Here is a 115,343-nt window from a genome sequence, read left to right on the forward strand (position 1 = left end):
AAGAACAAAACAGTTCAGTAACAGTTCCATTGGTTCTAGCTATAATACTTTTGATGTCCCACGCATAACCCCAGTATTTTTTGTTATTTTCAATAATAATCGGATTTATATACTGCAAAGTTGTATTTTTTCCTGTTATCAGATTTTGATCTGTAATAATATAATCAGCTCCGTCTTCATCACCTATGACTTCAAACATTTCTGGTTCGGGGTCATTATCTAAATTGATAAACCAGCGATAATAAAAACCGTCTGAATAGCATTTTGTTTTTTTAATGGTTTTGTAATCAGATGAAATCCAGTATTCATTTCCAATGCCAAGACTGTCTGCTTTGGTTTGGCATATATAATCGAGAATACCGTCACCATTAAAATCAATGGTTTCTGTCTTCTCAATTTTTCCCCCAAGATAATTTATAAGCTCTTTTGTAGCCGGAATTTTTTTTGGGCTAATAAGATCTACGATTTTATAACCTTTTAGTGAATCTGCAGTTTCTGTTTCATTAATTATTTCTTTTGGTTTCAGTTTTACTGCATCGGGTTTAACCGATTTTTTTTCTTGTTTTAAAGCGTCTTTACAAGAAATTAAAAGTCCAATCGTAATAATGGAGAGAAGCAGTTTTAGTTTCATTGGGCAGGCTGATAAAATTTTTATAAATCAAATTTAAAGCAATTGTTTATTCTTTTCTCTTTTTTAGTCTTTTTTTCTGAAAAAGAGATTTGTCCTAAAAAGGAGAAATAATTTTGACACATTTGTGTCAGGAACACCTTTGTGATATTTAAAATCTTTGCAGTGTCAAATTAAATGATACTGCAATGAAAACGAATATCTTACTTATACTTGGGCATCCTTCTCAAAATTCTTTTTGTAATGCATTGCTTAATGCTTATAAAAAAGGGCTAGAGCGTACAGGTGCAAACTGCAAAACAATTTACATATCAGAATTAGATTTTGATGTCAATCTTGCTGCTGGATACAAAACGGGAGAAAAACTAGAACTCGAAGCCGATTTGGTCGAAGCCCAAAAACTTATTTTATGGGCTGACCATGTTGTTTTAGCTTATCCAAACTGGTGGGGATTTATGCCCGCCATTACCAAAGGATTTATAGACAGAATCCTGCTTCCTGATTTTGCTTTCAAACACCATTCAGGAAAAATATTCCCAGAAAAACTTCTCAAAGGAAAAAGTTTAAGGCTTTTAGTTACAATGGATACACCCAAATGGTGGTTCTATCTGATCTATCGTGCCTCTCAATATCAGATACTTAAAAATATAGTTTTTGGTTACGTTGGTTTCGATCCGATCAAATTTTCCACTTTCGGATTTATGAGAAAATCAACGGATAAACAACGCAATAAATGGCTTAAAAAAGTCGAACAATTAGGAACACAACTTAAATAAATTATAAAATCACACATCATGAAAAATTTAGCAAAAGAGCATAAAACAGCTCACATCGATCCTAAAAAAGGATTTAAAATTCACTTATTAGTTTTTGTACTTACAGTTCCAATACTTTGGTTCATCTGGTTGTTTACAAATCAGACGTATTTATGGCCGCTTTGGCAGAATACTGCGTGGGCAATAGGAATAGTATTTCACTATTTAGGAGTGTACGTTTTTAAAAGTAAAACAGCAGTTCCTCATCTTTTAGCAACTTTATTAGCATTTACTTCATTTTCTGCATTTGCATCTTGTACAGGCAATGATGAAAATCAAAATGCTAAACCTCAGACATATGTTTTGGTGCACGGCGCTTGGCAGGCTCCTTATGTTTGGGATGAGGTAAAATTGAATCTAACTAAAAATGGTAATCAAGTAATTATAGTAGAACTTCCAGGACACGGAAAAGACCATACTCCAAATCAAAATTTATCATTAAATTTATATCGTGACAAGGTAATTGAAGCACTTTCTAAAGTAAATGGAAAGGTTATTTTAGTAGGGCACAGTATGGGCGGAATGGTTGTTACGGCCGTTGCCGAAAGTATTCCTTCTAAAATTAGCAGACTGGTTTACATTGGTGCTTTTTTACCAACATCTGGGCAGGCTATTGCCGATATTGCCAAAACCGATCCAGATTCGCAGTTAGGACCTACCCTGATTGAAGCTGCGGACCATTTGACTCTCGATGTCAAATCTGATGAATTAACTCGTTTGTTTATTAATGATGGCACAGCTGTGGCCAAACAAAAAGTAATCGATAATTATCGCGCTGAACCTGCAATTCCGTTTTCTAACGCCGTTACACTAACTTCTCAGAACTTTGGAAGTGTCGAAAAAGTATATATCAAAACACTTCAAGACATTGTTATTTCGCCTAGACTGCAAGATCAAATGATTTCTAAAGCTGGAATCAAAACGATTTACGAAATCAACAGCAGTCATTCTCCCTTTTTATCACAGCCAAAAGCAGTTTCAGATGTATTGATTCAAATAGGAAAACAACTTTAAAAATCAATTATTATGAGAATGAAAACCAAGAACTCAGTTTCAAAAGGAATGCTGGGCGTTTTTACTGTTCTGTTTATGAACGGCTCCTTAACTACGGCACAAATAGCAGATCAAACTACTGCTGGAAATCAGGAAATAGTTGCAAAAATGACTCGCTATGAAGTCAAAAAAGAAAGTCAGGAGAAATTCCAAAAAGTCATTGCCGATTATGTGAAGCAATCTATTTCAAATAGCAATAATATCATGTCCGAAGCTTATTTTGAGCAGGAGGATCATACCATTATCTGGCTTTTTGAAAGGTGGAAAAACCGAAACGAATTGGATAAATTCCGAAATAACTCTAAACAGCTGGCGGTTTTGATTAAAACTGTTCTAGTAAAACCGGAGAAAATAATCTATGTAAAAGACTTAGAGCCTTTAACCAAAAAACAATGGCGCAAAACCAGTAAAAAAGGTGAGGAGCAGTTAACCATCATGCTTTTTGTAGATGCTAAAAAAGGGACAGAAAACAACTTCATGGAAGTATATCATAAAGCCATGCCCGAGTTTAGAAGTGAGCCTGGTGTTGTAACCTATCAATTATCGCAGTTAAAAGAAGATGCTTCTCAGTTTGTGACATTTGAAAAGTTTAGAAACAAAGAAGCATTTCAGTACCATTTGAATTTTCCGCCTATTCAACCCGTAATTGACTATCTGAATACAAGTATTAAAAAACAGCCTTTTCAGGACGGAATTCATAATCTGATTGAATTTGCGCCACTTATCAGGGAATGATTATAAATAAAATACAAATTTTTAAACCTAAGAAAAATGAAAACAATTAGTAAAATGATCGCTGCAGGTCTAGCCACTGTATTTGCAGTATTGAATGCAGAAGGACAAGTAACCGTAAAAACAAATGAAATGAAAACAACAACAACTAGAGAATTCGAGATTGTAAACCAATTAGGAACCCAGTCGGCTGTGGTTAATATGCCGGTAACTAAACTATTAAACGCTCCGGGCAATGAAGCTTTAAGAGATTTTTTCTTTACACCTGTAAAAGATAAATCAGCATTAAAAGGAAAAAAAATTGCCGTGATCGTAGCCGATGGATTTGAAGAAATTGAGTTAACGGGACCAGTTTGGTATTTTAAAGAATTAGGCGCCCAAGTTGATATCGTTGCGCCAAAATACAATCCAGCTCCAGAAAGATACGGTTTGGTTTATCCTGAAATGTCAAAAACACATGTTATGGCGATTCAATATTTACAGCCAGTTGGATGGATTAAATTTGACCGTACAGCAGATCAAATCAAAGTAAGTGATTATGATGCGGTATTTATTCCTGGAGGTGCATGGAATCCAGATAATCTTCGTTATGACAAAGATGTTATTAAGTTCATCCAAGATTTTAACAAAGCAGGAAAACTAATTGCAGCAATCTGTCACGCTCCAGTTGTATTGGCTTCTGCCGATATTTTGAAAGGAAGAAAACTAACTGGATATTGGAATATTCAGGTTGATTTGAAAAATGCAGGAGGAAATGTGGTAGAACAAAGTGTCGTAACTGATGCCAACATCATAACAAGCCGTCACCCAATTGATGTTGCTGATTTCTCGAGAGCAGTGGAAAGTTGGTTAGTTAAAAAATAATTATTCGGATAAAAATAATTAGGCTGTAATCCTATTCCCTGAAGGCTAATTTGCTTTCAGGGAATACTTGTTTGATATATAGTAGTTTATGTTTCAAAATTGGCTATTTTTATAAAGAAAAATTAATCCAATAATGGAATTGCCAAAACCGCCTTTTTACAAAAGACACAGCCTGATTTTAAAATCCGTTACTGCTGGTGGCATATTAGGATTATTGTACAACGCAATTACAGATGCAGGTGCTGAAAATCTAAATTTGAAATTGCTTTTAGGACTAATTATTGGGATTTGCTTTGGTTTTGTTATCATTATTTTTGAAAAGTTTTTTACATCTTTCAGTCAATATTCTTTTGCGAAAGCAACGCTTTTAAAGGCTTTAATTTACAGTATCTGCATTCTGATTTTCTTATTGTTTTTTGTGGTTTTGTTTACAAAGACTTTAGAAAACATTTCCTTTCAAGAAGCTTTTAATCAATACATTTCTAGGCGTTTAATTGGTGATTTTATTTTTTCACTTGGTGCTTCTGTATTTTTAATTCTTTTCTTAGAAATCAGCAGTTTATTGAGCACCGGTTTTTTTTACAATTATTTTACTGGAAAATACCATCGCCCAATTCAGGAAGAACGTATTTTTATGTTTGTTGATGTAAAATCTTCAACAACTTTAGCAGAACAGCTGGGAGACATTTTATACAGCGCTTTATTGCAGGATTTGTTCAATGATTTTACAGATGCCATTCTGGCTTCGCGTGCCGAAGTTTATCAATATGCTGGCGATGAAATTATACTAACATGGAAATCAGCTTCAGGAATAAAAGAAAATCGCTGTTTATATTGTTTTTATCTGCTTAAAGAAAGTATTCAAAAACGACGGGACTATTATCTCAAAACATACAATATCTTTCCAAAATTTAAAGCAGGAATGCACATTGGAACTGCCGTAACGACTTGGGTAGGAAAAGTAAAAAAAGAAATTGTGTATCACGGCGATCTTTTAAATACAACTTCGAGGATTCAATGCAAATGCAACGAGTTAAATCACGATTTTCTGATTTCAGAATCGATGAAAAATGCTGTTTCGAAAGATCAGTTTATAGAATATGTACAACAAGGAGAAATTGAATTGAAAGGAAAAGCCAAACCTTTACAGCTTTTTACTGTTGATTTTAAAATTTAAAAGAAACTATTTTTTAACTACGAGAGATATACAATCAACTCATTTTTAGGTTGTAATGATGATTTTGGAAAGGTAATTTTTAAACAAAAATCAGATTTTATTATTTTTCTAAAAGTTAAAAGTAAAGAAGTAAAAAAACTATGAGTTGATTTTTATAGATTTGTATACTCTCTTAAGTATTTGCCACTAAAAGATATTTGGAGAAAAATTAAAAAACAAATTCAATGAAGTCTGTCAGGTTATTATTTATCTTTTTACTATTTGTTTGCTCTAATTCTTATTCACAATTAAGTTCGCAAAAAATATTCGAAAGTTTTAAACAGGGAGAACGCACCAATTGTTCATCAATTGCTTTTATCAAAGCTTCTTTAAATGTTTACGGATTAGACAATTTATTTGTAACAGATACTGTAAATGAAAATGTGTTCAAAATAACATTAAAAAATAATGCATCGTTTGACCTTAAAAATGATGAGCTCAACAGAGCTAGGATTTCTGCTGGTTTTGTATATATCAAAGACAATTGCGATACCGAAAAAATAACCGATTACGCTGTCCTGACTTACGCTGTAATGGCCAAATACAAACAAATTATTGATAGGGAATCTACTTTTGATAAAGCATTGGAAGATCTGGAAGATGGCACTGTATATACGCCAACAATCTATAAATACTTAGGATTTTCAATAGGCAAACAAGTTCAGAAATTAAAGAGAGAATCTGGAAGCGAGTATTGTGGCGTTGTTGCATGGTCAAAAGCACATGCCGTTTTTGTCTGTGAAGAATTTATGGATTATTACGGCAATAAAAAAAGTATCTGGATCAAATACCCTGGACGTTTTAGAATCATAAAATCATAGCAAAAAACACTTTTTGTTTTAAAGTAGGAAAATAAATACAATAACTTAAGTAATTTCCCATAATATTGCGGATTGTTAAATTTTTCTAAAAAAAAGAAATGAATAAACTTGTAAATTAAGTTAAAATACATATTTTTGTCGTCGAACAACACCCAAATCAAATTCATAACATGAAAAAGATAATTTTACTAAGTTTCCTTTTCTTATTGGCAACTGAGGCTGTTTCAGCACAAGCGAAAAATGCTCCAAGAAGTATAATCAGTACAACGGCGTTAATCCGTAAATACCATGATCAAAAAGAATTAAGTGGTATGCAAAAAGGAGAGCTTTTAGAATTGTATATTGAGCGTATTAAAGTATTAGTAAAAACTCTTCCTTATATCGCTTTGGTTACTAAACCAGGTGTAACTATGGCTGATTTAGGTATTCCAGACGATGGAGACCACAAAAAAATCTTAGATAACCAAGCAGTTGGTACAACAACTTTCTTAGATACTACAGTAGAGTTTCAAAGAAAGATGATGCCTTATTCTGATAAAGGAAATCTAATTGCAGCAATTTTATTCTACGAAAACACATTAAAATCTTTACACGAATTCAACGATTTGAACGAAATGTAAGATTTACAAGCAATAACAAAAAACTCCAAAGTCCTAAGATTTTGGAGTTTTTTTATTTTAAAACAATCTGATAGCCGTTGAAGGTTAATTGTTTTTGTATTATTCGTTTTTATTGTCATTGTTATTGATATTGCCATTTCTTTTAAGACATCTTCCTCTAGGTTCATTACCTTCGTAAAGAGCAATTTCAGAATGCAGAAATTCGGCAGCAGCGGCAGAATCTTTTACTTTTGAGGCGCTTCTTTCAATCATTTCAGATTCGAATTTTGCTAAGGCACTTTCTCTCACACCTTGTTCTTTCCAATGTTTTAAAGATTTACAGCCTTTTGCAATTTCGCGAGCCAATGAAAGGGCATCCAGTAAAGCTTGATTAGCACCTTGTCCTTTAAATGGACTCATAGGATGTGCTGCGTCTCCAATAAGTGTAGCGGCTCCCGCGTTGTACAATAAGTCTTTATTAATTAATTCACGGTCATAAACTGGATAACCTGAAATCTGAGCTTCTTGCGTTGCTAATAAAATTTGCGGAATAGGAGAGTGCCATTGCGTTCTTCGGCAGGCCTCTTCTTTTAAAGCTTTTGTGCCTTGAGCGCTTAAAGTTTTAGCCTCTTCTTCAGACATCGGAAAACTTAGCTGCCACATGATCGAATCTGATGTATAAGGCATCATATAAATTCGTTCGTTTCCATTGGCAGTCTGAAATACAGTAGCTGAATCCAATAATGGACTATCAATATTTTCCAAGGCATTTAAAGGACAGATTCCTAAAATCACAATACATCCTAAATAACGTAAAGGAGTCTTTTCTTCGCCAATTAAAAGCCTGCGAACTGCACTTCTAATTCCATCGGCACCGACTAAAATGTCTGCCTTAACATCTTTTATTTCGCTGTCAACCTGAAAACGTAAATCAATCCCTTTTGGTGATGGTGTAAAATCTAATAATTGGTGTCCCCATTGTACTTTGTCACTGCTTTCAAGCTGATTTAATAAAGCTTGACGTAAAGCTTGTCGCGCAATATGAATATTGGTACGCTTGGGTAAAGCGTTTGTATCATTTTCAAGCCATTTTCTAAAACCCCATTCAGCAACTATTTTTCCTTCTGTATTGTGAACAATATGTTTCGTTGAAACTACGCCTTCATTTAAAGCTGTAATTCCGAAACCTTCCATTGCTTTACTGGCTTGTTGTAAAGTCAGTCCGTAACCTTGAGAACGTGCATCAAAATTAAGATCACGTTCATAAAGGCTAAAAGGAATGCCACGATGTAAGCATGCAACAGCCAGCGCAACACCGCCAATACCCGCACCAATAATAGCAACATGAGGAAAATTTTCAATATCTGCTTTAGGATAAGTGTCCGAAGCAGTTAAACCAGATCCGTTACATTTTGGGCAGGTGTATAAAGGGGCTTTAGGCTGAACTGGTTTCATTCCTTGCTGATCTGATTTTTCAAATTGCTCTATGGCCATTTGATAATCAAGCCGTACTTTTTTGCTGAGTCTTCGGCTTTTTTTACCTCGTCCTTGGCATTCCTCACAAATAGTCCACATATTGAAGTTTTTCCTTTTGAAAATTAGTTTCTAAAGGCGGGCAAAATTAGAGAAATATTTTAAGACTATAAGAATATAATTCTGTTATGGATTTTGAATGTATGGCAGCATTAAGTTTTTTAGTTTTCAGGATTCCAAATTCCGCTTTTGGCTGTTTCTTCTGCGTAAGCGCTAAAATCTTTTGCTTTTCTTCCCAGAATCTTCTCGATATCAGATGTAATACTCGAATTTCTTCCGTCTAAAACCTGTTCAAATAGATAATTTACTAACCAAATATGATCTTCTGGGACCTGATATTCTTGCAGCATTTGCTTATATTCTTCCAGACTTAATGCTTGAAAGCTAATATTTCTGTCGCTTGCATTGGCAATTTCGTTTACTGCATCTTTAAAAGTTAACAATCTCGGCCCAGTCAATTCGTAAGTTTTTCCGTTATGGTTTTCGTTTAAAAGGGCTTCAACTGCCACATCGGCAATATCATCGGCATCGGTAAAAGGTTCTAGTGCTTCTGCTCTTGGTAAAGCCACAATTCCATAGAGAATTGGATCTAAGAAAAAGCTTTCACTAAAATTTTGATTGAACCAGCTGGAGCGAATTATAGTCCATTTTTTGGTATTTTGTTTTACTATTTCTTCGCAAACCTGAGCTTCTTTTTCGCCTCTTCCCGAAAGCAGAACGATTTTTTGCACTCCTGATGCTGTTGCAAGTTTGGTAAAATGTTCTATAGCTTCTGCTGCAAAAGGAACGGCTAAGTCAGGTTGAAATGTGATATAAACTGTATCGATATCTTTTACAGCATTTTGCCAAGTTTCTGGATTTTCCCAGTCAAAAGGAATGGTTTCATTTCTTGAACCTAAACGAATTTCGACTTCAGGATTATTTTCTAATCTTTTTACAACTCTGCGTCCTGTTTTTCCATTGGATCCTAGAACTAAAATTTTCTTTTTCATATCAATAGTTTTTTAATGATGATTACTGATACAAAGTTGCCTAGATTAAAATACAATCATTTGTCTCAAAAGAATTATGATTTGTTTGAAAAGAATTGCTGTTTCACTTCATTCGGGCGCATGCCGAATTTTTTATGAAACGCATTCGAAAAAGAACTCAGACTTTCGTAACCTACTTCCCAGGCAGATTCCTGAACTGTTTTTTCGCTTTCGCGGAGTAATTCGTATGCTTTGTTTAATCGTTCTTCCTGAACAAATTTAAAAACCGGAATTCCAAAAAGTTCTTTAAAATTTTTCTTTAATTTATTACTGTTGAGCCCAACCATCTGAGACAATTGAGTAATGGAAGGTGGAGAAGAGTAGTTGATGGTGACAATTTCTTTCGCTTGAAAAAGTTTGTTTTTATCGGTTTCAGATAAATCAGGTTTTTTTTCAGAAGCCAGAAGTGCATAAAAATGAGCAAGAAGTTCGTTGACTTGACTTTTTAAAAACAATAAACGTGCGTTTCCTGTGTAGGATGTATTGAAAATTTTTTGGACAGCCAATTGCATTTCGAGTGTCATGTAAAATGACGGACCTTTTACAAAATGTTCTTTTGGACGCAATAATTGCGGTAAATAATTCTCAAAAATCTCTTTTTCTGGTTGAGGAAGTGAATTGAGATTTTTCAGTTTGGTAAAAATACTAATAGACTGTAAAGGTTTATCGGGTTCAATTTTATGCGAGAATTCGACTTTTTGATTGCCGAAAAAGCAAATTGCTAAACCAGTAGTGTTTAAAAGATATTTTGTTTGTTTATTATGTTTGATTTCCAGTTCGACATTCCCTGATCCATAAAAGGCAAAGCCAAGCGCATCGCCGTCTATTTCGCACTTTTGCACTATTGTTTTTGTTGTGTTCGAATGCTCGATTAAAACAATGCAATCGTTGAGTTCAAGGATATCGGTTGTCATGGAATAGTTTTAAAGTTGAATTTCGATCTTAAAAAAGTATTTATTTCTCCTTTTTATATTTTTTCAAATAGGACTCTGCCATTTCGTTTGTTTTTTTGTCTACTTTGTCTGAATTCAAAATTTCATATACATCTCGGTAGGCTCGATTATAATTGTATTTGTTGGCCATTATCAAGGCGTAATATAATGCTGATGTTTGCTTTTGTTCGGCAATATTATATATGCCTTGAATTTGATTATAAGCAAGTGTATCTCCATGTTCTATAACTCGTTTGCTTAAAGAATCCATTAATTCTAAATTATTCATTTTTCTTTGAAAATAACTACATGAATTATCTTCGTATACGATAATTTCATTTTTATCATCTTCTTTTTTGCATGAAGTAATTAGTGTTATCAAAATAGAAATGGATAAAACAATTATAATTTTTTTCATAGAGTTGCTGTTTTTGATTCTGCTGCTGCATGATATGTCGTACAAAAGTGAAAAGATAAGATTTATTTTTTAGAGTTTTAAAGGATAATAGTAAGCTCTAAATTCATTTAGATTTATTTTAAACTAAAATTTGAACTGCATCATCTTTTAGCTTTTAACATAAAAAATGTTTAATATTGCCTTTTTGATTAGCAACCCTTCAATTTAATGTCTGTTTACAACGAATATACTGATGATTTCTTATTAAATCTTCTCAAAGAGGATGATCAGTCAGCGTATACAGAGATTTTTGAGCGATATTCTAAACTTTTAATCAATCATGCTTATAAAATTCTTGAAAATCAAGATGAAGCTAATGATGTCGTGCAGGAAGTCTTTCTTTCTATATGGAATAAACGCTCTGAATTAAACATTACAGGATCACTTTCTTCCTATTTATACAAAGCTGTCAAAAACAGAGTGCTCAATCATATAGCGCATGAAAAAGTAGTTTCACGATACGCCGATTCCATCTCCAACTTTATAGAAGACGATTATGTTTTTGCCGATTCTGATCTTCGAGAAAAAGAATTAGAAGCTATTATTGCCAAAGAAATCGCTTTACTTCCTGAAAAAATGCGTGAAGTTTTTCTGTTAAGAAAAGTGGAAGAGCTTTCGTATGATGAAATTGCACTTCAATTGAATATTACAGATAAAACAGCCAAGCAGCAAGTGTATAATTCGCTTAAAATTCTTCGAGAAAAGCTAAAATCTATGATGAATCTGTTTATTTGGTAAATTATTTTCATGCTTTTTCTTAATTTTTTTGAATGATTTTCAATTTTGTAACACGTTCATTAGTAGATAGAAAGCTAACATTTTTCTCAATTTGTTAAAGATATAATAATGTTTTTTTAATTTTTTTTTGTTTTTGTCTATGACAAAAGTACTTTCTAACTGTCTTACTATTAAACAAGACAAAATTTCGTGTTGTAATTATGAACAAAACCCAAATCTCAGAATTGCTTAAAAAATATCAGGACGGTACTTTATCTAATGAAGATAAAGATAAACTAGACGCTTGGTATCTACATAAAGCTTCTAATAACAATTTACAGCTTAACGAATATGAGCTGGAAGATAGTTATCAGCTTTTAAAATCGAAATTACCCCTGCAAGAAGAAACCAAGGTCGTTAGTCTTTGGCCTCGTATAGCTGTTGCAGCTTCAATTGCTGTAGTATTAGGCACAGGATTATTTTATTTTACACAGCCAAAAGAAAAAGCGGTTCAAGTTACTGCAAAGCCACAGGAAATTGCTCCGGGAGGTACAAGAGGAGTATTGACACTTTCGAACGGAAAACAAATTGTACTTTCTGAAATTACAGCAAAAGATACTATTGCCCAAGAAGGAGAAGAAGATGAAGTGACAATCAAAATGAACGCAAATGGAGAAATTACTTATATCATCAATCCAAATGCAGCTGGTGCTAAAGATGATAATTCATTTAACACACTTTCAACTCCAACAGGAGGTCAGTACAATATTGTTTTGGCAGACGGAACCAAAGTGTATCTAAATGCGGTTTCATCTATTAAATATCCTACACAGTTTAACGGAGATAAAAGAGTGGTTGAGTTAGAAGGAGAAGCTTATTTTGAAGTAGCTAAAAACAAAAACAAACCTTTTATTGTAAAATCGGATAACCAGTCAATTGAAGTATTGGGAACGCATTTTAATGTTCATTCTTATAATAATGAAGCGGTTATTAAAACTACTTTGTTGGAAGGAAGTGTAGCGGTTACTTATAAGAATCAAAAAACAATTCTAAAACCAGGGCAACAGTCTGATGTGTCGGAGAGTTTTTCTAAAATTAAAGTAAGAGAAGTAGATACAGAAGAAGCAGTTGCATGGAAAAATGGCCGTTTCAAATTTGATAACTCTGATCTGAAAAATGTAATGCGACAGCTGGAACGCTGGTATGGAATAAAAGTAGAATACCATGGCGATGTCTCTGATGTTCGTTTTAGCGGCGGTACGTTTAGAAATAAAAATTTATCTGAAGTATTAAAAGTACTTGAGTTTAGTAATATCAAATTTAAGGTTGAAGGAAAAACAGTTATTGTCTATCCGTAATTTTAAGTTTACCCGAATATACTGAGACTATAAACTAAAAAACCAGAAGCAGTTGCGATGCTTCTGGTTGTTATAAAAGTGTATAGCCAAGTATAAGTTGTCCACCTATTGTTTAACTATAACCAATGTAAATGTATGAAATTAAATTTACAACCAAAAAAACCTTACAAAAATCTTGGAAAAAAGATTCCGAGATTTAATTTTTCTACTCATTTAAGTGTGTTTGCTATGCTTTTTATGCTGTTTTGCAGTTTTTCAGGGCAGGCACAAAATGTTACCATTAATTTTAAAGATGCATCTCTTGAAACGGTGCTGAAAGAAGTGGCAAAACAAGCTGATTATGAAGTTTTGTACACACAGAAAATGCTAAAAGATGCTAAGCCGGTTACAATTAACGTGAAGAATTCTTCTTTAAAAGAAGTTTTAAACAAAATTTTCAGTGGCCAAAATTTAAAGTACAATTTGGCTAATCAGACGATTGTTGTAACAGCTTCATCAAAAGAAAAAGCAGAAAGCTTGGGAAACGACCTAATCCGCGTAAGCGGAAAAGTTACAAACAATAAAAACGAGCCTTTTCCAGGTGTCACTGTAACTTTATCAGGTACCAATAGAACCAGTATTACTGATTTTGATGGAAGCTTTGTTTTTGAAAGCGTTCCTTCCAATGGAGTTCTAGAATGTTCTGGATTAACAATTGAAACCAAATCTATTGGGATAAGCGGTCGAAACACATTAACTATTATAGTGGAAGACAAAGTTGCTGCTATGAAAGAAGTAGTGATTACGGGATACCAGACTTTAGAAAGAAGTCATTCTACAGGAGCCATTGCTACTATCAACGAAAAAACATTAAATGAAAACATCAATTCTGATTTATCAAGTGCATTAGAAGGACGTGTAGCGGGTTTGATGTTTCAGAAAAATCCAAATGGATCATCGGCAGATAAACCAATTTTGCGTGGTATGGGAACTTTTTCCAACAATATTGGATATAGCCCGCTTATCGTAATTGACGGTCTGCCAACGGAATTGGCTTTAGAAGATATCAATCCTTATGATGTAGAAAGCATCAACGTGCTTAAAGATGCGGCGGCTGCGTCTATTTATGGTTCAAGAGCAGCAAACGGAATCATTGTTATCGTTACTAAAAAAGGAAACGGTAAATTAAAAGTAAGCATCAACTCTGACTTTTTTGTTTCAACTAAACCGAATTTAAGAGACATGAACTATGCTTCAACAAGCGATTTAATCGATTTTGAGCAGGATGTTTATAATAGAGAAAGAGCTAGATTTGCTAATACAGCGACGATGTTCAGTAGTTATGGAGATATTGGAAACAGCAGTATGAAATACTACAGTCCGCTTTATCAATTGAACCGAAATTTGGAAGATGGAAAAATAGATAATACTGCTTATAATAATACTCTAGCACAATGGAGAAAGAACGATTATTATAAAGATTATCGTGATAATGTATGGCAGAATGAATTCAGACAGCGTTATAATGTTGCATTTTCAGGAAGTACCAGCAAACAGAATACGTATGTGTCGCTTAATTATGACGAGTCTAAAAACCGAATTGTAAACAATCAGAGTAGAGCATTTAATTTATATGCAAAAAGCAGTTTCCAGATTAATAATTGGTTAAATGCTACATTTGGTGTAAACGGAACTTACAGTCAGGATGATGTTACTGACGGAGATTTTGGTAACTACGATATTCAAAAAAGATACGAGCGAATCACAGATGATAACGGAGATTTAGTATTATCTCCATTTGTTGGAATCAAAGACGGATTTACTTCAAGCGGTGTTATTAATCCTGCTGTAGCTGAGAAATTGGCAACTCTTAGCGGATTTAAACCAATGACTTTTAATGTATTGAATGCGCTTCAGGAAGGTATCACTAAACAAGAATCATTAAGTTTAAGAGCTTTCGCTAATCTTCGTGCTAAAATTTGGAGAGGATTAAGCGTGAGTTCTCAATTCCAGTACGAAGTTAGAAAAAATGATAATGAGCAGTATTATGACATTAACTCATACAAAATGCGTTATGCTATCAATGCGTTAACAGCTTATAATCCAGCTACAAATGCTTATATTTATGTTGATGGTTTTTCTACAGGAGGACGTTACAAGCAATTCAGCAGTCAAACAAGCAATTATTCTTTTAGAAATCAATTAGATTATAATGAAGAATTTAGCGGAGGAAAACATGCAATCAATGCTTTAGCGGGTTTTGAAATGCGTGAAACTTTTGTTCCAAGAACCATCGAACAATTAAGATACGGTTACGATCCAGTTACATTGACTTCGGCAGTAATCAATAGCTTAGCATTAAGTCAAACTGGAACTCCAAGTTATATGTTTGGAAATAACAGAACTTTAGGAGCTTTATCTAGAACACAGACAGAAATTTTACACCGTTATTTCTCATTTTTCAGCACAGTTGGTTATACTTTCTTGTCTAAATATAACGTAACAGGAAGTTACAGAGTGGATAGAGCAGATTTGTTTGGAGTTGATCCTAAATATAAAAACCGTCCATTATGGTCTGCAGGTTTAGGATGGAATGCAAGTAATGAAGAATTCATGAAAGAAATTAAATGGGTTACGGCATTAAAACTAAGAGCTACTTATGGTGTTAACGGAAATATTGATCAATCTACAACGCCATATATTACTGCTACAAGAAGAAACGATAACTTATATCAATCTTTACAATATACGAACATCACAGCACAACCAAACCCAATGTTAAGATGGGAAAAAACACAAAGTACAAACGTTGGTGTTGATTATAGCTTGTTTAGAGCAAAATTAAACGGTAGCATTGATGTATATCGTAAATACAGCAGCGATTTATTGGCGACAACCGATTTAGATCCTACTGTAGGAGCTTTGTCTAGAAGAATTAATGCTGGAGCATTATTGAACAAAGGAGTAGAGTTTAGTGTTGGTTCTGATTGGTACAACAACGGCAGTTTCCGTATTGGTTCTAATGTAATTTTAGGATTCAACAAAACAACGGTTAAAAAAGTTACCAGAGCACAATCAACATCGTCAGTATATGTTAGTTCGCCAATTGATTACTTCTTTGAGAATGAGACCTACAATAGTTTGTATGCTTATCAATATGGAGGAACAACAAACGGTTATCCTTATGTTTTAGATGAAAACGGAAATCCGTCTATCACTTTTGATGCCAATGGAAATCCAGTTGCGACATCAATCAAAAGCGTTACAAATCCTGACGCTTTAGTGAACATGGGAAGTTTAACGCCAACTTACACAGGTTCGTTATCACAAAGATTCTCATACAAACAATTTGACCTGAATTTCCTATTTGTTTTCTCAGGAGGAAACGTAATGCGTAAAGAAACTATCGACATGAGTTCAGATGCAGTCAATCTTTCAGGAATTACAGAACGTTATACAGATGCAAATCCAAATGGTAACACACGTTTGTATGTAGATTTTGACGAAAGTGTTAGAAACTATGCGGGAACAATCAGCAGTCAATGGAGAAATTCAAGTGCCAATGTTGTAGATGGAGATTATATCAAACTAAGAAACGTTTCATTAGGCTATAACTTACCAAAAGCTTTTGCAACTAGAATGAATATCTCTTCGGCTAAATTTACTTTCCAGATGAACAATATCTGGTATTGGAGTGCTGCAGGAAATAGAATTGATCCAGAAGTTTATTCAGCTAATTCTGGTACACGTAATTTACCATTGCCAAAAACATATCTATTTGGCTTTAATCTTACTCTTTAAACTATGAAAAAGATATATATATCAATAGTATCACTAATGATGTTAGGTTTGACATCTTGTGAAGATTATACAGACGTAACTCCAAAAGGATCTCTGGTAATCGAAACTGCCGATCAGTTTTTGGAATTGGTATCACTTCCAGGACGTGGTTATCCAATTAATAACTTTCAATATTTGTCAGATGATCAATGGATGAGAGAGGCGAATGTAATAGGAAGAACTCCAAACATCGATATTCTTAATTTTACTTTTGACGAAAGTGTTGATCGAGTTTCATTAATGACCGGATCCAGTTTTTACAATCAGGCTTATAATTACATTAACCGATGGAATACTATTATTTCGTTAGTAGATAATAGTAAGGGAGATGAAAATACGAAACGATTAGCAAAAGCAGAAGCTAAGATTTACCGAGCTTATGATCACTTTTTGTTAGTAAACACTTATGCAAAAGGTTATGATCCTAGCACTGCGGCTACAGATGGTGGAATTTGTATTATGGATAAATTTGATTTAGAAGCACAGCCTTCAAAATCTACTGTGGCACAGGTTTATGATTTTATTCAAAAAGATGTTGAAGAAGCATTGCCGTATATTTTAGAAAAACCAGCTGATGTATATCATCCGTCTTTAGCATTTGCTTATGCTTTTAAAGCGAAAGTTCATTTGTTTAAACGCGAAATTGCAAAAGCTCAGGAAGCTGCTGAAAAATCATTGAGCTATAACAATCAGATATTTGATTTGGTAGCTTATAACGCTCAAGGCGGACCAACTGCAGTTGCTGTTCCTGCTGCCAATAATGTTGAAGTATTAAGTTATATGTATATGACAGGGTATAACGAAATGAACTTTGCACAGAGTTATATTATCAGCCCAGAATTAAGAACATTATTCGGCACAAATGATGCACGTTTTAATTTATTCTTCAATTCTACCAGCACAACCAATTTAGATCAAGGTTCAGGTACAGCGTATTGGGCAACACAATATACAAGATTTTTCTACCCAACAGTTGGGATGAAAACAACCGAAGTGTATTTGATGCAGGCTGAATGTTTGGCAAGACAAGATAAACTGAATGAAGCAGTTGCAGTTTTAAATACCTTAAGAGCAAAACGTATTCTTTCTGGTACTGTAAATTTAACGGTTCCAGCTACTCGAAAAGAAACAATGGCATTGGTTATTAATGAAAGAAGAAAAGAACTGCTTTTAGGTTTTAACCGTTTCTTTGATTTGAAGAGATTGAATACAGAAACCGAATACGCCAAAACGGTTACAAGAGTATTTCCAATAGTAAACAAAACGGTTCCTCAAAAAACGTATACATTGCAGCCAAATTCTCGATTGTATATTATTCCGTTTCCTTTGTCTGCTTTGCAAAAGAACCCAAAATTGACTTTAAATACAGACGAAAAACTTCCATTTTAATTCGATGAAGAAATTATTTATTTTACTAATCATGCTGTCTTTTGGACAGCATGGTTTTGCTCAAACTCCAGAAAAAAAAGCCGACAGCACCAGCACACAACCAAAAGGAATGCTGGCTTACAATAAAGTGATTACAGACAAAGCCAAAAGCAAGTCGGGTCTTTTTATGGTAAGTCAGGTGGATACGAAATACTATTTTCAAATTCCAGACAGCTTATTCAACCGATATATGTTGGTGGTAACTCGATTTCTTTCGACACCAGAAGGAATGGGAGTTTTTGGAGGAGAAAAAGCCAACGAGCAGACTATTTATTTTGAAAAAGGGGCAAATAACACCGTTTTTTTAAGATCATTACAGTACAGACAAGACGTTCGTTCTGCTGATTCGATGCTGGCAAAAGCATTGGCTGGAAGCAACGAAAATCCAATTGTTGCCGCTTTTCCAATCAAAACAACCAATCCTGATAACGGAAATGTGGTTATTGATGTAACCGATGTTTTTAAGAAAGACAATGCGATGTTTGCTATTGAAAGCAAAGAAAAAACAGAGAAAAAACTAACGTCTCTTGCTGATGACAAATCTTTTATTGAAAGCATCGATACCTATCCAATCAATATTGAAGTCAAAACAACAAAGACGTATACAAGTTCTACAGCAAGCAGCGGCAGTATTACATTGCGATTAAATACTTCAATTGTATTACTTCCAAAAACGCCAATGCGTAAACGTTTCTTTGATGAAAGAGTAGGGTATTTTGCGAATAAATATGTTTTGTTTGATGATGATGAACAAAGCGCACAGAAGAAATTTATTGTGCAACGTTATCGTTTAGAGCCAAAAGACAAAGACATCAAAAAATATCTAAGAGGCGAATTGGTAGAACCAAAAAAACAGATCGTTTATTATATTGATCCTGCAACACCAAAAAAATGGAGACCCTACTTAATTGCAGGAATCAACGATTGGCAGAAAGCTTTTGAGGCAGCAGGTTTTAAAAATGCAATTGTAGGTAAAGAATGGCCAGAAGATGATAAAACAATGAGTCTCGAAGATGCAAGATATTCTGTCGTAAGATATCTGGCTTCTGAAACACCAAATGCTTATGGTCCAAGAATTAGTGACCCAAGAAGCGGCGAAATTATGGAAAGCCATGTAGGCTGGTATCATAATGTGATGAAATTGGTTCAGAGATGGTACATGATTCAAGCCGGGCCTTTAGATGCAAGAGCTAGAAAAATGCATTTGGATGATGAATTAATGGGACAGTTAATTCGTTTTGTTTCTTCACATGAAATTGGACATACTATTGGTTTACGTCATAATATGGGAGCGAGCAGTGCAACTCCTGTAGAAAAACTTCGTGATAAAAAATGGGTGGAAGAAAATGGTCATACCGTTTCTATTATGGATTATGCTCGTTTTAATTATGTAGCACAGCCAGAAGATAATATTAGCCCAAAAGGAATTTATCCAAGAATTGGAGCTTATGACAAATGGGCTGTAGAATGGGGGTATACCTATTATCCAAACGCTAAAGATGAATTTGAAGAAGAAAAGACCCTTGCCAAATTAACGACAGATAGTTTAACGGCCAATCCTAAATTATGGTTTGGAGGCGAAGGAAAAGACGAAGATCCGCGCAGTCAGTCAGAAGATTTAGGAGACGATTCAGTAAAGGCGAGTGATTACGGAATTAAAAATCTGAAAAGAGTAGTTCCAAATTTGATTCAATGGACGTATCAGCCAAACGATGCTTACGATAATCTATCGGATATGCATAAAGCCGTTGTATCGCAGTATAGCCGCTATTTGTATCATGTACTGAAAAATATTGGCAACAATTATGTAACCAAAAGAACTGTTGACGAAAAAGGAGTAGTGTATCAGCCAGTTCCGAAAGCAAAAGTAAAAGCATCAATCGATTATGTTGGCAGACAATTGTTTACTGCACCTTTATGGATGTATCCAAAGGAAATTGACCAGCTTATTCCTTTAAAAACGGCAGACCAAATATCAGATCAGCAGAATCAGATTTTAAATATGCTTTTAAGTTCTGGAATGCTTTACAATATCAGCGTAAAAGCAATACAGTTTGAAGGAGCTTATACCGTTCCAGAGTTTTTAAATGATTTAGGTCAGACGGTTTGGGTAAAATTCAGCGGAGATGAAAAACAAGATTTTTATAGAAGAAGTTTACAGCGCGCTTATGTTGAAAAATTAGGAATGCTTTTATTGCCGAAAGAATTAGAGCCTGGAAAAGCAGCAAATGCAGCACAGCGAAGCGATGTAAGATTGTACGGAAAACAGCATTTGGTAAAATTAAGAGAGGATGTTACCAAATTAATGAACGGAGCAACCGGTTTAAGCAAAGATCATTACGAAGCAATCTTGATCGAAATAGACAAAATAGTTTCAAAATTAAATTCAACAACAACGATATGAAAAAATTATTAGTTATCGCATTTATTTTTATTAGCGGTTTCACTCAGGCACAGGTAACCTCAAAAGAAGAAGTAACGGCAGATTTGGTTCAAAAAAGAGAAGAACAAAAAAAGGAAATTACTAAAAATTATCTGGCTTTAAAAAACAGCTTAATAACTTCAGATAGTCTTGCTGTTGTAAAAAATGCTGAAGGTTTAAAGAATTCTTTGAAAAATTTCAAGTTTAAAAAGTTAACGCTGGATCAAATGAATGCAGCAACTACAACAAGAAAAGCAATTTCAGATTTAGCAGCTGAAATGGCAGCAACTAAAAATATTAATAAACAGCGTAAAATTTTTGAAACACTTTCGGTTAAATATTGGGATGTGGCTTCAAAATTCAAAGCAGCTGATGCAACATTATATTTACAGGTTTGTCCAATGACAGGCGCTGTATGGACAAGTGATAGCAAGGAAATCAAAAATCCTTATTATCCAAAAAATATGCTGACTTGTGGAGAAGTAAAAGCAAGTTTGTAGTTTTTTTAATTTGAATTAGTTTGATGAATACGGTATTCTAACAGAAGCCGTATTTGTCGTTTCTACTATATTTTTCGTTTGATGCTTTTGCAAAGCATTAAAATGATCAAAAAGCCAAGCCGTGAGGTTTGGCTTTTTTTTTACCTATTCTAGACTCCTAAATTTTTCTTCTAGAGATTTTTTTTCATTTTTTAAAACATTTAAAAGGGCTAAAAGTGTATTTTAAAACAGCTTTTTTTTAATCTAAATCCCTTCAGTTTAGTAAAATTCTTATTAAGTGTGAAAAAATATTTACATTTTTAATTTCTTTGTTTTCAGTTGTTTATAAATAAGTTATCGTTTTCGTTAACATTTTTTTTGCAAAAAAATTGCATTAAAACTTTCATATTAAAATTTTTAATTTACTTTTGTTCTATCAAATTAGTAGAGTTTAAATTTTCCAATAATGAAGACGAGTAAAAACATTTCACTTTCAAACAAACAGAAACCTTTTAGCTGTTTCAATCTCATGTGCAGCTTCTGTTAAAAGTCTTCAATTCCCAATTTCAATAAATTTTTATTAGAGTGAACCTTAGTAATAGGGCAGATCTTGTATAGGCCAATAGAAAAAATAATAACCAAAAAAAGAAGAAAAAATGAAAAAACGAATGTGTAGCCGGTAAAAAAATATACCATTCCTGTAGTCGCAGAAATGGTCGAGCTTAAAAAAATATACATCTCTAGAAGGGAAGCGGCAACAGATTTTTTCTGTTGAATGCAATCCTTGATTTATCAAACTAAAAAGAACTAATGAAAAAAATATTAAATAGATATATTGGATTATGTGTTTTATTGATTTCCATAGGTGCGACAGCTCAGGAAACACAGCCACTGATTCAGTCAAAAATTGGTGGAACAATCATAGATGCCGTTACAAAAGAACCTATTATTGGAGCATCAATTGTGATTAAAGGTACTACGCATGGTGTTCAAACCGATTTTGATGGTAAATTTTATTTCCAAACAGGACAAAAACTGCCTTACACCGTAATAGTAAGTTACTTGGGTTACAAAAAGAGAGAATTTGTAATCAATGAAAATTCAGTGGTTATTGATCTTACAGAAGAACAAAATCAATTGTCAGAAGTAGTGGTTACGGCACTTGGGATTTCAAAAGAAAAGAAATCTCTAGGATATACAACTCAAGCGCTTAAAAACAAAGACATTGCTGAAACAAAAGAAACGAACTTCTTAAATAGTCTTAGCGGAAAATTAGCTGGAGTTCGTATTACAAACTCTCAAGGAGATATGGGATCTTCTCGTATTATCATTCGTGGGGAAACTTCTATTGCAGGAAACAACCAGCCATTGTTTGTGGTAGATGGAGTTCCGGTAGATAACTCACAGTTAGGAAGTGTAGGAGGAGCAACGCGTGACTTTAAAAATGCCATTGCCGATTTAAATCCAAACGATATTGAAACTTTAACGGTATTAAAAGGACCAAACGCGGCGGCGCTTTACGGATCACGTGCGGCACATGGTGTGGTTTTGATTACCACGAAATCTGGAAAGAGCCAAAAAGGATTAGGAATCACTTTTAATTCTGGGATTACAATTTCTCAAGTTGCAACATTGCCAAGTTTTCAAAACTCATACGGACAAGGTTCAAATGGAAGATTTAGTTTTGTGGATGGAAAAGGAGGAGGAGTAAACGACGGTGTTGACGAAAGCTGGGGGCCAAGAATGGACGGACGTTTAATTCCACAGTTTTTTTCAAATGGTCAGGCAGTGCCTTTTGTTGCGCATCCTAACAATGTGAAAGACTTCTTTAATACAGGAGTTACATACGACAATAGTATTTCGGTTGCAAGATCAGATGAAAAATCAGATTTCCGTTTAGGAGTAAACAATCAAAAACAATTGGGAACAGTACCAAATAGTGAAGTAAACAAAACAAACTTTACCATTAACACGAATTACCAAATTTCAAAAAGCATAAAAGTAGGAGTTACAGGTAATTATATTACAACTAATGCTCCAGCTTTACCAGGTGGCCCATCGGGGAATCGTGCTGCAGGTGTAATGCTTCAGTTTTTATGGTTCGGTCGTCAGGTTGATATCAATGAGCTTCAGAATAACAGAGATGTGAACTGGAACAACAGCTACTACAGTAACCCTTACTGGAATGCTTATTACAATACCACAAGCCAGCAGCGTAACCGTTTTATTGGAGATGTGCATTTGGATGCAAAATTGGCTGATGGTCTTAATTTTAGATTCCGTACAGGAGTTGATTATTACAATGACCGTAGAAAATATACGATCAAATACGGTACAAACGGAACGCCTTTCGGATCATACGCTGAAGATGCTTACACTGTAAACGAACAAAACACGGAAGGTATTTTTACTTATACTAAAAAACTGAATGACGATTTTAGTTTAGACGCTCTTGCCGGATTCAATATCCGTAATCACAGCGACGCAAACAACTATCAAAAAGCACCACGTTTAGCGGTACCGGATTTATATACTTTAACGAATTCAAGAGATCCGTTGACATCATCAAATACATTGTCAAGATTGAGAGTATATAGTGCTTATGCTTCTGCACAATTAGGGTATAAAAATTATGCGTATTTAAATTTAACGGCTCGTAACGACTGGTCATCAACATTACCAAGCAGCAACCGTTCTTATTTCTACCCTTCTATTAATGGAAGTTTAGTTTTATCAGAAGCTTTAAACTTAAAAAGTAATACACTCGATTTCTTAAAAATACGCGGAGGTTGGTCTGAAGTAGGTAATGATGCAGATCCTTATCAGTTATCAACGATTTACAATTTCCAGACCGCATTTGACGGAAATCCAATTCAAACTTCTTCACAAAAGAAATTGAATGAGAATTTGAAACCAGAAACGACTCGTTCAACAGAGGTTGGTTTAGAAGCTACTTTCTGGAAAAACAGATTACATTTTGATGTGGCTTATTATAACACAAATAGTTTCGACCAGATTTTGGAAATCAAAACAACGGCTTCGAGCGGATACAATTCACAGTTAATCAATGCTGGAAAAGTAAATAATAGAGGTTTAGAGATTCAATTAGACGGAAGTCCTATTCAAACTGAAAACTTCAAATGGAATATTGGAGCAAATTACTCAAGAAATAGAAGTAAAGTAGAGATATTGGATTATGCAAGACAAATTCAAAACTATACAATTGGTACTTCAGGAGGCGTTGATGTATTGGCTTCTGTAGGACAAGCTTACGGAGCACTTTACGGAACTGCGTATTTACGTGATGCCAGCGGAAACATTGTTGTAGGATCAAACGGTTTACCAAAAGCAGATCCGACAAAAAGAGTTTTAGGACATTATACTCCGGATTATTTAGCAGGTGTGACAAATACCTTAACTTATAAAAATATTGAATTATCGTTCCTTGTTGATGCAAGTGTAGGTGGAGAAATTTTTTCAGGAACTAACAGAACAGGAACTTATACAGGAGTATTAGCTTCAACGCTTCCGGGACGTGGTGCTGAAAATGGTGGTTTAACTTATTATTTGGATGGTACAACAAAAACTCAGGTTCCAAACGGAACTACAGCATATGATGACGGTATGATTTTTAAAGGAGTATACGAAAACGGAACTCCAAACACTACAATACTAAGTGCACAAGAATATTACAAAGCATCATACAACATCAGTGAAGCTTATATCTATAGCTCAACTTTTGTAAAAATGAGAGAAATTAAATTGGCTTACAATTTCAATAAATCATTTGCTAGAAAACTGGGATTAGAAGGAGCAAGTATTACTGCTGTTGGACGTAACTTATTCTTTATCTATAAAGATGCACCTAATATTGATCCTGAAACGGCTTTCAATACTGGAAATGCACAAGGTTTGGAAAGTTTGTCTTTACCAACAACCAGAAATTTCAGTCTTAATGTTAATCTTAAATTCTAAAAACAAGAAATCATGCTAAAAAAGCTATCATATATAATCTTATTTGGATTGACACTGACCTCATGCAGTGATACTTTGGATGATATCAATAAAAATCCAAATGCAACCGAAACTCCACTGGCACCTTACTTGTTGACAGGCTCATTAAAACAAGGAGCTGATTTATACTGGGGTTCAGAAAATAACTTTAACTCGTCTTTGTTATTCGTACAGCATTGGGCTAAGATCCAATATACGGAACCAGATAGATACGATGTTTCAAATACTTCATTCACTTCTTTGTGGAATACAGGTTATGCAACCTTAATTACAGATTTGAATACGATTATTAATTTTCCAGATGCTCAGGCCAATTCAAATTACAAAGGAATTGCTTTAACGCTTCGTTCATGGACATTTTTATTGCTGACAGATGCTTACGGAAGTATTCCATATAAAGAAGCGGGACAGAAAGTGACTCCAGCCTATAATACACAAAAAGAAGTATACACAGGTTTGTTAGAAGATTTAGCAAAAGCGCAGTCTTTATTAAGCACAACAAATGGTACTGTTACAGGTGATTTGGTTTACAAAGGAGATGTAGCAAAATGGAAAAGATTTGTGAATTCACTTCGTCTCAGAATAGCATTAAGAATTGCTGATAAAGAACCTGCTTTAGCAAAACAAGCCGCTATCGATGCAACAACTGATGCAGCTGGAGTTTTAAGCAGTAATAACGATACTTTTAAGTTTACGTATATTGCTTCTCCTCAGCAAAATCCAGCTTCGGCTTGGTTTGAAACTCGTGATGATTTCCGTATTTCAAAAACGATGGTAGATAAATTAAAAGAGTTTTCAGATCCTCGTTTACCCGTTTATGCACAATTACCGTCAGATGCAACTGTTGGTACGTATGTTGGAGGTGGCAACGGATTATCAAATAGTGATGCGAACAACCAAGGTTTTGCTAAAACATCTAAACCAGGAACTTATTTCCTAACGTCAACATCGCCGGCTGTAATTTATTCTTATTCAGAAGCATTATTTAATCTTGCTGAAGCTGTTGCTCGTGGATATATTTCTGGTGATGCTGAAACGCTTTATAAAAATGCCATTACAGCATCATTCAATCAATTTGGAATTACAGATGCTACAGTAATCTCTAATTATTTGAATCAGGCAACTGTAAAATACGATGCTTCCAATTATGCTAAATCTATTGGTACACAAAAGTGGATTGCCTTTTTTGGACAAGGATTAGATGCCTTTACAGAATGGAGAAGATTGGATTTTCCAGTTTTGACAGCTGGACCCAATACTGTTTTGGATGGAAAAATTCCTTCTCGTTTTTTCTATCCTGGAACAGAGCAGTCATTAAATGGAATTAATTATCAAAATGCAGTGTCAGATCAAGGAAAAGATCTACTGACAACTAAATTATGGTTTGATGCTAAATAGATCCTATTTTTTGTTTTTTCGCTAAAAAGACAAAATATTTTTAAGAAAGAAAAATCTTAAGTAAAAGCCCTGTATCGCCCTAGTGATACGGGGTTTTTTATTTCGAATTTGTATATTTGTGATTATTTAAAATATTCTAAGTATATAAATGCTCCAATCATTACCCTTGGATCCTAAAACGATTTTTCTTCTTTACTTTTGGGGAAATTTATTTGTCTGCATTCTTATTTTCAGCTATTCCTTTTCATATGCTTCTACAGAAAACAGGAAAAAGCTCAATACGTTTGGTTTTGGAAAAGTACTATTAACCATAGGCTGGATATGTATTTTTTTGAGAGGTATAGTTCCAGATTTTATTTCGATCAACTTTGGTAATACTATTATTCTTTCAGGATGTTGGTACGAAACCATCGCGATAATATCTATGAATAAAGCTAAATTTAATAGACGTTATCAAATACAAACTGTTTTAACTGTTATTGCAATTGTGGTTTTTAATATGGCAGCTTTGCTCGGAGGATCAATGAATACCCGTATTATAATTATGTCTCTTTGTATATTTGCTATTTATCTGCTTCCTACAATTGGTTATTTTAGAGAGAAAGCGACAAATTTTTTCCGTGTATTTTATCTTCTTTGTTACGTTTCTTTTGAAATTTTAATTTTTATAAGGGCAGTTTATACCTATGTAAGCCCGCAGCAGCATTTTTTTAGGCAAAGTACATTTGACAGTTTATATAGTATTGGATTATTTTTGCTGACTCTTGTTGGGACTGTTGGTTTTCTATTATTGGTAAAAGAAAAACAGGATCTCAAAATACAGAAATTATTAAAGGACAAAAATTTATTCTTCTCTATAATTGCCCATGATTTAAAAGGGCCGCTGGGATCTTCGCTGGCTTTATCTGAAATTTTGTCTCAGGAAATTGATACCTACAGCCGTGAAGAAATCAAAGAGATTACAGAAATGCTTCATGATTCAAACAAAAACATTTATAAGCTTCTTGAAAACCTTTTGAATTGGTCGCGAATGCAGACTGGAATGATAGAATACAATCCGAAAATGATCGATTTAAACAGTTTAATTGAAGAAAACATAAAACTCAGCAAGAGTACAGCATTAAACAAAAATATTGATTTAAGGTTCGAATCAACAGAAGTTGTTAGTACAATGCTTGATAAAGATATGATTGATACCGTTTTAAGAAACCTTTTAACCAATGCTGTTAAATTTACAGAACAGCAAGGGGAAATTGTAGTGAGTCTTCATAAAACAAATAAAAAAGCAGAAGTATCTATTAGAGATAACGGAATTGGAATTCCGCTCAATATTCAAGAAAAGCTTTTTAAAATTAATGAAAAAGTAATTCAGAAAGGCACCGAAAATGAAATCGGAAATGGATTAGGTTTACTGCTCTGCCATGAGTTTATAAAAAAACACCATGGTGAAATCTGGGCTGAAAGTAAACTCGGAAAAGGCAGTACTTTTAAGTTTATACTGCCTTTAGAAAAATAAGAAAACCATATCTTTAATTTTTTAATCGAACAAAACTTCTTTTTTTCTTCAAATATTAATTTTAACCTTCTTAAGACTTGCATATTCAGTAATTTCTTAACCATTCCATATATTAAATTTTTTGTTCTGTTTGCTTACGTTGTATTATCCGTTATTATAATATGCGATATATGATGAATTTGCGAAATATAACTAATCTTAATACTAGTTTTAAGTGTATTTGTTTGATTTTTAGTAAATTAGTTGTTTAGCACGCTTCTTGCTTTTTCTTTTTCATTATCAGATTAGCTAAAAAAGGCGTGTTTTTTCTCTTAATAAACCACGTCTTCCAAATTTGATTTTCGGTACAGTTTACACTAAACTGAGTTGTTCTATAACTATAAAAAGCTGTTTACTAATTAAATATCAATTTTATGACAAAATCAAAATCTATTATTCTTGTTCACGGAAACTTTGTAAATGATGTTAGTTGGACAAAGTGGAAAGAACGATATGAACAGAAAGGCTACACGGTTTACACGCCTGCTAATCCTGGTCACGAAGGAAATCCTTCAGATTTAAGAAAAACAGTCCACCCTGATCTTACCAAAACTGGTTTTATTGATGTAGTAAATAATATCGCAAAACTGGCAGACAGTTTGCCTGAGAAGCCTCTTATAATTGGTCATTCGATGGCTGGAATGGCGGCAATGAAATTATTAGAATTGGATAAAGCAGCAGCAGCAGTAAGTATAGACGGTGCTCCTCCAAAAAATGTATTTCCGCCTTTTACAACCTTAAAATCGGTACTTCCTGCTTTTGGATTCTTTTCTTCCAGTAAATATTTCATGGGAAGCCGTGAATGGTATGACAAATGCTTCTTTAACACTTTGCAACATAGAGACAGAGCAAAAGCTTTTGATACTATTGCAGTGCCTGAAAGTTATAAAGTGAGTCGTGAATTGGTTTTAAATTCTTTTTCGAATATTGATTTCAGCAAACCACACAAGCCAATTTTATTTATTGGAGGCGCTAGTGATACTATTTTTCCAGCATCACTTACAACAACACTGGCTAGAAAGTATAAAGACAGAAATAGTCAGGTTGATCTGAAAATTTTTCCCGGAAAAAGCCACTTCATCTGCGGAGAACCAGGCTGGGAAGTAGTTGCAGATTATATTTTAGAATGGTATGAAAATCTATAATAACAATTAAAAACGAAGTTAAAATGGCTAAAATTAAAGTAAAAGACGGAACAGAGATTTATTACAAAGATTGGGGGACAGGAACACCAATTTTTTTTCATCACGGCTGGCCCTTGTCAGCAGATGACTGGGATGCACAGATGTTATTTTTCTTAGACAAAGGATTTAGAGTTATTGCGCATGACAGAAGAGGTCATGGAAGATCTACTCAGACTTATACGGGAAATGAAATGGACACTTACGCAGCAGACGTAGCAGAATTGACAGCATTTTTAGATCTAAAAGATGCTATTCATATTGGTCACTCAACAGGAGGTGGAGAAGCGATTCACTATGCAGCTAAATATGGCAAAGGCCGAGTTTCTAAAGTAATTTTGATTAGTGCTGTGACTCCGTATATGATTAAAGATGCCAATAATCCAGATGGTGTGCCTATTGAAGTTTTTGATGATATCCGTTTTAATACCGCAAACAACCGACAGCAGTTTTATCAGGATATTACTTTTCCATTTTATGGTTATAATAGGGAAGGAGCTAATATCAAAAAAGGAATTCAGGACAATTGGTGGCGTCAGGGAATGAACGGAGGAATTAAAGCACATTACGACTGCATAAAAGCATTTTCTGAAACTGATTTTACAGAAGATCTAAAAAGTGTTGATTTTCCAGTTTTGATTCTTCATGGAGAAGACGATCAAATTGTGCCTTATAATGTAACAGCACTTCGTGCAGCAAAATTGTTGAAAAATGGAAAATTAATTACTTATCCTGGACTTTGCCACGGAATTCCAACAACCGATGCAGATCGAGTAAACGCAGATATTTTAGACTTTATTAAGTAATTTGAAATAGTAAAATTGCTTTTAGATTAAAAAAAACAAAGCCTTCATTAATTATGAAGGCTTTGTTTTTATAAGTTTTTATCTTTTAAAACTTGAGGATATTTTTGACTGGTATGTACAATCATTTCGCCAAACAAAGTATTTGCCCACGCAAACCATTTTCGGGTAAATTTGTTTACATCGTCTTTATGAAAAGATTCGTGCATAAAACCCGTATCAGCATTAGTTTTAATCAAAGTGCTAATACATTGTTTTATTTCGTTTTCATCAATACTGGTAATGGCTCTTAAAACAATACTCATTGGCCAGATGGTGTCTACGCCAGTATGCGGACCTCCAATACCTTCTCCAGCTTTGCCTTTGTAGAAAAACGGATTATTTTCAGACAAAACAATTTTTCTTGTATTAAGATATAATGGATCATTTGGAGCAATTGCCCCTAAATACGGAAGCGACAATAAAGAAGGAACATTCGCATCATCCATCATATGAAAACTGCCATATCCATTGACTTCAAAAGCAATAATTTTTCCAAATTTCGGATGATTTATAATACCGTGCTCATTTAATCCTTTTTGAACTTGTTCCCTAAGTTCTTTTGCTTGATGAACCAAATCGTCGTCTTTTAAAGGAGGAAGAGAGAAAATCTCAATTAGATATCCTAATATTTCAATCGCAAACATATTACTCGGAATCAAATAACCAAATAAAGTAGAATCGTCACTAGGTCTAAAAGTCGAAACAATCAAGCCGCATGGTTTTACAGGATAACCATAACCCGCTAACGGAACGCCGTCTGTAGCCCAAGCCGTCTGACGCTGAAAACTATACGGACCGCCTTTGCCGTCCATTCTTTGCTGTTCTTTAAAGGTTTTTAGAACTAGTTTCATGGCCTCTTTCCAATGGCTGTCAAACATAGAAATATCGCCAGTTTCTTTCCAATAACCATGAGCCAGCCGAACAGGATAACACAAACTGTCAATTTCCCATTTTCGTTCATGGATTCCTGGTTTCATGTCTGTTAAATCATTTTTCCATTCACTTTCTTTATTGAAATCTTTGTAAAATGCATTAGCATAAGGATCTAAAATGATGCATTTCGCTTGACGATTTATAACACCTTTTACCAATTCGGCTAGTTTCGGGTCTTGTTTTACAAACGGAATATAAGGCCAGATCTGTGCAGTACTGTCACGCAGCCACATCGCATCGATATCGCCTGTAATAACATACGTATCCGGTTTACCGTCTATAACTTCAAAGTCAACCGTGGTATCAAGAGTATTTGGAAAACAGTTTTCAAAAATCCAAGCCAGCTCAGGATTTACAATTTGTTTTTTAACTTTTACGATAGCAGCCTCAATTGCTTTACTGGTAAATTTACGTTCTGCAAATGGTGGTCTTTGAGAAACAAAATCCTTTAACGGAAATTCGAAAAAATTGGAGTTAAACCCAAAAGCTTCCGATTGAATTGCGAATAATCCAGCAGAAAAAATGCCGGCATTTTTGATGAATTTTCTACGAGACTGCATAAAATTTTGGTTTAGAAATGGTTTAGTATAGTTTAAAGATAATCGAAACTTTATTACACTAAATAAACAATCTTTTTCATCATTTCATTTAAAATTAGACAAATGACGTTTACGGTACTTTAAACGACCACTTTCAAGATAAAAATACTTTTAAAAACCTTCAAACTCTTCTCTAAAACTTTTTCCTGATTTAATTAAAGCAATACGCGGACTTTTTACAAATTCGATAAGTCCATTTTGGATTAGAATATTTGTTAAGAGGTCAATTTCAGTTTCCTCTGCAGTAACTTCAAATATGATGTAATCCCTTTCAAGAATTTTATAAGTTGCATTATGCTTTTGTAATAATTCTTGAACATTATCTTTAGTTACTTCATAGGTAGGAAGTTTAAACAAAGAGGTCTGTGTGTGTACGATTTCAGCATTTGTATTAAAATAACATTTATAAACATCAATAATTTTTTCAATTTGTAATGCTAAATTTCTTACTGTCTCAAAAGTTTCTATAACAACAATGGTAAATCTGTACATGCCATTAATTTCACAAGATGAAATATTAAAACTCTCAAAACTGATTTTTCTTCTCGAAAAAATAACAGCGGTTTTATTAATTAGTCCCATTTGATCTTCGGTGTAAAATGTTAGCGTGAATTGCTCTTTCATTGGATATTTAATGCTTATTTATTAGTGAATTATTTTTAAGTTATTGTGGATTCAGTTTTGGTTTGGATCAAAAAAAAACCTTTCTCAGTAGGATGAGAAAGGTTTTTATTATGCAATACAATCCTGACTCATCACGGAGAATGAATAATGATAATTGCGATAATAATAATAGATGTTAAATTTTTCATGTTGGTTCTAAACGAAAAAACCTCCCGTTGAAGGGAGGTTTTAAAAATTGTACTGTAATACTTTTATATAAAAATTTACCTTACTAATATCGATCGATAATAATAGCGTTTTTAATAATAAGGGTAATAATTTGATTGTTCATTTTCTTTTGTTCTGATGGCAAATATATCGTTTTTTCCTAAACAATAGATTTTATTTCTGTTTTACATGAAAATTTTAGATTAGAAGAATTTCTCTACATCTTAAGATAAATATTCACTTAACGAAATCTCTTAAAATAAACGAATTTGTTATTTCAATTTTGAAAAAAAAATTAAGTCTAATTTTCATAATATGAGTTGATTAAGTTGAATTTTCTAAAGTGATTTAAAGTTTTAACTCTAAATTTTTAAAATCAGGAATCTGTTAAGCAAATTTTTTATTGAAACATATTTTACCTGTCAATTAACAATTTATTTATATTAGCAACAAAATAATAATACAAATGATTCTTTTTAACAAAACAAAAAAGAATAAAAAGGATTTGAGCTGAAATTTTTAAGACTTTCAAAAAGGAAATATGGGAGTGCAGTCTTTAAGTTTAAAGGAATATAAAAACGTTTTCAATACACTTTACCCTACATTGTGTCTGTTTTCGAACAAGTATGTTGAGAACCTTGAGGTATCGAAAGACATTGTTCAGGAAGTTTTTATAAAAGTTTGGGAAGATAAAATCGATTTTCATAATGATAGTACGATTAAGTCTTATTTGTATACTGCTGTAAAAAACCGTTCCCTTGATTATTTAAAAAGCAAACATTATAAAGTGACCGAATCTATAGGGAAAACAGATTTTGCTCAAATGGAAACTGATCCTTTTTTTTTAAGAGAAGTAGTCATTTCTGAAACTTCATTATTAATAGAAAAAGCTGTAAATACACTACCCGCAAAATGTGCGCAAATCATAAAATTGAGTATCAAAGGACTTAGCAACACCGAAATTTCTGCAGAACTAGGAGTTTCTTTAAATACCATTAAAACCCAGAAAAAGATTGCCTACAAACGTTTAAAGCCTTTATTGAAAGACAGTTTCTTTATTATTGCATTCATATTTGAGATTCGAAATTAATACATTGAGATAGCACGAACTGACGAAGCAATTCACGAATTATATTTTCAATATAAATTAGAGAAATAAAGTGCAAAGAATAAATTAGAGAAAATCCGTGAATTCGTGACGAAAAATAAATAGCCACGAATTCACGAATTATTTTTTATAAACGATATATGTAGTTTTTGCTGCAAATTAATCGAATTATACTTTGGCAATAAATCAGAGAAATAAAAGGCAAAGAATATATTAGAGAAAATCCGTGAATTCGTGGCGAAAAAAACAGCCACGAATTCACGAATTATTTTTTATAAACGATACGTAGATTAATCGAGTTATACTTTGGCAATAAATCAGAGAAATAAAAGGCAAAGAATAATTAGAGAAAATCCGTGAATTCGTGGCGAAAAAAAATAAACTTTTTTTTCACCCCTCTTTTTCTTTTTATCGTCTTAGCAATATATAACTATTACTAAGATGTCAATTTTCGAGAAAATACTTAAAATTTCCAGTCAAACCGCTTCCTCCATTTTAAAGCGTGAGAAACCAGAAGCGCTGAAAGACTCCGATCTTTTTACAGATTCAGATAAACAATATATATTGGAGCATCTTACTGATAAAGAACTTTTGAAAAAACGATCGGTATTATTGCAGCAGATTAATAAAAAAGAAGACTGGGAAGCCCTTCAGGATAAAATTGAAGTTCCAGTTAGAAAACTTCCTATTTGGAGATATGCGGCAGTGGCAGCTGTTATAGTATTTGTTTCCACGATTTATTTTTATAAAAACGATGTAAACGAAAAGCAGCCGACAAAAGTAGTGTTAACGCAGCCAGTTATCAAACCGGGAACAGACAAAGCTATTTTAGTTTTAGCAAATGGCCAGCAGGTAGCACTTGGAAAAGGTTCGCAGTACAGTTCAAAAGGAGTTCACAGTAACGGTACAGAAATTATTTACAATAATGAAACCGCTAAAACTGCGATAGCTTATAATTATTTGACCATTCCAAGAGGAGGACAGTTTTTCATCAAATTGGCAGATGGTACCAAAGTATGGTTAAACTCAGAATCTAAACTCAAATTTCCTGTAAGTTTTGTGGATGGAGAGCCACGCCAGGTTGAACTGGTGTATGGAGAAGTTTATTTTGATGTTTCGCCAAGTACAGCGCATAAAGGTTCTCATTTTAATGTGGTAACCAAAAACCAGAATGTTGAAGTTTTAGGAACTGAGTTTAATATTAAAGCATATCAAGATACTCCAGCAATTTTTACAACACTTGTAGAAGGTAAAGTAAATTTATCAGGATCTTTTGATAATACTATTCTAAAACCAGGATATCAATCGGTATTAGAAAATAACCGTATTCGAGTTGCAGCAGTAGATGTTTTTAATGAAGTATCGTGGAAAGACGGAACTTTCAGTTTTCAGGAAATGCCTTTAAAAGAAATCATGAAAGTATTGGAAAGATGGTACGATATTAAAACCGTGTTTAAAAACAAAGCTGTAGAAAACAGAACCTTTAATGGAATATTAGATAAAGATCAAAAAATAGAAGAAATTCTAAATATTATTAGCAACACAAACAATATCGCGTATGAAATAAACCAAAAGACTGTAATTTTTAAGTAAGTAAGGAAATTATAAGTTAATAAAAAAAGGGAAAAGTGGTTAGTGGGTCGAAGTACAAACCATCTTTTCCCGTGATAGGACTTATAATTAATTCAAGATTAACTGATAAACCAAAACCAAAATTATGAAAATTAAAATTATTAAAGCTGTTTTCTCTACCAGAAAAAGCATTTCAACTTTAATTATGCGAACCATTATTCTTTTTCTTTCTCTGGCACTTTTCAGCTTTACACCATTGGAACTTTTGTCCCAAAATGTGAAAATTGTAATAAAGAATGACCAAAAAGCAACCGTTGATCAAATTTTCGAGATCATTAAAAAACAGACCAAATACAGATTTGTCTATCGTTCTGACATGTTTGATAATCTTCCTAAGATTGAGCTTGAAAAAGGAACCATAAGTGTCAATACGCTGTTGGAAAAAAGCCTTTCTACAGGCAATTTCAAATATGAAGTTGCTGGGAATAATACTATAATTATTAAAGAAGTCCCAGTAAATGCGGGACAGAAAACTGCAGCTATAGAAATTAAAGGAAGAGTTACAGATAACAACGGAGTACCATTGTCGGGTGTTAATGTAATTTCTGAAATGAATGCAGCCCGAACAACTACGCTAGTAGTAACCGATTTTGATGGAAAGTACTCTATTAGTGTTCCCAATGAACAAACCGTTTTAATGTTTTATTTTATGGGTTTTGAAACTCAAAAAATCACTGTAGGAAATAAAACTATTATCGATGTAAGCTTGAAACCAAGTGTGAGTAAGCTGGATGAAATTGTATTAATTGGTTATGGACAACAAAAAAGTACTAATGTCACAGGTGCAGTTTCTTCTGTAAAAATGACCGATTTTGTACAACAGTCAAACGGCGTAGCAGGTTTTGACCGTGCATTGGGCGGATTAATAAAAGGGGTTCAGGTTTCTCAAAATTCGGGTCGTCCGGGTTCTCCTGTTATGATCAACATTCGAGGAATTACTTCTCCTTTGTCAGGAAGTTTAAATCAGCCGTTATATGTTATTGATGGAGTTCCTTTTAATGTAGATGGAATGCCAGGCACTTATGATGGAGGAAGCAATCCGTTATTGACCTTAAATCCTAATGATATTGAAAGTATCAACATTCTTAAAGATGCAGCGGCAACTTCAATCTATGGTTCCAGAGGAGCAAATGGAGTTATCATTGTAACTTCTAAAAAAGGAAAAAAAGGAAAGCCGGTCACCAATGTTAATTACAGTACTTTTTTTGCGACACCAATAAATACCGTACGCAGTTTAAACACAGCTGAATACAAGAGTTTTTATAACAGGATTCTTTCCAGTTCTACAATGTCGCCTTATGATATGGGGATGCTGAATTTTGCTAATATGGATTTCTCCAAAAATCCGCCAACATATTTAGGTTTAAATGAAAATGCGTTTGGTAAAGAAGATATCAATTGGAATGATAAAGTTTTTCGAGATATGGCACTAACCCAACAGGCTAATATTAATTTTTCTGGAGGTTCAGACATGACCAATTATATCTTCGGATTATCTGCTATAGATCAGGAAGGTTTGATTGTTAATGATAATTATAATCAATACAACACCAGATTTCATATAGACTCAAAACTTTCTAAGTATGTAAAAGTAGGAGGAACTATGAATGGAGGTTATAATAGATCGAAATCTGGAGAAACTTCTACAAGAACAAATGCTGGAGTAAATACAGCAGCGGTTCAGGCAAGGCCAGATCAGCCTTATTTGGATGCGCAAGGAAATTTAATTCCGTGGTCAGATTACACCTATGGCTTTGAGACTTTTACACCAAACCCGTTGCAGACACTAAATAATAAAAACATCCGAAATTCATATAATTTTATTGGTAATTCCTATATCGAAGTGACACCAATTTCAAATTTAACGCTTAAAGCAGATGTAAATTCGGCTTTGTTTATCAACCAGAATTCTATTTTTTCTCCAAAAAGTACGATGGTTAATTTCGGTTACGCAAACAAATCAACTTTAACTGATCTAGAAAACGTAAACAGTAACCTTACCACCAATTTAACGGCTAATTACGATTTTAAAATTAAAGACAATAATTTTGGTTTTTTAGTTGGTTATTCTTGGGACAGAACGAAATACAGAGATAAAAGAAATGCGTATTCAGGTTTCCCGGATGATGAAGTGTTAATCAATGCAAGTTCAGCAGAAAGAGTAACTTCTTATTCTGATCAGACTGTTGAATCAGGAATTAACTCTTTGTTTTCTCGTTTGACTTATAATTACAAAGACAAATACAATGTTACGGTTAACTTTAGAACAGATGCATCTTCTAAATTTGGGCCAGACAATAAAAGGGGTTATTTCCCATCTGTTTCTGGAACTTGGAATTTAGCCAAAGAAAATTTCTTAGCAGACAATGATTATATTAATAAACTGCAATTGCGCGGTAGTATTGGTAAAGTTGGATCTACCAATGTTGCTAATTTTTCTTATCTGCAGTTTTTCAGCACCAGTTCTTCTAACTTATATGCAGGCAGTACAGCGGTAGTAGCATCAAGCACATTACCGAACCAAAATATTGGATGGGAGACTACCAAAGAATATAATTTAGGTTTAGATTTTGCAATTATAAAAGACAGAATCAAAGGAAGTTTCGATTATTACAACAGGAATACTACCGGAGCTTTGGCGCAAACACCTGTTCCGTTGGAGTTAGGTCCTTCGCAATATTATTCTAATTTAATGGATGTTTCAAACAAAGGAATAGAAATTTCATTAGGTGCAGATATTATTAAAACACAAGATTTTCTATGGAGTTTTAATATCAATTGGTCTTTGAACAGAAACATTTTAGAAAAATTAAACAGCGCTACCATAAGTAGCAACATTGCGGATAATTACACCGTAGGAAAACCTGTAGGAACTTTAACAGGATACAAAGTGGTTAAAATAATTCAGACTCAGGAGGAATTAAACAAGCTAAATGCTGGAGCACCAGATGGTGTATACAGCAGAGCTTCTTTAAGTGTTGGTGATTATATGTTCGAAGACATTAACGGAGATGGTAAAATTACGTCACTAGACAGAACTGTTATTGGAACAATGCAACCAGATTATTTCGGAGGATTTTCAAATGTGCTGACCTATAAAGGTTTATCGTTAAGTTCTTTATTTCAATATTCTGTTGGCGCTCAGGCTTATTGGGATATGCTGTTGTTTCAAGGAGGCAATTATTTAGGACAGAATGTGGTGGCAGAATACGGCAACAATACATGGAGCCCAACAAATACAGATGCCAGATTCGCAAAACCAACTTATCAGGATCCATCAGGAAACTCAAGATCTTCTGACAGACAAATGTATAGTACCTCTTATTTGAGACTGAAAAGTATTCAGTTAACCTATCAATTACCAAAACAAATTATAGATAATCTTCATTTAAGCAGTGGTAATGTTTTCGTCAGCGGAACCAACTTATGGACATTAACCAAATGGCCAGGAAGCGACCCTGAATCTTATGGAGAAAGCGGACTTCCGTCAATCACAGGAAGAACTAGAAATAATGATCCATATCCGCTTGCAAAAGCAATTTCGGTTGGGTTTAATCTGCAATTTTAATTTAGCTATTATGAAAAAAATAAAACATATTAAGTTTATATATCTGTGTATCTGCTCTCTTTCTATCGCAAGCTGTAGTATTGATGAAGTAAAACCAATCAACCAATTGACAGATGAAAATGTCATCAGGGATAAAGAGTCTGCACAAAATGCTTTAAATGGTGTGTATAAACAATGGAGAGAATATAACACAGGATTTTTACCGATTCATTTGGCAGCAGAAGGAAATGAAGGCTTTATTACTGGCGCCATATCTGGTTCTACAGGCATGAATCTGAATCAGGTTGATCCTGACAATGATTATCTTTCTTCAGTTTACAATAATTACTATGCGATAATCAATCAGGCTAATATTGTAATTGAAAAATTAGAAAACGGCAGTGCAGTAGGAATTGACGAACCAAGCAAATTACAAATGATTGCCCAATCAAAATTTAACAGAGCGCTGGCTTATTTTAATCTGCTTAGAAATTTTGGACAGTTTTATGATTTAAGTTCTAATTATGGAGTAGTAGTAAGAACTAAATTTTCCCGAGATGTAGAGGCTCAAAAAAGAAATACAGTTCAGGAAACCTATAATTTAATTATTCAGGATTTAGAATATGCAATAACAAACGGCCCTAAAAACGTAAAACATTATTATGGAGGAAGTTTGGCTGCAAAAGCATTGCTTGCAAAGGTAAAGCTGACTAGTAAAGATTATACAGGAGCTGCAACTCTGGCACTTGAGGTAATCAATAACACTGAAAATTATGGACTAGAAACCACTTATGCTGCAATTTTCACAAATACTTACAATTCAAAAGAAGTGATTTTTGCACCTTATACCAATCTTAATACTACTGAGAAAGATGTTTCTATGAATCAAATCAACAGAACGACTTATAGTACTATTTTAGATAAAGTGGCAGATGCGCAGGTAGCCGGAGCAGGAAATTTAACTGGAAATGGATCTGGGTATGATTCCAGATTTTTATTTGCTTATTCTGCGAACACTAAAGGTACGAACAAACAAGGTAAATATCCTTTTAATTCAAGTGAAAATACGGGAGTTGGAAACACCAATTACTACCTTAGAATGGCAGAAATGTATTTAATCTATGCAGAAGCCATAGTACGTAGTAATGGTGATTCGAGTTTAGCACTTACTAAATTAAATAATATAAGAGCTCGTTCTGGCGCAACGGCTAAAGTATTTACTACTAAAGAACAACTGTTAAAAGACATACGAGAAGAAAAACTCTTAGAACTGTTCTTCGAAAACGGAGAATGCTGGTACGATTTAATTCGTTATCATGCTTTAGGAGATGTCTCTGCATTTACTGAAAAACCTTCTTTAAAGTCTGTAAATCAATTTATACTTCCAATTCCTTTGAAAGCAATGATTGGTAATAAATTGTTAGAAAAGAACCCAGGATATTAGATATCCATTACCCTTGAATCGGAATTAGTATTCATTTTTTTTAATGCTTAGTGTTTATCTGATAGGTTGTTAAAACCTATCAGGTACACTAAACTATTACCTTATTTTAAAATTTCAACATCAATTATACTTTAACATTTTAACAAAAAAATCAAACAATGAAAACAAATTTGAAACAAATACTTGTTCTATTGGCTTTACCATTCATTTCAGTGAATGCTCAGACTAAAAATGCAGACTATGCAGTAGTTTCAGGAAAAATTTCTAAGCCTATAGAAGGAAAAGAATTAAAACTATTGAATAGAAAAGAGAATAAAAACATAACAGTAAAAATTAATAGTGATGGTACTTTTAAAGAAACTGTAAAGTTAGATCAGCCGGGTTATTACAGTCTTTACTATGCAAAAGGAAATGTGGTATATCTTAAAAACGGATCGGACTTGAAAGTTAAGTTTGTAAATGAAGCTAAATCACTAAAATTTGAAGGAAAGGGAAGTATCGAAAACTCCATATTATACTTAAAGGATTCGCTTAACAATGCTTTGATCGGAGAATTTCCATATAGTGATTTTTTAAGTCTTGAAGAAAAAGAGTATAACAGACAGATAGATGCTTACAAAAAAACAATAATTGATTTGGTGGAGAAGAACAAGGGGAAAATTGATCCAGCATTTTCAGCTAAACAAGTGGAAGATGTATCCAAATTGAAAGAAAGCATGCAGCCGATGTATGAAGAACAGAAAAAAATCTTAAAAGAACTGGCTCCCGGCATGGCATCTCCGGAATTCAACAATTACTTAAATTATGCAGGCGGAACAACTTCTTTAAAAGACCTTCGAGGCAAATATGTTTATATAGACGTTTGGGCAACTTGGTGTCATCCGTGTTTAAATGAAGTTCCATTTTTGAATGAAATAGAAGAGAAGTATAAAGGAAAAAATATCACATTTGTTAGTATTTCTATCGACCGAGAAAAAGAATTAGAAAAGTGGAGAGCAATGATTGTTGAAAAAAAGATGGGCGGCGTGCAGCTTTGGGCAGGTGGCAATTCTCCTGTAGAATTTTCAGATCGTTATTATATTAAAGGAATTCCACGTTTTATTTTACTTGATCCAAAAGGCAATATTGTAAACCAAAATGCACCAAGACCTTCAGATGAAAAATTGGTAAAACTGCTTGATAGTTTATTGTAACAAATTGATCATAAAATCAAAAAAAATATTATGAGAAATACAATTTTAAAATCGGGTTTATTGGCTTTAACGCTGATAAGCACCATAACTTCCTGCTCTAAGAAAGAAGAAGGTTATACCATAAACGGAAAATTTGCAGATGTAAAAGATGGAATGGTTTATCTTGAATTTACCGATGGTGAAAAGAAAATAACCGATTCTTCAACCATAACCAATGGCAGTTTTACTTTTAAAGGTAAAGTAGACGAACCTTTGTTGTATGTGATAAAACTAAAAGGAGCAGAGTTTGGAACACGTTTTTTACTAGATAACGAAACGATTACTTTTGAAGCTAAAAAAGATTCTATTCAGGAAGCCAAATTTTCGGGAGCCAAACAAGATTCTATTTATAAATCCTATTATAAAAACGAATTCAAAAAGGTCAATGATTTGGCGGCTCCAGTTTACAAAATGGCAGATTCTTTAACTCAAAAAGGGAAAGTAAAATTAACACCTGAGCAAAAGACTATCTTAGACAAACGTTGGGATGATTTACAAGCTCAAGGAAATCAGTTGACAGAAAAATTTATTGTAGATCACAAAGATAAATTGGCTGCAGCTTTAATTATTAACGAACGAGTTGTTACTTTAGGAACTCCTGAGAAAGTAAAAGAATATTATGCTCTTTTGACACCGAAAATTCAACAATCTTTTTATGGAAAAAAAGTAAAAAAAGAAATTGAAATTGCTGAAAAAACTGCGATTGGAGCGATAGCACCTGAATTTTCTCAAACAGACGTAAACGGAAAAATTATAAAATTATCAGACTACAAAGGGAAGTATGTTTTGGTAGATTTCTGGGCATCTTGGTGTGGGCCTTGCCGAAAAGAAAATCCTTATGTGGTTAAAGCTTACAATACTTATCATAAAAAAGGACTTGATATATTGGGAGTTTCTCTGGATGATAAAAAAGACCTTTGGGAAAAAGCAATCGAAAAAGATGGTTTAATTTGGAATCACGTTTCGGATCTAAAGGGATGGAAAAATGAAGCAGCTGTTTTATATGGTGTAAAGATGGTTCCTACCAACTATTTAATTGACCCTGAAGGTAAAATTATTGACAAAAACCTTAGAGAAGAAGCACTTCACTCTAGATTAAAAGAAATTTTTATAAAAAAGTAAGTTAATGCTGTTTTTTTTTACAATATAAAACTATTCTTTAAAGTAAGAATAGTTTTATATTTATACAAATAATTTCAATCAACAAAAAATGAAAAAATACATCTTTTTGGGCTATTGCTCACTAGCTTTCTGCACCTTGATTTCAGCGCAGAATAAATCGGTTAATTTTAAGAAAATCAAAGAATTAGGTGGGATTGAAGAATATTTGTACGAACCAAACGGCATGAGTGTGCTGCTGTTACAGGACAATGCTTCTCCAGTTGCAACCGTACAGATTGTCTACCGCGTTGGTTCTAAGCACGAGGTGTTGGGAAACACTGGCTCAACGCATCTTTTAGAACATTTAATGTTTAAAGGAACGCCAACTTTTAATAAAAAGAATAAAAACAGCATACCTGATGTTCTCCAAAATAATGGAGCGCAGATAAATGCCACAACCTGGTACGACCGTACCAACTATTATGAAACACTGCCAAGTGATAAAATCGAGCTGGCACTTAAGATTGAAGCTGATAGAATGCGTAATTCTTTGTTATTAAAAGAAGACAAAGAAGCCGAAATGACGGTGGTAAGAAACGAATTTGAAAGAGGCGAAAACAACCCAAACAGTTTATTGGACAAAGAAATCTGGGCATCGGCTTATATTGCACATCCTTATCATCATTCCACAATAGGATGGAAATCGGATATTGAAAAAGCGTCGATTGAGGTTTTAAAGAATTTTTATAACACGTATTACTGGCCTGATAATGCGACTTTAACTATTATCGGCGATTTTAGAAAAGAGAATGTTTTTGAATTGATCGAAAAATATTTCGGAAAAATTACCAAAGCACCACACGTAATGCCTCAGCCTTACACGGAAGAACCTCAACAATACGGAGCACGTAAAATTGTAGTAAGAAAACCTGGGGAGTTGGGCGTTGTCAACAAAGCCTATAAAATTCCAGGTGCTCTAAATGAAGATCTGCCAGCATTGAATATTCTGGCTCAGATTATTGGAAATGGGCCATCTGCAATTTTGAATAAAACTTTTGTCGATACTCGTTTAGGAAATTATTCTTATGCCAGTGCTACCAACTTTAAAGAAGTTGGACTTTTTACTATTGGCGTTGGATTTCCAACCACTTCAAAACACGAAGATATTGATGCTAAAATCAGCGAAGTGGTAGCTAAAATCCAAAAAGAAGGAGTAACTCAGGATGAAGTGAATCGTGTTGTAGCAAAAATCAGCGCTCAGACTGTTTTAAAAAGAGATGGATCTGGCGTAATTGCATCAGAATTAAACGAAGCTATTGCATCAGGAGACTGGACAGATTATATAACAGGCATTGACCGATTAAAGAAAGTAACTCCAGCTGATGTGCTTCGTGTGGCTAACAAATATTTGGTGGAAGACCAAAGCACAACAGGCTATTTTATTCCGAAACAGTCTGGCTCACAGAATAAAGACCTGGCCAAAGCAAATAATTTTGTGGAAGAAAATGGCCCTTTTTATTACAGAAATCCAGAAAATGAAGATAATCACTCAGAATGCAATTCTTTAGAAGATTCTTCAGAAAATAATGCATTGGATGAAATTACAAAAGCAGAAAGTGCATTTGAAAAAACAGCATCAGCTTATAAAAGAGAAAAAGTTTCAGGAATTGATGTGGTTTCAGTAAAAACTTCTGCTAAAGATTTTGTGACTGTTGCAGCGAGTATTTCGTTGGGAAATTATGCAAGCGAGACTAAAAATGATATTATTCCTGCGTTGACGGCTTCAATGCTTTCAAAAGGAACTACGCTGAATGATAAATTCAAATTCTCAGAAAAACTTCAGAAACTAGGAGTAAGTTTGAATGTAAGCGCTTCTTCTTTCAAAATCAACATTGGTTTTAAATGTTTGAAAAAAGATTTGGATCAAGTAATCACATTATTGGCAGAAGAACTTAGAAATCCATTATTTGATGCCAAAGAATTTGAAAACTTAAAACAGCAGTTTATCGGAAACACGCAGCAGAGTTTAAATAGTCCCGGAGAAAGAGGAGATATTGCTTTGTCTCAGTCTATTTATCCAAAAAACAATCCGAATTACAGTTTAAGTGTTGAAGAGAATATCGAAAATATTAAAAAAGCGACTTTAGATGAAGTGAAAGCTTTTCATAAAAAATATTTTGGTACTGCATCAATGCGTCTGGTAATTGTGGGAGATACAGAAGGAGCGAACTTAAATAATTCCTTAAAAAAATCATTCAAAAATTGGAACGGAGGAGTTGCTGAAAAATTAAAATTTGAAGAAGCTTCAAAGGCAGCTTCAAAAACAGAAGTAGTAACAATTCCTGAAAAACCAAGTGCTGAATTATTCATTGGACAATATACAGGTTTAAAAAGAGCCGATGCCGATTATATTCCATTTTACATTGGGAATTACACTTTAGGTGCTGGATTTGCTGGACGTTTGATGCAGACAGTCCGAGACAACGATGGATTAACATACAACATTTCGTCTGGAATAGGAGGAAATATTGAAACGGGAGGTTATTGGTATGTAAATGCTTCTTTCAACCCGAATTTATTCCAAAAAGGGCTTGATGCGACAATGGTTCAGGTGGACAGATGGGTAAAAGACGGAATTACAGCAGAAGAACTGGAAAACAAGAAAACCAATTTAATCGGAAGTTTTAAAGTAGGAATGTCTACTACAAGCGGCATGGCGAGAACAATTTTAGGTTTTATCGAAAGAGGTTTAGAACCAAACTATATTGACCAATATCCAAAAGACATTGAAAAAGCCACTTTACAGCAGGTTAATGATGCAATTAAAAAGTATGTTAAGCTGGATAAAATGATTGTTATTAAAGCCGGTTCTCTTGATCAAAGCGGGAATCCTTTGAAATAAGTTTTCAGTGGTCAGTGGTCAGGTTTTTGGTGTACAGGTTGTAAAAATACAACGCTGTCAAAGTTTAAAACTTTGACAGCGTTCGACTTCGACTGACCACTAAAATCTGACCACTGATCACTAATTTTTTTCAAACGCCTCGGTCATAAAATCCTCAAGCCCTGATTCTTCCAATATTTCAATTGAAAACTCTCCAAAACGTTTGGGTAGCCAAATGATTCGCACACCACTTGGAGAATTGAGTTTTTCTTTCGATAAAGAATTTCCATTTTCATCTTCGGGCTGTAAACCAGCATCCATCAATTCGTCATAAACTAATTCGATATCTGGAGCTGAATAACAATGGCGATAAATAGTTCCCTCGCCTTTGCTGTCCAAAAGATTTTTAAGATTTCCTGAAAAAGGCTGTACAAGCATGAATTTTTCTTGTCCCATTTTTACAACAGCATAAGTCACATGAAGATCATCTCTTTGCCAAGTAAACTTTTTTGAAATTTCGGCCTTTAATATTTTTGAATAATAATCGCAGGCCGTTTGAAGGTCTTTTACTAAAATATCGATATGACTAAACTTTAAGTCCATTTTTTACTTGTATATAATTTTCGATTAGATACAAAATTATCATTTCAGAAAAGAATGACAAATAAACCTATTGGTGTTTTTAAATTAAGATTATAAAGAATTCAGTTTTAGCGATAAACTTTTCAAATCCTGTTCAAGAGAACGAATAGTGGCCTGTAATTCATTGAGCATATTTGCCCTAGTGTATAAGTCATCTGCAGTATAAATACCACCGTCATCAAAAAATAGTTTTTGTGTTCTTGCATCTATTTTTCCATCAAAATTATATTGCAACCATCTGTTTTTTATACTTTCCTGCAGATCATTTTTTCCAGAATTACTAAACTGTTTTTCGTTAATAATGATCCATATAGAGTTAGGATAAGCTCCATTCGAGTTATCATTGTACCAAATATTTCTCAGCAGGTTTCGTTGTAATTTTAATTCTATTTTTTTTCCTTTTGGAGCAATAGTCAAAGCTCCCAATCCCGCACTTAACAATCCGCCGCTCACAGCAACTGCATTACTAGAATTATTGTTTTTGACTAAAACGGCAGCTACTGTAGTCAAAGCACCTATAGTTACGGAAGCAACAGTAAGGTTTTTAGTTTTTTTATTATTTAAGCCGTTAACATAATCGGCTAGTTTGTTTATACGTTCGCCATTACAGTCCAATTCAGAGGCTAATGCATTTATTTCGATGCTGGTAAGTATTAAACGATCCGTGATTTTTTGTTTTAAGACCAATTTTTTTAAAGTGTCTTTTTTTATTTGAAGATATGCTGTTAGATAAACTTCAATACCAATGGCATTGCTAATCAAGATATCGTGTTTAGATAGATTCGCGTTTAAAATACTATCCTGCTGAATGAAATTTTGTTTGGGGATTTCTAATTTAGAATAATCATATTCGATGGTTGGCTGGCAATAATTGCTTGTTAAGTAATCAATTTTTGTACTGTTTAATACAGTGGAACAAGAAGAAACAAAAATGGAAAGCAGTAAAAAAATCAGTTGTTTCATATTGATTTTGTTTAACATTGAAATTATAAAATTCTTCCTTATTGTTGTGGATTTTGTTTAATTAATGATTTTTATTTCTATATATTAAATATAACTCATTTTTTGTTAAAATCAGCCAGATATCTATATTGGCGGGCAATTTTCTTCTTTTTTTTTGAGTTATAAAATGAAAAGCTATCTTTCTAATCTTTAACAAAAGCTTTTAAATTTTCAATTTATTAAGATTCGGTAATGATTTAATTTTGTCTAAGAATTAAATCCAAAAGTTAAACATATAATGTACACGCCAAAAATTAGAAATATGAAGAGAAAACAATTTGAAAATTTAAAAAACAATGGAATAGAGAATATACATAAATTGATTTCTAATTATGTTGAAATCGATGAATCGGAATGGGAATATTGTTACAGTAGGCTTAAAAGTACATTTTTTCCTAAAAAGAGCATGCTTTTAAATCAGAATGAAATATGTGGCAAGATATTTTTTGTAGCAGGAGGTTTACTTCGAATTTATTATGCTGATGAAAAAGGAGAAGAAAAAACATTTCATTTTTGTCTAGAAGGTACTTTTGGTGTTGATTACGAAAGTTTCTTAAAAAACATTCCTTCGAGTTTTTCCATACAGGCTGTAGAAGACACTTTAGTTATAGAAGTAACTTTTGAAATGCTTCAAACCTTATATAGTACGCTCAGAAATGGCGAAAAATTAGGAAGACTTATTACAGAAGATTATTTCTTCATTCTAAATGATAAAATTAAAGCATTCTATATGCATTCTCCGCTAGAACGTTATGAAACGATGAATACGCAGTTTCCCACTTTACTGCAGCGGGTTCCGCAATATCATATCGCATCTTATCTTAATATCAGCTCGGTGCATTTAAGCCGTTTAAAATATGCCAGTAAAATAAAAAACACGCCAAACGATTAACATTTGTTATTGCGAAGGTTCATTTTTGATTATTTATTTGCAATTATCATTTGTATATAGATATGAATTTAATTAATGAGGTACAATTTATAAAATTTAAACAGATGGCAGTAAATATAAATAATAGCATAAAAAACATCAGAGAACTAAAAAACTACACCCAAGAATATGTGGCCGACAGATTAGGAATGACGCAGGCAGGATATAGTAAAATCGAAAAAGGAATAAGCAAAGTAAGTCTGAAGAAATTACAGGAAATTGCGGCTGTGCTGGAAGTCAGCATGCAAAATATAATACAGTTTGAAAGCGAACAGTATTTTGAAAAGAGAGCTAAAGAAAATGTTAGCACTAAAAGTACTGACTATTCTATATGTCAGCTGTTAAAAGATAAAATAATGCTCTTAGAGAAATTGCAGCATAAAATGGATTTAGAACTGAAAACCTACAGAGATAGATTCGGAATGCTTTAGTTTATATAAAAACAGAAAAGGAGTTAAAGACTCCTTTTCTGTTAAAGTTAATTATTCTTAAATTATCTTATTTCAAAGCATAATTGATGTAACCACCATCTACCAATAATTCTGTTCCAGTTATAAAACTTGCATTATCAGAAGCAAGAAACAATACCGTTTTAGCAATTTCTGATGGATCACCCAATCGTTGCATGGCAGTAGCGCTGGCAAGATAATCTTTTGCTTCTTCAGGGACAGCTTTATGTAATCCAGGTGTTTCAACTGGTCCAGGGCTAACAATATTGACACGGATTTTTCTCCCAGTCAATTCATTTGCTGCGATTTGTGCAATTTTGTTTAAAGCGCCTTTAGTTGCCGAATATACACTGGTTCCTAAGTTTTTTGCTGTTGCTACAGTAGAAGAAGTGAAAATTACGGAAGAACCTTCGGCTAAATGAGGCAGCAGTTTTTGGAGCGTGAAAAAATGACCTTTAACGTTGGTATTAAATTGAGCGTCAAAATCAGCTTCAGTTACTTGTTCGATTGGACTAAATGTTGCTATTCCCGCATTCAGAAAAAGAACATCGAGTTGAGTGCCGTTTTCTGTGAATGCTTTTTCTAGAATAGGAAGATCAGCTAAGTTTGATGTATCTGAAATGATAGTTTTTAATTGAGAACTATTAATTTCTGCTGAAGCTTTTTCCAGATTTTCAGTATTTCTTCCAGTAATCCATACGTTTGCTCCAGCTTTTATAAATTCTTTTGCAGTTGCTAATCCAATTCCTGTTGTTCCTCCTGTAATAAGAACATTTTTGTTTGTGAAGTTCATTTTAATGTGTTTTATAAATTAGGAGAACAAAATTAGCTCAACTAAGTTTATTATTGTTACTTTGTAACTAAAAGTAACAGTAACGTTTGAGAAACCTAGTAACTTATGAGTAACGAATGTCAAATTGAACATAGAAAAGAAATTATGGCTGTCCATGATACAATGGACATATTAAATGGAAAATGGAAAATCTCTATTATTTCCTCAATTTGCTATCATAATAAGAGAAGATTCTCTGATATTCTAAATGATGTAAGCGGTATTTCTAATAAAATGCTGAGTAAAGAATTAAAAGATTTAGAGATTAATAAACTTATTAAACGTACTGTTCTGGATACGCAGCCGGTAACAATTCATTATCAACTAACTGATTATGGTCTGACACTAAAGACGATTATAAATGATTTAGCAGAGTGGGGAATAAAACACCGAAAAGTGATTATTGAAAGTGAATAAAATTCTTATTCATATCTGATTTAGCAAATATTGTTTATTACTATTTACTTATGAAATCTCTATTATTAATCATAAAATTGCTGGATCCCTCAAGAATGCTGCGTATATTTGAGTTTATAAATAACAATATTGCTATATGAAAAAAATAGGATTTTTATCGTTTGGACATTGGGCCAATCATCCTTCCTATAAAGCTCGTACGGCTAGCGATACACTGTTACAATCTATTGATTTGGCTGTTGCTGCAGAAGAAATTGGTATAGATGGAGCTTATTTTCGTGTTCATCATTTTGCTCAGCAGCTCGCATCGCCATTTCCTTTGCTTTCGGCTATTGGTGCCAAAACAAAGAAAATAGAAATTGGAACAGGTGTAATTGATATGCGGTATGAAAATCCGTTGTATATGGTCGAAGATGCTGGTGCAGCGGATATCATTTCGGAAGGACGATTACAATTAGGAATCAGCAGAGGTTCGCCTGAACAAGTAATTGACGGCTGGCGTTCTTTTGGTTATGAACCAGAGGCAGGAGAAAACGATGCCGATATGGGACGTAAAAAAGCTTTAGAGTTTTTGGATAAGCTGAGTGGAGAAGGATTTGCAGAACCAAATCCGTATCCAATGTTTCCAAATCCACCAGGTTTACTACGTCTTGAACCGCATTCTGAAGGATTGAGAGAGCGTATTTGGTGGGGAGCAGCATCTAATGCAACTGCAATTTGGGCAGCCGAAAACGGAATGCACTTACAAAGTTCAACCCTAAAGTTTGACGAAAATGGAAAACCATTTCATATTCAGCAGGCAGAACAAATCAGATTGTATAAAGAAGCTTGGAAAAAAGCAGGACATGAACGCGAAGCTAGAGTTTCAGTAAGCCGTTCGATTTTTGCTTTAGTAAACGATCAAGATAAATTTTATTTTGGAGATCAAGGCAAAGCGACTGATAGTTTTGGTTATATCGAAAGTGATAAACGCGCCATCTTTGGAAGAGGTTACGCAGCAGAACCAGAAAAACTAATTAAACAACTGGCAGAAGATGAAGCAATTCAAGAAGCCGACACATTATTACTTACAATTCCTAACACTTTAGGGGTTGACTATAATGTGCATATATTGTCTTCTATATTAGAATACATCGCTCCAGAATTGGGTTGGCGATAGATTTTTAAAATAATAAAAAGAAAAAAAACTATCTATAAAGGATAGTTTTTTTCTTTTTAGACCATTTTTCATAACCTGCTAAAAATTAATTATTCCCGAATCGAATTTTTATCTTCTAAAGTCATTTTAGCAATTTCATCTTTTCGTTTAAAAGTTACACCGTTGTGTTTTTTGATATATTCCAATAAATCAGAAGTAGTTTTAACCATTTGTGGCGTTCCTCCAATTCGATCATGAAAGCTGATTGAAAGCTGTCTGCGTTTGAATTCACTTTCAGCATACAGCTGATCGAATTCGGCCTTAACTTGATTGAAGAATTGATCCGAAGAAAAGTGTTTGCCCTCAATTAAAACAATATCATTACAGCGAATAGTGTACGGAACAACGGTAAAATCTTTGTTATTGACTTGAATGATAAAAGGTTCGTCTCGACTTAAATCGTCTATATGATAGGTAAAACCTAATTCCTGAAGGATTTTCAACGTATTTTCACCACGTCGAAGCCAGTTTGCATTATAACCAACAGCATTAAAACCTGTAACATTTTTTATAGCATCAACTCCGGCTTTGATGAATTTTTTCTCTTCGTCATACGACATAGCATATTGCGAACTCCAGTTCATTCCGTGTGCTGCTGCTTCATGTCCACGTTGTACAATTTCTTTTGCCAGCTGTGGATTTTGCAAAACTGCCGAACCCACCATATGCGAAGTCACTTTTATGCCGTGTTTGTCCCAATTGTCCAGCATTCTTGGAATTCCTTCTTTATAACCGTACTGGTACCAGGTTTCGGCAGGAAAATCATTATATCCTTTCTGCATATTCTGCGGAAACGGACTTTCAGCATTTTGAGGCTGGCCTCCCGCTTCAAATTGCATAGAAACAGAAACCACTAATCGTGACCCGTCCAGCCATTTATTTGGTGTTTCTAATTCCACTTTTTCATTTTTCATTGGAGTTGAAAAGGTTCGAGAGGGATTTGCTAATACTGCCGCGCCTGTTAACCCAGCCATTTTTATGAAATTTCGTCTTGTTGTCATATTTAATATTTTAATTAGTACTAAACCTATATCAGTTGAATAAAAAGCTTTAAACACATAGAAACATAGTCCCGAAGCTTCGGGATTATTTTCTTACGAAGGAATATTGAAATAAACTAGTTTCTAACACATAGCTATGTGTTTTGATGCAAGTGCAACGCCTTTGTAGACAATGTAAATCTATGTTTCTATGTGTTTAAAAAATTGTCAATGATTTATATTAAAACTTAATCTGTGCCGTTACACCAGTAAAAAACATATTTTTTCCAGTTCCTGCAACTTTAAGAAAATCTCCAGCTTTAAACCAAGTTGCTTCCACTCTAAAATACAGATACTGATTAGGAGTATAAATAATCTCGCTTTCTAGCTGTTTTCCAATTTCTTTAGCCGTTGTCGCATCTCCAGGATAAATCATAATCGTATTAGGACCATAAATTCCATCTTGATTGCTATATCTCCAAAACATATCATAATCAATAACCCAATCGATATTTTTGGACAATTCAAAACTTATTGAAGGATGAAAATCAACCAAATTTGATGGCCCAATAACCGAAGCCAATCCGAAATAAGCGCCTCTAGGAAATAGCGGATTAAAAGTGTTTAATTGATTGTCTCCATTGGTTTTATCACCACTAATCAATTCGACTTTAAAACCAAATTCAGGATGCAAAACAATAGAAGTAAATCGGTAACCAGTGTTTAAGGAAACTGTCCAGGCTTTTATGTCTTTGGATTCAATACTTCCAAACTGGTAAAGTGCCTCAGCATCGTAACGCCATTCGTCGTATTTTCCCCAGATTCGGGTTCCTACAGAATGACGCATTTCTTTTCCGCTGGCATCATCAAAATGAGCGTTTTCTCTATAATATCCCAAATAATACAAATCAATATTTTGGAGTGCCGGAATTTTATTAATTACAAAATAACTTCCCCAAAACTGTCTTTTTTTGTTCGACTCATCATCAAAAATGCCATCTTGCGCCACTACATAATGACTGTAGAATAAATCGGCTCGATAATTATTGAGTCCTAAAATAGCTTTTACGGCATCAAAAGATTGCCTATTATTTGGGCCGTCGCGAACGGCAACCAAACGCTGTGAACCATAACTCAATTCCTGTCTTCCTGCTCTAAAAATCAATTGTTTGCTTTTTTCTGAAATCAAATTCACATCAATAAAAACCTGATGCACTTCAAGCGGATCGCTATCAACCGGACTTGGATCAATTCTTCCGTTCGCATTACTGCTTTGCAATTGAATAAAAGCTCTGAAATATTTACTCGAATGAAAATCGGCATGAAGCAATAAACGGTTTAAAATGTAGCCGTCCGGATCTTGTGGATCGTCTCCCCATTTTTCATTTTTAGCATAGAAATATTGGTATCTGACTTCGCCTCCGAAACTCAGAAAAGTGTTTCCAGAAGAGGAGAGAGGCAGATATTTCATCGTTTTATACCAGCTCTTTTTGACTGTGTCCTGTTTTAAAATCGCATAGTTTTCGTCAAAGCGCAGTGGTTTAAATTCAGGATACGACTGCGCCTGAAGCTGTAAACAAAAAAGAAATAATAAGATGATTTTTTTCATGGCTATTTGCCTAAACTGTTTTTCTTGATATCGTTGTAAGCGTTCGGAATATTGAAATTGTAATGCAGCCAGTTAAAAAGTACATACCCTTTATCAAATTCTTTCATGGTAACGGTTTTCTTTACTTCTTCTAAAGTTTGCCCTTTTTTAACTGCATCTTCAACATTAGTTTTCAAAACATTTACATAATCAATAGTATATTTAATACCTTTTTTGTTCGTGATTCTACCATGACCCGGAACCACAACATCATTGTCGCCAATCATGTCGTAAATTTTCTGAAGATTACGAACAGGCTCTAAAAAGTAACCGTCAAACAGCCACGGAATCGTTGGACTTTCAGCAATAAAAGGATTTCCGGCCCACAATACATTTTTGTCCGAATCTTTCAGGAAAACAAACAAATCTGCCGGAGACTGTGCCGTTCCAACATTGAGAATGTCAACGATTTTTCCTCCGCCCAAATCAATTTTCAAACTTTGATTTAAAGCAATTGTAAGATCCGCAGGACGATACACACTTTGCTCAATCCCGCGGTCTTTTCCAAAAAGCATGATCATAAATTGTTTGATTCCCTCGTAATTCTTGGCTAGATTTTCTTTACAGAATTCGTTTTGTATCAAAATAGTTTCCTTTGGAAGCAAATAATTTCCAAAACAATGATCGCCGTGATCGCTTGTATTTACGGCATAAACAATAGGTTTTGGCGTAACAGAGCGAATAAGTTTATACAATTGATCATACAATCGTTTACTTAACATTGTTTCAATCAGCAAAACACCTTTATCGCCCACAATAAACCCGGCAGAAGTTGCCTGTGGAATCCCTTTTGTAGTTTCAGTTTCGGTTGTCGACGGCGAAACCGCATAAACATTATCCGAAATTTTGTGCAACTGCAAAGTCACTTTATTCGCATCCCAAATCGGAACTTCAGGAGGCATCGGAAATTGCGCATAAGTTTGCTGGACAGCAAGAAATAGGAGAACCAGCATCATTAAAATATTTAGTTTTTTCATGGTTGTTTTTTTTATAAATAGTCAGTATTTTTTGGAGCAATAACAAAGGGCATTTTTGGAATCATAGTTCCTGCTCTCCGTTATATCTTTCCTTTTTTAAAGAAAAAAAGCAAAGGATGCCACTACGATCAGGGCTAAAGAGAAACAATTTGCTTCCTTGGTTTCATTTCTTAATAAGATCCCAATAAAATAAGAAGAAAAAAATCCGTTTTTATCCGCGTTTTCGCGAAAGCGAATCCGTAAAATCCGCGTGCCATCATCTCTGGTATCCTCCAAAATATTTCACAGGAGACCAATTTGGAATCACAGCCGGAATCACAGGATTCAAGTCTTTATATTCCGCGGAAGCGTAAACAATCTTGCCATTCACAACCGTCAAAACCGATTCAATTTTGCGAATATCATCTGGTTTAAGCGAAAAATAATCGTCAGAAATAATGGCTAAATCAGCATACATTCCTTTTACCAGTTTGCCTTTTTCTTTTTCCTCGCCCGAAAACCAAGCGCTTCCAGAAGTGTACAATTGCAAAGCAGTGAATTTATCCAAAACCTGATCTTTTGGCCAGAACTGCATTCCACCAATTGTTTTTCCGGTAAGCAGCCAATGCAAAGACATCCATGGATTGTAAGTTGAAATACGGGTTGCATCGGTTCCCATTCCAACCGGAATTCCTAATTCCAACATTTTCTTGATAGGAGGCAATTGTGTTTTTGGTGCCCCATACATTTTGTTGTACAATTCTCCCTGATAATACATTCTGAATTGGACGGCAATTCCACCACCCAATTTTTTAACACGTTCTAGTTCTGAAGGCGTAATCGTTTCAGCATGATCAAAAAACCAGCGCAAACCGTTAAACGGAATTTCCTTATTTACTTTCTCAAAAACATGTAGCATTCGGTCAATCGATTCACCGTAAGTTGCGTGAAGTCGGAAAGGCCATTTGTTTTTTGCTAATAATCGAATGATTGGTTCAAGATCTTTTTCCATTTCGTCAGATAAAACAATTCTAGGTTCTAGAAAGTTTTCAAAATCAGCCGCAGAAGCGACGATATTTTCTCCAGCACCTTCTTCGACATAACCATTTGGAACCATTAAATTGCCATTTTTATTGATTTGCGTTTCGGCAACCCATTTCTCATAATCCTGCAATTCTTTGCCCTTTTGTTGCGCGAATAAATAATACGAAATTCGGAGAGTCAGTTTGTTTTGTTTGGCTAATTCCAAAGAAGTAACATAATCAGCAGGGAAATTTTGACTTCCGCCGGCCGCGTCGATTACACTTGTAAGCCCAAAACGATTTAGTTCACGATTAAACTGCATCGAACTGTTGATGCGTTCTTCTGGACTTAATTTTGTAGTTAATCCTAGAGTCGTATAAATCGCTTTTGGCGTTTCTTTGGCATACATTAAACCAGTTAAATTTCCGTTTATATCCTGCTCTAAAAGACTTCCTTCGTACTTCGTATCTTTAGTATATTTTAAAACTTCAATTCCCTTTTTGTTCAGGAAAGCTTTTCCGTATAAATAAGTGATAAAAACAGGTTTATCAGGAACTGCAGCGTTGATTTCGTCAATTGTAGGTTGTCTTTTTTCTTCAAACTGAAATTCGTTCCAACCTCCAATAACTTTAATCCAAACGCCTTCTGGAGTTCTTGCAGCTTGTTCTTTCAGCATTTCCATAGCGCGTTTTAAGGTTTTTACACCGTCCCAGCGCAACTCCGAATTGTAATTCAAACCTTCTCGAATCACGTGCATATGACTGTCATTCAATCCTGGAATTACCGTTTTTCCTTTGGCATCAATTAATTTTGTTGTCGAAGATTTATAAGAAGCCAGAATGTTTTTCTCCGTTCCAGTGTCCAGAATAATTCCGTCTTTTATTGCAATGGCCTGCACAAATTCGTTTTGTTTCTGCATTGTTGCAATTTTTCCGTTGTAGATAATCAGATCTGCTTTTTGCTGGGCTAGACATACAAACCCAGTAAAAAGCAATACTGATAACAGTAGTTTTTTCATGATTTTAGTTATTTAATCTGTTGAGAGTAATTATTTTAAACACATAGAAACATAGATTTTTGTAATCTGAAAAAGGCGTTTCACTTGTATAGATACACATAGCTATGTGTTAGAAACTAGTTTCTTTTTAAAGTACCTTTCTATAAAATAATCCCGAAGCTTCGGGACTATGTTTCTATGTGTTTAAAACAAAAATAAATTACACTCAAAGGGTTAGTTATTTAGCCAAGAAAAAAGCAAGCAAATCTTTTTGTACCTGAGCCGTATTTTCCTGAACCAGCCAGTGTCCCGCGCCTGCGATTTTTGATTCGGTTACATTCTCAGCCACTAATTTGGAGTGATCTTTAAGAAAAGGGGCTGCGAAATATTCTCCACCCATTGCTAATAATGGCATTTTTAGTTTTTTCTTAGCGAATATTAAGTTGTCTTTTCCATCTTGGTCAAATGCACCAAACCATTTAAACGCAGCAGTTGTGCCACCTTCAACAGCATAAGCTCTGATAAATTCTGCAGATTCTTCGGCAGTAAAAGGATCTTTTACGTGACCTACAACTGGCCAGAAATTCGTTAAGAATTCTTTTTCTTTTCCTTTTACAATATCTCCAGAAGCTGGCCATGCAAAGAATCCAAACCACCAAGCAGATCCTTTCACATTTGACCAAACTGGTTCGATTCCAGGTAAAAGCGCATCCATCAAAGCGACTTTCTTTACACTGTCGCCATATTGTGCCGCATAAGCATAAGCGACCATCAATCCGATGTCATGTCCAGCCAGATTAATACTTTTATACCCAAGCTGATTTACCAATTCATGTATATCAGTCGCCATTGTTTTTTTGTCGTAACCGCCTTCTGGTTTGTCTGATTCGCCAACGCCTCTTAAATCAGGAGCGATAACGGTAAAATGTTTTGATAATTCAGGTAATAAGCGATTCCACATGTACCAGTTTTGTCCAAAGCCATGAACTAAAACCAATGGATCTCCTTGACCGCCGATCACATAATGAATTTTGATTCCGTTTACTGTGGCAGTTGCGTGTTTAAAGTTTGCTGGAGGATTTGCAGGTACCACTTGGGCTGTTTCAGTCGTTTCAGCTGGTTTAGCTTCTGTTGCAGGAGTTTCTTCTGCTTTTTTATTGCAAGAAATAAAAGTCAATAGTAAAATTGCAACGGCAAATAATTGTAGCGATTTGTTTTTTAGGTTTAAAAAAACAGTGTTTAATAAATTCGTTTTCATGATTTTAAAATTTTAATTAGTTAAAAAAGGATTGGTTATTAAGAACTTTGAATCGGAAATTTTTCGATCCAGTTTTGGATATAAAGTGCGATTTCCTGCCAGCCAGGCTGGTTTAAAACAAAATGATTTCTATCTCGGAAAATCTTATAATCAGTGATAGAGTTTTTGTCTGTGTATTTTTTGTAATTCGAAAAATTGAGCGATTCGGGAATGGTGTGATCAATTGATCCTGCGATAAGCAACAAAGGTTTATGCGGTGCATGAAAATCTACTTTTGCTGCTGAAGTTATGGTATCGCGAACAATGAATTTAGACTCTGGAATTGCCGAATCACAATAGGCTTTTTCCTGCCATTCTTCAGGCATTCCGTTTGTAAAAGCATATTGCCACTGACTAAAACTCATCATGAATGTTTTTTTAGTCGAAGTGAAAAAGCCAAGCGGTCCCCAGCCAGCTTTCAAAAAAGAGAATTTAAAAGTCATTATTCCCTGCGGCGGAACAGAATGTATGGCAATTGCGGCAGTTGCAAGATTATGCTGAAGAAGTATTTGTGCTACAAGTCCGCCAATTGAATGTCCTACTAGTATAGGTTTATGAGGTAAATTTTTAGCGATATTTTCAAAATGTTCAATTAGTTGCGTTAATCTCAATCCGGCAACCTGCGGATCAGGATGGCGTTCACGAAGCACTTCAACTGGCGCATCTTTGTAAGGCCATGCAGGTGCTAAAGTTTTATAGCCTTTGTTTTCGAAAAAAACTTTCCATTCGTCCCAGCATTTATTGCTTACAAATGCACCTGTAATAAAAAGAATTGTAGTAGGGTTTTCAGTCAGCATAATTACCTGTTTTAGTGTTATGCCAAACTGTAAACTAAAATCAAACCTGTTTTGTAACTAATTGATTTTTAATTATTTATTTGCTTTGTACTGATTTTCAACCAACTATATTTCGTTGGAAAACGAAAAATAGGCGACGGAATAACGTTCTTTTGGAGTTAGAAGTTATTAACTTAAAACAATAACGATAGAACTTCTAAAAAACTTTGCGTCTTTGGGACTTTACGAGATTAAAATTGTAAGCTTTTTTTAGCAACGAGAAATTTGCTCGCAAAGACGCAAAGTTTTATGCAACTTTTTAAGCGCATAACCTATAACTAATAACCGTTAATTTTTTGCCTTAAGAATGGCTTCTCTTGATGCCGAGTTTTTGCATTCTGGATGCCAGTGTAGTAGGAGGAAGCCCGAGGATTTCAGATGCACCGCCGGCGCCTCTAATTCTTCCGTTGCATTTTTCCAGAACGTTTATAATATGTTCCCTTTCGTTTTCCTGAATGGTTTTAAAATACCATTCATTTGAGCTGTTGCTTATTTTTATTTCATCAAAAGCAGGAAGCGGAATATGCTCAATGGTATCAGTTTTTGCCAAAAGAACACTTCTTTCAATAAGATTTTCAAGTTCACGAATATTTCCGGGCCATTGATACGAGAGAAGACTTTTTAAAGCACTTTCGGAAATTTCGGTTACATTTTTGCCCGTTTTAGCACTATAGACAGCAATAAAATGACGTGCAAGCAGACCAACATCTTCTTTACGTTCACGTAACGGCGGTAATTGAATGGGGAATACATTCAGTCTATAATATAAATCAAGTCTAAATCGGCCATCAGCAACTTCTTTTTCGAGATTGCAATTGGTAGCGGCAATAATACGGACATTTACTTTTATAGGAAGATTGCCACCAACGCGCTCAATTTCTTTTTCCTGAATTGCCCGAAGCAATTTTGCTTGCATTTCTAATGGCATATCACCAATTTCATCTAGAAACAAAGTACCATTATGCGCTTGTTCAAATTTACCGATTCTTCTTTCGGTAGCACCAGTAAAAGCTCCTTTTTCATGTCCAAATAATTCAGACTCAATTAGGCTTGGAGGCAGGGCAGAGCAGTTGATTTTTACAAAAGGCTGTTCTTTTCTAGTTGAAAGCTGTTGGATACTATGAGCAATACTTTCTTTCCCGGTGCCGCTTTCTCCAGTAATTAAAACAGTAGTATCAGCGGGAGCAACTTGCAGAATATGATCAAATAATTTTAAAAGAGCAGGACTTTTTCCGACGATCGATTCAAAGCCTGTTATTTTTGTGTTTTTTGATGCATTAGAATATACCGATACATTATTTTTCTGATCTAATTTTTTATCATGACTAATTAAATTTTCAATAGCATAAATTAAAGGTTCTTGAAGCCGCTCGCAAAGTGTTAAGTGATTTTTACTGTAATTACTAGATTGTCTGCTGAAAAAAGATAAATAAAGCCCGCCGTTTTCACTGATAGACAAAGGAACAGGAAGCATAAGATTAGACTTCATATTCATTGACTTAGCAATCATTTTTTTTATGGGGGTTTTATTGCAGATTTTAATAAAATCCTCTTCATTATAGAATGTTGCTTCTGTTTCAACGTTGCTTTTATCTCGCAATTCATTTATTTCAGATTCTTTTAAGGCAGTAATATTCTGTAATTCTTCAATCCCAATTTTTTGGTATTCATGTAAACCTGTTCTTGCATATCCTAAAACACGGCTTGATAATTTATTATCCATATAAAACACGGCCATTACAAGATCAAAGGAAATAAGAGATTGCAGAGATTTGACAATAGTAAGAACTCTGTCATCCCAAGTGCCATTTTTAGCAACTATGGTTTTTAATTGTTTCTGAAATAAAAGCTCTTTTCTGATAGAAGATTCAATTCCATGTTCCTGATGATATTCTGCTATTTCAATCGTAATTAATAAATCTTTTTCTCGGAATGGTTTTACCAAAAAACCATACGGATGAGTTAGTTTTGCTTTGTTTAGAACATCTTCGTTAGAGTTAGCCGAGAGATAAATAAAAGGTATGTTATCATTTTTTAGTATTTCGGCCAGATCAATACCAGTTTCTTTCCCCGAAAGGAAAATATCCAAAAGCACTAATTCTGGTCTTTCCTGAGCAATATAATACTTGGCATCGGAAACAGAACGTGCCATTCCAACAACAGAATGCCCCGCTTTTTTTAGCATTAATCGCAAGTGATTTGCTTCAACAAACTGATCTTCAACAATAAGTATTTTTAATGGTTTTGCCATTTTTCTATTCAATTAATGTGAATTATTTTCATTGAAAATGAATTCCAAAGTTATTTTGGTTCCGTTTGAGTTCGTAATTAAAAACTGTCCATCAATATCGGCAGAAAGTCCGTGCATTAATTTTATGCCTAGCGAAGGATTATTGTAAGGATCAAAATCGGGTGGAAGTCCAATGCCGTTGTCATGAATAATTAATCTGTATTTATTATTATCATCTGTTTTAAGTAAAATATTGATTATCCCTTTTTTTTGATCAGGAAAAGCATATTTTATTGCATTGGTAACTGCTTCATTAAAAATCAATCCAATTGGGATAGAATGAGACAGAGGTAAATTGAAACTATCGATGTCCAATACAAATCGGATAGTGTTCCTGATTTCATAAGAATCTTTCAAATACTCTGTCAGCTCAAAGATATAGGAAGGCATATCAATTATGGATAAATTCTCCGATTGATATAGCTTTTGATGAATCAGTGACATAGTCTGAATTCTATTCTGACTGTCACTAATGGCTTGAACTGCTTCTTCATTTTTTAAGAATTCTGATTGACTAGCCAAAAGCCCAACAACCATATGAAGATTGTTTTTTACTCTATGATGAATTTCTTTAAGCAGCCACTCTTTTTCAGTAACAAGATTTTGAAGTGCTTGATTCTTTTTGTTAATCTCATCTTGTTTTGCTTTTAAAGCATTGTTGGTTTTCTTTTTAAATACGTAGCTTTTGTATAATAATGCCAAAATTATAAGTAAAAGCACTAGAAAAATGATCATCGAATTGCGTAATAAAGCTTCATTTTTTAGCTTGCCTTGCTGTATAAGGGACTCATTTTTAAGTCTGATAAAATCTTTATTTTTCTTATCTGTTTCATAAAGAATATTTAATCGGGATGCTATCGGATATATATTTTTCACATCAAGATTGGCCGCTTTATAATAGGATATTGCTTTATTTAGAGCGTTAAGTGAATTATGAAAATCGGAATTTGAAAAATACAGCTCACTGATTTCTCTGTAACAATCACCAGTTCTTTTGTCATTTCCAGAAGCTTTGAACAAACCTGCAGCATTTATAATTGGAACAAATCTATCATGCAGCGGAGCATTGGTGCGCATTTTTGCAGACCAAATCATTACCCAGGCTTCTCCCAAATCATTAGTATCATCGGTTTTAGATAATAATTTTATTGCTTTTCTGGCGCAGATTTCTATCATTTCATTATTATTTTTAAGCTCATAAAGCATCGAGAGCTGTAAATAACATTTGCCTGCATAAATAATAGAATGTAATGATTGACTGAGACTTAGAGCATCATTAGCATAGATTACTGCCTTATCTAATGTTTTGGGATTATTGTACGAAAGCTCGTACCAGTCACTGAGCTTTAATAAAGTTTTGATTTTATCAATATTGCTATTTAGTTTGCTCAATGATGCCTCCGCACTTTTCACTTCAAACTCCGTAAAACCTTCTATTTGATAGGTAGAAATATTAGAACGATTATTATGATATATACGTTTTTTGGGGATAACTCCAGTCTCTATTGGAATTTTAGAAGAAACCAATGCTTTTGCTTCTCCAAATGTTAGCCAAACAAGGAGATACAAAATCAATTTGCGTCGATTGGAAGTCATTTTTCGTAAGGATTAAACTGGCTATACGAAGGTATTGATAATTACGTATCTAATTTTAAAATATTATAAAATTGAAAGCCAACGATATATCGTTGTTATTAGTTTGAATATATTGATGGGAATGAAAAGATTCTGTAAGACAGAAAGTAAAAAAGGTTAGCCCAAAAATAGATATCATAGAGCAATGAATATTTATAAAAAGAGAGCAGTAATTACTGATAATGGGATAGCAAAAGTGAATTACAAAAAAAATAATAATTAATTAACGCAACAAAGTTTCATTAATTGATAAAAAGTATCTTATTTTATACGATATTAAAAACAATCAATGATGAACAGGCGCAGATTTTTAAAAGGCACAACAGTACTAACAGGACTTTTTACACTTAGTCCCTCCGTTATTCTTTCAAATAATTTAGAAACACAAGCTAATAAAGGAAAGAAAGCAAAAAATATAATCTTTCTAATTAGTGACGGAATGAGTTCTGGAACACTTCAGATGGCCAATCTATATTCTCAGAACATTTTAGGAAAGAATGGAAACTGGATGAACCTTTATGCTGAAAATAAAGTTTCAAGGGCTTTGATGGATACAGCATCTGCAAGTTCAGCAGTAACTGATTCTGCAGCAGCAAGTTCTTCTTTTGGAGGCGGGCATCGCGTTAAAAACGGTGTATTGAATATTGGTCCGAATGGCGAAAAATATCTTCCTATCTGGCAGAAATTCAAAAATGCAGGTAAAAAAGCGGGCTGTGTCACGACAGTCACCATAACACATGCTACTCCGGCTGGTTTTTGTGTTAATTCAGACAGCAGAAATGCAGAAAATGAGATTGCCGAAATGTATGCTGATTTGGGACTGGATGTTATGATGGGTGGTGGTGATGAGTTCTTTAATGCTTCAAAAAGAACGGACAAAAAAGACGTTTATAAAATTTATGAACAAAAAGGATATCAGGTTTTAAAGGAGAAATCAGATTTAGAGAACATTAAAAAAGGTCAAAAGATGCTAGGCGTTTTTGCTTCTGGCGCACTTCCGTACACAATAGATCGCAATAATATCTCTGAATTACAAAATACACCAACTTTAGCAGAAATGAGTGCAGTGGCAATAAACCAAATGAAAGACAATGAGAATGGTTTTGTTTTAATGATTGAAGGAGGAAAAGTGGATTGGGCAGCTCATGCCAACGATATTGCAGCTTTACTCCATGATCAGCTGGCTTTTGATGAGGCTGTGAAAACAGCGATTGATTTTGCCGAAAAAGACAAAGAAACTTTAGTGATCATAACAACAGATCATGGAAATGCAAATCCTGGGCTTATATATGGAAAAGAAGCTGTAGAAAATTTCAATAGCATTGCCAATTATAAATACACAAACGAATATATATTGAACGCTATTCATGCTGATTTTAATTTACAGCAAATTAAAGATTGGATTTATCAGACCAATAAAATCAGTCTTACCGATGAAGAAGCGAAATACTTATTAAGCTTTTATTCAGGTCTTGAAAAGCAGGAAGCCGGACTTTATAATTATAAAAAACTCCCTTTTAAAGCCTATTCTGAAATTCAGAAAAAACACAATAATGTGGGGTGGATTAGTATGGATCATTCAGGTGATTATGTAGAATTGGCAATGTACGGTCCAGGGAGTGAAATGCTGAAACCTTTTGTGCAAAATATTGAATTGCATAATTTAATGCTAAAAGCTGCTGCAGTTATGGCTTAATAATGTTGTATTTAAGGGAGAAATATTCTGTAAAAAAGAGTCCAGTATAGTTTGACTATATTATTAACATAAGTTTAAAGGAGATATTCTTTTAAAATCCAGCATTTTGGTGTACATTGTTTCATATTAAAGCAATGAATTAAAACATACAATTATGAAAGCAGTACGTTATTTTGGACATAAAGATGTAAGAGTGGTAAATGATTTAGAAAAACCTGTTCCTAAAGGCGATGAGGTTTTATTAAAAATTGGAGGAGCAGGAGTATGCCATTCTGATCTGCATATTATTGATGAAGGAACTGTTGGAAATCTTACATTTACGCTTGGACATGAAAATGCCGGTTGGATTGAAGAGGTCGGAGACACTGTAAAAGATTATAAAAAAGGAGATGCAGTATTGGTTTACGGACCATGGGGCTGTGGACATTGTAAGCCTTGCCAGCAGTCAAAAGAAAATTACTGCGATCATCAAAGTGAATTAGGTTACGGAGGAGGATTAGGACTTAATGGCGGTATGGCCGAATATATGCTTGTGCCATCTTCACGATTATTAGTACCTATTTTTGATCTAGATCCTGTAATTGCCGCGCCATTAACAGATGCAGCACTAACGCCATATTCAGCTATAAAAAGATCGCTTCCTAAACTTATGCCTGATGAATTTGTAGTTGTGATTGGAGTAGGCGGACTGGGACACGTTGCAATCCAGATTTTAAGAGAAACTTCTGGCGCTGCAATTATTGCTTGTGATGTAACTGAAGAAAAATTGGCATTTGCCAAAGAATTAGGAGCCGCATATACTGTAAATTCTAAAGATGCGGATGCTGCAGAACAAATTTTAAAAATTACTGGATTAAAAAAAGCTAAAGTAATTTTAGATTTTGTGGGAGCAACACCTACAATAGAATTGGGAACTAAGATTGTCGGAATGGATGGTGATCTTACCATAGTTGGTCTTGGAGGAGGATATTACCAATATAGCATGAATGGTCTTCCTTTTGGTGTTACTATGACTAATCCGTATTGGGGATCTCGTACAGAATTAATGGAGGTTGTAGGATTGGCAAGACAGCAAAAAATACATATCGAAATCGAAAAATTTGACTTAGATCAGGCTAATGAAGTTTACGATAAAATGCGTCACGGACAAATTAAAGGGCGTGCTGTATTAGTTCCTTAAAATTGAATTTAAGAAGTTAAATAGCTATATAAAATAAGGTGTCATTTGAAAATAAATGGCACCTTATTTTATATGCAATATTTTAGGTTTTTTTTAATCTTTTGTATTGTTTATATATTTAAGGTTCTTGTATTTATAAGATATAAGTAAAATGTATTTTTTTATAAAGCTCATTTGTGATAAGAAATAACCATGAAATCAGGTATTGTTTCCTGCATCTTACGTCAGTAAATTTGTAGCTAATCAAAAAAATGGTAATGGAATTTAATAGTACAGATGTTTTTTTAGTATTGAAATCAACATTTTTTAAAAATAAAATAGCAACTTTTACAAAACAGCTTTTTTGCATATTGGGTTTAACTTTTCTATTCGTTGCTTGTTCAAGTGATGACAGCAGATCAGATCAAACAGAATCTGATTATTATTTTAGAGCAAGTCTGGATGGGCGAAAAGTAGATTTTTATGATGTAAATTTTCAAGGCGGTGGTAACGATAATCGATTTGAGCATATTGTAGTTGGAGGATTCGAGGCACCTTATCCAACTAAAGTTGGAGATCAAATACCGCCTTCTTTAGATTTTGAGATATGGAGAACAGGAGGAGATATCAAAGCAGGTACATACTCCACACCCACAGAGCCAGAAATGGTAGCACGTTATGCTGTTCAAAAGCAAAACGGAACTATTGTTTACAGCACTAGAACAGCAGATGATATTTTTACATTAAAAATAGAATCTATTAGTAAAAATGGTATCAAAGGCACATTTTCTGGAAAGGTTAGGAATTTAGATTCAGGTGTAGCAATAGAAATCACAGAAGGAACTTTTAATCTTCCTTATGAAGATATAATTAATACCACAAAGTAAGAGTATTCAAAATGATAAAAAACCAATTTGTTAACCGATAATTACAACAGCAGAAAAATGAAATTATATCCCTTTATTTTTGCACTGATGCTGCTTCCATTTATGGCGTTCTGTCAAAAAGCAATAGCACCAGGCAATAAAGATATCAATACCAAGTATATCAAACCAGAGAAGTCACTTTATACCGTATATTACGTTAAAGGTAAAGAATGGAAAAATATGGGAGCATTGACTTATGATATTACATTGGCAAATAATCAATTAACCCTGAATAATACTTTTACTCCAAAAGATAATGGACAGCCAACCCCACGAATTAGTACAGCAGATGCGCTAACACTTAAAGCGATTAGCTACTCTGATGAAACCAAGAATGCAAAGCTAAATCTTAATTTTGGGGAAACCATCACGGGTAATTTTTATTCAAAGAAAACCAAAAAGGATAAAAAACTTAAACACAATCCTAAAGAAGAATTCTTTGACTTTAACTGGACAGATCACTTAATTGGGACACTGCCATTGGATGTAGGTTATAAAGCCCGTTTTCCTCAATTCTATTATAATGATGGATCCAATGTATTGGTTGAATATTATACCATCAAAGAAGTAAAAAGTTTCATCTATAACTCTCCTAGAACTGGCAAGCATGAAACATGGCTGGTTACGGTTTTGGAAGAAAGCACCAATGCCACTTATAATTATATTATAGACAAAAAAGACCGCCGTCTGTGGCAGCGCGAAATGTCTATGGCAAACGGAATGTGGGAAATTACGGTTAACGAAGAACTAGATTATCAGCCTATTAAAAATAAATTTGATAAAGAAGCAGTGGCTAGACAAATCTCTGGCGGTAATAGTGTTATAATTGGTACGGCTTACGCAAGATCAGACTCTGGTAAGAGATTGGGAGGTTTAGTGAATACCGCTAAGAAACAATATGCTCCAAGAGGTACAGAGATTACACTTTTTCCAAGTTCAGCTTATTATGAAGAATGGGTAGAAGTCAACAAAAAAATCCGTAAGCAGAAAAAAATGCCAGAAGTTCCTTTGGATAGCGATTTTGGATATTCTATCAAAAAATCCAAAGTGTATGACGATCAGGGACATTTTGAGTTTGCAGATTTAATGCCAGGAACTTATGTTGTTATGGTAAGCTTTGACTTTTCTAATTCTTATAACTATTCCTATGTATCAGGTTATACCAATTATTATAATTATTATGGTTATCAAGGTTCTACAACAAATTATGGTACTGCAAGACAATCCTACACCGACAAAGCCAATATTGAAAAGCGTGTAAGCATTGATAAAGATGGCGAGAAAAAGGAGATTAATTTAAAAGAGATATAATAAAATAGAAAGCCGTATCAATTTATAGTTTGATACGGCTTTTAATTTATAAAGTTGTTTATCTAATTCTTCTAAATTTTAGATTGTCGGTTTTGGTTGTAATAGTTAAATCAGATTGGTGTATGATATATTTTCCTTTTAAATAGTTTTTTGTTTTATTCTGTGAGTTATCGTTAGATTTTAAAGTTAAAGAATCTTTCGTAAATGAGTATTCTCCATTTACAATGCTTTCTAGCCGATTTGTTTTGTTTATTTGAAAATTATTTAGGTTCTCAAAATGCAGCCTTTCCTTAGTTCGAAGATTCTCCCAAGTTCCGTAAAAATTATCTTGCGACATGTATTTGGTTTTCAAAATACTGAACATGATAAAGAAACCAATGAATACAGCAGGAATGTAAATGAATTTTATTGCACTAATCTTGTTTATCCATTTGGGTCTGTCACTGTTTTGATACAATGGAGGTTCTTCTAGAAAATATTTGATAAAAACTTTATAATCAGAAAATAGCACAAAAAATGCCATTAGAGTTAATGTTATCGCAATTCCTTTTGCATTTATATCATATGCAAAATCTGTCAGAAGAATATTAATCATAAAAGTAAGGAAAAGAATAATTCCTATTCTTGTCGTTTTTCTAAAAAAGAGTAGAAGAGAGCTTATAATCTGAGTAACGGCAATAACAATTGGGTACCAATTGCAGTAACCATAATAATACCAAGTAAGCCGAAAACCATCTAGAGAACCAATTGGCATATCGTACACGCTAGGCTGTGATACAAATTGGGTTTTTAATATTTTGCCGTAAGCATATAAGATTATTATTGTAGCTAGAAAGTATCTGCAAAAGGTGTGTAAAAAAAGATGGATTTTTTGCCAGTTCATATTTTTTGGGATTTTTTTGTTTTTACATTATTTAGAATTTAGTAAAAGTATAGTATCCCAAAATCGTAAAATTGTACAAATGGAAACACTTTAGACAAAAAGCCAGATATTTTCTTTCTCTGTATCTATATTTTTAAAAAAGATTTGTGGATTCCTGTTTGTGAGATCTTTAAAGTTTCGAATAAAATGAGATTGATCATAAAAATCGTACTGAGATAACTCAGAAAAATTCTTACTCTGCTTCTGCTTAAGGATTGAGTTTCTAAAGCGATGAATTTTTCGGTACTCTGAAGGTGATTTGCCAATATGTTTTGTGAAAAGCTTATTCAAATATTGCCTGCTTATTTGATGTTTAAGAGCGATTTCTTCAATCTTTTCATCACTTTCTATTGCTTCAACTATTTTTTCAATTAAAGAAAAGTCTTTGATTTGTAATTTAGAAAGCAAATAATTTTCAAGTTCTTGGCTTTGTTTGTCTTTAGTTAAATTGAAAATTTCAATCATTTTAGCATTAAAGTCAGGCATAAAAGTAAAATCCAAAATGGTACTTTCTAAAAAAATACTTTTTGAATCGGCTAAAAACTGACTAATTCCTAATGGTTTAAAGTAAATCGTCACTTCATTTATGAGCTCTTTGTAATGAATTTTAATAGGTTTGGTATAACGAGAAACTACACAGGTCATACTATTTTTATCAGGCGATGACTTTATGATGACTTCGTTATTTTGTATTTCAACATCTATATCTTCATTGGTGGTTAAAATGCAAAAATTATTAGGGAAAGTGAAATATTGTACAGAACCCGAATTTTTATCTTTTGAAATAAAGTAGTATCCTTCAATATATTTTTTTAAAATTTCGTTTTTCGGCTGATAAAAATCCAGATTCATTTGTTCTTTTTGAGGCAATTTTTTAAAGGTTTATTCTTTTGGAATAATATTGATAAAACTAAAAATAGCAAATTCAAATTTTTACTCTCAATATTATATTGTTTTCAAATATTTGATTATTAGATGTTTATTATAGGACTAGAAGTGTCATTTTTTTGTATTATAAATAGATTAAAAAATAGTGAATATTTCCGATTAAGAAATTAAAAGCTCTAATGTAATAGCATCAAAAAAAGTATCAAATCAAGTATTTATTCAGATTGTGGCTAAAGCTGTAAATTTAAGTTATTTTACTAAATTTATCTAATTATTACTTCTTGATTAAGTCATGAAAATCATTAGATAAAACCAGAACTTACCACTTTAAAAAATTACGTGATATACTCGCGTTTATGAATCTCCATGCTTATTTTTGCATAAGCAGTGATGATTTTGCTATTTTTTGCTAAATAAAAACAGCCCTAAACTTATTCCAATTCCAGCAAATAATGCTAGCTTAACATCTGATACTGCTTTGGAAGACGGATTTCCGTAAACTCGAAGAGGTTCTTTTGATTTAGATAAAACATTTCCAGGATTGTTCACTTTTTCTTCATTGAATTTCATTTTGGTACGCACAACTGCTGATGCTGCGTTCGTGATTATCTTTGGAAGTAATTTGTAAGTATTGGTGATTGCTGCTGATTTAAAATCGGGGAACAATTCTTTTTGAGGATTTTTTGCCAGTTCAACTATTTTAGCAGCCGTATCACGAGGATCGGATGCGATAAAAGGTATTGTCATATCAAATCCGGAATATTTGGCTGAATGCAGATTACCAGTAGAGTTTTGCAATTGAGGATAAAGATTGCAGATATGAATATGTCTTCGATTTGATATTTCTCCCTGCAAGCATTCCATCATACCCCTGATTCCGAATTTGGATGCGGAATAGACTGCACTGTAAGGAGCAGGCATAAATCCTCCAATGGATATATTATTGATCAAAATTCCTTCATCTTGTTCCTTAAAAATTTTAATTGCATTATAAGCTCCATGCATATAGCCAAACAAATTGGTTTTAATAACCTGCTGATGAACTTCTAGAGGAATCTCCTCAAATTTTCCACTGGCCATAACGCCTGCATTGTTAACCCAGATATCGATTCTTCCTCCAATTGCCAGAGCTCCAGCGGCTACTTTTTCTACATCTTCTGCAATTGACATGTCTGCAGGAATACCAACAGCCTTAACATTTAGAGCGCGGCAATAATCTACTACTTCATCAATACCTTTTTTTCCTCTTGCTGTAATCACCAAATTACAGCCTTCACGTGCAAATGCTTCTGCGGCCGCACGGCCAACACCCCTGCTGGCACCAGTTATAACGACTATTTTTCCTTTGAGGCTGCTGCTATGTGTATGTATATCTTCCATGATTCTATTTCCTTAATTGTTAGAATTTTATTTGCTTTTTGGAAGTATAAAATTAGAGTAAGATATTCATTTTCAGTTATATAATTATTTTCAATAATTGTTTAATTATAATTAAAGAAACCTGTTCAATTTGTTGATTTTCAATTAAATATATGTTAAAGATGTTTCTTGCTTTTTATTTTAATTTGAACTTTGTATAAACTGTTAAAGAAGATAATTATGGAAACGCAGATAATTGAACTTGAAAAAAAATACTGGCAGGGAATGGAAAATCATGACTATGAAACAGTAAAAAATCTTACTTATTTTCCTTGTATTGTAGCTGGCAAAAACGGTGTACATAACGTAGATGAAACTACATTTAAAAAAATGTTTGAATCGGGAGATGGAAACAAAATAAAAGTATTAGGTTTTTCGGATTTTAACTCACAAGCCTTAACAGAAACTACCGTTGTAACAGCTTACATAATAGAGTTGGAAGATAGTAAACAAAAGAAAATGATGAAATGTGCCTGCACTTCTACATGGGTAAAACAAAATAATGAATGGGTTTGTGCTTTGCATACTGAAGCCGAATTAACTGAGCAATAAATCATACAATGTTTTTTTATTAATGAACTACATCTGTACCAGCAGCAACAAGACGGAATAAAGGTTCGTATTTTCTTAACCTATGATCTAAATTATGATGTAAAGGCGCTGGTCCAACACTTCCTTGGAGACAATATAATTTCTGTTTATGCAGGAACATAAACTGCAACATTCGTATTTTCTTTTTATCTGCATCAAAATGTATTGTTTCTTCAATTTCTACCATTAGTGCAGGCATTCCGTCAATCTTAACTTTTTCCGTTCTAATAATTTTGCTTCCTGGGGCTATCATTTCAGAAACAGTTTTTTCATTTAGGATAAGATTTTGTTCTTCTTCGTCTAATTCATACATTACAATTAGAATTTTCTCGTCTCCGGTTCCATCATGACTGGTAAATTGCTGAATGGTTTCCGGCATCTGTGCTTCTTCAGCATTCCAGCTTTTAGGAATAGTAATTTTCAAAACCGATTCTTCTGCCTTAGGATGATTTTTTGTAGAAAAAAGGATGATATGACCATCAGCAAATTCTTGATGCGGTGCATCAAGGTAAGCAAATGACATGATGCCTTTTTCACTAATAGTATCATAACTAAAACGTATTTTATCTTTGACTTTTTTTATAAAATCTTTTGCTTGCTTTTCTTGCTCAATAGGATGCTTTAATTGCTGAGTTACCAACGAGTCGATATTATTTTGCAATATTTTAAATTGATTGTCCTTTAATTCTTCTTTTAAAAACTGCTCTATATTTCGTTGTGCTCTTCCGTGTATTTTTTGGGCACTTTTTTGTACTGATGCTACTTCATCTCTAAGAGAAGGAAATTGAAGAGCAACTTTCTGCAAAGCAGAACTTTGTCCTTTTAGGAAAGCATATGTTTCGATTGCCAGCATAACTTTTGGAGAATAGTTCTGCTGCTGTGCTTGGCAGTGAATAACCAATAAACAGTTAATAAAAAATAGAAAAGTTTTCATTTTAAATTAGTCTGATTTTAGCTGTTATAGTTTAGATGAAATCCATTATATGTAACTATGCGAATATAAAATCTTCCATTAAATAGTAGTTACATTATTTGCAGGATATGTTACAGAATTTTAAGCTAAGCTAGTAAATTTAAATAAGTAAGGCTTTGATTTACTGGGAATTGTATAACATCCATTTGAAATTAAATACTTCCTACTCTTTTTCTCATTTGTACCTTTAATATTACTATAAAACTATTATGCAATCAAAAAAATAAATGAGTTATGGCAGAAATTAAAATTGAAAAAAAGAAGCCTTTATGGCCTTGGGTTGTGGCATTGTTATTAATTGGCGCAATTATATATTATATGTTTTTAAGAAATGATGAAGGGCAGCCTGTAAGAGAGGTCGAAGTTGAAAATACAACTATAACCGACACGATAAATTAAATTAGGCTACAATAAGCAAAAAAAATACAATATTAAAAAGATTAACCTTATGGGAAATAAAGATAAAAACTTATATCGATTAGATGAACTTTCAGATTATAAAGTAGCTTCAAACTATTCTGATGTTACAGGATGGAAGATAGTAGATGCAGACAACCGCACTATTGGCAAAATTGATAATCTATGGGTGAATAAAGACATGCAACGTGTTGTTTATCTAGACGTAAATGTTGATAAAGCATTAATTGAAGATAGTAAAAAAGAAGTGCATGATGCTATTGAATATGATAACGGAAAGGAATTTATGTATACGGAGGGAGACACTCATATTATAATTCCAATTGGATCAGTGAGCATAAATAAAGACACTAAAATTGTCATGGCAAATGGCATAGGATATGACACTTTTAGAAAAACAAGTAGATACAACAGACTGCATAATTTTGACAGGGATTATGAACGAAATGTTTTAAGATCGTATTATCCTGCAGATGAGTCTGGTTTTAATTCTGATAGTGATGATGATACTTTTTACAATCGAAGGGAATTTGATGGAAGATAAATGACTTTTTTCAAGATTGAAAAACGTATTAAAATGAAATTGAAAGATCAAACGTTTTAGAATGTTTGATCTTTTTTATTGCAGAATTCCATTTTGTAAAAATTCTGAAAATATGGGAATTGTGTAAATTTAGACTAAAATTATGTAAATTATTGGTTTGTAGAGTAATTTAATTTAGAGGTATGAAATACAGAAATATTTTATTAGTAGACGATGATACTGACGATGCAGAAATCTTTGTAACCGCCTTACGCACAATTAATAACAAGATAAAATATTCAGTTGAAAACAATGCTTTGGAGGCTCTTAAAAAGTTGCAGAATTCAAAGTTATCTCCTGATATGATCTTTCTTGATTATCATATGCCGTATCTGGACGGAACGGAGTTTCTTAAATTGCTCCGCAGTGTAAAAGAACTAGAAAAGATTCCAGTTGTACTTTATTCGGGTCACTCAGGAACTTTGCTGAAAGAGGCTGTAGATAAATTCAAAAAAGTACAGTTTTTGAAAAAGCATGAGAATTTTAGAAAACTTACAGAACTTTTAAATGACATAATTACATTAGAAACATCAACAAAAAAATAAAGCCGTTCACACTTGAGACGGCTTGTTTTTGTTTGAAGCAAATTACAATCTTTCTAAAATTTTATAGTACTGTAGTTTACCTTAAATTTCCAGGAATTGATTTTCTGTTTAGAATCAATGTCAGATTTGTGTAAATATTTCTTTTTTGTATTTTCGTAAAGAAGAATAATTTAAACCAAAAATAAATGCAGGATGATCTCCAAGTCCCCAAGACTTTACATTTTAGTTCTTTCCGTTATATCAACTTGATTTACTCTCTTCCGTTAATTTTCTTTTTTATTATTGGTTTTGCAAAAGTGTGTTTTTATGTAGAACCTATTTTAGAAAAACAATTGCCTTTATGGCTTTCTACAATAATTTATATTTTTAGTCTGCTCTTTTTTACTGCGATTATTGTAAAAATATTTTTTATACTGAATCTGCGTAGAATCAGTTTGTATATAGATCACGAAGGATTTATTGTGAATAACAAACTGAATAAAAAAAAGTATTGGAGTCAGGTAAAATCGTATGCATTTCCAAAAGATAAATATGAATCTAGATCAAATGAAGCGGCTTCAACAGTTATGTTATCTTTTGGTTTTATGAAGATGAGCATCATTAATTGCTCTACTTGGACTTTATTTAATAAAAGACGTCGAGAAGAAGAAAAAGAAGCATTTGCTCAGTTCAAACAGGCTGTTGTACATTTTTGTTAAAGGAATGGCGGGGAAAGGAAATTGTTATTTTTGAGTTAATATTAAATCCAATACCTAGCAGCGGTTATTAAATATCTATTTTTAAAATCTTAAAATATAAGCCCCACCTAATGATTAAAAAGTTTCTAAAAAAAGCGGCAATTGTTATTGCGACCCTAATTTTTCTTTTAGTACTAGTCCTGACCATTGTTCCTTATTTTTTTAAAGATGAAATAACAGGCAAGATAGAAAGCTTAGCGAATGAAAAGCTGGATGCAGAAGTCCGTTTTGATGAAATTGGCCTTTCTGCTTTCAAACATTTTCCGGCAATTATTCTCTATGCTAAAAATGTCAGCATCGTAAACAAAAAAAATCAATTTACTTCGCCAAATGTGGTTAAGGCAGAAACGGCAGCTGTTGGAGTCAATTTTTATAGTTTACTAAAAGGGAAAATAGTTTTAGATGCCGTTTATTTGGATGATGCTAATTTAAACCTTGAAATAGATCCAAAAGGACATGCAAACTTTAATATCGTAAAACCTTCTAAAGCTCCTGTAGATACAACTCAAACAGAATTTAAGATAAAGAAAGTCGTTATCAACAAAACGAATATTGTATACAATGATAAAAGTACCCTTTTAAAGTTTAAAGTTCAGGATCTTAACTATAAAGGAACAGGTGACTTAAGTGCCGATTTTTTTGATCTAAATTCTAATGTAAAAATAAAAACGTTTGATTTTAGTGTGGCTGGAGTCGATTATGTGCGCAGTAAACCTATAAATGCTGAGATTGTTACTTACATTGATACTAAAGCACTTAAATTTAAGTTTGAGCGAAATGCTATTCGAATTAAAAATTTTCCTTTTTCGTTTAATGGTTATTTTGCTTTCATTAAAGGAGGTTATGATTTTGATTTACGTATGATTTCTAAAAATTCTACGTTAGAAGAAATGTTGTCGCTTGTACCGCCGGCTTATGATCAGTGGCGCGAACAAATGACGATTACGGGTAATATTAATTTTGGAATTTTTGCACGCGGTAAATACATGCAGGATCAATCCGAAAAACCAGTTGTTTCAGCAGATTTACAAATTAACAGCGGTACGATTGCTTATAAAAAAATTAAAGAGCCAGTAAAAGATATTAATATTTCTGCCAAAGCTTTGGTTAGAGATTTAGATATTAATAAGTTGAAATTTGATTTGGATAATCTTTCGTTTAATCTGGATAAAAAGAAAACAACGGTTAATTTCCATTCAGAAGGTTTTAAGAAGTTAAAGATTAAAACGGCAATAAAAGCTGATTTAGATGCTGCGAAATTTAAAGAGGCACTGAATCTGAACGATAATGATATTCTTGGCAATATTGCACTTGACTTAAAAGCCGATGGTACATTTTTAAGAGATTTAGGATTTAGTCCGCGTTTGAATAAAATAGATACCATAATTAAAAGTATTCCGAAGTTTCAGCTGAACCTAAGCTTAAAAAATGGCTATTTAAAAAATACCAAAACACCTGACGCAATAAAAAATGTTAATCTGAATCTGAGTTTAACGGCTAAAGACAGTATTTTACGAAATGTTTCAGGAAAAATAAGCAATTTGAATGCAGAGGCTTTGGGCAATTTTATTCATGGACAATTCGAACTTCATAAATTATATCCTTTTACGGTTGATACCGAATTGGAATCTAAAATTAACTTAGCCACCATACATCAATTTTATCCTTTGGACAGCTTGGAAGTCAAAGGTGATTTGAATTTAAAGGTAAGTATGCACGGGGTTTTAAACCGTAAGCAAAAAAAATATCCGTCATCGAAAACCATCGTAAATATTAAAAACGGCTATTTAAAATCACTTAAATTTCCAAACATTCCTATTGAAAATATAAATGTGAGTGCTGCTGTAAGCAGTAATAGAGGTACCGGAGAAGATTTAAATGTAAAATTACAGCCAGCTGAATTTGTTTTAGCAGGATCGCCTTTTAAAGTAGAAGGAGAGGTTACTAATCTTTACGATTTAGTGTATAATATCAAAACGCAGGGAACACTGGATATTGGTAAATTAACCCAGATATTTCCAGTAAAGGATGTTACGGTTTCAGGAATAATCCAAACCAATCTTATTGCTAAAGGCTCTAAGAAAGATTTAGATGTCAAAAACTACGACAATATTAAAAATGGCGGAAAACTCGAAGCTAGGAATTTAGTAATCAAGAGTGCTATGTTTCCAGAACCGTTTCAAGTTTCTAAGGGAACCTTTAAGTTTTTTAAGGATAAAATGCGTTTCGAACAAATTAGCGCTACTTATGGTAAATCTGATATTGTTTTAAATGGTTATATCCATAATGTTTTGCGTTATCTTTTTAATAGAAAGTATTTGCAGCAATCTAATGAAAAGCTAAAAGCGGATATTGAACTTTCCAGTAATCATATTAATGCCAATGAGTTTTTTGACATGATTGCAAAATATACCGATCAGAAAGCCGAGGCCGAAGAAGCGCAAAAAACGGATTCTACAGCTGTAGCCACGATTAATAAAAACAGTAATGATAAAAACAAAAACTTCGTTATTAGAATTCCACGAACAGCCGATTTAAAGATTGCAGCAAAGGTTAACGATTTAGAGTTTGATACGTATAAGATTAATGATTTTGTTGGAAATCTTGTCGTGAACGAGCGCAAAGTTCAGGTAACTCAGGCGGCTTTTAATATGGCGGGCACCAAAATAGAAATGACGGGAGATTATAAAGCCCAGCACCGTTTATTAGCAAAATATAATGCAAATTTTAAAGCCAGTAATTTTGATATTCAGCGTGCATATAAAGAGATTCCAATTTTTGCAGAACTGGTTTCTATGGCTAAAGATGCCTACGGTTTGGTTTCAGTTGATTATCAGCTTGGAGGAAGTATTGACCGAAATATGGATATTGATTTTAAATCTATTGATGGAGAAGGAACACTGACTCTGGAAGACATTAAATTTAAAAACTTTAAACTTTTAAATAACGTAGCCAAAAAAGCAGATGCAGCCGATTTAGAAAAAGCTTCCTTTAATAAAATTGCCATTCATTCGACCATTAAAAACAATGTAATGACAATTACGCCGACGACTATGAAAATGGCTGGTTTTAGAGGGAAACTGGAAGGTCAGGTAACAATGGACGGAAAAATAAATGTAGGTTTCCGATTAGGGCTTCCACCGATGGGACTTATCAATATTCCAATGAAAATTACAGGTACTGCGGAAGATTTTGAAATTTCTACTGGAAAATTTAAGGAAGATACCAGTTTTGCAGAAGAAAGTGAACTCAAAAATTTAAAACCAGAAGAACGCCGCCGATCTAGAGAAAGAGATACACTAAATACAACACGTACGAATTCAAGAAGAAGAGACTCTATAAAGTAAATTAAGAGTTTTTATATTCATTTGGAGTCATTCCAGTTCTTTGTTTAAAAAGACGAGTAAAATGCTGTTGGTATTTAAATCCCAGTTCATCAGCTATTTCATTTATAGATTTAGAAGGATCAAATATTTTAGATTTTGCTTCATCAATCAGTTTAGATTGGATGTAATCCAAGGCTGTATTTCCGGTTTCTTTCTTGATTAGATCTCCAAAATAGTTAGAAGATAAATTCAATTGTTCGGCACACCATGCAACACTTGGTAATCCTAACTTTCTTGGCATTTCTGATTTGAAATAGGTATTGAGTAGATCTTCAAAACGAACTAAAATATCTTTATTGACATTATTTCGCGTTATAAATTGACGATCATAATAACGCATACAGTAATTTAGAAAAAGCTCAATATTCGATACAATTAGTGTTTTACTGTGTTTGTCAATATTCAAATCAATTTCAGCTGCAATCTTTTCGAAGCAATCGTTAACAGTCGCTCTTTCTTTTTTAGATAAGTGCAGTGCTTCATTCACTTCATAAGAAAAAAAAGAATATTCCTTGATGTGTTTTCCAAGAGATGTTCCTGCAATTAAATCGGGATGAAATATCAATGCTTTCCCAGCAGGTTTTATTAATTTACCCTTGCTGTCAATTCCGTAAACCTGTCCAGGCGCTATAAAAACTAAGGTTCCATCTTCATAATCATAAGGCTGGCAGCCGTAACGCATATCTCCACATTTGATATATTTGAGAAAAACTGCGTAAACGCCCATATAACGTCGAAAATATTGATAAGTCGGTATTTCATCAAAATTAATAACACTAACCAGAGGATGCAGCGTATCAACCCCAATAGTGTCATTATATTGTTTAACTGTATCTATTCTTTCAACCTCTTCCATGATCTAACAAATTAAGATACAAATTTAAAGAAACTAAATCATCCGATTTCGTATTGCAGGCCATATCAGTAAAAGTGGTAAATAAATCTGTATTCTGTCTACAATCAAAGAAAAGAATAGTGGCGAAATTTGCTAAAAAAAAGATCTTGTCAAAAATCATTCTTATGATATTTCAAAAAGTAAAAACGAATTCTTTGATTAAAATTATTGCTAAAAGACTAATTTTAATAGCATTAATGATATTGTCATCGTGTAATAACAAAATAATTGAACAAAAAATGAGTACAGAAAACACAACACCACTTTTTGCTAAAGGCGAAAAACTAACAAACGGATATTTTACAGGAGATGCTTATTTAAAGTTGCTTTTAGCGAAAGACAAAAACAACGACTTTGTAATAGGAAGTGTAACTTTTGAATCTGGAGCGAGAACAAATTGGCACACACATCCTAAAGGACAAGTATTAATAGTTACTGAAGGATCAGGTTTATATCAGGAAAAAGGAAAACCAGCACAAACCATTAAAAAAGGAGCTATTATAAATATTCCAGAAAATGTAGAACATTGGCATGGAGCTTCGGCAAATTCAAAAATGGTTCATATTGCCATTACTAATTATGAAGGAGAAGTAAATGCTGTGTGGTTGAATCCTGTAAGTGATTCAGAATATTTAGAAGCAAACCAATAATTTGAAAAATGAAAAGACTTAAAAAGTTCAGAAACCTATTTTTTATAGTTCTTTTAGTAAATATCAAAACAATGAACGCACAATATAAAAATCTAAATGCGCATCAGCAAAGTATGGCAGGTATTTGCGCATTGTCTGCCGTAGGAAATATTAAAGGACTTCAAATACAGTTAAATGAAGGTCTAGATTCAGGACTTACCATAAACGAAATTAAAGAAGCATTAGTGCAGCTTTACGCTTATTGCGGTTTTCCAAGAAGTCTAAATGCAATCAATACTTTTATGCAGGTTTTGGAAAACAGAAAAGCGAATGGAAAGAAAGATATTGAAGGAAAAGAAGCATCTCCAATTGCGTACACAGCTGATAAATACAAGGTTGGAAAAGAAACATTGCAAAAATTGACAGGAAGAGAAGAAGTTGGACCAAAAACTGGGACGAATACTTTTGCACCGATTATAGATGTTTTTTTGAAAGAACATTTATTTGCGGATATTTTTAGTCGCGATGTACTCAATTACCGTCAGCGTGAGTTCGTAACTATTTCAACATTATCTGCGATCTTTGGTGTAGAACCTCAATTGCAGGCACATATTTCGATGGGATTGAATACAGGAATTACAAAAGAAGAAATAATGGAATTGAGTACAATTATTGAAAAACAAATTGGAAAAGAACAATCAGAAATTGTTAAAATTACTTTAGCGAAAGTATTGGAGAATAGGTAAAAAGAGTAATTAAAATGAATGATAAAAAAAAAATGAAGTGTAATTTTCAAAGTAGTTTTTCAAAAAGTAAGTTCTTTTATTTAATATTTATGGCTATGTTTTTTACCAATAGTGTATTAGCACAAAAAAAAGAGATGATGGTGCGCATTTCGGAAATTGAAGTTTTTCCCGAATATTTATCGGAATATAAAGCGATATTAAAAGAAGAATCTTCTGCTTCTGTAGAATTAGAACCTGGTGTATTGGCGATATTTCCTTTATATCAAAAAAAAGATTCAACCCAAATAAGAATATTAGAAATATATCATGATAACGATGCTTATCAATCACATTTAAAAACATCCCATTTTTTAAAATATAAAACAACAACTCTAAAAATGGTAAAGTCATTAAAATTGATTGACATGAATACAATCGATCCAGAATCGATGAAGAGATTATTTAGAAAAATGGAAGAATAGTATTCTATATTGATTTTCCTTTCTTTTAAAAAAATTTCCAAGCATAATTTGGCAAGTAGAAATAGTTGCTAAGAATTGGCATGATTCTGAATTTGTTCTTTAATACCTAAACTTGAAAACTTCTCAAATTAAAGAGTCATCTAATCGAAGTTTAGCACCGTACATACTTTGTGCGATTCCTTTTTTAACTTATCTTCGCCGTTTATACATTTATGAGTACATTCCACTCATTTAAAAATCTAATCTGTGAAAAAAGAACATAAAAATGTAGAAGACAGCCAGCTTAAACGTGGGCTGACTAATCGCCACATTCAATTAATTGCTTTAGGAGGATCTATAGGAACAGGTCTTTTCCTTGGTATTGGGCCGGCAGCAGTACTGGCAGGACCATCTGTTATTTTAGGATATGCAATTGCTGGAATTATCGCTTTTTTTATTATGAGACAGCTTGGTGAAATGGTTGTAGAAGAACCTGTATCAGGAAGTTTCAGCTATTTTGCTTATAAATATTGCGGTTCTTTTGCAGGTTTTGCATCGGGCTGGAATTACTGGATTTTATACATTTTAGTAAGTATGGCCGAACTTACAGCCATTGGTGTTTATGTACAGTTTTGGTGGCCCGAAATTCCGTTGTGGGCATCCAGTTTGTTTTTCTTTTTAGTCATTAATGCGTTGAATTTTGCTTCTGTAAAAGTGTATGGAGAAACTGAATTTTGGTTCTCCATCATAAAAGTGGCAGCTATTATTGCCATGATTCTTTTTGGTACTTACTTATTGGTAAGTGGAACAGGAGGGGAGCACGCATCGATTCATAATTTGTATAATGATGGAGGTTTCTTTCCAAAAGGTATTTTTGAAAAAACGGCAACCGGAGATTTTCAAGGTCTACTGTCGGCAATGGCACTGATTATGTTTTCTTTTGGAGGATTAGAACTAATTGGAATTACGGCAGCCGAAGCAGAAAATCCAGAAAAAAACATTCCAAAGGCAACCAATCAGGTTATTTATAGAATCTTGATATTTTATGTTGGTGCATTGGTTATTTTATTTGCCTTGTCGCCTTGGAGACAAATTACGACAGACAGTAGTCCGTTTGTGATGGTTTTTCAAAACTTAAACGGAATGGAATTTGAGTTTTTTGGGAATAAAATCTATTTTACACGTCTTATTGCCAATGTGCTTAATCTAATTGTTTTAACTGCTGCTTTATCTGTTTATAATAGCAGTGTTTACAGCAACTCTCGCATGTTATTTGGTTTAGCTGATCAAGGCAGTGCGCCTAAGTTTCTAAAGAAACTAAACAAACAATCGGTTCCGGTTAATGCTATTTTAATTTCATCTTGTTTTGCAGCAATCTGTATTTTAATCAATAAAGTAATTCCTGAAGAGGCTTTTAGTATTTTAATGTCTTTAGTAGTATCGTGCTTAGTTATTAACTGGGTTATGATTTCGTATACGCATCTGCAATTTAGACGTACAAAAGATAAAGAAAACATCAAAACTAAGTTCGCATCTCTATTTTATCCCGTAAGCAATTATATCTGTTTTGTGTTTTTATTGAGCATTTTATCCATTATGTGGATGACAAATATGAAAATATCGGTAGAATTAATTCCTATTTGGCTCGGGATTCTTTTTGTGTTTTATAAAGTTTTTAAAATTAAAAAATAAAGAATTTTTACTGTATGTAAAACTTTTGATGCATTGAGGAATAATTTTAAACAGATAGAAACATAGTCAATTCTTTATCTAAAAAAGAAAACAAAAAGAACTGGTTTCTAAAACATAGAACTCTGTGTTTTATTAAAAGTGAAACGACTTTACCATAAAGAAATTCTATGTTTCTATGTGTTTAAAAAAGAATTTCATTCAACGAGCTATTACATAATTTTATACCATGAGCCAAAAATTTTCTAACAGTGACCAAATTAGAGTAGTTTCTACTTTCTCTGATCTTGTGCATACCAATTTCAAAGGAGAGATGAATGCAATTTGCTGGCATAGAAATTTGAATGGCGATTTTAAGGAGATAGTTGCTAAGTTATCTTTAAAAGAAAATATAACAGAAATTTCGGCTGAAGATTTAATCGCGCTTCAACTTTCAGAAAAAGGAAAAATAGCAAGAGAAATAATCTTAAATGATTTACGATTATTAACTGATTTTGGAGCTTCACCTTCTCTTAATTTACTGAAGTGTTACGAACGTGATGATGAATTTGATTTTATATCTACTGATGTTTATTCGTTTCATGTAGATCGTTCTCCTATTGCAACAGATACTTTTTTATGTACCTATTATGGCGCAGCAAGTGATATTGTTTCGAATTCCCAGGCAGAGCAAAAGATTCTAATTCCAGAAATCCGCGTAAAGTTAAAAAAACTCCATGATGGATCAGACGAAGAATTCGAAGACTTTTTAAAAGAGAATTATTTCGATTTGCACTATCAGCTTCATGAAAATGCAGTACCTATTAATTTAGGATTAGGACACCTTTGGCGACTGGCTGTAGATCATCCAAAACAACAAGTGTTGCCTTGCGTTCATAGAGCGCCTAGAGAAAATGAAGGGGAGTATAGATTGTTGTTGATTTGTTAAAGGACTCTATTAAAGAATTAATGTAGCGACTTCATTAATAGTTGTTCTTATTCAATATTCAAACATTGAAATAATTTTGAGATATATGAAAATATTAAGTTCTATCTATTAAACAGAAAACTTATGATAAGAGTATTTTTTATAACCGTTTGTTTTTTATTATTTCTTAGCTGTCAAAATACTAGTATTCCTGCATTGGAAGACGCTGTTTTAAAAGTAGAATATGGATCTAAAGGGTGCAATTTTATCGAAAATCCGACATATATCGTTAATAAAGATTATGTTGTTTATCAAGATTTTTGTACACATATGGTTTTTTATCCTGACTTAGCTTCTTTTAGAATAAGCAATCAAAAAGTATCTGGTTTTGCATTTGATAAGAACGGAATGTATATTAAAGGAGAATTCTTAAAAATTGATACAAGTGGTTTCGTTGCTTTGGGAATGAATAAAGAAAAAGACATACTTTGGAAAACAAAATACAAAGTCTTTAAAAACAAAACAGAATTAAAAGATATTGATGCGGCGACATTTCAGTCTAATCCATCTAGGGTTTTTACCTTAGAAGACAAAGATCAATATTATAAGGATAAAAATTATATTTATTACTTCGATAAAAAGATAGAAGGTTCTGATGGCGCAACGGCTAATACAGATATGAACGATTTATGCCATGATAAAAATTATATTTATTCTAAGGGCGAGATAGCTTCCTTCGGTGAAAAGCCTTATCAATATGTCAATTATGATTTTTTTAAAACAAATAACTTTGTTTTTAGGAGAGGTAATCTAGTCGAAGATATGCGTCCCGAATTCTTAAGCGCTCTTTCCAGAAATTACACAAGGTATAAAAATGATGTATATTACAGAGGTAGTAAAACAGCAATGCGACTTGATAAAACAAGTAGAATTAAAGTCTGGAGCGTTGGCAATCAAGATCGTTATATTACTGATGGAAAAAGTATTTTTAAAGATGGAGAAAAAATCGATAAAAAAATTGATCTACCATCTTTCGGATTTTTTTTCAATTCTTCTTGTTTTTATGATAAAAATGGAATCTACGAATTAGTGTTTGATCCGGAATCGAAAAAATATATAATTGAAGGACTGCCTTTTAAATACACCAAAAAGGTAAACAACTTAAATACTGCTTATAATTATTATAGTGGAATTGTATTTTATAAAAATCAGGCTTATGCAACTCGCACAAAATCTTTGTACGAAGACTTAAATGAAAAACAGATCGCATTAGCAAAAAGACAAAAAAAGGATGTTGATGATTTTGATGGTTCTAATAAGGTTGTTATTGATTATATTTTTTATAAAATGAACAATCATATTTATTGTAATAATAAAAGAACGGGATTGGATGCGGAGACATTTGTGCCAATGGATCAAAAAAATAAGTATTATAAAGATAAAAATGTTGTTCTTTATTATATAGAGAGAAATAACGAAATAAAAAAGCTTAAAGACGTTGACGTAAAATCTGCGCGGACTTTCAGTATTTTCTTAATCGATAAAAACTATTTGTACTGTAGAAATGTAAAGATTATTAAAAGTGCAGATATAGAATTGCTGGCTTCTTTTTCAGGATATAGACGTGGTTTCTGTGGTAATGATCCAATACCAATGTCAGATTTTTATTTATTTAAAAATTTAGAGGGCTTTTGGCTTGTAAAGATAGCAGATGAAATTTCGTATCGTTTTTTAGGAAAAACATTTGACCGTAAATGGGATCCTGCTTTCGAAGAAATAGATCTCGCTAAGAAGTATGAGAATAAAAGATCGAGTGAGCCTCAAAAACCAGTAGAATCGGAAAAGAATGAAAATAAAACGAAGAAAGTAGATAATGAAGTTTATGCATCAGGAGCGGTAGAAATTTTACCTAAATACCCAGGAGGCACCGATAAGTTTAATGCTTTTATAAAGAAGAATTATGTTCTTTCTGAAAAAATGATTAAAGAGGAAGCTTATGGAGGGATTTTTGGAACTATGAGAATTGAAAAAGATGGAAGCTTATCTGAGATAAAAATACTTCGTGATTTTGGCTATGGTTCAGGTAAAGAATTAGAAAGAGTTTTAAAGTTATCTCCAAATTGGATTCCGGCAATAAAAGATGGTAATCCAGTGAGGTGTTTGTACAGCATGCATTATTATGTTTTGTTGAATTAAAACCAGAGATTTCCTTTCAAAGTACTTACTCACACCTGTATATATGGTAGAATTAAAAAATTGTTTAATATAGAAGTTGATTTGTCATTTCTTTTAAAGGAGTATATTTTGAATATTTCATTTTTCACCTGTCAGTTATTGCAATATATATAAAAGATAGCTTTGTTTTTATTTGTTTTTTGTTGAAAACGCATTCAGACGAACAAAAACCGCACAAGATTTAAAAAAAAAGAATCCGTAAAGAATCTGTTGCCAGTGAGTTAAGAAAAAGATTGTAAAAAGAACAAAAAAAGGCGGATAAAAAGCTTGCAGAAGCGGAAAAAGGTTCTACTTTTGCACCCGCAGAAGCGAAGACGTTCACAGCAATACCGGCAGGAGACTGATCAGAAAGAGAAAAGAGATTTTCGAAAAAAAAGATTAAAAAAGTCTTGCAGGATTGGGAAAAGCGTTTTACATTTGCACCCCGCAAATACGGGAAGTTCACTGAAAGATTGGGAGGGAATGCTGAAGAAATGAAACGAAAAAAAAGTTTCAAAAATTTTCAAATTTTCCTTGCAGGAAACAAAAAGAATTTTTAGTTTTGCACCCGCTTTGAGATACAGGCGGAGATAAAAAAGAAATACACGTTCGTAGACATATTGAATTGACAGCCGTTCTGAAAGAGATTTCAGAACAGAAAAGAATAAGAGTAATAGAATCGTAAGATTCGGAAAGAACCGATAGATAAGGCATCGCATAAATAATATAAAAATATACGATGAAGAGTTTGATCCTGGCTCAGGATGAACGCTAGCGGCAGGCTTAACACATGCAAGTCGAGGGGTATGCATCTTCGGGTGCAGAGACCGGCGCACGGGTGCGTAACGCGTATGCAATCTGCCTTTCACAGAGGGATAGCCCAGAGAAATTTGGATTAATACCTCATAGTATAGTGAGTTGGCATCAACACACTATTAAAGTCACAACGGTGAAAGATGAGCATGCGTCCCATTAGCTAGTTGGTAAGGTAACGGCTTACCAAGGCAACGATGGGTAGGGGTCCTGAGAGGGAGATCCCCCACACTGGTACTGAGACACGGACCAGACTCCTACGGGAGGCAGCAGTGAGGAATATTGGTCAATGGGCGCAAGCCTGAACCAGCCATGCCGCGTGCAGGATGACGGTCCTATGGATTGTAAACTGCTTTTGTACGAGAAGAAACACCTCTACGTGTAGAGGCTTGACGGTATCGTAAGAATAAGGATCGGCTAACTCCGTGCCAGCAGCCGCGGTAATACGGAGGATCCAAGCGTTATCCGGAATCATTGGGTTTAAAGGGTCCGTAGGCGGTCCTGTAAGTCAGTGGTGAAAGCCCATCGCTCAACGATGGAACGGCCATTGATACTGCAGGACTTGAATTATCAGGAAGTAACTAGAATATGTAGTGTAGCGGTGAAATGCTTAGAGATTACATGGAATACCAATTGCGAAGGCAGGTTACTACTGATGGATTGACGCTGATGGACGAAAGCGTGGGTAGCGAACAGGATTAGATACCCTGGTAGTCCACGCCGTAAACGATGGATACTAGCTGTTGGGGGCAACTTCAGTGGCTAAGCGAAAGTGATAAGTATCCCACCTGGGGAGTACGAACGCAAGTTTGAAACTCAAAGGAATTGACGGGGGCCCGCACAAGCGGTGGAGCATGTGGTTTAATTCGATGATACGCGAGGAACCTTACCAAGGCTTAAATGCAGACTGACCGTTTTGGAAACAGAACTTTCGCAAGACAGTCTACAAGGTGCTGCATGGTTGTCGTCAGCTCGTGCCGTGAGGTGTCAGGTTAAGTCCTATAACGAGCGCAACCCCTGTTGTTAGTTGCCAGCGAGTCAAGTCGGGAACTCTAACAAGACTGCCAGTGCAAACTGTGAGGAAGGTGGGGATGACGTCAAATCATCACGGCCCTTACGCCTTGGGCTACACACGTGCTACAATGGCCGGTACAGAGAGCAGCCACTGGGCGACCAGGAGCGAATCTATAAAGCCGGTCACAGTTCGGATCGGAGTCTGCAACTCGACTCCGTGAAGCTGGAATCGCTAGTAATCGGATATCAGCCATGATCCGGTGAATACGTTCCCGGGCCTTGTACACACCGCCCGTCAAGCCATGGAAGCTGGGGGTGCCTGAAGTCGGTGACCGCAAGGAGCTGCCTAGGGTAAAACTGGTAACTAGGGCTAAGTCGTAACAAGGTAGCCGTACCGGAAGGTGCGGCTGGAACACCTCCTTTCTAGAGCCCTGACCGTTAGCATTGATGCACGTCAGGGAAATAAGATGCCTTAAATAAGGTTTTGGATTTAAGATTGTATTACTCTTGCTGTTAATTTAAAAAAATGATAAAACTTAAGTAAAACAGAGTCTCGTAGCTCAGCTGGTTAGAGTACTACACTGATAATGTAGGGGTCGGCAGTTCGAGTCTGCCCGGGACTACTATTTGGCTTAGGAAAAGGAAATTTTAGAGGTTGAGTTGCACTTTTAGTGAACCGTTTTGAACTGTTAACTGAAAACTGTTAACTGCATACTGAAAAAACGGGGGATTAGCTCAGCTGGCTAGAGCGCCTGCCTTGCACGCAGGAGGCCAACGGTTCGACTCCGTTATTCTCCACGAATTTACTCAGAGAAGTAAATAAAAGTTCATTGACATATTGAGATAAGAAAATAATAAGAAAGTAGAAAGCGTTTTTATTAGCAATAATAAAAACAAAAAAAACGGTCCTGTTTTAATTAACAGGATTGGTACAATAAGCAAAATAAGGGCGCATGGGGGATGCCTAGGCTCTCAGAGGCGATGAAGGACGTGATAAGCTGCGAAAAGCTGCGGGGACTGGCACACACAGACTGATCCGCAGATATCCGAATGGGGCAACCCGCTATATTGAAGATATAGCACACCGATAGGTGGGCAAACCCGCTGAACTGAAACATCTAAGTAGGCGGAGGAGAAGAAAACAAAAGTGATTCCGTAAGTAGTGGCGAGCGAACGCGGATTAGCCCAAACCATCCATGTTACGGCATGGGTGGGGTTGTAGGACTGCGCTACTTCATGCACAAGGAACCGGAAGTTTCTGGAAAGGAACGCCGTAGAGGGTGACAGCCCCGTATGGGCAACAAGTGTAATGGACAGCAGTATCCTGAGTAGGGCGGGGCACGTGAAACCCTGTCTGAATTCGGCGGGACCATCCGCTAAGGCTAAATACTCCTGAGAGACCGATAGTGAACCAGTACCGTGAGGGAAAGGTGAAAAGAACCGTGAATAACGGAGTGAAATAGATCCTGAAACCATGCGCTTACAAGCGGTCGGAGCCCTTAAGTGGGGTGACGGCGTGCCTTTTGCATAATGAGCCTACGAGTTAACGTTGCCGGCAAGGATAAGTACTTCAGGTATGGATCCGCAGCGAAAGCGAGTCTGAATAGGGCGCTTTAGTCGGCAGTGTTAGACGCGAAACCGTGTGATCTACCCATGGGCAGGTTGAAGCTGTGGTAACACACAGTGGAGGACCGAACCGGTTGACGTTGAAAAGTCTTCGGATGACCTGTGGGTAGGGGTGAAAGGCCAATCAAACTCGGAAATAGCTCGTACTCCCCGAAATGCATTTAGGTGCAGCGCTGGACATAGTTATACAGAGGTAGAGCTACTGATTGGATGCGGGGGCTTCACCGCCTACCAATTCCTGACAAACTCCGAATGCTGTATAATGTTTGCCAGCAGTGAGGGCTTGGGTGCTAAGGTCCAAGTCCGAGAGGGAAAGAACCCAGACCATCAGCTAAGGTCCCCAAATATATGTTAAGTTGAAAGAACGAGGTTTGTCTGCCCAGACAGCTAGGATGTTGGCTTGGAAGCAGCCATTCATTTAAAGAGTGCGTAACAGCTCACTAGTCGAGCGGACGAGCATGGATAATAATCGGGCATAAACATATTACCGAAGCTATGGATTTGCAGTTTACTGCAAGTGGTAGGGGAGCATTCTGACAGGGCAGAAGGTGTGCCGTAAGGTATGCTGGACCGGTCAGAAAAGAAAATGTAGGCATAAGTAACGATAATGCGGGCGAGAAACCCGCACACCGAAAAACTAAGGTTTCCACAGCTATGCTAATCAGCTGTGGGTTAGTCTGGACCTAAGGCGAACCCGAAAGGGACAGTCGATGGCCGACGGGTTAATATTCCCGTACTACTAATTACTGTGATGGGGTGACGGAGTGATGAAAGCGCCGCGGACTGACGGAATAGTTCGTTGAAGTACCTAGCTATAAGACCTGTAGGCAAATCCGCAGGTTTTGGTGAAATACGATAGTACTCGGAGTCTTCGGACAAAGAGATAGTGCGCCTAAGGGCTTCCAAGAAAAACCTCTAAACTTCAGGTAATTAGTACCAGTACCGTAAACCGACACAGGTAGTTGAGGAGAGAATCCTAAGGTGCTCGAGAGATTCATGGCTAAGGAATTAGGCAAAATAGACCTGTAACTTCGGGAGAAAGGTCGCCACGCTCAGGCGTGGCCGCAGTGAAGAGGTCCAGGCGACTGTTTATCAAAAACACAGGGCTCTGCAAAATCGTAAGATGAAGTATAGGGCCTGACACCTGCCCGGTGCTGGAAGGTTAAGAGGAGATGTTATCTTCGGAGAAGCATTGAATTGAAGCCCCAGTAAACGGCGGCCGTAACTATAACGGTCCTAAGGTAGCGAAATTCCTTGTCGGGTAAGTTCCGACCTGCACGAATGGTGTAACGATCTGGACACTGTCTCAGCCATGAGCTCGGTGAAATTGTAGTAACGGTGAAGATGCCGTTTACCCGCAGTGGGACGAAAAGACCCTGTGCACCTTTACTATAGCTTAGTATTGACCTTGGATAAATGATGTGTAGGATAGGTTGGAGACTTTGAAGGGGCGTCGCCAGGCGCTCTGGAGTCATTGTTGAAATACAACCCTTTGTTTATCTGAGGCCTAACCCCGAGTATCGGGGGACATTGCTTGGTGGGTAGTTTGACTGGGGTGGTCGCCTCCAAAAGAGTAACGGAGGCTTCTAAAGGTTCCCTCAGTACGCTTGGTAACCGTGCGTAGAGTGCAATGGCATAAGGGAGCTTGACTGAGAGACATACAGGTCGATCAGGTACGAAAGTAGAGCATAGTGATCCGGTGGTTCCGCATGGAAGGGCCATCGCTCAAAGGATAAAAGGTACGCCGGGGATAACAGGCTGATCTCCCCCAAGAGCTCATATCGACGGGGGGGTTTGGCACCTCGATGTCGGCTCGTCACATCCTGGGGCTGGAGAAGGTCCCAAGGGTTGGGCTGTTCGCCCATTAAAGTGGCACGCGAGCTGGGTTCAGAACGTCGTGAGACAGTTCGGTCTCTATCTACTGCGGGCGTTAGAAATTTGAGTGGATCTGATTCTAGTACGAGAGGACCGAATTGGACAAACCGCTGGTGTATCTGTTGTCCCGCCAGGGGCACCGCAGAGTAGCTACGTTTGGAAGGGATAAGCGCTGAAAGCATATAAGCGCGAAACCCACCACAAGATGAGATTTCTTTTAAGGATCGTGGAAGATGACCACGTTGATAGGCTATAGATGTAAAGGCAGTAATGTCATAGTCGAGTAGTACTAATAATCCGTAAGCTTATGTACATAATTTTTCTCTCCCGTCCCAGACGGGAGAGAAGGAACTTTCTTAAAAAACTTATGTTTCTTTATCTCAGTATGTTAAAATATTGTCCGCACGCGGAAGGTAATTAGATATTAATTACTGAAAACCTTAAGGTGGTTATTGCGGCGGGGCTCACCTCTTCCCATCCCGAACAGAGAAGTTAAGCCCGCCTGCGCAGATGGTACTGCATCATTGTGGGAGAGTATGTCGTCGCCTTTCTTTTGAAAACCCTGTTTCTTACGAAACGGGGTTTTTTGTTTTATATCATTTTTTTATTTCTTGCGCAGAGAATGCGGGGAGTTATCTTTATGCTGTACGGTTATAAAGAACACAGAAGCTGTCTGTGTTAATTTCCGGGGTTTAAATGTAGATTTTTATATGCGGGAAATATGGAAAGTCCTTGTAATGCTGATGCTCCTGGGATGGGAGCGGCATCTCCAGATTTGGAAAAACAGGGCTTTTTCAGCCGCAGTTTCTGTACAGCAAACGGCTAGATCCACAGATAGACGTTATATTGATTAAAAAGTAGTGATTAAACAAAGATTTGGTGCATAAAATTTATAAGCGTAAGAATTTAAACGTAATTTTTCTATTTTTATAATCTTATTTATTGAACTAAATTATTAATCATGCAAAATATTTTTCTTGTAGAAGATTGTGAACAATTCATTAATCGTATTAATAAGCTGCAATCAGATTCACAGCCACTTTGGGGAAAGATGAGCGTTGATCAAATGCTGGCTCATTGTAATGTAACCTATGAAATGGTTTATGATAATGTACATCCAAAGCCTAATGCTTTTCTAAGATTAATTTTAAAATCTTTCGTAAAAAAGAAAGTAGTTGATGAAACTCCTTATCCAAAAAATATAAGAACGGCACCTCAATTTATTATAAATGGAAATCGTGATTTTAACCTTGAAAAGAAGAGGCTTATATCTTATATCAATAAAACTCGAGAATTAGGTGAGAACGTGTTTGAAGGGAAAGAATCTCTTTCTTTTGGGAAATTAAGTGCTAAAGAATGGAATAATTTGTTCGCAAAACATTTAGATCATCACTTTACTCAATTTGGCGTATAATTATATTTTACTTACTTATGAGAACTTATTTCCTTTTATATTTTCTGTTTCTTGGCATAATTTGTAATGCGCAAAAGCAAGAGGTTCAAAAGTGTATAGAAGTTTTTTTTGAAGGATTCCATCAAAGAGATTCTGCAAAAATTAAAACCGTCTGTGCAGATAAAATGATTTTGCAGTCAATTAGTGAAAACTCTGCAAAAGGCAATAAATTATCTAATGAAAGTGCGACTGCATTTTATAAAGCAATAGTGTCTATACCGTTAAGTATGAAATTTCAAGAAAAGATATTAAGTTATAATATACAGATTGATGGAGTTATGGCTCATGTTTGGGCTCCTTATGAATTTTACATAAATGATAAATTAACTCATTCAGGTGTAAATACCTTCACTTTGTTTAAAGAAAAAGATAATTGGAAAATTATTTATTTAATTGATACAAGAAGGAAATAATATTAATTTTTCTGATATTCAGTAGAATAATACAAACAGATATCCGTTAGAAGACATTCTTCACATTTTGGTTTTGGTCTGCAGGTTTCTCTTCCTAAAAAAGAAATCGCCATTCCAATTTCTGACCAGATATTTTTTGGTAAAACCTGCATCAAGTCTTTTTCCACCTTATTGCCGTCTTTGGATTCTTTAATAATTCCAATTTTTGGTGCTACTCTTATAACATGTAAATCAGCAATTATACCTTCGGCTGGCTGATGAGTTTCTCTTAAAATTACATTCGCAGATTTTCTTCCGATACCTTTCAAAGCAGTTAAAGCTGACATATTTAGAGGTATGTTTTTATCCTCTTTTATTGTCTTGGCAATATCCAAAAGCCATTGTGCTTTAGTGGAATAGTTTCGAACTTTACTTATATAAGGTATAAAAGCTTCCAAATTTGTTTCAGATAGACTTTTTAGCGTTGGATATTTTTCAAATAAAAGAGGAGAAATTGAATTAATATTAGCGTCAGAATCTTGTGCAGATAACACTACCATTACCAAAAGCTGATAGGTGTTTTGATAATGCAAAGGGTGTTTTTTACCTTTATATTTTTTTAAAATTGGTTCTAATTTAGTTTCCCAGTTTTCTGTTTCTCCAAATAAATCCATCATTAAATTTATTTAATTTTGATATTGAGATAGTTAACTATAAAGTTAGTTAGTTTTTGATGAATTCTAATATTTTTTTGATAACATTTTGATTTCCAAGTATTTTTCTGTGTCCTAATCCATCAGTTAGAAATAAGGAACCATTTTCAAGGTTTTGATGAATGTGAATTCCTGCTTTTACTAGGACTTCAGGATCGTCATTATCATGAATAACTAAAACAGGAATTTTTACTTTTTGAGCTGCACGATAGGCTGAAAAGTCATCCATTTTCACTTTATATTTATCTTCAAAAAATGTTCTTAAACGCTCACTAAATTTCTTGTTTAACTTTAGTTTTAAAATAAACTCATCCAAAATATCTTGTACAATATCCCCGCTTCCAATTATAATGGCTTTATTAATTTTTAGACCATCTTTAATAGCATTCAAAACAGACATACCACCTAAAGAATGTCCGATTGCAATTTCAAACGGGCCGAATTGTTTGTCAATTTCAAGAATAGAGGTGATAAATTCGGACATTATTGTTGTACTTCCTTCTGATTTTCCGTGAGCCGGAGCATCAAAACTGATAGTAGAATATCCCTGTTTTAATAATTCGTCAGCAATTTTAAACAGCTGCGTTCCTCTTCCAGACCAGCCATGAACTAGTAGTATTTTACGTTTACTTTGTCCATAGTGATATACTGTGATCTTTTTATTAATGGCAGGGACTTGTAAGACTTGCTGTAAGCTTTTAGAATCCATCTCAAATTCTCGTTTGGGAACTTTATGTTTTATTGGAGTTGTGAATATTTTCGCTGCAAATTTGGTAGCGAGATTTTTCGATACAAATGCACAAACCTTGGCAGATAGTATAATTATCTGTGGAATTTTTAATGATTTAATAGGATTAATTGCCTTTTTTGCCATTTCAATAAAACTTGTTTAAGTGCAGTACTTTGCTTGTTTTTTTGCTAAATTTAAAAAAAAGATAAAAGTAGCATATTAATGATTGTTTCGTAAAAAATAATCGCAAATTAATTTCTGAGATGGAGATTTTTCATATAAGTGCAGAGTGTTATCCTATGGCAAAAGTCGGTGGTTTGGCTGATGTTGTTGGAGCATTACCCAAATATCAGACAAATGCAGGTCATCAGGCTAGAGTTGTAGTTCCTTGTTATGATACAAAATTTAGAAAAGAAAATGATTTTGAATGCGTTCATTGGGGAACAGTGAAACTTGGAAATTTTGATTTTCCTTTCAGCGTTCTTAAAGAAACTACGGATAAATTGGGTTATGAATTATATCTTATCGAAATTAATGATTTATTTAATCGCCCAAATGTCTATGGATACGAAGATGATATAGAACGTTTTTTGTCTTTTCAGATCGCAACTTTAGATTGGATTATAGCCCGAAATAAAATTCCTGATATAATCAATTGTCATGATCATCATACGGGATTAATTCCATTTATGTTACAGTTGGCTTATAAATATGGAACCCTCAAGAATGTAAAGACAGTTATAACTATTCATAACGGCTTATATCAAGGTTGGTTTGGATTTGATAAATTGTATTATCTGCCAGAGTTCGATTTAAAACATATTGGATTGTTAGAATGGAATAATTCTATTAATTCACTAGCTGTCGGAATTAAATGTGCGAATGCAGTAACAACAGTTTCTCCAAGTTATCTGAATGAAATAAATAATGCGGCAAATGGGTTGGAAAGCTTGTTTCAGGCAGTTCGCAATAAATCAAGAGGAATTTTGAACGGAATTGATTTTGAAGTTTGGAATCCACTGAAAGATGTAATGATAGCTGAAAATTATTCAATTGAAAATTTTGAAACCGGGAAGCAGAAAAATAAAGAAAAGCTATGTGAGCAGTTTGAACTGGATGCTTCAAAACCACTTTTTAGCTTTATTGGACGTTTGTTTGAAGAAAAAGGCGGAGATTTATTACCACAAGCATCTGCTTTAGCTTTATCAGAACATTTTGAAGAGATTAATATTCTGATTTTAGGTTCAGGAAATGCCGTAATAGAAGAACAGTTAACACAATTGCGAAATGATTACAAAGGAAATTATAATGTTTTTATAGGTTATAATGAAGAATTGGCACATTTGATTTATGCGGGTTCAGATTATATTTTAATGCCATCCAGAGTTGAGCCTTGTGGTTTGAATCAAATGTATGCTATGCGATATGGAACAATCCCAATTGTTAGGAGAACTGGAGGTTTGCGAGATACCGTCATTGATTATGGAGATGAAGGAAATGGAATATGTCACGATCAGGCGTCGGTGGGAGATATCTGTTATTCTATAAATCGAGCTGTGAAATTGTACGATGATAAAATAAATTTCAATAAAGTAGTTCAAAGAGGAATGTCAACTGATCATTCCTGGGAGAGAGTTTGCCAAGAATATATCGAAATATACACCTTAATAATTGAGAAAAATGAAATTTAAAAAGAAAAATGTAGTTGCTATTATTTTAGGAGGAGGACAGGGATCACGTTTATTCCCATTAACAGAAACGAGATCTAAACCGGCTGTTCCAATCGGTGGAAAATATCGTCTGGTCGATATTCCAATTTCTAATTGTATTAATTCGGATATTTTTAAAATATTTGTTTTAACACAGTTTAACTCTGCATCTTTAAATGCTCATATCAAAAACACTTTCAATTTTAGTATTTTCAGTCAGTCCTTTGTAGATATATTAGCTGCTGAACAGACCCCAGATAATCCGACATGGTTTCAGGGAACCGCTGATGCCGTAAGACAATGTATGTCACATTTTTTAAAACACGATTTTGATCATGCTTTAATTCTGTCAGGAGATCAATTGTATCAAATGGATTTTAATGAAATGCTGGAAGCTCATATTGCTGCCGATGCTGAAATTTCGATTGCAACTCTGCCTGTAAATGCTAAAGATGCACCAGAATTCGGGATTCTTAAAACCGATCACGAAAACAATATTCACGCTTTTATAGAAAAACCACATGCTTCATTATTGCCAGAATGGGAATCGGAAGTAAGTGAACATATGCAAGAGAAAGGTAAAAAATATTTAGCTTCAATGGGTATTTACATTTTTAATAAACCATTGTTAGAGGAGTTAATGTCTAACCAGGAAACGAAAGATTTTGGAAAAGAAATTATTCCACAAGCCGTTGGAAAACATAAAATACTAAGTTATCAATATGAAGGTTATTGGACAGATATTGGAAACATTGAATCGTTCTTCGAAGCAAATATTGGTTTAACAGCAGATATTCCAGAATTTAATTTATTTGATAACGAGAATAAAATTTTCACTAGACCAAGATTATTACCTCCATCAAAGTTTAGAAATTCGATTATTAATCAATCTTTGATTTCAGAAGGATGCATCATAAATGCCAAAGAAATTAAAAGTTCTGTAATTGGTATCCGTTCTAGAATTGGAGAAGGAACTGTTTTGGAAAACTGCTATGTTATGGGGAATGATTTTTATCAGGATCTTGACGAATTGAATCATGAAAGCAGTATCAGTAAAATTCATGTTGGTATTGGGGAAAATTGTTTTATTCAAAATGCTTTGATAGATAAAAATGTACGTATTGGAAACAATGTTCACATTAGCGGTGGAAAGCATTTGGATAATTTTACTAACGAATTATACAGTATAAAAGACGGAATTGTTGTGATTAAAAAAGGAGTTACATTATCAGATAATTTTAGAATAGAATAGTTTTCAATATCAATTTTTGCCTTAATAAATAAACATGACTAAAGTAATCGCACATTCTCTTTTTACTGATTTTGATATCGATTTATTCAAAGCTGGAAAACACTTCAAATTATATGAAAAATTAGGAGCGCATTTAATTGAAGTTAATGGAGTAAAAGGCGTTTATTTCGCAGTTTGGGCTCCAACAGCACAGTCGGTTTCGGTTGTGGGCGATTTTAATTACTGGACACAAGGAGAGCATAATTTAAATGTTCGTTGGGATTCATCAGGAATTTGGGAAGGATTTATTCCCTATATTTCAAAAGGAACACTTTATAAATATAAAATACACTCTAGTATTAATGGTGTTGTAACAGAAAAGGCAGATCCTTTTGCTTTGTATTGTGAAAAACCACCGCATACCGCCTCAGTAGTCTGGGATTTAGATTATAAATGGAAGGACGAAAAATGGATGCAAAATCGTAAAGATAAGAATGCATTAGATAAACCATATTCTGTTTATGAAGTACATTTAGGATCTTGGCGAAGAGCTGATCATAATCGTTTTTTAAGTTATTTGGAATTAGCAGATGATTTGGTAAAATACGTTAAAGAGACTGGCTTTACACATGTCGAGTTTATGCCTATAATGGAATATCCGTATGATCCTTCGTGGGGGTATCAATTAACGGGATATTTTGCACCGACTTCCCGTTTTGGAAAACCACAGGATTTTATGGTTTTGGTTGATAAATTGCATCAAGAAGGAATTGGTGTTATTTTAGACTGGGTTCCGTCACATTTTCCTGACGATGCACATGGTTTAGGTTATTTTGACGGTTCTCATTTATACGAACATCCAGATCGCAGAAAAGGATATCATCCTGACTGGAAAAGTTTGGTTTTTAATTACGGAAGAAATGAAGTCCGAGCATTTTTAATTAGTAATGCCGTTTTCTGGCTTCAAAATTATCATGCTGATGGCTTACGAGTTGATGCCGTTGCCTCGATGTTATATTTGGATTATTCTAGAAAAGACGGCGAATGGGAAGCTAATATTTATGGTGGAAGAGAGAATTTAGATAGTATTAGTTTTCTTAAAGAATTTAATGAAGTAATCTATTCTAATTTTGATGGAGTCCAAACTATTGCAGAAGAAAGCACCTCCTTTCCAATGGTATCAAAACCAACATCTTTTGGCGGTTTGGGTTTTGGAATGAAATGGATGATGGGCTGGATGCACGATACTTTAAAATACTTTCAAAAAGAAACCGTTTACAGAAAATATCATCAGAACGATTTGACATTTTCAATGACTTATGCGTTTACAGAAAATTTTATGCTTCCGTTTTCTCATGATGAAGTGGTTTATGGAAAACAATCGCTTATCTATAAAATGCCAGGAGATGAATGGCAACGATTTGCTAATTTGAGATTACTATACGGTTATATGTTCACACACCCTGGGACAAAATTATTGTTTATGGGAGCTGAGTTTGGACAAACTGGAGAATGGAATTTTGAGCAAAGCTTAGATTGGCATTTATTGCAATATGATTTTCATTCAGGAATTAAAACGTTAATTACAGATTTAAATAATTTGTACAAATCCTATCCTGCTCTTTATGAAAAACAATTTTCAGCAGAAGGTTTTGAATGGATCAATTACTCTGACCACCAAAATGCTGTGATGTCTTACATAAGAAAAGGAAATAATGAAAATGAAAACCTAATTGTAGTTTGTAATTTCACACAAGTTGTGAGGGAAAATTATCGAATTGGTATTCCTAAAAAAGGAAAATTAAAAGAAATTTTTAATACAGATAATTCGATTTACGGAGGAAGCGGTGTTGGAAATCATCATTCAATTGAAACAAAAGCTTTCAAATATGATGGAAGAGATTTTTCGGTTGAATTAATTCTTCCTCCTTTAAGTGTAACTGTATATTCTTTCGTTTAGAAAAATCCTACATTTATTTATATAAGCAGCTTTTTGTCAGTTTATCGTTTTAAAATTGTCAATTTGCTGCTTTTTTGATCTAATATTTACGACTCAATCAGAAAAAACGTTTTCGTGATTAAACCTTTTATTCATAGGGCTTTATGAACTTTTTTTGTATGTTTGAAATAGAGATTATTGTTATAATTAATTCATTGTCCATATGATTACAAACACATCATTAGAATACAAAGGCGATTTATATCCATCAAAAATCGTTTCTTACGAGCATGAAGGTGATTCGATTTCCTTTAATACGGATAACAAGGTAATCTTAAAAGTTACTATTCTTAGAGACAGTTTAATTCGATTTCGATTTACTACGAAGGGCTATTTTAGCAACGATTTTTCGTATGCCATTGATAAAACCCAGCTTCATGGGTATAATTTTTTAGAACTTACTGAAGAAGAGACCTATTTCGAAATCAGAACCAGTAAGGTAAAATGTAAAATTCAGAAAGCGGATCTTCGTTTAGCTGTCTACGATTTAAATGATTTTCTTATCCTTGAGGACGAACTTGGTTTTCATTGGGAAGAAAGTTATGAATATGGTGGTAACATTGTAAAAATGAGTAAATTCTCTAAAGATGGAGAATGCTACTATGGTCTTGGAGATAAAGCTACTCAGATGAACCTTAAAGGTAAAAGAGTAGAGAATTTTGCTACTGATCAATATGCTTATCAAAAGGATCAAGAACCTTTGTATAAAGTAGTTCCGTTTTATATTGGGTTGCATAATAAGCAGTCTTACGGAATATTCTTCGATAATACTTTTAGAACTTTCTTTGATTTTTGTCAAGAGAGAAGAAATATTACCAGTTTCTGGGCAGAAGGTGGCGAAATGAATTATTATTTCATTTACGGGCCTCAGATGCAGGATGTGGTAACTACTTATACCGATTTAACTGGGAAACCAGAATTACCACCGCTTTGGGTTTTAGGATATCATCAATGTAAATGGAGTTATTATCCAGAAAGTAAGGTAAAAGAAATTACTTCTAAATTTAGAGAACTTAAAATTCCATGCGACGCTATATATCTGGATATTGATTATATGGATGGTTTTAGGTGTTTTACCTGGAATAAAAATTATTTTCCAGATCCAAAGAAAATGGTGGCAGAATTAGCCGAGGACGGATTCAAAACTGTTGTCATTATCGATCCTGGAATTAAAATTGATAAAGATTACTGGGTTTATCAAGAAGCTTTGGAAAAAGATTATTTCTGTAAAAGAGCTGATGGCCCTTATATGAAAGGAAAAGTATGGCCGGGAGAATGTAACTTTCCTGATTACACAAATCCTGCAGTAAGAGAATGGTGGGCAGGTTTATTTAAAGAATTAATTGCAGATATTGGAGTTAAAGGTGTTTGGAACGATATGAACGAACCAGCTGTTATGGAGGTTCCTAATAAAACATTTCCAATGGACGTTCGCCATCTTTATGATGGAAATCCTTGCAGTCATAGAAAAGCTCATAATATATATGGAACTCAAATGGCAAGGGCAACTTATCATGGAGTAAAACGATTTGTTTATCCAAAACGTCCTTTTGTTATTACAAGATCGGCTTATTCAGGTGCACAACGTTATACTTCGTCATGGACAGGGGATAATGTGGCAACTTGGGAACATTTATGGATTGCAAATATTCAGGTGCAGAGAATGTCAATTTCAGGAATGGGATTCACAGGTTCAGATATTGGTGGATTTGCCGAACAGCCTTCGGGAGAATTATATGCGCGTTGGATTCAATTAGGGGTTTTCCATCCATTCTGTAGAACACATTCATCTGGAGATCATGGAAATCAAGAACCTTGGTCATTTGATGAAGAAGTGATTAATATTACTAGAAAATTTGTAAGTCTTCGTTATCAATTATTACCTTATTTATATACCATGTTTTGGCAGTATATTGAAGAGGGAGTTCCCATGTTAAAACCATTGGTTTATTATGATCAAGATGATACGCAAACACATTATCGCAACGATGAATTTGTCTTTGGAAACCAAATTTTAGTTTGTCCAATACTTGAACCTAATGCTGTAGGTAGACGTATGTATCTTCCAAGAGGCGAGTGGTATAACTACTGGACAAATGAGCTTTTTATTGGAGGAAGGGAAATCTGGATTGATACGAAATTTGATGAAATTCCAGTATTTATAAAAGCAGGTGCGATTATACCAAAATATCCTGTTCAGCAGTATGTCGGCGAATTAGACTTTGACGAATTGACACTGGATGTGTATTATAAAAATGGAAAAGAAAAATCAGTAGTGTATGAAGATGCGCAAGATGGTTACGATTACAAAAAAGGTCGATACAGTTTCTTGTCTTTAAGAACAATTGGAAAAGAAAAAGAATTAATTATTCAGTTGCACAAAGAAGGGAAATATGATACACCTTACAGCAAGTATAAAATTAATTTAGTTGGATTGCCTTTTAAGGTAACTGAAATAGAAATTGACAATGAAAAAGTTGATTTTGATAAAATTAGTTTCGAGTCCAATAATTTCTTAATTGTTGATAAAGAGTTTAATGAGCTTCATATTGTTGGAGAGTAATAATAATTCTGATATTTTTTTGTTAAATTCTGTAAAATAATAATTTGTAATAATTGTATTTTTGTTCGAAAATAGCTCGAATTATGAAAAAATATTTGTTTTTAGGGATTTTCAGTAGTCTTGTTTTGTCTTGTGCAACAAACCCAATTACAGGAAAACAAAACTTGAATTTTGTTTCAAACAGTGAATTATTTCCAACTTCATTTCAACAATACAGCACATTTTTGTCTGAAAATAAAGTGATAACAGGAACAGCAGATGCAAAACTTGTTGAAACTGTTGGATATAAAATTAAGTTAGCAGCCGAAAAATATTTAGCTTATTTAGGACAATCACAGTATTTAAAAGATTATCGCTGGGAATATAAATTAGTTGATAATAAAGAAGTAAATGCTTGGTGTCTTCCAGGAGGAAAAATTGTGGTTTATTCCGGAATTCTACCAATTACGCAAAATGAATCAGGTTTGGCAACAGTAATGGGCCACGAGGTTTCACACGCTTTAGCCAATCATGGTGCTCAGAGAATGAGTGCAGCACAGCTACAGTCAATTGGAGGAGCAGTTCTAGATGCGGCAACAAGCAACAAAACAGCTCAGACAAGAGAAATCTTTTCTCAGGCTTATGGTATGGGAACTGAAGTAGGAGTAATGTTGCCTTTTAGTAGAAGTAATGAAAGCGAAGCTGATAAAATAGGTTTGACTTTAATGGCTATTGCCGGTTACAATCCAGAAGATGCTGTCGCTTTTTGGGGTAGAATGGCGGCAAAATCGGGCGGTTCTGGAACACCAGAATTTATGAGCACACACCCTTCCGATGCTACGAGAATTGCTAATATAAAAGCTTTAATTCCAGAAGCTAAAGCCGTTGCGCTTAAAGTGGGGACTATCAAATAAAAGGAAAGTATAAAAATATAATTTCTAAAAGCTATTCGTTTTTGAATAGCTTTTTTGTTTTTATTGCAGTTCATAATTTAATAATGTATGAATTGAAAATTTTCTATTTGATTATGATAAAAATTAGATAAATTCGTAGCCTATTAACAAAACCATTTCTATGAAAAACCTACAAAAAGGAGATAAGAAGCTTTTAAATGCTTGGGCATTTTATGATTGGGCCAATTCAGTTTATACTTTGACAATTGCTTCGGCAGTATTTCCAATTTTTTACGAAGCCTTATTTTCAGATCGTGATCACTATATTGATGTTTTTGGAATGCATCTTAAAAACTCGGCATTAATTAGTTTTATTACTGCTTTTGCCTTTATGGTAGTTTCTTTTATTTCTCCTTTATTATCTGGAATTGCCGATTATGTTGGGAATAAGAAATCATTTATGAAGTTCTTTTGTTATGTAGGAGCATTGTCTTGTATGGGATTGTATTGGTTTGACTTAGATAATATTTATGTTGGATTGTTATTTTACTTTTTAGGCCTATTAGGATATTGGGGAAGTTTGGTTTTTTATAATTCGTATTTGCCAGACATTGCTTTCGAAGAGCAGCAAGACAGAATTAGTGCTAAAGGGTATTCTCTAGGATATATCGGGAGTGTTATTTTGTTAATTATCAATTTAGCGATGATTATGAAACCAAAATTATTTGGAATCTCTGGAACAGATGGAGAAGCAGCAATGAAAGCTATGCGTTATTCTTTTGTTATGGTGGGAGTTTGGTGGATTTTATTCAGTCAATATACATATTACTATTTACCGAAAGGAAGTAAAGAAACAGGACAGAAATTGACAAAATCTGTTGTATTTAATGGTTTTAAGGAGCTGAAAAAGGTTTGGGCATTGCTAAATCAAAATATTCCATTAAAACGCTATTTAGGAGGATTCTTTGTTTCTAGTATGGCTGTTCAGACCGTAATGCTTGTAGCCACTTATTTTGGGGCTCAGGAAATTCAATGGGAAACCAAAGAACAAAGTACAATTGGATTGATCGTTTGTATTTTGATTATTCAATTAGTAGCGGTTGTTGGTGCTGTTTTAACATCGAGAGCTTCAGCGAAATTTGGAAATATTCCTACGCTTATAGGAATTAATATTATTTGGGTTGTTTTTTGCGTAATTGTTTATTTTATCTTTTTACCGACACATTTTTATGTAATGGCAACCATTGCAGGATTCGTAATGGGAGGAATTCAAGCATTGTCACGTTCAACTTATTCAAAATTATTACCAGAGACAGAAGATACAGCATCATTTTTTAGTTTCTATGATGTAGCTGAAAAAATTGGAATTGTAATTGGAATGTGTGTTTACGGAATTATAGATCAGATTACTGGAAGTCCTCGTGCGGCAATTGTGATTTTAGGAATATTTTTCGTTACAGCTATTTTTCTTTTAAGACGAGTACATAAAAAAGACGTTTCAAATTAATGAAACGTCTTTTGATAGGAATATCACGAATTGCAGCTAATGATTTGATTGATGATAGTTTTGTAATTCGTGATATTTTTATAAATAATTAACCTTTAGAAATACTTCCTGAGCCTGAAACTTTTACATCACGTTTTTCAGGATTTCCTAAATATTTAATATTTCCAGAACCAGAAACTCTAGCTGTTAGGCTCTCATTACAAGTTAGTTTACTGTTTCCTGAGCCAGAAATATTCGCATCAACAATTTTAGATTTAAGTTCAGATGCTTTTATATTTCCTGAGCCAGATATTTTGCTGGTAAAAGAGTTAGCAGTTCCTTTTAGGGTTACATCACCAGAACCGCTCAGCGCTAAGTCAAAAGTATTAGCTTCTATATCTAAATCAAAATTACCAGAACCAGATAATTTAGCAGTTAGGTTGTCACTTTTAATTTTATCTTTAGTTCTAACATTTCCTGATCCTGATAAAGTAACTGCAGCAATTTTTTCAAAAGGAATAGTAACTTCAATTTTTTTTCCAGAACTAGAACGAATCTGAGTTCCTCTTTCTACATACACTTTTAGTTCGTTTCCTTCAACTTCTACTTTAATTGCTTGTAGTAAATTTTCTTCGCCTTTAATTGTGATTTTTCCTTCTTTACCTGCAACTAAATCCACATCAAAAAAACCTGCGATTTTAATACTATCATAATCTCCTGTAGTTCTGGTTTGGGTTGTAATTTTGCCGTTTCCAGTTATTTTGTTGTTAGATCCCCATTGTGCATTAACATTTATATTGGTTAGAAATAATGCTAAGGCTAGAATTAGAATTGACTTTTTCATTGTTTTGATTTTTAGATGATTAATTTTTTATTAAAGAAACGTTTCCGTAATTAGAACTGATATTAACTTTGTTTTGACCTTTTTTCTTGTAGAAACCGCTTATTCTTTTAGTATTGCTTTTGGTCTCAGAAACAGAAATGTCTAAAGTATTGTCGTGTTTAATATTTGAATACCTAGTAGAAATATCAAAATCAAAAGCATAATTTGCTGCATAGCCAAGAGAAATGTCAGTATATCCAGAATTGATATTTACATTTCCAGCTTTTTCAGTCATGTTTCCAATATTGATTTTGCTGTAATTAGTGTCAAAGCTAAAGTTGCTGGAAACTTCTCCAATATTGATAGTTAAATAATTTCCAGAACCATTTAAAGAATTGATTTTTTGAAATTTAAAATTTCCGTAATTACATTCGTACTTTATGTTTTCACCATCGCCAAGATTTACATCTGTATAATTAGTATTTAAATTTAGATTTCCTGAGTCATTAATTTTAAGTCCAGAATATCTGGCATTTATATTTCCTGTTTTGATGTACTCAATACTTGAATTCTGGCAGTATGCAATTTCAACGTTATTACTTGATCCGTTTAGTTTTCCCAAAGTAACTTTGCCGTATTTACAGCTTATATTAGAATTTCCTTCTAAGTTTAGAGTAGAGATATTACCATATTTATTGAATAATTTTGCAGAACCGTTTTTAGGAATTTTAATTACATAATTAATTTCAAAGCTGTTGTTACTTCCTTTACTTTTTAAAGAAGAACTTCCAAGATTAGTCACTGCAGAAACCATACTTTTAAGAGCGGTAATATCTACATCGATGCTGTTTAAACGTTCGTTAACCCAATTTTCGTTAGGGCCATTAACTTTAATTATGATATCCAAATCAATTTTGTCTTCGTCCCAGGTAGATACAGAAATGTTGCCATATTTATTGTCAATGTCAATTCCAGCGTTGGAATTTACGATATATGTTTTTTTAATGTTTTTTTGTTTGGTAATAAAAGCATCGTCATTCGAAAATCCCAAGAAAGGAATCAAAAGGAATAAAATTAGTAAGTTATAGCGTTTCTTCATTAGATGTGTTTTTTAATTTTTCGTTGTCTTCAATTCGTTTCAGAACGGTTTGTAAAAAAGAAATTCGGGTCTGCAGATTGCTAATCATAGCATAAATAATCTGTTTGTTTTCACCGTTTTTCTGCAATTCATTAATGATTTTTTGGTAATCGGCATCAAAGGTTTTCATTTGCTTTAATGCATCATTAATAATCTGCTCATTTTCCGGTGAACTTTTTTCTTTTAATTTAACCAGTTCGTTATCAATTAGAATGTTGAAAATAGAATCGGTACGTTTAGTTTCTTTAGAAGCAAATTTGAATTCTTTTGGTTTTTCGTTTTTGTAAAAAATAGATACGCCAATCATCAATACAATAGAAGCTGCAATGGCTGTTACGAACCAGTATTTTTTCTTTGGTTCTTTTTTATTTAATTTTTGCATAAAATCCATTTGATGATTGGGGTTTAATTCCTCAATATCCCACTGGTTTTCAAACTTGCTGAATAATTCGTCTAAATTGTCTTTTTCATTTTTCATATTCCAATTCATTTTAAATTTCTTCCAATTTTTTACGTAAACTATCTTTTGCTCTGCTTAAGGTTGTTCTGCAATTTGCATAACTAATATTCAAAATTTCGCAGATCTCTTCTTGATCATAGCCTTCAATATAAAATAAGGTTAATACCATTCTATAATTATCTTTTAATTGCAAAATTGTATCCAATACCTGTTTTACTTTAAGATTGTTTAAGTCAATATTTTCAGAAATAATTCCGTCATTTTCTTCAATTTTATATAGTTGTTTGCTTAAGTCTTCTACTTGAAAAGAGTTGTTTTTTCTATAAAAATCGATACTATAATTGATGATTATTTTTTTTAACCATGCTCCAAAAGCCACTTCTTGTTTATAGTCATTGATTTTTGTAAAAGCCTTTAAGAATCCTTCCTGCATGACGTCTTGTGCAAAATGTTCATCTTTTACAATACGATACGCAACGTTATACATCGCTTTGCAATAGCGATTGTAAATTTCAAACTGCGCTTTCTGATTATTGTTTTTACATAGCGCAATTAATTCTTCGATATTTTGGTTGTTTTGACTCAAGTAATGGCTTTTGGTTTTTATAAATGACTTTGCTTTTTTTTATTTGTTACACTTTTGATAAAATTAATTTTATTTTTTTTTAATTTTTTATCTAATGAAATTAAATCCAATTTTAGAACTGACTTATTTTGCATTTGGCACAATGATTGTCTATTTTTATGGCCTGTCTAGTAAATGTAAAACAGTGGGTGTTTTCAGGTAAAGCTTAATGAAGTAATACCGATTTTACAGATGGCTTAATTTTTTTAATGACAAAACGACTTATATATTATCATGTCAAATCATAAAATACTTACTATTGACAATCTGTCACTTCAAGAATTTGATTCAGAAGCAGAATTAATTCCTTTATTAACTCCGGAGGACGAAGAGGAAATGAATAATGAAGAGCTTCCTGTTTCTCTGCCAATTTTACCTTTACGAAATACTGTTTTGTTCCCAGGAGTTGTTATTCCGATTTCTGCAGGAAGAGATAAATCGATTAAATTGATTAATGATGCGAATGCTGGTGGAAAAATTATAGGTGTTGTATCTCAAATTAATGAAGAAGATGAAGATCCGTCAAAAGATGACATTCATAAAATAGGAACTGTTGCTCGTATTTTACGTGTTTTAAAGATGCCTGACGGTAATGTAACCGTTATTCTTCAAGGTAAAAAGCGTTTTGAAATCGACGAAGTGGTTTCCGAAGAGCCATACATGACAGCTACTATTAAAGAAGTTGCAGAAGAACGTCCAGATGAAAGTGATTCTGAATTCACGGCTATTTTAGATTCTGTTAAAGAATTGGCTATTCAAATTATTAAAGAAAGTCCAAATATTCCTTCTGAAGCTACTTTTGCAATTAAAAATATTGAAAGCCAGTCGTTTTTAATCAATTTTGTTTCTTCTAATATGAATTTATCAGTAAAAGAGAAACAAGGTCTTTTATCGATAAATGGATTAAAAGAACGTGCTTTAGAGACGTTACGTTATATGAATGTTGAGCTTCAAAAATTAGAATTGAAGAATGACATTCAGTCAAAAGTTCGTTTTGATTTAGATCAGCAGCAACGCGAGTATTTCCTTCATCAGCAAATGAAAACCATTCAAGAAGAATTGGGAGGCGTTTCGCAGGAAGAAGAAATGGATGAAATGGGCTTAAAAGCCAAAACTAAAAAATGGGACGAAAAAACGCAGAAACATTTCGAAAAAGAATTGTCAAAAATGCGTCGTATGAATCCGCAGTCTCCTGATTTTGGAATTCAAAGAAACTATTTAGAGCTGTTTTTAGAATTGCCTTGGGGTGAGTATTCTAAGGATAAATTCGACTTGAAATTTGCACAGAAAGTTTTAGATAAAGATCACTTCGGATTAGAAGAAGTAAAAAAGAGAATGATAGAGCATTTGGCAGTTTTAAAATTGCGAAATGATATGAAATCGCCAATTATTTGTTTGACAGGACCTCCAGGTGTTGGTAAAACTTCTATTGGACGTTCAGTTGCTGAAGCTTTAGGACGCGAGTATGTACGTATTTCGTTAGGTGGTTTGCGTGATGAAGCAGAAATTCGCGGGCACAGAAAAACCTATATTGGAGCGATGCCGGGAAGAATTATTCAAAGTTTGAAAAAGGCAGGAACTTCAAATCCAGTATTTATTTTAGATGAGATTGATAAATTATCAAGCGGTAATAGCGGTGATCCATCTTCAGCTTTACTAGAAGTATTAGATCCAGAGCAAAACAGTGCTTTCTATGATAATTTCCTTGAAATGGGATATGATTTGTCTAAAGTAATGTTTATTGCGACTTCAAATAATATGGCAGCTATTCAGCCAGCTTTGCGTGACAGAATGGAAGTCATTAAAATGTCAGGTTATACAATTGAAGAAAAAGTAGAGATTGCAAAAAGACATCTTTTTCCAAAACAATTAGAAGCGCACGGTTTAACTTCAAAAGATTTAACAATTGGTAAAAAACAATTAGAAAAAATCGTTGAAGGTTATACGAGAGAATCAGGTGTTCGTAATTTAGAAACTAAAATTGCTCAGGTGATCAGAAATGCTGCAAAATCGGTAGCAATGGAAGAGGAGTACAATAAAAAAGTGACAGACGAAGATATTGTTGCTATTTTAGGTGTTCCGAGATTAGAGCGTGATAAATATGAAAATAATGATGTTGCGGGTGTTGTAACTGGTTTGGCTTGGACAAGTGTCGGTGGTGATATTTTGTTTATTGAATCTTTGATTTCTGAAGGAAAAGGCGCTTTGACTATTACAGGAAATCTAGGAACTGTAATGAAAGAATCTGCAACTATTGCTCTAGAATATATTAAAGCCAATGCTAAGAAATTAGGATTAAGCACAGAAATTTTTCAAAAATACAATATTCACCTGCATGTTCCAGAAGGAGCTACTCCAAAAGATGGCCCAAGTGCTGGTATTGCAATGCTGACCTCTTTAGTTTCGCTTTTAACTCAGAAAAAGGTAAAGAAAAGCCTAGCGATGACAGGAGAAATTACTTTACGAGGAAAAGTTTTGCCTGTTGGCGGAATTAAAGAGAAAATCTTAGCAGCAAAACGAGCTGGTATTAAAGAAATTATTCTTTGCCATGAAAACAAAAGCGACATTGATGAAATTAAAGCAGAATACTTAGAAGGGCTTTCTTTTCATTATGTAAAAGAAATGAGTGAAGTTCTGGCAATTGCTTTAACTGATCAAAGTGTAAAAAATGCTAAGACATTAAAATAAGCTTCAATAAAATTATTTAATTCTTAAAATCCAAATTTCAATTTTACTATTGGAATTTGGATTTTTTTATTGAAATTTATTTAGCGTTTATTTTCATTTTTGCTGTTATATAATTTTATATTTGTAGCTGCGTTATTCACAAATAGGAGCGTTCCAAAAGACATGTTTAAACAGATCGTTTTATTTTTTATGTTGCTGATTTGTTCGACTTCGTTCGGACAAGTTGGAGGACGTTACACCTATCAATTTTTGAATTTGACAACTTCGCCAAGACAGGCTTCACTCGGTGGAGATGTTATTACTATATATGATGAAGATGTCAATCAGGCCATGTCTAATCCAGCCCTTATAAATGCAGATATGGACAATCATTTGGCTATGAATTATGGGAGCTATTACGGAGAAGCTTCTTATGGAACCGCTTCATACGCCTATACTTATGATAGGCACGTGCAAACACTTTATGCAGGTGTAAGTTACATCAATTACGGCTCTTTTGAAGGGTATGATGAAAACGGACAAGCGACTTCTAATTTCACAGGAAGCGAAGGTGCACTTACCGTAGGGTATGCGTACAACGTTCCTTATACAAGTTTGTATCTCGGCGCAAATGCTAAGCTGATAACATCTTCGCTAGAAAGTTATAATTCTATTGGTGGAGCTGTCGATTTAGGAGCCTTGTATGTAGACGAAAGAAATGATATTAATTTTGGTTTGGTGTTTCGCAACATTGGAACACAGTTCACCACTTACTCTGGAATAAAAGAAAATCTGCCTTTTGAAATTGTTGCTGGTATTTCGCAGGAATTAGAACATGTACCTATTCGCTGGCATCTTACATTAGAAAATTTACAGCAATGGAATATCTCTTTCTCGAACCCTAATCGAGGAGAAACCAATATTGATGGTTCAACAAGCGCAGAGAAAGTTTCATTTTTTAATAATGCATTAAGACACGTTGCTTTTGGAGTAGAACTTTTTCCGAAAAGAGCCTTTAATTTACGTGTCGGATATAATTTTAGAAGAGGAGAAGAATTAAGAGTTAACGATCAACGTAATTTCTCGGGAGTTTCATTAGGATTTGGGTTGAAGATAAATAAATTGCGATTTAATTATTCCTATTCTAGATATACATTGGCGGCTAATACAAGTCTTTTCGGCTTAATTTTAAATTTTCAATAATAACATTTTAAAAAGAGTAATAATTACGTCAATTAATTATTCAACAGTTTTTTCAAATTTCAAATGAAAAAAATACTACTTATTTGCTTTTTTATTGTTGCAGCTTTTGCTGTATACTTTTTTATTGATAATGAACAAAACATTGCCTTTCTTTCCTCTGAAGAATCAGAAAGAGTTGAATCTCAAGTTTCAGAAATCAAAAGAATTACGGAAAGTAATTCAAAATACAATAAAGAGATTGCTTTTTTGATTGACATGAAAATTCCATCAGGCAAAAATCGATTTTTTGTTTATGATTTGAAAACAAATAAAATACTAGATCAAGGTTTGGTTGCTCATGGTTCTGGTTCGGAAACAGGAATCAAAGGAAAATTAAAATTCAGCAACATACCGAATTCATTTAGTACTTCATTAGGCCAATATTCAATAGGAAATCATTATATGGGAAAGTTTGGAAAAGCGTACAAACTTTATGGATTAGATGATACAAACAATAATGCTTTTAAAAGAGATATTGTTTTTCATTACTATTATGATGTTCCGTATAAAGAGAAAGATGGTTACATTTGCAATAGCCAAGGCTGTCCCATGGTAAATAAAAAGTATTTTGATAGACTGGCAAAAATTATTGATAGTTCTAAATCGGAAATTGTAATGAGTATTTATTATTAGAATTTTGGAACTTTAAAAGAATAAAAATTAAAAAATAAAGAATTGAAAAAGATCACTATTGCTATCGATGGATTTTCATCAACAGGTAAAAGTACCTTAGCAAAACAACTGGCAAAAAAATTAGAGTATGTATATGTAGATACTGGAGCTATGTATAGAGCGGTAGCTTTTTTTGCTATGCAGCATAATTTAATTGGGACTGATTTTTTTGATAAAGATGTCTTGGTTAGCGCATTGCCTAAAATTCAATTAGAGTTTAAGTTTAATGCCGATTTAGGTTTTGCTGAAATGTATTTGAATGGTGAAAATGTAGAGAAACAAATTAGAACAATTGAGGTTTCTAACTTTGTAAGCAAAGTTGCAACTGTTTCAGAAGTTCGTTCAAAATTAGTAGAACAACAACAGGAAATGGGTAAAAATAAAGGCATCGTTATGGATGGAAGAGATATAGGAACAGTTGTTTTTCCTGATGCCGAACTTAAAATCTTTATGACTGCCAGTGCAGAAACGCGTGCGCAGAGGCGTTTTGATGAATTGCAAGCAAAAGGAGATAGCGTAACCTATGAAGAAGTTCTTAAAAATGTTGTAGATAGAGATAATTTAGACACAAGCAGAGAAGATTCACCTTTGGTAATTGCCGACGATGCTATTGAGATAGATAATTCTTACTTAAATAAAGAAGAGCAGTTTGATGCTGTTTTAGAATTAGTGAATGATATTGTTAAAACAGCATAATTTTTTGCAGATATTATTTTTAATGGTAGTTTTACCGCTTCATTTTTACTAAAGACAAATTATACTATATGGGTATTAAAAATAGATTGATTTTAATGAGCTTTCTGCAATTTTTTGTTTGGGGAGCTTGGCTTATAACAATTGGAAATTATTGGTTTGGTACAAAAAACTGGGAAGGAACTCAGTTCGGACTGGTTTTTGGAACCATGGGAATCGCTTCTCTTTTTATGCCTACACTTACAGGTATTATTGCTGACAGATGGATTAACGCTGAAAAATTGTATGGAGTCCTTCATATCCTTTATGCAGTTGTTTTGTTTGGAATAGCTCAAGTTTCAACTCCTGATACTTTTATTATAGTAATGCTTTTGGCGATGTGCTGTTATATGCCGACAATTGCTTTAAGTAATTCTATTTCTTATACTTCGCTTAAATTAAACAATAAAAATATTGTAAAAGACTTTCCGCCAATCCGTGTTTGGGGAACAATTGGTTTTATTGTTGCGATGTGGATTACAAATTTAAGCGGCAGTAAAGCAACAGAATATCAGTTTTATATTGCTGGAGCAGGGGCTTTAATCTTAGGAATCTACGCTTTTACATTGCCAAAATGTGAACCACAGCGTTTGATTAAAGAAAATGCAACTTGGATTGAGACTTTAGGATTAGAGTCATTTAAGTTGTTTGGAAACTATAAAATGGCTTTGTTTTTTGTTTTTTCTATGTTTTTAGGAGGAGCACTACAGCTGACAAATGCTTATGGAGATGTGTTTTTAGATGAATTTAAACATTTTCCTAAATATGCAGATTCTTTCGTAATCAAATATTCGACTATTATTATGTCGATTTCTCAGGTTTCTGAAACCTTGTTTATTTTAGCAATTCCATTTTTCTTAAGACGTTTTGGAATCAAACAAGTAATGTTAATCAGTATGCTGGCTTGGGTTCTTCGTTTTGGGTTATTTGCTTTTGGAGATCCTGTTGGTGGTTTATGGATGATTATTTTGTCTTGTATTGTATACGGAATGGCGTTCGATTTCTTTAATATTTCCGGTTCTTTATTTGTAGAAAGTAATACCGATTCTAAAATTCGTTCTTCTGCGCAAGGTTTATTTATGATGATGACCAATGGAGTAGGAGCCGTTTTAGGAAGTTTAACTTCTGGATGGGCAATCGACCGTTTCTTTACAAAATCATTTACTAATACAACTGAGTTGGCAGGATTTTTACAAACAGACGCTTCAAATGAAAAGATGGTAGAATTTGTAAAGAGCCAAGGAAATTCAATTTCTACAGAAGGCGCTTTTACAAATCCGGTTTTAATGAAAGACTGGCATACTATTTGGCTTTCGTTTGCGCTTTATGCTTTGGTGATTGCGATTGCTTTTGCTGTTTTGTTTAAACACAAACATGATCCAAAAGAGATTGAGGATTTAAGTCATTAAAATAAAATTTTGATTCTTAGACAAAAGATGGTCTAATAAGCGAATAGAAATAATTTAATTAAAATATAAAATACCACAAAAGTTTCTAAATTTAGAAACTTTTGTGGTATTTTTGTTATACTGAAGTTTGATGAAATATTTTGAAACAAAGTTTTTAGAAGAAGCGAGAGAATTTATATTACAATTGGATAAAAAAGTAAGTGCTAAACTTCTGTATAATATCGATTCAGCAGAAAAGAACCTTGATCCAAGGTTGTTTAAAAAGCTTAAGAATGATATTTGGGAATTTAGAATTAGATATGCAGGAAATCAAATTAGACTTTTAGCTTTTTGGGATAAATCAGATAACAAACAAACTTTAGTTTTTGCAACTCATGGTTTTATTAAGAAAGTAGATAAAGTTCCTTCAAATGAAATCGATAGAGCAAATAGAATCAAATTAAAGTATTTTGAAAGTAAAATGAAATAACTATGGGCAAAAATGAAATAAAATCGTATTCACTTTCTGAAATGAAAGATGAAGTTATTGGTAAAATTGGGACACCTGAAAGAGACCAATATGAGTATGAACTTAGTATGGACTTGTTAGGGAAAATGATAAAAACAGCGAGAAAAGAAAGAAATCTTACTCAGGAACAGTTAGGAGAATTAATTGGTGTAAAAAAGGCTCAGATTTCTAAATTAGAAAGTAGCGCTAATAGTGCTACAATTGATACTGTAATGAAAGTTTTTAAAGCTTTAAAAGCTGAAATTAGTTTTAATGTAAAAATTGAAAATCAGAGTTTGCAGGTTTCCTAAACCTTATAAAAGATGGTTTTGCATATTTAACCTGATGCATTTTAAACCTATCAGGTTTGTTTCATTGAGGAACTTATGAAAAAGTAAAAGTTCTAGCCTAGCCCCGATAGAAGTGGAAATCCTTTTGTGACTCGTTTCTTTAACGAGACACAAAAGATTGGAGCGGATAGCGGGACTAAAGGTGATAAAAAAACGGAAATTCGTTGCTCCTTAACAAAATCACTGATAATCAGTCTGAAAATATTTTGTAAGTCCAAATATTTGTAGTAATTTTGCAAACCTTTTGGCAGAGAAGAGTTTCCTTTAGGTATCAACCATTTATGTAAAACAACTTCTGTATTTTCTATCGCATAGAGAAACTCGAGAAAAACAGAATACAAATTTTTTTATCAGCATGTCTGAACAAACAAAATCACAAGAAGAGTTTTTAGCAAATTTTAACTGGCACAATTTCCAAGAAGGAATCGATGCAGTAGATGAAAAAAACTTGCAAGAGTTTGAGGAACTAGTATCAAAAACTTTCATCGCTACAGATCAAGAAGAAGTAGTTGAAGGAGTTGTAGTTAGAATTACAGATAGAGACGTTATCGTTGATATCAATGCTAAATCTGAAGGTGTTATTTCTTTAAACGAATTTCGTTACAACCCAAATTTAAAAGTAGGTGACAAAGTTGAAGTATTAATCGACATCCGTGAGGATAAAACAGGTCAATTAGTATTATCTCACAGAAAAGCACGTACTATCAAATCTTGGGATAGAGTTATTGCAGCTAATGAAACTGGAGAAATCGTTAACGGTTTTGTTAAATGCAGAACTAAAGGAGGTATGATTGTTGACGTATTCGGTATCGAAGCGTTCTTACCTGGATCTCAAATTGACGTTAAGCCAA

General features: G+C 33.8%; 90 protein-coding genes, 2 tRNA genes and 3 rRNA genes (2 of these 95 running past the window's edge). 66 read left to right on the forward strand and 29 right to left on the reverse strand.

Annotated elements, in window-relative coordinates; translation table 11 throughout:
- Nucleotides 1-631 carry the 5' portion of a hypothetical protein gene (locus P2W65_RS16210; protein ID WP_289659090.1) on the reverse strand. Its footprint begins 170 nt before the window's first position, so 631 of the gene's 801 nt are visible here — the first part of the coding sequence; it begins with the start codon at nucleotides 629-631; the stop codon falls past the left edge of the window.
- A 185-nt stretch (nucleotides 632-816) separates the two neighbouring features.
- On the opposite strand from P2W65_RS16210, the gene P2W65_RS16215 reads away from it, so the two are divergent.
- The 7 genes from P2W65_RS16215 to P2W65_RS16245 all read left to right on the forward strand — a co-directional run bounded on the left by P2W65_RS16215 (nucleotide 817) and on the right by P2W65_RS16245 (nucleotide 6,749).
- Entirely contained in the window at nucleotides 817-1,404 is a 588-nt protein-coding gene (locus P2W65_RS16215; protein ID WP_289659092.1) for an NAD(P)H-dependent oxidoreductase, read from the forward strand.
- An 18-nt stretch (nucleotides 1,405-1,422) separates the two neighbouring features.
- Nucleotides 1,423-2,457, forward strand: coding sequence for an alpha/beta fold hydrolase (locus P2W65_RS16220; protein ID WP_289659094.1), 1,035 nt, complete (start codon nucleotides 1,423-1,425; stop codon nucleotides 2,455-2,457).
- A gap of 18 nt (nucleotides 2,458-2,475) precedes the next feature.
- Nucleotides 2,476-3,231, forward strand: coding sequence for a putative quinol monooxygenase (locus tag P2W65_RS16225; RefSeq protein WP_289659095.1), 756 nt, complete (start codon nucleotides 2,476-2,478; stop codon nucleotides 3,229-3,231).
- Nucleotides 3,232-3,267: 36 nt separating this feature from the next.
- Nucleotides 3,268-4,092 carry a DJ-1/PfpI/YhbO family deglycase/protease gene (locus P2W65_RS16230; RefSeq protein WP_289659097.1) on the forward strand — a complete coding sequence of 275 codons (825 nt, stop codon included), beginning with the start codon at nucleotides 3,268-3,270 and terminating at the stop codon, nucleotides 4,090-4,092.
- A gap of 133 nt (nucleotides 4,093-4,225) precedes the next feature.
- Complete coding sequence (locus P2W65_RS16235; protein WP_289659099.1) at nucleotides 4,226-5,269, forward strand: adenylate/guanylate cyclase domain-containing protein; 1,044 nt, start codon at nucleotides 4,226-4,228, stop codon at nucleotides 5,267-5,269.
- Nucleotides 5,270-5,493: 224 nt separating this feature from the next.
- On the forward strand, nucleotides 5,494-6,129 hold the full coding sequence (locus P2W65_RS16240) for a hypothetical protein (protein WP_289659101.1): 636 nt from the start codon (nucleotides 5,494-5,496) through the stop codon (nucleotides 6,127-6,129).
- A gap of 170 nt (nucleotides 6,130-6,299) precedes the next feature.
- Nucleotides 6,300-6,749, forward strand: a complete 450-nt coding sequence (locus P2W65_RS16245; protein WP_109193149.1) for a hypothetical protein — start codon at nucleotides 6,300-6,302, stop codon at nucleotides 6,747-6,749.
- Between the two features lie 99 nt (nucleotides 6,750-6,848).
- On the opposite strand, the gene P2W65_RS16250 is transcribed toward P2W65_RS16245, so the two are convergent.
- From P2W65_RS16250 to P2W65_RS16265, 4 genes are all read right to left on the reverse strand, one after another.
- Entirely contained in the window at nucleotides 6,849-8,303 is a 1,455-nt protein-coding gene (locus P2W65_RS16250; RefSeq protein WP_289659105.1) for an FAD-dependent oxidoreductase, read from the reverse strand.
- A gap of 119 nt (nucleotides 8,304-8,422) precedes the next feature.
- Nucleotides 8,423-9,253 carry an NAD(P)H-binding protein gene (locus P2W65_RS16255; protein WP_289659107.1) on the reverse strand — a complete coding sequence of 277 codons (831 nt, stop codon included), beginning with the start codon at nucleotides 9,251-9,253 and terminating at the stop codon, nucleotides 8,423-8,425.
- 74 nt (nucleotides 9,254-9,327) lie between these two features.
- On the reverse strand, nucleotides 9,328-10,206 hold the full coding sequence (locus P2W65_RS16260) for a helix-turn-helix domain-containing protein (protein ID WP_289659109.1): 879 nt from the start codon (nucleotides 10,204-10,206) through the stop codon (nucleotides 9,328-9,330).
- Nucleotides 10,207-10,246: 40 nt separating this feature from the next.
- Entirely contained in the window at nucleotides 10,247-10,642 is a 396-nt protein-coding gene (locus P2W65_RS16265) for a hypothetical protein (protein ID WP_289659111.1), read from the reverse strand.
- Between the two features lie 207 nt (nucleotides 10,643-10,849).
- Between P2W65_RS16265 and P2W65_RS16270 the strand changes: the two genes are divergently transcribed.
- The 11 genes from P2W65_RS16270 (at nucleotide 10,850) to P2W65_RS16320 (ending at nucleotide 29,858) form a co-directional block, all read left to right on the forward strand.
- Nucleotides 10,850-11,419 (forward strand): RNA polymerase sigma factor, encoded by a 570-nt coding sequence (locus P2W65_RS16270; protein WP_289659113.1) that lies wholly within the window; start codon nucleotides 10,850-10,852, stop codon nucleotides 11,417-11,419.
- Between the two features lie 200 nt (nucleotides 11,420-11,619).
- Nucleotides 11,620-12,756 carry a FecR family protein gene (locus tag P2W65_RS16275; protein WP_289659115.1) on the forward strand — a complete coding sequence of 379 codons (1,137 nt, stop codon included), beginning with the start codon at nucleotides 11,620-11,622 and terminating at the stop codon, nucleotides 12,754-12,756.
- 135 nt (nucleotides 12,757-12,891) lie between these two features.
- Entirely contained in the window at nucleotides 12,892-16,536 is a 3,645-nt protein-coding gene (locus P2W65_RS16280) for a SusC/RagA family TonB-linked outer membrane protein (protein ID WP_289659117.1), read from the forward strand.
- Nucleotides 16,537-16,539: 3 nt separating this feature from the next.
- Nucleotides 16,540-17,964, forward strand: a complete 1,425-nt coding sequence (locus P2W65_RS16285) for a RagB/SusD family nutrient uptake outer membrane protein (RefSeq protein WP_289659119.1) — start codon at nucleotides 16,540-16,542, stop codon at nucleotides 17,962-17,964.
- Nucleotides 17,965-17,968: 4 nt separating this feature from the next.
- On the forward strand, nucleotides 17,969-20,407 hold the full coding sequence (locus P2W65_RS16290) for a zinc-dependent metalloprotease (protein ID WP_289659121.1): 2,439 nt from the start codon (nucleotides 17,969-17,971) through the stop codon (nucleotides 20,405-20,407).
- Nucleotides 20,404-20,925 carry a DUF3347 domain-containing protein gene (locus P2W65_RS16295; RefSeq protein WP_289659122.1) on the forward strand — a complete coding sequence of 174 codons (522 nt, stop codon included), beginning with the start codon at nucleotides 20,404-20,406 and terminating at the stop codon, nucleotides 20,923-20,925. The genes P2W65_RS16290 and P2W65_RS16295 overlap by 4 nt, the downstream gene beginning before the upstream one ends.
- Before the next feature lie 789 nt (nucleotides 20,926-21,714).
- Nucleotides 21,715-24,879, forward strand: a complete 3,165-nt coding sequence (locus P2W65_RS16300) for a SusC/RagA family TonB-linked outer membrane protein (RefSeq protein ID WP_289659124.1) — start codon at nucleotides 21,715-21,717, stop codon at nucleotides 24,877-24,879.
- A 12-nt stretch (nucleotides 24,880-24,891) separates the two neighbouring features.
- Nucleotides 24,892-26,316 (forward strand): SusD/RagB family nutrient-binding outer membrane lipoprotein, encoded by a 1,425-nt coding sequence (locus tag P2W65_RS16305; RefSeq protein WP_289659126.1) that lies wholly within the window; start codon nucleotides 24,892-24,894, stop codon nucleotides 26,314-26,316.
- Between the two features lie 148 nt (nucleotides 26,317-26,464).
- On the forward strand, nucleotides 26,465-27,832 hold the full coding sequence (locus P2W65_RS16310; RefSeq protein ID WP_289659128.1) for a sensor histidine kinase: 1,368 nt from the start codon (nucleotides 26,465-26,467) through the stop codon (nucleotides 27,830-27,832).
- A 413-nt stretch (nucleotides 27,833-28,245) separates the two neighbouring features.
- Entirely contained in the window at nucleotides 28,246-29,016 is a 771-nt protein-coding gene (locus P2W65_RS16315; RefSeq protein WP_289659130.1) for an alpha/beta hydrolase, read from the forward strand.
- A gap of 23 nt (nucleotides 29,017-29,039) precedes the next feature.
- Entirely contained in the window at nucleotides 29,040-29,858 is an 819-nt protein-coding gene (locus P2W65_RS16320; RefSeq protein WP_289659132.1) for an alpha/beta fold hydrolase, read from the forward strand.
- A 68-nt stretch (nucleotides 29,859-29,926) separates the two neighbouring features.
- Here the strand turns inward: P2W65_RS16320 and P2W65_RS16325 are convergent, their stop codons facing one another.
- Both P2W65_RS16325 and ilvN read right to left on the reverse strand, forming a co-directional pair.
- The gene (locus tag P2W65_RS16325) at nucleotides 29,927-31,390 is read right to left on the reverse strand and encodes a glycoside hydrolase family 125 protein (protein ID WP_289659134.1); all 1,464 of its coding nucleotides are present in this window, start codon (nucleotides 31,388-31,390) and stop codon (nucleotides 29,927-29,929) included.
- A gap of 150 nt (nucleotides 31,391-31,540) precedes the next feature.
- Complete coding sequence (gene ilvN / locus P2W65_RS16330; protein WP_289659136.1) at nucleotides 31,541-32,053, reverse strand: acetolactate synthase small subunit; 513 nt, start codon at nucleotides 32,051-32,053, stop codon at nucleotides 31,541-31,543.
- A 748-nt stretch (nucleotides 32,054-32,801) separates the two neighbouring features.
- Between ilvN and P2W65_RS16335 the strand changes: the two genes are divergently transcribed.
- From P2W65_RS16335 to P2W65_RS16365, 7 genes are all read left to right on the forward strand, one after another.
- Entirely contained in the window at nucleotides 32,802-33,350 is a 549-nt protein-coding gene (locus P2W65_RS16335) for an RNA polymerase sigma-70 factor (protein WP_289659138.1), read from the forward strand.
- Nucleotides 33,351-33,809: 459 nt separating this feature from the next.
- The gene (locus P2W65_RS16340) at nucleotides 33,810-34,961 is read left to right on the forward strand and encodes a FecR family protein (protein WP_289659140.1); all 1,152 of its coding nucleotides are present in this window, start codon (nucleotides 33,810-33,812) and stop codon (nucleotides 34,959-34,961) included.
- 124 nt (nucleotides 34,962-35,085) lie between these two features.
- The gene (locus tag P2W65_RS16345; RefSeq protein WP_289659142.1) at nucleotides 35,086-38,568 is read left to right on the forward strand and encodes a SusC/RagA family TonB-linked outer membrane protein; all 3,483 of its coding nucleotides are present in this window, start codon (nucleotides 35,086-35,088) and stop codon (nucleotides 38,566-38,568) included.
- Between the two features lie 10 nt (nucleotides 38,569-38,578).
- Nucleotides 38,579-39,991, forward strand: a complete 1,413-nt coding sequence (locus P2W65_RS16350) for a RagB/SusD family nutrient uptake outer membrane protein (RefSeq protein ID WP_289659144.1) — start codon at nucleotides 38,579-38,581, stop codon at nucleotides 39,989-39,991.
- A 158-nt stretch (nucleotides 39,992-40,149) separates the two neighbouring features.
- The gene (locus tag P2W65_RS16355; RefSeq protein ID WP_289659146.1) at nucleotides 40,150-41,184 is read left to right on the forward strand and encodes a TlpA family protein disulfide reductase; all 1,035 of its coding nucleotides are present in this window, start codon (nucleotides 40,150-40,152) and stop codon (nucleotides 41,182-41,184) included.
- A gap of 30 nt (nucleotides 41,185-41,214) precedes the next feature.
- Nucleotides 41,215-42,345, forward strand: a complete 1,131-nt coding sequence (locus P2W65_RS16360) for a TlpA disulfide reductase family protein (protein WP_289659148.1) — start codon at nucleotides 41,215-41,217, stop codon at nucleotides 42,343-42,345.
- An 88-nt stretch (nucleotides 42,346-42,433) separates the two neighbouring features.
- Nucleotides 42,434-45,226, forward strand: coding sequence for a M16 family metallopeptidase (locus P2W65_RS16365; RefSeq protein WP_289659150.1), 2,793 nt, complete (start codon nucleotides 42,434-42,436; stop codon nucleotides 45,224-45,226).
- A 120-nt stretch (nucleotides 45,227-45,346) separates the two neighbouring features.
- Here the strand turns inward: P2W65_RS16365 and P2W65_RS16370 are convergent, their stop codons facing one another.
- Both P2W65_RS16370 and P2W65_RS16375 read right to left on the reverse strand, forming a co-directional pair.
- Entirely contained in the window at nucleotides 45,347-45,808 is a 462-nt protein-coding gene (locus tag P2W65_RS16370; protein ID WP_289659152.1) for a VOC family protein, read from the reverse strand.
- A 90-nt stretch (nucleotides 45,809-45,898) separates the two neighbouring features.
- Complete coding sequence (locus P2W65_RS16375; RefSeq protein WP_289659154.1) at nucleotides 45,899-46,810, reverse strand: hypothetical protein; 912 nt, start codon at nucleotides 46,808-46,810, stop codon at nucleotides 45,899-45,901.
- Nucleotides 46,811-47,111: 301 nt separating this feature from the next.
- On the opposite strand from P2W65_RS16375, the gene P2W65_RS16380 reads away from it, so the two are divergent.
- Entirely contained in the window at nucleotides 47,112-47,741 is a 630-nt protein-coding gene (locus P2W65_RS16380; protein WP_289659156.1) for a Crp/Fnr family transcriptional regulator, read from the forward strand.
- Nucleotides 47,742-47,845: 104 nt separating this feature from the next.
- A complete protein-coding gene (locus P2W65_RS16385; RefSeq protein ID WP_289659158.1) occupies nucleotides 47,846-48,211 on the forward strand; it encodes a helix-turn-helix transcriptional regulator in 366 nt (121 codons plus the stop codon).
- A 67-nt stretch (nucleotides 48,212-48,278) separates the two neighbouring features.
- Here P2W65_RS16385 and P2W65_RS16390 read toward each other — a convergent pair whose 3' ends face one another.
- Nucleotides 48,279-49,022, reverse strand: coding sequence for an SDR family oxidoreductase (locus tag P2W65_RS16390; RefSeq protein WP_289659160.1), 744 nt, complete (start codon nucleotides 49,020-49,022; stop codon nucleotides 48,279-48,281).
- A 105-nt stretch (nucleotides 49,023-49,127) separates the two neighbouring features.
- Between P2W65_RS16390 and P2W65_RS16395 the strand changes: the two genes are divergently transcribed.
- Together P2W65_RS16395 and P2W65_RS16400 are read left to right on the forward strand one after the other, a co-directional pair.
- Complete coding sequence (locus P2W65_RS16395; protein WP_289659162.1) at nucleotides 49,128-49,478, forward strand: winged helix-turn-helix transcriptional regulator; 351 nt, start codon at nucleotides 49,128-49,130, stop codon at nucleotides 49,476-49,478.
- Nucleotides 49,479-49,614: 136 nt separating this feature from the next.
- The gene (locus tag P2W65_RS16400; protein WP_289659164.1) at nucleotides 49,615-50,637 is read left to right on the forward strand and encodes an LLM class flavin-dependent oxidoreductase; all 1,023 of its coding nucleotides are present in this window, start codon (nucleotides 49,615-49,617) and stop codon (nucleotides 50,635-50,637) included.
- Between the two features lie 89 nt (nucleotides 50,638-50,726).
- Here P2W65_RS16400 and P2W65_RS16405 read toward each other — a convergent pair whose 3' ends face one another.
- The 8 genes from P2W65_RS16405 to P2W65_RS16440 form a co-directional block, all read right to left on the reverse strand.
- Nucleotides 50,727-51,677 carry a polysaccharide deacetylase family protein gene (locus P2W65_RS16405; protein WP_289659166.1) on the reverse strand — a complete coding sequence of 317 codons (951 nt, stop codon included), beginning with the start codon at nucleotides 51,675-51,677 and terminating at the stop codon, nucleotides 50,727-50,729.
- Nucleotides 51,678-51,897: 220 nt separating this feature from the next.
- Entirely contained in the window at nucleotides 51,898-53,265 is a 1,368-nt protein-coding gene (locus tag P2W65_RS16410; protein WP_289659168.1) for an alginate export family protein, read from the reverse strand.
- A 2-nt stretch (nucleotides 53,266-53,267) separates the two neighbouring features.
- Complete coding sequence (locus P2W65_RS16415; RefSeq protein WP_289659170.1) at nucleotides 53,268-54,281, reverse strand: MBL fold metallo-hydrolase; 1,014 nt, start codon at nucleotides 54,279-54,281, stop codon at nucleotides 53,268-53,270.
- 256 nt (nucleotides 54,282-54,537) lie between these two features.
- Nucleotides 54,538-56,301, reverse strand: a complete 1,764-nt coding sequence (locus P2W65_RS16420) for an amidohydrolase (protein ID WP_289659172.1) — start codon at nucleotides 56,299-56,301, stop codon at nucleotides 54,538-54,540.
- A gap of 217 nt (nucleotides 56,302-56,518) precedes the next feature.
- Nucleotides 56,519-57,538, reverse strand: a complete 1,020-nt coding sequence (locus P2W65_RS16425; RefSeq protein WP_289659174.1) for an alpha/beta fold hydrolase — start codon at nucleotides 57,536-57,538, stop codon at nucleotides 56,519-56,521.
- 38 nt (nucleotides 57,539-57,576) lie between these two features.
- Nucleotides 57,577-58,374 (reverse strand): alpha/beta hydrolase, encoded by a 798-nt coding sequence (locus P2W65_RS16430; protein ID WP_289659176.1) that lies wholly within the window; start codon nucleotides 58,372-58,374, stop codon nucleotides 57,577-57,579.
- A gap of 340 nt (nucleotides 58,375-58,714) precedes the next feature.
- A complete protein-coding gene (locus P2W65_RS16435) occupies nucleotides 58,715-60,664 on the reverse strand; it encodes a sigma 54-interacting response regulator (RefSeq protein WP_289659179.1) in 1,950 nt (649 codons plus the stop codon).
- Nucleotides 60,665-60,676: 12 nt separating this feature from the next.
- Nucleotides 60,677-62,299, reverse strand: a complete 1,623-nt coding sequence (locus P2W65_RS16440) for a sensor histidine kinase (protein ID WP_289659181.1) — start codon at nucleotides 62,297-62,299, stop codon at nucleotides 60,677-60,679.
- Between the two features lie 331 nt (nucleotides 62,300-62,630).
- On the opposite strand from P2W65_RS16440, the gene P2W65_RS16445 reads away from it, so the two are divergent.
- The 4 genes from P2W65_RS16445 to P2W65_RS16460 all read left to right on the forward strand — a co-directional run bounded on the left by P2W65_RS16445 (nucleotide 62,631) and on the right by P2W65_RS16460 (nucleotide 67,430).
- Nucleotides 62,631-64,034, forward strand: coding sequence for an alkaline phosphatase (locus tag P2W65_RS16445; protein ID WP_289666200.1), 1,404 nt, complete (start codon nucleotides 62,631-62,633; stop codon nucleotides 64,032-64,034).
- A 154-nt stretch (nucleotides 64,035-64,188) separates the two neighbouring features.
- Entirely contained in the window at nucleotides 64,189-65,214 is a 1,026-nt protein-coding gene (locus tag P2W65_RS16450; RefSeq protein ID WP_289659183.1) for an NAD(P)-dependent alcohol dehydrogenase, read from the forward strand.
- 257 nt (nucleotides 65,215-65,471) lie between these two features.
- A complete protein-coding gene (locus P2W65_RS16455; RefSeq protein WP_289659184.1) occupies nucleotides 65,472-66,080 on the forward strand; it encodes a hypothetical protein in 609 nt (202 codons plus the stop codon).
- 57 nt (nucleotides 66,081-66,137) lie between these two features.
- Nucleotides 66,138-67,430, forward strand: a complete 1,293-nt coding sequence (locus tag P2W65_RS16460; RefSeq protein ID WP_289659186.1) for a DUF3108 domain-containing protein — start codon at nucleotides 66,138-66,140, stop codon at nucleotides 67,428-67,430.
- Nucleotides 67,431-67,488: 58 nt separating this feature from the next.
- On the opposite strand, the gene P2W65_RS16465 is transcribed toward P2W65_RS16460, so the two are convergent.
- The 3 genes from P2W65_RS16465 to P2W65_RS16475 form a co-directional block, all read right to left on the reverse strand.
- Entirely contained in the window at nucleotides 67,489-68,313 is an 825-nt protein-coding gene (locus P2W65_RS16465) for a hypothetical protein (protein ID WP_289659187.1), read from the reverse strand.
- A 90-nt stretch (nucleotides 68,314-68,403) separates the two neighbouring features.
- Nucleotides 68,404-69,222 (reverse strand): helix-turn-helix domain-containing protein, encoded by an 819-nt coding sequence (locus P2W65_RS16470; protein ID WP_289659189.1) that lies wholly within the window; start codon nucleotides 69,220-69,222, stop codon nucleotides 68,404-68,406.
- Between the two features lie 417 nt (nucleotides 69,223-69,639).
- On the reverse strand, nucleotides 69,640-70,620 hold the full coding sequence (locus tag P2W65_RS16475; protein ID WP_289659191.1) for an SDR family NAD(P)-dependent oxidoreductase: 981 nt from the start codon (nucleotides 70,618-70,620) through the stop codon (nucleotides 69,640-69,642).
- A 219-nt stretch (nucleotides 70,621-70,839) separates the two neighbouring features.
- On the opposite strand from P2W65_RS16475, the gene P2W65_RS16480 reads away from it, so the two are divergent.
- Nucleotides 70,840-71,211: a DUF4440 domain-containing protein gene (locus tag P2W65_RS16480; protein ID WP_289659193.1), complete on the forward strand. Its 372-nt coding sequence runs from the start codon at nucleotides 70,840-70,842 to the stop codon at nucleotides 71,209-71,211.
- Between the two features lie 19 nt (nucleotides 71,212-71,230).
- On the opposite strand, the gene P2W65_RS16485 is transcribed toward P2W65_RS16480, so the two are convergent.
- Nucleotides 71,231-72,184: a hypothetical protein gene (locus tag P2W65_RS16485; protein ID WP_289659195.1), complete on the reverse strand. Its 954-nt coding sequence runs from the start codon at nucleotides 72,182-72,184 to the stop codon at nucleotides 71,231-71,233.
- 273 nt (nucleotides 72,185-72,457) lie between these two features.
- Here P2W65_RS16485 and P2W65_RS16490 point away from each other — a divergent pair, with 273 nt between their 5' ends.
- The 5 genes from P2W65_RS16490 (at nucleotide 72,458) to P2W65_RS16510 (ending at nucleotide 77,852) form a co-directional block, all read left to right on the forward strand.
- Nucleotides 72,458-72,622 (forward strand): hypothetical protein, encoded by a 165-nt coding sequence (locus tag P2W65_RS16490; protein ID WP_179003697.1) that lies wholly within the window; start codon nucleotides 72,458-72,460, stop codon nucleotides 72,620-72,622.
- A gap of 49 nt (nucleotides 72,623-72,671) precedes the next feature.
- Complete coding sequence (locus tag P2W65_RS16495) at nucleotides 72,672-73,184, forward strand: PRC-barrel domain-containing protein (RefSeq protein ID WP_289659198.1); 513 nt, start codon at nucleotides 72,672-72,674, stop codon at nucleotides 73,182-73,184.
- 182 nt (nucleotides 73,185-73,366) lie between these two features.
- On the forward strand, nucleotides 73,367-73,768 hold the full coding sequence (locus P2W65_RS16500; protein ID WP_289659200.1) for a response regulator: 402 nt from the start codon (nucleotides 73,367-73,369) through the stop codon (nucleotides 73,766-73,768).
- A gap of 185 nt (nucleotides 73,769-73,953) precedes the next feature.
- Nucleotides 73,954-74,466 carry a hypothetical protein gene (locus tag P2W65_RS16505; protein WP_289659202.1) on the forward strand — a complete coding sequence of 171 codons (513 nt, stop codon included), beginning with the start codon at nucleotides 73,954-73,956 and terminating at the stop codon, nucleotides 74,464-74,466.
- A gap of 110 nt (nucleotides 74,467-74,576) precedes the next feature.
- A complete protein-coding gene (locus P2W65_RS16510; RefSeq protein ID WP_289659204.1) occupies nucleotides 74,577-77,852 on the forward strand; it encodes an AsmA family protein in 3,276 nt (1,091 codons plus the stop codon).
- A gap of 1 nt (nucleotide 77,853) precedes the next feature.
- On the opposite strand, the gene P2W65_RS16515 is transcribed toward P2W65_RS16510, so the two are convergent.
- Entirely contained in the window at nucleotides 77,854-78,747 is an 894-nt protein-coding gene (locus P2W65_RS16515) for a helix-turn-helix domain-containing protein (protein ID WP_289659206.1), read from the reverse strand.
- A 278-nt stretch (nucleotides 78,748-79,025) separates the two neighbouring features.
- Here P2W65_RS16515 and P2W65_RS16520 point away from each other — a divergent pair, with 278 nt between their 5' ends.
- The 13 genes from P2W65_RS16520 (at nucleotide 79,026) to P2W65_RS16580 (ending at nucleotide 92,605) form a co-directional block, all read left to right on the forward strand.
- Nucleotides 79,026-79,436: a (R)-mandelonitrile lyase gene (locus tag P2W65_RS16520; RefSeq protein ID WP_289659208.1), complete on the forward strand. Its 411-nt coding sequence runs from the start codon at nucleotides 79,026-79,028 to the stop codon at nucleotides 79,434-79,436.
- An 8-nt stretch (nucleotides 79,437-79,444) separates the two neighbouring features.
- Nucleotides 79,445-80,161: a carboxymuconolactone decarboxylase family protein gene (locus P2W65_RS16525; protein ID WP_289659210.1), complete on the forward strand. Its 717-nt coding sequence runs from the start codon at nucleotides 79,445-79,447 to the stop codon at nucleotides 80,159-80,161.
- Between the two features lie 14 nt (nucleotides 80,162-80,175).
- The gene (locus tag P2W65_RS16530; RefSeq protein ID WP_289659212.1) at nucleotides 80,176-80,622 is read left to right on the forward strand and encodes a putative quinol monooxygenase; all 447 of its coding nucleotides are present in this window, start codon (nucleotides 80,176-80,178) and stop codon (nucleotides 80,620-80,622) included.
- A 246-nt stretch (nucleotides 80,623-80,868) separates the two neighbouring features.
- The gene (locus tag P2W65_RS16535) at nucleotides 80,869-82,293 is read left to right on the forward strand and encodes an amino acid permease (RefSeq protein WP_289659214.1); all 1,425 of its coding nucleotides are present in this window, start codon (nucleotides 80,869-80,871) and stop codon (nucleotides 82,291-82,293) included.
- A gap of 226 nt (nucleotides 82,294-82,519) precedes the next feature.
- The gene (locus P2W65_RS16540; protein ID WP_289659216.1) at nucleotides 82,520-83,218 is read left to right on the forward strand and encodes a DUF1826 domain-containing protein; all 699 of its coding nucleotides are present in this window, start codon (nucleotides 82,520-82,522) and stop codon (nucleotides 83,216-83,218) included.
- 123 nt (nucleotides 83,219-83,341) lie between these two features.
- Nucleotides 83,342-85,393: a DKNYY domain-containing protein gene (locus P2W65_RS16545; RefSeq protein WP_289659218.1), complete on the forward strand. Its 2,052-nt coding sequence runs from the start codon at nucleotides 83,342-83,344 to the stop codon at nucleotides 85,391-85,393.
- Between the two features lie 754 nt (nucleotides 85,394-86,147).
- Nucleotides 86,148-87,661: ribosomal RNA gene (locus P2W65_RS16550) — 16S ribosomal RNA — on the forward strand.
- A 126-nt stretch (nucleotides 87,662-87,787) separates the two neighbouring features.
- Nucleotides 87,788-87,861, forward strand: a tRNA-Ile gene (locus tag P2W65_RS16555).
- A gap of 101 nt (nucleotides 87,862-87,962) precedes the next feature.
- Nucleotides 87,963-88,036, forward strand: a tRNA-Ala gene (locus tag P2W65_RS16560).
- Between the two features lie 134 nt (nucleotides 88,037-88,170).
- Nucleotides 88,171-91,052: ribosomal RNA gene (locus P2W65_RS16565) — 23S ribosomal RNA — on the forward strand.
- A gap of 128 nt (nucleotides 91,053-91,180) precedes the next feature.
- Nucleotides 91,181-91,290: ribosomal RNA gene (gene rrf / locus P2W65_RS16570) — 5S ribosomal RNA — on the forward strand.
- The 16S, 23S and 5S rRNA genes sit together here with 2 tRNA genes alongside, the layout of an rRNA operon.
- 410 nt (nucleotides 91,291-91,700) lie before the next feature.
- On the forward strand, nucleotides 91,701-92,153 hold the full coding sequence (locus P2W65_RS16575; protein WP_289659220.1) for a DUF1569 domain-containing protein: 453 nt from the start codon (nucleotides 91,701-91,703) through the stop codon (nucleotides 92,151-92,153).
- A 17-nt stretch (nucleotides 92,154-92,170) separates the two neighbouring features.
- Entirely contained in the window at nucleotides 92,171-92,605 is a 435-nt protein-coding gene (locus tag P2W65_RS16580; RefSeq protein ID WP_289659222.1) for a nuclear transport factor 2 family protein, read from the forward strand.
- Nucleotides 92,606-92,607: 2 nt separating this feature from the next.
- Here the strand turns inward: P2W65_RS16580 and P2W65_RS16585 are convergent, their stop codons facing one another.
- The gene (locus P2W65_RS16585) at nucleotides 92,608-93,261 is read right to left on the reverse strand and encodes an endonuclease III domain-containing protein (protein WP_289659224.1); all 654 of its coding nucleotides are present in this window, start codon (nucleotides 93,259-93,261) and stop codon (nucleotides 92,608-92,610) included.
- 46 nt (nucleotides 93,262-93,307) lie between these two features.
- The gene (locus P2W65_RS16590) at nucleotides 93,308-94,171 is read right to left on the reverse strand and encodes an alpha/beta hydrolase (protein ID WP_289659226.1); all 864 of its coding nucleotides are present in this window, start codon (nucleotides 94,169-94,171) and stop codon (nucleotides 93,308-93,310) included.
- A 119-nt stretch (nucleotides 94,172-94,290) separates the two neighbouring features.
- On the opposite strand from P2W65_RS16590, the gene P2W65_RS16595 reads away from it, so the two are divergent.
- From P2W65_RS16595 to P2W65_RS16620, 6 genes are all read left to right on the forward strand, one after another.
- On the forward strand, nucleotides 94,291-95,718 hold the full coding sequence (locus P2W65_RS16595; protein WP_289659228.1) for a glycogen synthase: 1,428 nt from the start codon (nucleotides 94,291-94,293) through the stop codon (nucleotides 95,716-95,718).
- Nucleotides 95,708-96,988: a glucose-1-phosphate adenylyltransferase gene (locus P2W65_RS16600; RefSeq protein ID WP_179002043.1), complete on the forward strand. Its 1,281-nt coding sequence runs from the start codon at nucleotides 95,708-95,710 to the stop codon at nucleotides 96,986-96,988. Before P2W65_RS16595 ends, P2W65_RS16600 begins: the two co-directional genes overlap by 11 nt.
- 34 nt (nucleotides 96,989-97,022) lie before the next feature.
- Nucleotides 97,023-98,927 carry a 1,4-alpha-glucan branching protein GlgB gene (glgB, locus tag P2W65_RS16605; protein ID WP_289659233.1) on the forward strand — a complete coding sequence of 635 codons (1,905 nt, stop codon included), beginning with the start codon at nucleotides 97,023-97,025 and terminating at the stop codon, nucleotides 98,925-98,927.
- Nucleotides 98,928-99,129: 202 nt separating this feature from the next.
- On the forward strand, nucleotides 99,130-101,529 hold the full coding sequence (locus tag P2W65_RS16610; RefSeq protein WP_289659235.1) for a glycoside hydrolase family 31 protein: 2,400 nt from the start codon (nucleotides 99,130-99,132) through the stop codon (nucleotides 101,527-101,529).
- A gap of 83 nt (nucleotides 101,530-101,612) precedes the next feature.
- On the forward strand, nucleotides 101,613-102,422 hold the full coding sequence (locus tag P2W65_RS16615) for a M48 family metallopeptidase (RefSeq protein WP_289659237.1): 810 nt from the start codon (nucleotides 101,613-101,615) through the stop codon (nucleotides 102,420-102,422).
- A gap of 160 nt (nucleotides 102,423-102,582) precedes the next feature.
- Nucleotides 102,583-103,908: an MFS transporter gene (locus P2W65_RS16620; protein ID WP_289659239.1), complete on the forward strand. Its 1,326-nt coding sequence runs from the start codon at nucleotides 102,583-102,585 to the stop codon at nucleotides 103,906-103,908.
- An 88-nt stretch (nucleotides 103,909-103,996) separates the two neighbouring features.
- Here the strand turns inward: P2W65_RS16620 and P2W65_RS16625 are convergent, their stop codons facing one another.
- Genes P2W65_RS16625 through P2W65_RS16640 form a run of 4 tightly spaced genes read right to left on the reverse strand, consistent with a single transcriptional unit; the run spans nucleotide 103,997 to nucleotide 106,894 of the window.
- Nucleotides 103,997-104,731 (reverse strand): head GIN domain-containing protein, encoded by a 735-nt coding sequence (locus P2W65_RS16625; RefSeq protein WP_289659241.1) that lies wholly within the window; start codon nucleotides 104,729-104,731, stop codon nucleotides 103,997-103,999.
- 19 nt (nucleotides 104,732-104,750) lie between these two features.
- Nucleotides 104,751-105,809 carry a DUF4097 family beta strand repeat-containing protein gene (locus P2W65_RS16630; RefSeq protein WP_289659242.1) on the reverse strand — a complete coding sequence of 353 codons (1,059 nt, stop codon included), beginning with the start codon at nucleotides 105,807-105,809 and terminating at the stop codon, nucleotides 104,751-104,753.
- Nucleotides 105,793-106,326, reverse strand: a complete 534-nt coding sequence (locus tag P2W65_RS16635; RefSeq protein ID WP_289659244.1) for an anti-sigma factor — start codon at nucleotides 106,324-106,326, stop codon at nucleotides 105,793-105,795. The genes P2W65_RS16630 and P2W65_RS16635 overlap by 17 nt, the downstream gene beginning before the upstream one ends.
- 13 nt (nucleotides 106,327-106,339) lie before the next feature.
- Nucleotides 106,340-106,894 (reverse strand): RNA polymerase sigma factor, encoded by a 555-nt coding sequence (locus P2W65_RS16640; protein WP_289659246.1) that lies wholly within the window; start codon nucleotides 106,892-106,894, stop codon nucleotides 106,340-106,342.
- A gap of 273 nt (nucleotides 106,895-107,167) precedes the next feature.
- Here P2W65_RS16640 and lon point away from each other — a divergent pair, with 273 nt between their 5' ends.
- From lon to rpsA, 8 genes are all read left to right on the forward strand, one after another.
- Nucleotides 107,168-109,621: an endopeptidase La gene (gene lon, locus P2W65_RS16645; protein ID WP_289659248.1), complete on the forward strand. Its 2,454-nt coding sequence runs from the start codon at nucleotides 107,168-107,170 to the stop codon at nucleotides 109,619-109,621.
- Nucleotides 109,622-109,783: 162 nt separating this feature from the next.
- Complete coding sequence (porQ, locus tag P2W65_RS16650) at nucleotides 109,784-110,803, forward strand: type IX secretion system protein PorQ (RefSeq protein ID WP_289659250.1); 1,020 nt, start codon at nucleotides 109,784-109,786, stop codon at nucleotides 110,801-110,803.
- A gap of 63 nt (nucleotides 110,804-110,866) precedes the next feature.
- Nucleotides 110,867-111,475: a murein L,D-transpeptidase catalytic domain-containing protein gene (locus P2W65_RS16655; RefSeq protein ID WP_289659252.1), complete on the forward strand. Its 609-nt coding sequence runs from the start codon at nucleotides 110,867-110,869 to the stop codon at nucleotides 111,473-111,475.
- Nucleotides 111,476-111,517: 42 nt separating this feature from the next.
- Nucleotides 111,518-112,210 carry a (d)CMP kinase gene (gene cmk, locus P2W65_RS16660; RefSeq protein WP_289659254.1) on the forward strand — a complete coding sequence of 231 codons (693 nt, stop codon included), beginning with the start codon at nucleotides 111,518-111,520 and terminating at the stop codon, nucleotides 112,208-112,210.
- A 68-nt stretch (nucleotides 112,211-112,278) separates the two neighbouring features.
- The gene (locus tag P2W65_RS16665; protein ID WP_289659256.1) at nucleotides 112,279-113,655 is read left to right on the forward strand and encodes a nucleoside permease; all 1,377 of its coding nucleotides are present in this window, start codon (nucleotides 112,279-112,281) and stop codon (nucleotides 113,653-113,655) included.
- A gap of 130 nt (nucleotides 113,656-113,785) precedes the next feature.
- Entirely contained in the window at nucleotides 113,786-114,124 is a 339-nt protein-coding gene (locus tag P2W65_RS16670) for a type II toxin-antitoxin system RelE/ParE family toxin (protein ID WP_289659258.1), read from the forward strand.
- Nucleotides 114,125-114,126: 2 nt separating this feature from the next.
- Nucleotides 114,127-114,453 carry a helix-turn-helix domain-containing protein gene (locus tag P2W65_RS16675; RefSeq protein WP_289659260.1) on the forward strand — a complete coding sequence of 109 codons (327 nt, stop codon included), beginning with the start codon at nucleotides 114,127-114,129 and terminating at the stop codon, nucleotides 114,451-114,453.
- Between the two features lie 394 nt (nucleotides 114,454-114,847).
- A protein-coding gene (rpsA, locus tag P2W65_RS16680; RefSeq protein ID WP_012024823.1) for a 30S ribosomal protein S1 crosses the window boundary here: on the forward strand, nucleotides 114,848-115,343 show its 5' end (the start). The gene runs 1,280 nt beyond the window's last position; only the first 496 of its 1,776 coding nucleotides appear in the window; it begins with the start codon at nucleotides 114,848-114,850; its stop codon lies beyond the right edge, outside the window.

The organism is Flavobacterium panacagri (assembly GCF_030378165.1).
In the GTDB taxonomy this organism is placed as follows: domain Bacteria; phylum Bacteroidota; class Bacteroidia; order Flavobacteriales; family Flavobacteriaceae; genus Flavobacterium; species Flavobacterium panacagri.

Bases quoted from the DNA above. Each gene is read 5' to 3' on its own strand.
- P2W65_RS16215 (WP_289659092.1), top strand. From the start codon at position 817: ATGAAAACGAATATCTTACTTATACTTGGGCATCCTTCTCAAAATTCT.
- P2W65_RS16220 (WP_289659094.1), top strand. From the start codon at position 1,423: ATGAAAAATTTAGCAAAAGAGCATAAAACAGCTCACATCGATCCTAAA.
- P2W65_RS16225 (WP_289659095.1), top strand. From the start codon at position 2,476: ATGAAAACCAAGAACTCAGTTTCAAAAGGAATGCTGGGCGTTTTTACT.
- P2W65_RS16230 (WP_289659097.1), top strand. From the start codon at position 3,268: ATGAAAACAATTAGTAAAATGATCGCTGCAGGTCTAGCCACTGTATTT.
- P2W65_RS16235 (WP_289659099.1), top strand. From the start codon at position 4,226: ATGGAATTGCCAAAACCGCCTTTTTACAAAAGACACAGCCTGATTTTA.
- P2W65_RS16240 (WP_289659101.1), top strand. From the start codon at position 5,494: ATGAAGTCTGTCAGGTTATTATTTATCTTTTTACTATTTGTTTGCTCT.
- P2W65_RS16245 (WP_109193149.1), top strand. From the start codon at position 6,300: ATGAAAAAGATAATTTTACTAAGTTTCCTTTTCTTATTGGCAACTGAG.
- P2W65_RS16250 (WP_289659105.1), bottom strand. From the start codon at position 8,303: ATGTGGACTATTTGTGAGGAATGCCAAGGACGAGGTAAAAAAAGCCGA.
- P2W65_RS16255 (WP_289659107.1), bottom strand. From the start codon at position 9,253: ATGAAAAAGAAAATTTTAGTTCTAGGATCCAATGGAAAAACAGGACGC.
- P2W65_RS16260 (WP_289659109.1), bottom strand. From the start codon at position 10,206: ATGACAACCGATATCCTTGAACTCAACGATTGCATTGTTTTAATCGAG.
- P2W65_RS16265 (WP_289659111.1), bottom strand. From the start codon at position 10,642: ATGAAAAAAATTATAATTGTTTTATCCATTTCTATTTTGATAACACTA.
- P2W65_RS16270 (WP_289659113.1), top strand. From the start codon at position 10,850: ATGTCTGTTTACAACGAATATACTGATGATTTCTTATTAAATCTTCTC.
- P2W65_RS16275 (WP_289659115.1), top strand. From the start codon at position 11,620: ATGAACAAAACCCAAATCTCAGAATTGCTTAAAAAATATCAGGACGGT.
- P2W65_RS16280 (WP_289659117.1), top strand. From the start codon at position 12,892: ATGAAATTAAATTTACAACCAAAAAAACCTTACAAAAATCTTGGAAAA.
- P2W65_RS16285 (WP_289659119.1), top strand. From the start codon at position 16,540: ATGAAAAAGATATATATATCAATAGTATCACTAATGATGTTAGGTTTG.
- P2W65_RS16290 (WP_289659121.1), top strand. From the start codon at position 17,969: ATGAAGAAATTATTTATTTTACTAATCATGCTGTCTTTTGGACAGCAT.
- P2W65_RS16295 (WP_289659122.1), top strand. From the start codon at position 20,404: ATGAAAAAATTATTAGTTATCGCATTTATTTTTATTAGCGGTTTCACT.
- P2W65_RS16300 (WP_289659124.1), top strand. From the start codon at position 21,715: ATGAAAAAAATATTAAATAGATATATTGGATTATGTGTTTTATTGATT.
- P2W65_RS16305 (WP_289659126.1), top strand. From the start codon at position 24,892: ATGCTAAAAAAGCTATCATATATAATCTTATTTGGATTGACACTGACC.
- P2W65_RS16310 (WP_289659128.1), top strand. From the start codon at position 26,465: ATGCTCCAATCATTACCCTTGGATCCTAAAACGATTTTTCTTCTTTAC.
- P2W65_RS16315 (WP_289659130.1), top strand. From the start codon at position 28,246: ATGACAAAATCAAAATCTATTATTCTTGTTCACGGAAACTTTGTAAAT.
- P2W65_RS16320 (WP_289659132.1), top strand. From the start codon at position 29,040: ATGGCTAAAATTAAAGTAAAAGACGGAACAGAGATTTATTACAAAGAT.
- P2W65_RS16325 (WP_289659134.1), bottom strand. From the start codon at position 31,390: ATGCAGTCTCGTAGAAAATTCATCAAAAATGCCGGCATTTTTTCTGCT.
- ilvN (WP_289659136.1), bottom strand. From the start codon at position 32,053: ATGAAAGAGCAATTCACGCTAACATTTTACACCGAAGATCAAATGGGA.
- P2W65_RS16335 (WP_289659138.1), top strand. From the start codon at position 32,802: ATGGGAGTGCAGTCTTTAAGTTTAAAGGAATATAAAAACGTTTTCAAT.
- P2W65_RS16340 (WP_289659140.1), top strand. From the start codon at position 33,810: ATGTCAATTTTCGAGAAAATACTTAAAATTTCCAGTCAAACCGCTTCC.
- P2W65_RS16345 (WP_289659142.1), top strand. From the start codon at position 35,086: ATGAAAATTAAAATTATTAAAGCTGTTTTCTCTACCAGAAAAAGCATT.
- P2W65_RS16350 (WP_289659144.1), top strand. From the start codon at position 38,579: ATGAAAAAAATAAAACATATTAAGTTTATATATCTGTGTATCTGCTCT.
- P2W65_RS16355 (WP_289659146.1), top strand. From the start codon at position 40,150: ATGAAAACAAATTTGAAACAAATACTTGTTCTATTGGCTTTACCATTC.
- P2W65_RS16360 (WP_289659148.1), top strand. From the start codon at position 41,215: ATGAGAAATACAATTTTAAAATCGGGTTTATTGGCTTTAACGCTGATA.
- P2W65_RS16365 (WP_289659150.1), top strand. From the start codon at position 42,434: ATGAAAAAATACATCTTTTTGGGCTATTGCTCACTAGCTTTCTGCACC.
- P2W65_RS16370 (WP_289659152.1), bottom strand. From the start codon at position 45,808: ATGGACTTAAAGTTTAGTCATATCGATATTTTAGTAAAAGACCTTCAA.
- P2W65_RS16375 (WP_289659154.1), bottom strand. From the start codon at position 46,810: ATGAAACAACTGATTTTTTTACTGCTTTCCATTTTTGTTTCTTCTTGT.
- P2W65_RS16380 (WP_289659156.1), top strand. From the start codon at position 47,112: ATGAAGAGAAAACAATTTGAAAATTTAAAAAACAATGGAATAGAGAAT.
- P2W65_RS16385 (WP_289659158.1), top strand. From the start codon at position 47,846: ATGGCAGTAAATATAAATAATAGCATAAAAAACATCAGAGAACTAAAA.
- P2W65_RS16390 (WP_289659160.1), bottom strand. From the start codon at position 49,022: ATGAACTTCACAAACAAAAATGTTCTTATTACAGGAGGAACAACAGGA.
- P2W65_RS16395 (WP_289659162.1), top strand. From the start codon at position 49,128: ATGAGTAACGAATGTCAAATTGAACATAGAAAAGAAATTATGGCTGTC.
- P2W65_RS16400 (WP_289659164.1), top strand. From the start codon at position 49,615: ATGAAAAAAATAGGATTTTTATCGTTTGGACATTGGGCCAATCATCCT.
- P2W65_RS16405 (WP_289659166.1), bottom strand. From the start codon at position 51,677: ATGACAACAAGACGAAATTTCATAAAAATGGCTGGGTTAACAGGCGCG.
- P2W65_RS16410 (WP_289659168.1), bottom strand. From the start codon at position 53,265: ATGAAAAAAATCATCTTATTATTTCTTTTTTGTTTACAGCTTCAGGCG.
- P2W65_RS16415 (WP_289659170.1), bottom strand. From the start codon at position 54,281: ATGAAAAAACTAAATATTTTAATGATGCTGGTTCTCCTATTTCTTGCT.
- P2W65_RS16420 (WP_289659172.1), bottom strand. From the start codon at position 56,301: ATGAAAAAACTACTGTTATCAGTATTGCTTTTTACTGGGTTTGTATGT.
- P2W65_RS16425 (WP_289659174.1), bottom strand. From the start codon at position 57,538: ATGAAAACGAATTTATTAAACACTGTTTTTTTAAACCTAAAAAACAAA.
- P2W65_RS16430 (WP_289659176.1), bottom strand. From the start codon at position 58,374: ATGCTGACTGAAAACCCTACTACAATTCTTTTTATTACAGGTGCATTT.
- P2W65_RS16435 (WP_289659179.1), bottom strand. From the start codon at position 60,664: ATGGCAAAACCATTAAAAATACTTATTGTTGAAGATCAGTTTGTTGAA.
- P2W65_RS16440 (WP_289659181.1), bottom strand. From the start codon at position 62,299: ATGACTTCCAATCGACGCAAATTGATTTTGTATCTCCTTGTTTGGCTA.
- P2W65_RS16445 (WP_289666200.1), top strand. From the start codon at position 62,631: ATGAACAGGCGCAGATTTTTAAAAGGCACAACAGTACTAACAGGACTT.
- P2W65_RS16450 (WP_289659183.1), top strand. From the start codon at position 64,189: ATGAAAGCAGTACGTTATTTTGGACATAAAGATGTAAGAGTGGTAAAT.
- P2W65_RS16455 (WP_289659184.1), top strand. From the start codon at position 65,472: ATGGAATTTAATAGTACAGATGTTTTTTTAGTATTGAAATCAACATTT.
- P2W65_RS16460 (WP_289659186.1), top strand. From the start codon at position 66,138: ATGAAATTATATCCCTTTATTTTTGCACTGATGCTGCTTCCATTTATG.
- P2W65_RS16465 (WP_289659187.1), bottom strand. From the start codon at position 68,313: ATGAACTGGCAAAAAATCCATCTTTTTTTACACACCTTTTGCAGATAC.
- P2W65_RS16475 (WP_289659191.1), bottom strand. From the start codon at position 70,620: ATGGAAGATATACATACACATAGCAGCAGCCTCAAAGGAAAAATAGTC.
- P2W65_RS16480 (WP_289659193.1), top strand. From the start codon at position 70,840: ATGGAAACGCAGATAATTGAACTTGAAAAAAAATACTGGCAGGGAATG.
- P2W65_RS16485 (WP_289659195.1), bottom strand. From the start codon at position 72,184: ATGAAAACTTTTCTATTTTTTATTAACTGTTTATTGGTTATTCACTGC.
- P2W65_RS16490 (WP_179003697.1), top strand. From the start codon at position 72,458: ATGGCAGAAATTAAAATTGAAAAAAAGAAGCCTTTATGGCCTTGGGTT.
- P2W65_RS16495 (WP_289659198.1), top strand. From the start codon at position 72,672: ATGGGAAATAAAGATAAAAACTTATATCGATTAGATGAACTTTCAGAT.
- P2W65_RS16500 (WP_289659200.1), top strand. From the start codon at position 73,367: ATGAAATACAGAAATATTTTATTAGTAGACGATGATACTGACGATGCA.
- P2W65_RS16505 (WP_289659202.1), top strand. From the start codon at position 73,954: ATGCAGGATGATCTCCAAGTCCCCAAGACTTTACATTTTAGTTCTTTC.
- P2W65_RS16510 (WP_289659204.1), top strand. From the start codon at position 74,577: ATGATTAAAAAGTTTCTAAAAAAAGCGGCAATTGTTATTGCGACCCTA.
- P2W65_RS16515 (WP_289659206.1), bottom strand. From the start codon at position 78,747: ATGGAAGAGGTTGAAAGAATAGATACAGTTAAACAATATAATGACACT.
- P2W65_RS16520 (WP_289659208.1), top strand. From the start codon at position 79,026: ATGAGTACAGAAAACACAACACCACTTTTTGCTAAAGGCGAAAAACTA.
- P2W65_RS16525 (WP_289659210.1), top strand. From the start codon at position 79,445: ATGAAAAGACTTAAAAAGTTCAGAAACCTATTTTTTATAGTTCTTTTA.
- P2W65_RS16530 (WP_289659212.1), top strand. From the start codon at position 80,176: ATGAATGATAAAAAAAAAATGAAGTGTAATTTTCAAAGTAGTTTTTCA.
- P2W65_RS16540 (WP_289659216.1), top strand. From the start codon at position 82,520: ATGAGCCAAAAATTTTCTAACAGTGACCAAATTAGAGTAGTTTCTACT.
- P2W65_RS16545 (WP_289659218.1), top strand. From the start codon at position 83,342: ATGATAAGAGTATTTTTTATAACCGTTTGTTTTTTATTATTTCTTAGC.
- P2W65_RS16575 (WP_289659220.1), top strand. From the start codon at position 91,701: ATGCAAAATATTTTTCTTGTAGAAGATTGTGAACAATTCATTAATCGT.
- P2W65_RS16580 (WP_289659222.1), top strand. From the start codon at position 92,171: ATGAGAACTTATTTCCTTTTATATTTTCTGTTTCTTGGCATAATTTGT.
- P2W65_RS16585 (WP_289659224.1), bottom strand. From the start codon at position 93,261: ATGATGGATTTATTTGGAGAAACAGAAAACTGGGAAACTAAATTAGAA.
- P2W65_RS16590 (WP_289659226.1), bottom strand. From the start codon at position 94,171: ATGGCAAAAAAGGCAATTAATCCTATTAAATCATTAAAAATTCCACAG.
- P2W65_RS16595 (WP_289659228.1), top strand. From the start codon at position 94,291: ATGGAGATTTTTCATATAAGTGCAGAGTGTTATCCTATGGCAAAAGTC.
- P2W65_RS16600 (WP_179002043.1), top strand. From the start codon at position 95,708: ATGAAATTTAAAAAGAAAAATGTAGTTGCTATTATTTTAGGAGGAGGA.
- glgB (WP_289659233.1), top strand. From the start codon at position 97,023: ATGACTAAAGTAATCGCACATTCTCTTTTTACTGATTTTGATATCGAT.
- P2W65_RS16610 (WP_289659235.1), top strand. From the start codon at position 99,130: ATGATTACAAACACATCATTAGAATACAAAGGCGATTTATATCCATCA.
- P2W65_RS16615 (WP_289659237.1), top strand. From the start codon at position 101,613: ATGAAAAAATATTTGTTTTTAGGGATTTTCAGTAGTCTTGTTTTGTCT.
- P2W65_RS16620 (WP_289659239.1), top strand. From the start codon at position 102,583: ATGAAAAACCTACAAAAAGGAGATAAGAAGCTTTTAAATGCTTGGGCA.
- P2W65_RS16625 (WP_289659241.1), bottom strand. From the start codon at position 104,731: ATGAAAAAGTCAATTCTAATTCTAGCCTTAGCATTATTTCTAACCAAT.
- P2W65_RS16630 (WP_289659242.1), bottom strand. From the start codon at position 105,809: ATGAAGAAACGCTATAACTTACTAATTTTATTCCTTTTGATTCCTTTC.
- P2W65_RS16635 (WP_289659244.1), bottom strand. From the start codon at position 106,326: ATGAAAAATGAAAAAGACAATTTAGACGAATTATTCAGCAAGTTTGAA.
- lon (WP_289659248.1), top strand. From the start codon at position 107,168: ATGTCAAATCATAAAATACTTACTATTGACAATCTGTCACTTCAAGAA.
- porQ (WP_289659250.1), top strand. From the start codon at position 109,784: ATGTTTAAACAGATCGTTTTATTTTTTATGTTGCTGATTTGTTCGACT.
- P2W65_RS16655 (WP_289659252.1), top strand. From the start codon at position 110,867: ATGAAAAAAATACTACTTATTTGCTTTTTTATTGTTGCAGCTTTTGCT.
- P2W65_RS16665 (WP_289659256.1), top strand. From the start codon at position 112,279: ATGGGTATTAAAAATAGATTGATTTTAATGAGCTTTCTGCAATTTTTT.
- P2W65_RS16670 (WP_289659258.1), top strand. From the start codon at position 113,786: ATGAAATATTTTGAAACAAAGTTTTTAGAAGAAGCGAGAGAATTTATA.
- P2W65_RS16675 (WP_289659260.1), top strand. From the start codon at position 114,127: ATGGGCAAAAATGAAATAAAATCGTATTCACTTTCTGAAATGAAAGAT.